Below are 115,343 nucleotides of genomic sequence, written 5' to 3' on the forward strand. Positions count from 1 at the left end.
TGTCCCAGGACCGCGGCGCTGGAGATGTTGACGACGTGTCCGAACTGGCGTTCGCGCAGGTGCGGTAGCAACGCCAGTACCAATCGAATCGCCCCGAAGTAGTTGACGGCCATGGTGCGTTCGTAATCGTGCAACCGATCGGTGGACCGGTAGAGCGAACGCCGGATGGATCGACCGGCGCTGTTCACCAGCATGTCGACATGACCGTGTTCGCTCAGAACAGTCTCGACTGTGTGGTCCACGGATTCGCTGTCGGTCACATCGCACGGGTAGCCGTAGGCGGTGCCGCCCGATTCGCGAATGCGGGCGACCACCTCGTCGAGTTGATCTTGTCCACGTGCCAGAAGAATGACCACCGCGCCCTTGCGTGCCGCGGCCTCGGCGCTGGCTCGGCCGATGCCGGAGGATCCGCCGGTGATGATGATGTGACGACCGAACAGTGGTCCCCGCGGATCGTTCCGGCGGTTGCGCATGGGATCGAAGTTCTGCTGCCAGTACGTCCACACGCGATCTGCGTACGCGCGCAGCGGCGGCGGCGTGATCGAGCTGCCCTGCAACGCTTTCTGGGTCGCTGCCGACTCGAACACCGTGGGCAGTGTCAAATGATCGAGCATCACCGGTGGGACATTGAGATCACGGAGGGCGGCGTTGCGCTGCTTTCGTACCGCTCCGGATTTGGGAGAGACAATCGGAGCAACCAGAGCTCCGGGCACGTCGACCACTCTGGCTCGAGATCCGGCCGCCGACGAGAACGCGGAGTACACCTCGGCCATGGACTGCGGACTCGGGTTCACCAGGTGAAAAACGCTGTGAGGAGCGGTGTCTCGGTGCACTAGTTCGACGATGGCGTCGGCGACGTAATCGACCGGAACCAGGTTGGTGTCACCCATCTTCGGGACGGTGATCGGTAGCACGGAGGGCAGCTTGGCCAGTTGCGCGAAGAACGGAAAGAAGTAGTACGGGCCGTCGATCTTGTCTATGGCACCGGTCTCCGAGTGTCCGATGATCGCGGCAGGCCGGTAGACCCGCCAGTCCACGGTGCTGTCACGGACCAATTTCTCGGACTCGAACTTGGTGCGATGGTAGGCCGTCGGAAAGCCCTGTCCGAGGTCGAAATCGTTCTCGGAGAACGTACCTCGATGGTCTCCGGCAACGGCGATCGACGAGATGTGGTGCAGCCGGGCTCCGGTCTTCTCGGCCACGCCGATGACCGAGGCCGTGCCGGCGACGTTGGTCGGGGCTTGCTCGTCGCCTGCGGTGAGATCGTAGACAGCCCCGAGATGGAGGATATGGTCTACGTCGGACGGCACGTCGGACAGTCCGAGTTCGGGCTCGGTGAGATCTCCGATCAACGGGCGAATTCGGTCACCGCCGTCGAGCGACTGTGCGTGTCGCTCGAGGCGAGCCACCGAGTTCGGACGCACCAACACGTGGATCACGGCATTCGCGTCACGCTCGAGCAGTCGGGGTAGAACGTTCTTCCCGAGAAACCCGGTACCGCCGGTCACGATGTAGTTCGCCATGCGAGCCGACCTTACTCTCAAGTAAGTTCCTGGGCTAGTGGCCTATACCGGCCTTGTCGTGCACTTTCTTCATCCATGCCGGTGCCCACCAATTGGCCTCACCCATGAGCTTGACCAGAGATGGAACCAGCAGCATACGGATGATGGTGGCGTCGATGACGAGGGCGAGAATGACGCCGAAGCCCAGAAACTTCATGATCGACAGACCGGAGATGGTGAATGCCCCGGTGACGACGATCAGGATCAGCGCTGCCGCCGTGACAATACGTCCGGTCCGCTGAGCGCCGAAGACGACGGCTTCTTCGGTACTCGCTCCCGCCGCGCGAGCTTCGACCATGCGAGACATCAGGAACACTTCGTAGTCGGTCGACAAGCCGAAGATGACCGCGAGAATGAGGACCACGAACGTCGATTCGAGTGGCCCTGGGGTGACGCCGATCAGTTCTGCCCCGTGACCTTCCTGGAACACCCACGTCAGGGCACCGAAGGTTGCGCCCAAACTTAGCCCGGCCATCAATACGGCCTTGACCGGCAACACGATCGAGCCGAATGCGAGGAACAGCAACACCAGTGTCGAGACGACCATTATCGAGATCATCACCGGTAGCCACTTCGCGATTGCCGCGCTTCCGTCGTCGATGTTGGCGCGGCCGCCGCCGACGAGGATTTCGGTGCCGTCCGGCGGAGTGATCGACCGCAATGCGGACACCGCGCCGGACTGGGATTCGGCCTCGGTCAGCTCACCTGACGGTTCGCTGTAGGACGCCCGCAGGGTCACGAAGTCGTCTTTGGAACCGAGGAATTCGGCGCGAGCGATACCGGGCGTGGATTCCACTGCAGAAGTCAAAGCCGCAATGGGTGCGCCCTGAGGCTTGACGCCGTCCAGGCCACGAAGAACGACGGTGGCACCGTCGCCGGTCGATTCGAAGTCGGTGCCGAGCGTCTCGAACGCCATACGGGCAGGGTTGTCTTTCGGCAACGCCGTGTAGTCGACCTCGCCGAGCGAGACCTTGAGGATCGGGGTGGCGATGATCAGCAACCCGGCAACGATGACGGCGGCGACGATTCCGGGATGCTTCATCACACGGGTGACGACACCACCCCAGAACTTGTGTGCGCGTGCGTCGCTGCGATCGGACGCAGTACGCGACCAGGTCCAGGAATTGATGTGGGTGCCGAGAATCGCGAGCAGTGCCGGAACGACGGTCAGTGACAGGGCCGCCGCGCTCGCCACCGCGGCCATGGCTCCGAATCCGAGGGATCGGATCACCGCCTGAGGGAAGACGAGCATGCCGGCGAACGCACAGATCAACAGCAGTCCCGAGAAGACGACGGTCTTGCCTGCAGTGGCGACGGTGCGGACTGTCGCGTCGATCGGTGTCGACCCACTGCGTAATTCCTCGCGGAACCTACTGACGATGAACAGTCCGTAGTCGATGGCCAGCCCCAGCCCCAACAGCGACGCGACGTTGATCGAGAACGAACTGACTTCGGTGAATTCGGTGAGGACGCGCAGGATGGCCAGTGAGCTGAGCACGCTCAGAATGCCGACGAACACCGGAACCGCCGCGGCGATCACGCCGCCGAAGATGAAGATGAGCAGCAGCAGGGTGATGGGAACGGCGATGAGTTCGGAGCGGACGAGGTCGCTTTGGAGAGTCTCGCTGAGCGACACGCCGACCACCGAGGCGCCGGCGAACTGCGATTCGATGCCGGGCACCTCGAGCTGGGGCGGAAGTTCCCCGAACGTATTGAACGTGACGCCCGACTTCGTCCCGAGGGAGACGGTCACCAGCGCCTTCGTTCGGTCCTTCGAGACCAGCAATTCCTTGCTCACCGGGTCTGCCGTCCAGTACGAATTGACGTTGCCCAGGGTGTATCGATCGGTGAACCGATCGAGTGTCGCCTGTACGCGTGGCCCGATGTCGTCGATCGTCTCGCCGTCGGGTGCGGTGTAGATCGCCACGATGTCCGGTGTCGGTTGGCCGATGCCCTGTACCAGCTGCGCCACCTCGAACGATTCACTGCCGGCGTCGGCGTAGCCGCCCTCGCTCAGTTTCGAGAAGACGCTCAGTCCCAACACCCCGCCGACGGCGACAACGGCGACGACGACTGCCAGCACCCATCGTTTGTGCGATACGACGAACGAGGCCCAACGGGTCACGACGGTGCTCCGGCTCTGTGGAAATGGTCAGTGGCGACTCGACTCTAGTTGATCCGTGTCGGACCCTCGTGTTCTCATTAGAACAAGTGTTCGATGCAGTGGCGATGTGGAGTGGGGAGGTCTCGATGGGATGGAACGACGGACCACCCACGTGGTCGGAGATGGAACGCGTCCTGTCCGGTCGTCCCAAGCCTGCGGCCGAGGGCGACGGCGGCGACAGCCCGGCCTGGTCGCGAAAGAGGGACGTCTACGACCGCACCATCGACAAACCCGTGGTGTCCACGACGCCGTATGCAGAATTGCACGCGCACTCGGCGTTCAGCTTTCTCGACGGTGCCTCTCAGCCCGAGGAGATGGTCGAAGAAGCGGTACGCCTGGGCCTCGAATCCATCGCCATCACCGATCACGACGGTTTCTACGGAGTCGTGCGCTTCGCCGAGGCGGCCAGAGCTCTCGGCATCGGAACCGTGTTCGGTGCCGAGCTCTCGCTCGACACCGATCGATCGAGAGCCGGAGCGACCGACCCCGACGGCACCCATCTACTGGTGCTCGCCCGCGGTCAGGAAGGCTATCGACGGCTCTCGCGTCGAATTGCGGCCGCCCACCTGGCCGGTGGGGTCAAAGGCAAGCCGCAGTACGACATGGACGAGCTCACCGACGCGGCCGGCGGGCATTGGCAGATCCTCACCGGGTGCCGTAAAGGCCATGTTCGGCAGGCACTCTCGCGCGGCGGTCCGGAGGCAGCCGAGGCCGCACTGCGCACTCTCGTCGACCGCTTCGGTCCCGACCGCGTCACCGTCGAACTCACCCGGCACGGAGTTGCGGACGACGACGAGCGCAACGATGCGCTCGCGACACTGGCTCGCAAATACGGCCTCGAGACGATCGCAACCACGGCCGCGCACTACGCAACTCCGCGCAGCAGGAGGTTGGCCATGGCAATGGCCGCAGTACGTGCACGTAGCAGCTTGGACGAGGCGGCCGGTTGGTTGGCACCGACGGGCGGCGCGCATCTTCGGTCCGGGGCGGAGATGGCCGAACTGTTCGAGCACTATCCGAGTGCGGTCCGCGGGGCCGTCGAACTCGGGCGGCAGTGCTCGTTCGACCTGACGTTGATTGCGCCGCGCCTGCCCCCGTTCGATGTGCCCGACGGTTACACCGAGATCAGTTACCTACGGCGGCTCACCTTCGAGGGCGCGGCCCGTCGGTACGGACCGCAATCGGCGAACCCGGCGGCGTATTCCCAGCTCGAATACGAACTCGACATCATCGAGAGACTCGAGTTTCCCGGCTACTTCCTGGTGGTCCACGACATCGTTCATTTCTGCAAGACACACGACATCCTGTGTCAGGGAAGAGGTTCGGCGGCGAACTCCGCCGTTTGCTACGCCATCGGCATCACCAACGTCGACCCGGTGGCCAACAAATTGCTGTTCGAGCGGTTCCTTGCACCCGAACGCGACGGACCACCCGACATCGACATCGACATCGAATCGGATCGACGCGAAGAGGCGATCCAGCATGTCTATGCCAAGTACGGCCGCACCCATGCCGCTCAGGTGGCCAACGTGATCACCTATCGCGGTAAGTCGTCGGTACGAGACATGGCCCGTGCGCTCGGGTTCTCGCAGGGGCAACAGGATGCGTGGAGCAAGCAGATCACCCGCTGGTCGGGAATCGGAGATCAGGAGGGCGACGGTATTCCCGGGGCCGTGCTCGATCTCGCGCGTCAGATCGAAGGTTTTCCACGGCACCTGGGCATTCACTCCGGCGGCATGGTGATCTGTGATCGACCGATCGCAGACGTCTGTCCGGTGGAATGGGCAACCATGGAGAATCGCAGTGTGCTCCAGTGGGACAAGGACGATTGTGCCGCAGTGGGTTTGGTGAAGTTCGACATGCTCGGGCTCGGCATGCTCTCGGCATTGCACTACATGATGGATTTGATTTCCGAGCACAAGGGAATCGATATCGATCTCGCCTCGATCGACCTGTCCGAGCCGCAGGTGTACGAGATGCTTCAACGGGCCGATTCGGTGGGAGTGTTCCAGGTGGAGTCGCGCGCGCAGATGGCCACTCTGCCGCGGCTCAAGCCGCGCAACTTCTACGATCTGGTGGTCGAGGTCGCCTTGATTCGTCCCGGTCCGATCCAGGGTGGTTCGGTTCATCCGTACATCAAGCGTCGCAACGGACTCGAACCGGTGATCTTCGAGCATCCTTCGCTGAAGAAGGCGCTCGACCGAACTCTCGGGGTGCCGCTGTTCCAGGAACAGTTGATGCAGATGGCCATCGATGTCGCCGGTTTCAGTGCCGCCGACGCCGACCAGTTGCGTCGCGCCATGGGATCGAAGCGATCGCCGGAGAAGATGGAACTGCTGCGTGGGCGCTTCTACGACGGGATGCGAACTCTGCATGGCATCACCGGTGAGGCTGCAGATCGTATCTACGAAAAGCTGTCGGCCTTCGCCAATTTCGGTTTTCCCGAGAGTCATTCGCAGAGCTTCGCCTCGTTGGTCTTCTACTCCTCGTGGTTCAAGTTGCACCATCCGGCTGCCTTCTGTGCCGGATTGTTGCGTGCCCAGCCGATGGGTTTCTACTCACCTCAATCTTTGGTCGCAGATGCCAGACGGCATGGTGTGCGGGTGCACGGTGCCGATGTGAACGCCAGTCTCGGTCATGCGAATCTCGAGGGGGACGGTCTCGAGATTCGCATGGGGTTGGCGGATGTGAAATTCATCGGTACCGCGCTGGCTCAGAAAATTGTCGATGCACGAGTTGCGCACGGGCTGTACACGTCGTTTCTGGATCTGACCGGCCGCGTCGAACTATCGGTGGCACAAGCGGAATCACTGGCCACGTCCGGCGCGCTGGGGTGTTTCGGCATCACTCGCAGGGAGGCCCTGTGGGCCGCAGGCGCGGCGGCGGGGGAGCGTCCTGGCCTACTCCCCGGCATCGGTGCATCGACGAGAGCACCTGCACTGCCCGGTATGACCGACCTCGATCTGGCGTCGGCCGACGTGTGGGCAACAGGGGTATCGCCGAACTCCTACCCCACCCAATTCTTTCGTGATCGGCTCGATTCCCTCGGGGTGGTTCCCGCGAACCGGTTGCTGCAGATCCCCGATGGAGACAGGGTGCTCGTCGGAGGTGCAGTGACGCACCGCCAGCGTCCGGCCACTGCCGGAGGCGTCACGTTCATCAACCTCGAGGACGAAACCGGCATGGTCAACGTCGTGTGTTCGGTGGGACTGTGGGCCAAATACCGCAAGTTGGCGATCACCGCCCCGGCGTTGCTCATTCGAGGCAAAGTGCAGAATGCAGAGGGTGCGGTGACCGTGGTGGCAGATCACTTGCAACTGATGGATCTCCGAGTCGCGTCCAGGTCGAGGGACTTTCGCTGACCCGCCGCACCGCCCGCATGCACAATCGAATGATGAAGCTGCTGCTGATTACCGACACTCATCTGCCCAAGCGTGCCCGTGACCTACCCGACGAGGTATGGGCGGCCGTCGACGATTCCGATGTGGTGATTCATGCCGGCGACTGGGTGGATCTGGCTACCTTCGAGACGCTGTCGCAGCGCTCGCGTCGATTGGTTGCGTGCTGGGGCAACAACGACGGAGAAGATCTGCGGGCGAGGATGCCCGAACGCGCCGACGTCGTCCTCGCCGGAGTGCGGATCACCGTCGTCCACGAGACGGGTGCCGCAACGGGACGCGAACGACGCATGGCGGCGGCGTACCCGGAGACGGACGTCCTGGTGTTCGGGCACAGCCACATACCGTGGGACACGCTCGCGGACAACGGTCTACGGCTGCTCAACCCGGGATCTCCGACGGATCGGCGTCGGCAACCGTTCTGCACGTTCATGACGGCCGTCGCCGAGAACAGCGAGCTGAAAGAAGTCGAGCTGCATCGCATCGCACCTCGTCGATGACAGCCGAGGCTCTCACATACCGCCGGCTACCCGGATGACGGTTCCCGTGGCGTACCGCGCATCGTCGGACAACAACCACGACACCGCACCGGCGATCTCGTCGGGCACACCGGGGCGGCCGACCGGAATGCTCGACGCCATCTTCTGTGGTCGTTGCCGATCTCGGTGAAAGTCGGTCTCGATGATTCCGGGGGCTACTGCGTTGACGCGGATGTTCTGCGCTGCAACCTCTTTGGACAAGCCGACGGTCAGCGTATCCACCGCTGCCTTCGCTGCCGCGTAGTGGACGTACATTCCCGGGCTACCCAGGGTCGCGGCTGCGGAGGATATGTTGACGATGGAGCCACCCGATTCGGCCATCGCTGAGACTGCGTATTTGCAGCAGGTGATCACCCCGATCACATTGACATCGACGTCCGCTCTGATCGTCTCGATGTCGTTGTCCGCCAGCATGCCGACTGCGCGTGCCGAACCGGCGTTGTTGACCACGCCGCTGACGGTGCCGATTTTCGCTGCCGCGTCGAACAGATCGATCACCGCCTGCTCGTCGGTGGTGTCCGCGCGGACTGCGATCACCGTCCGGCCGGACATCGACAATTCGGTTGCCAGTAATTCCGCGGCAGAGGCATCGGAGCGGTAGCCGATCACCACATCGTGTCCGTCGGCGACCAGTCGTCGGGATATGGCAGCACCGATGCCGCGGCTGCCGCCGGTGACGATCGTCAGGGGAGCGTTCATCGTTCGACAATAGTCGTCCGGCGGAGCCCCATCACGAGAAGACAATCGCGCTCGAACGGGGTCAGGCCCAGGTCCGTCGGAACGCTGGATCGCGCCGCGCCCACACCCGTAACGCGTCGGCTCTCAGCGTGTTATCGGCGCAGGATCTCGGGCATGGTCGACGAGATCGTGCACCAAGCCGATGATGATGTCCATCTGGGCGATGACCTCGACCCGCAAGCGATCCTGCTCGTCTTCGGGCATGGTCGGTGCGTCGGGACGGTCGAGAGACATCAGCAGGTCGATGTTGGTACGCAACGCGGTCAGGGGCTCCATCAGTTCGGCACCGGCGTCGACGATCAGTCGTCCCTGCCTTGCTCGCGACCGAGACAGGGACGCCAACATCTCGTTGAAGCTGTTGGCGAGTGATGCGAGTTCGTCGTCTCCGTTGACGTCGATGGGCTCGAAGTCTCCGGTTCTGGCAACGCGTTCGGTGCCTGCGCGCAGACGGGTGACAGGCCGCAGGCCGGTGCGGGCAACGGCGGTACCGGCGACGCCGGCCAGCGCGACGAGGAAACCTCCGACGAGCACGAGAGCCAGGGTGAGTTTGGCAAGTAGACGTGACGCTCCACTGAGCGATTCGGCCACCATGATGGTTTCCCCGGATGCCGTGCGCTGAGCGGAGATGTAGTAGCCCCGTACTTCGCGCAGCGACCGATCCGAGCTGCCGTCCACGACGGACTTCTCAGGGGGATCCAGAACGCCGTCGGAGTTCATGAAGGGATCGGCACCGTTCGAGGAGGTCATCAATTCTCCGCCGGTCGCGACCAATGCGACCTTCGCGGCAGATTCCTCGGTTGCGAAACCGAACAGATAGGGAGAAGCGCCCGACACTGCGCTTGCGATCAGGGCGTCGCTGTTTCTTCCGACGCGGTCGATGACCTGCGAACGCAGGGCCTGCTCTGCGACGAGATAGATCGCCAGAGCGCTGACCGCAACGGCGAGGGCCGCCACACTCATCGTCAGCACTCGTATCCGGCCGTGCAACGACAGCGCCCTCGGGCGAGCGGCCGCACGTGAAGAACTCATTTTCCGAGTATGCCGGTCGACGGCCCCGAGCCCGCCCGCAGCCCGCGATATGGGCACCGACCGCGGGCGAGTCATCCGAGCGGCTTCGACTGATGTGTGCTCTCTAGGCCAGCGGAGCCGACCACCTCGAATCGAATTCTCGGGTGGTCGGCTCCGTCCGACAGGGCGAGTTCGGCCCCTGAAATCAGCTACCGAGGACGCAGAACTGGCCGCTGGACAGGTTCAGGGCGAGGGACAGCGGGCCGACACAATCGACGCCGCGACCTTCGGCCGTGGCACCGGATCCCCATCCGGCGACGGCGAGAGTCGTCTGGCCGGCGTCGGCCCACGAGTGTGCAATGCCTCCACCGAGTGCGACGGCGTAGGCCGTGCCTGCATTCTTGCTTGCTCCGAGCGCGACGCCGAATCCGTTGGCGTATGTGGTCGTCGCTCCGGGGCCGTCGTTGACGCTCACCGCGGTACCGCTGTCGGCGGCACCGGCGGTGGCCCGGCCGGTGCCCTCCGAGGTGGCACCGCAGCTCGCCGTGCCGTCGACCTGGATGTCGTTGGCCGAGGGCGGAGACACGCAGTTGACGGGGGCGGCCGACGCGGTGCCGGTGCCCACCAGTGCGGCGGCGGTCATTCCCGAGCCGAGAGCGAATATTGCTGCGGTCCGGGCAATTCGGCTACCGAACCGACTCGACGTGCGCGTGATGGAGGAGTAGGAGGAAGAACGGCGGGGAGAGGAAACAGAGAACAACAGAAAGCTCCTTCACGAGCGAAACGGGTCGATGCGGCACACCGTACCCCGCTCGAGTCGTCGACGGCAGCAAGCTGGCGAGGTTTGTGTAACGGTGCCGCTGCCATCGGCAACGAATCGTCGTGGAAGTCCGGTTCTGCGTACCTCGGGAGGAGCTGTCGGGGCCGTCCGTCGTACGTTCACGATGTTGTTCGACCGTCCGGTCTGTTACTCGAATGGTATTCCATCGCTTGGGATTTCGTTGTTCGGGCCAGCAGTGGCGGTCACTCCGGATCCGGGGGGAGGCACCCGGCGGTCGCGAGTGCCCTTGCCCGACGCCGGCAAGAAAATCGTTACCGACAGCGCTCGACCGCCGCCGGCCGCAGTCGGGTCGAACGCTGACGATTTCGAGGGATAGTCTTTTCGGTGGCGACCCATCGGTGCAGCTGCGACGGTTCGTTGTCACAGGACAATTCGGTGACCATTTGTCGCCGCTCACAATTGATTTCGTGATCGATGAAGGAACGGTGCGGCCGAACTGGTTCGGGCAGCGCCCGTCAGACGCTGCCCTCGTACCCGTGTTGCCGCCATGCCTCGTACATCGTCACCGCTGCTGCGTTGGCGAGGTTGAGTGATCGACGGCCGGGAATCATCGGAATGCGAAGGCGGTCGCTCACGTGTGGGTCGTCGAGAACCTCGTCGGGGAGTCCGGTGGGCTCCGGTCCGAAAAGCAGAACATCGCCGGGCTCGTATGCGACGTCGGCGTACGAACGCGTGGCGTGAGCGGTGTACGCGAACACTCGCGTGGGGTTGAGAGCCGACCAGGCCGATGGCAGGTCCCGGTGCACGGTGACGGACGCCAGATCGTGGTAGTCCAGGCCGGCCCGTTTGAGCTTGGGCTCGGACATGTCGAACCCGAGCGGGCCTACCAGGTGCAGCTCGCATCCGGTGCCGGCCACCAGGCGTATGGCATTGCCGGTGTTCTGGGGGATGCGGGGCTCGAAGAACATCAGTCGAAACACCCGGTTCACTCTGCCACCACGAATCGGGGAAGTATGGGGCAGGTGGACGACGAGCAGATCATCGGTGAAGATTTTTCCGACACTCGACTGGACGGGCAGGAGTGGAACGGCAGGCAGTTCGTTCGCTGCACATTTCGTGATGCCGACATGAGCGGAGTGCGAACCGACTCTGTGGTGTTCACCGAATGCGATTTCACCGGCACCGATCTGACCGAATCGACCCACACCAATTCCGCATTCCGATCGTGCACGTTCACTCGAACGAATCTGCAGCACAGTACCTTCCGTCACTCGACCATGATGGGTTCGGTGTTCGTGGACAGCCGGATGCGTCCTGCGGTCTACGACGAGGTCGATTTCACGCTCGCGGCGTTGGGGAACGTCGATCTGCGTGGTCTCGACCTCACGGGGTGCAGGATGCGGGAGGCGAACCTCGTATCTGCAGATTTCCGGAAAGCGATCTTGCGCTCGGTGGATTTCGCGGGAGCCCGCACCGTCGACGCCAAGTTCGACGAGGCCGATCTACGCGGTGCCGTCGCCGATCAGTCCCTGTGGGTGAGCGCGAGTGTGCGAGGTGCCAAGATCGAGCTGATGCAGGCCGTGGCATACGCAGGCGCGAACGGTCTGGTGGTGGAGGGCTGACCTGGTGGGCGGACCGGCGCGGCACGGCCGACCTCGAGCCTGGAACAATGGCCGGGTGACTGCAACGATTCTCGATGGCAAAGCGACCCGTGACGAGATATTCGTCGATCTCACTGCCCGCGTAGCGGCGCTGCGGGAGAAGGGCATCACCCCGGGACTGGCCACGGTGCTGGTGGGCGACGACCCGGGCTCGGCGGCATACGTCCGGGGCAAGCACAACGACTGCGCCAAGGTGGGGATCACCTCGATTCGCCGCGATCTGCCGGCGGACATCAGCCAATCGGATCTCGAAGCAGTGATCGACGAACTCAACGCCAACCCCGACTGCACCGGATACATCGTGCAGCTGCCGTTGCCGAAACATCTCGACGAAAATGCTGCGCTCGAGCGCATCGACCCGGACAAGGACGCCGACGGCCTCCACCCGATCAACCTGGGCCGTCTGGTCCTCGGTGAGGATGCGGCACTGCCGTGCACGCCGCGCGGCATCGTGCACCTGCTGCGTCGCTACGACGTGGCCCTCGACGGCGCGCGTGCGGTGGTCATCGGTCGCGGCGTCACTGTGGGTCGACCCATCGGGCTTCTGCTCACCAGGCGTTCGGAGAACGCCACGGTGACGTTGTGCCACACCGGTACTCGCGATCTTGCCTCGGAGGTCTCCCGCGCGGACATCGTCGTTGCTGCCGCCGGGGTTCCGGGATTGATCACTGCAGACATGGTCAAGCCCGGTGCCGCCGTGCTCGATGTCGGCGTGACCCGTACCGAGGACGGCTTGCGCGGCGACGTCGCCGACGGTGTTGCCGAGGTCGCAGGTTTCCTTTCGCCCAATCCTGGTGGCGTCGGACCGTTGACCCGCGCCTTCCTGCTCACCAACGTGGTCGAGCGTGCCGAGCGCTCCGCAGCCGAGAGCTGAGCGATCCGAGCATGAACGCCGCCGATTCGCGAGCCGAACACGACCCGGGATTCCGCGCCGCAGTAGCGCGTAATCTGCCGATCGTCGCGGTATCGGTCGTCGTCCTCGCCGCGCTGGTGCTGGTGCTGGCGGATCGCTGGCGGCGCGGCGCGTTCATCTTCGGATGTGCGGCGCTCCTGGCCGCGGTGCTGCGACTGTGCCTGCCCGAATCTCGGGTCGGAACCCTCAGCGTGCGCAGTCGTGGATTCGATGTGCTCGCGTTGGGCTGCGTCGGCGGAGCTATCGTGTTCCTGTCGCTGTCGATCGATCCACTGGGTACCGACTGACGGCTCGGGCGCACGTCTGCAGAAGCGACCGGACGGAGCGTGCCCGACGGCCTCAGCGCCGTCCGAGACGGGCGAGTTCCATCGTCTCTGCGAGTAGTTTCGCCACCGAATCGGCTTCGGTGAGGAAGCCGTCGTGACCGTCGCGAGATTGGATCACTTCGAGTCCGCGGCACTGGGGGAGTTCGCGGGCGATCTCCTTCTGCAGCCTCAGCGGATAGAGCCGATCCGAATCGACGCCGCCGACGATGGTCGGAACCGGCACGGACGCAAGAGCTTCGGCCACTCCGCCGCGGCCGCGACCCACGTCGTGTCGGTTCATGGCCTCGGAGAGCAGAACGTAGGTCGCCGCGTCGAATCGATTGACCAGCTTCGCGGCCTGATGTTCGAGATAGCTCTGCGCCGAGTAGCGGCCGCCGGACCATGGATCTTCGTCGTTCTGCGGTGAGTTACCGAACCGAATGTCGAGTTCGCTCTCGGTGCGATACGTCAGATGCGCAATGCGTCGCGCGATACCGAGTCCGGCCGTCGGAGACGTTCCGGAGCCGTGGTAGTTGCCACCCAGCCACCCCGGATCCGCTTTGATCGCGGCGATCTGCGTTGTCTGCGTGCCGATCTGGTCGGCCGTTGCCCGCGCACCGACTGCCAGAACCAGTGCCGCTGCCACGCGATCGGGACGACTGACGATCCATTCGAGGGTCCGCATCCCGCCCATCGAGCCACCGACCACGGCGGCGAAGCGGTCGATGCCGAGGGCGTCGGCGACAGCTGCCTCCGCCGCGACCTGGTCGCGGATCGAGATGTCGGGGAACGTCGATCCATACGGTGTGCCGTCGGGCGAGATGCTGCTCGGCCCGGTGGTGCCGCCGCATCCACCGAGCACGTTGGTCGCAACCACGCACCACTCGTCGGTGTCGATGGGACACCCGGGTCCGACCATTCCGTTCCACCAACCGGGCAGCGCATGATCCGCGTCCGGCGGGCCGGACACGTGCGAGTCTCCGGTCAGGGCATGTTCGACGAGCACGACATTGCTGCGGTCGGTGGCGAGCTCCCCCCACCGCTGCACGGCGACGGTCACCTGGGGGATGTGAGCACCGTTCTCGAGGTCGAGACCGCCGATGTCGATGGTGCCCAGCCGCCCGTCCGGAGACGGAAGAACCGCCTCCGGACGAACGCCTGTGTCGCAGCTGTTGCTCAAGATGCCGCCGCGCTGAAGCCGGCTTCGAGATCGGCGATGATGTCGTCGATTCCTTCGATTCCCACGGCCAGACGAACCAGACCCGGCGTCACACCCGATGCCGACTGCTCCTCGGGAGTCAGCTGGGAATGGGTGGTGGATGCGGGGTGGATGACGAGTGAGCGCACATCACCGATGTTAGCGACGTGGCTGTGCAGTGTGAGCGCGTTGACGAACTTCTTGCCCGCGTCCACGCCACCCTTCAGCTCGAACGCGACGATTGCGCCCTGTCCCTTGGGTAGCAATTCCTGGCCTCGCTGGTACCACGGCGACGACTCGAGTCCGGCGTAGTTGATGGAGACGACGTCGTCGCGGCCGGCCAGGAACTCCGCCACCTTCTGTGCGTTGGCCACGTGCCGCTCGATGCGCAGGCTCAACGTCTCGATTCCTTGGCTGATGAGGAAGGCGTTGAACGGAGAGACAGCTGCGCCGATGTCGCGCAGCAGCTGTACGCGTGCCTTGAGCGCGAATGCGGGAGCGCCGAGATCGGCGAACACCACACCGTGGTAACTCGGGTCGGCGGTCGTGAAGTTGGGGTGACGGCCCTGAGTCCAGTCGAAGGTGCCACCGTCGACGATCACGCCGGCGATCGCCGTGCCGTGTCCACCCAGGTACTTGGTCGCCGAGTGCACGACGATGTCTGCCCCGTGCTTCAACGGCTGCAGCAGGTACGGCGTCGCCACCGTGTTGTCCACGATCAACGGGATGCCGTTCTCGTGGGCTACCGCGGAGATTCCCGGGATATCGAGAATGTCGTTCTTCGGGTTGGAGATCGATTCGCCGTAGAACGCCTTGGTCGACGGCGTGATCGCGGCCCGCCACTGCTCGAGATCATCGGGATCGTCGACGAACGAGACGGTGATCCCCAGCTTGGGGAGGGTGTAGTGGAAGAGGTTGTAGGTGCCGCCGTACAGACGCGGGCTCGAGACGATGTGGTCGCCCGCCTCCGCAAGGTTGAGAATGGCAAAGGTCTCGGCTGCCTGACCCGACGCGACCAACAATGCTGCGACGCCACCTTCGAGAGCGGCGATGCGCTGCTCCACAACGTCCTGGGTGGGGTTGATGATGCGGGTGTAGATGTTGCCCGGCTCGGCGAGTCCGAACAATGCGGCCGCGTGATCGGTGTTGTCGAACGTGTACGAGGTGGTCTGGTAGATCGGCAGTGCGCGCGCGTTGGTTGCGCCGTCCGGCGTCTGACCCGAGTGGATCTGCTTGGTCTCGAAACTCCAATTGGCAGAGGGATCGGTGAACGGATCCTCGGTCGGTGCTCCGGTGGCGTCGACGATGTCGGGGTTCGAATCTGTCATGGCTGCTGATACTCCGTTTTCTGAAACGAGTTCGTCCGAAACAAGTCGGTACGAGAGAAATCGAATGTCGAATGATGCTCGAGGGGTCGAGCGCTACGGGGCGTATCGGTACAGCAACACATGAGAAAACCTCCTGACAGGCCTCGGCCCCTGGAGGCCGAAGATTCAGTGGGTCCGCTTCTTGCGGACCCGCGCTTGTCGATTCGGCACTTGCATGCAGGATCGGCCCGGTCGTTCACCCGGGGCACCCCACCGCGGCTGGAGGGTTGCCGGCCAGCAAGCCGGGGCTCGATGCTGGCACTCATGACCTGGCGGAAATCTTAGCGGGTACGGACGCGCCACAGGAACAAGGGCTTGGCCCGGCGGCCGAGAAGGGCCCCGGCAGTTGCTCGGGTGAGGACAATCACCGCTCTTCGGCTCGAAAACTGGAGGGTAGAGGGAAGACAATGGTCGAGTCGGCTGTTCCCCTACTGGGATGCGCTGTGCTGAATCGATTCTGTACGCCGCCGATCTCGCCGTTCACGTTCCCGATCGAAACGAAGGTAGTACCGCTGTGACTGTCACCGATTCCGCTCTTTCCCGAGTCAGCGCTGTGCGCGGCAAGGTGTCGAGTGGCCTGAGTGTCAGTCATCGACCGCACTCGACCCGCCGCAAGCTCGCGATGTTGGCTCTGTCCATCGGCGGCTTCGGCATCGGCACGACGGAATTCGCGTCGATGGGCTTGCTGCCGGACATCGCCACCACGATGGGGATTTCCGAGCCTTCTGCGGGCCACATGATCTCCGCCTATGCGCTCGGGGTCGTGGTCGGCGCTCCCACCATCGCTGCCCTGGCTGCCCGAGTTCCCCGGCGGATGTTGTTGCTGGTGCTGATGGTGGCCTTCACCCTGGGCAACCTCGGCACGGTGTTCGCACCCAGTTTCAACGAGCTCGTCGCCTCACGATTCGTCGCCGGCCTGCCGCACGGTGCGTACTTCGGAGTGGCCGCACTGGTGGCCGCACACCTCGCCGAACCAGGAAAACGCGCCAAAGCCGTCGCGATGGTGATGATGGGTCTCTCGGTCGCCAACGTCGTCGGCGTACCGGTGGCAACCTGGATCGGACAGGCTCTGGGGTGGCGCAGTGCGTTCGCTCTCGTGGCGGTCATCGGTGCCCTCACCGTCGCGGCGCTGGCTGTGTGGATGCCCCGGCTCGACGCCATGCCGACCACCAGCCCCATCACCGAGCTCGGTGCACTGCGCCGAAGCCAGGTGTGGATGACCCTGTTCGTCGGAATCGTCGGATTCGGTGGAATGTTCGCGGTGTACACCTACATCGCGTCGACGCTGACCGATGTCGCCGGCCTCGCTCGCGCACTCGTTCCGCTCGCCCTGATGATCTACGGGCTCGGCATGGTCGCCGGCAACTATGTCGGTGGTTGGCTGGCCGACCGCTTCCAGCTCAGGGGCACCTTCGTCGGTCTGGCCGCAACTGCCGTGTTCTTGGCGTTGTTCGTCGCAGCGGCACACAATCCGATCACGGCTCTGCTCCTGGTTTTCCTGATCGGCGCGGCCGGCTCTTCGGTGGTGCCCGGCCTGCAGACACGGTTGATGGACGTGGCCGAGGACGCCCAGACGCTGGCGGCTTCACTCAACCACGCCGCATTCAACCTGGCCAACGCCATCGGCGCGGCAGTCGGTGGTGCCGTGATCGCCGCAGGCTTCGGCTACACGGCACCCGCCGCTGTCGGCTCGGGCCTGGCGGTGGCCGGTCTCGGTGTACTGGCCACCGCCATGTGGATGGACAAGCGCGCCGCCGCACAGTAGGCGGCCCGGTCCGGTCAGCTGGTGATCGTCGATGCCGTTCCGTCGAGTGCTTCGGTCAGCGCAGGCGTGAGCTTGTCGATGACGTACGGCAGGCTGAGCACGCTGGTGAAATAGATCGCACCGGCGGTCACCCCGTCGGTGAACACCAGATTGCCGTCCTTGACCGGTTCGAGTGCGTTGTACACCGGCTCTTTCTCCAACTGGGTGCGGTCACCGGGTCCCTCCGTTCCCCAGATCAATACGTCGGCGACATTGAGAACCGACAGGTTTTCCAACGGAATGCTGGCTTGGGCACTGCCGTCGGCCGGGACGTATGCGTCGATGTCGTTGGGGATCGCGAAGCCGAGCTTGGTGAGGAAATCGGTGCTCAGTCCGTTCTGGTACGCAATCGCCTTGCCCTCGTAGAACGCGTTCTGCAAGAAGATCGCCTTCTTGCCGGCAAACTCCGGGTGCGCGGCCGCGGCATCCGCGAACTTCTGGTTCACGCCGTCGATCAATGCATCGACCTCGGCTTTCTGGCCCAGTGCACGTCCGATCTTCTCCGCCTGAACATCCCAGGGTTCGAAGTAGGCGGTCGACGCGTCGGACTGCGCGAGCGTCGGCGCAATATCGCTGAGGGTCTTGTACGTGTCCGCTGTCAGGCCTGCATTGGTGGCGATGATCAGGTCGGGCTCGAGTTCGGCGATCTTTTCCGTCTCGAATCCATCGTCGTTCGAGAGAACCTCCGGCTGCGCGTCACCCAACGCCGCCTGGGCCCAGGGCCAGGTTGCGTACGGCTGTTCGCCGTACCACTCCGTGACGCCGACGGGGATCACGCCGAGCGCCAGCACCGTGTCCTGCTCGGTGTATCCCGCCACGACGACACGAGTGGGTTCGGTAGGAACGACGGTCTCACCGAATGCGTGCTCGATGGTGACCGGGAAGGCCGACGAGCTCGACGCGGAGCCCGTGTCGGTATCTGCGGCCGGCGACGCCTCGTCACTCGAGTTCGAGCATGCGCTGAGCAGGCCTGCGGTGGTCAGCGCTATCGCGCACACCGCCAATGTCCTGCGTAGTGGTCGGTTGTACATCGAGACGCCTTTCAGAAGGGTTGGCTAATCAACGGTAGGATAGCCGACCCTTATTTATCTGCGAAGTCCAGTTCGGGATTGTCTTCGCCCATCCATCGGTGAACCTTCACCGAACCTCCACATTTCCCGACGAACTCCTCCACGAGCGCCCTCTAGGGTCAATTCTCATGAGCCGCACAGTTCTCGTCGTGGACGACGAGCCCACGATTTCCGAGGCCGTGGCAGCACGGCTCCGCGGGGAGGGGTACGAGGTCGTCACGGCAGCAAACGGTCCCACTGCTGTCGAGATGTGCGCCCGACTCGATCCCGACGTCGTGGTGCTGGATCTGATGCTGCCCGGGTTCGACGGGCTCGAGGTCTGCCGCCGCATTCAAGCGTCTCGGCCGGTGCCGGTGTTGATGCTGACGGCCAAGTCCGACGAGACCGACATGCTCGTCGGCCTGGGAGTCGGGGCGGACGACTATCTCGGTAAGCCATTCAGCATGCGAGAGTTGGTCGCTCGCGTGCACGCGCTCGTTCGCCGCGCCGAGCGATCGGCGACCTCCGAGCCGCACTCCGTCCGGCTCGGAGATCTGCAGATCGATCACCGGGAACGGCGGGTGTCCAACGCGTCCGGCGACATTCATCTGACCAGAACGGAATTCGATATCCTCGCGTATCTCGCTGCTCGTCCCCGTACCGCAGTCTCGCGGGAAACCCTGCTGTCCGAATTGTGGGGCTGGGACGACTCCGCGAGCAGCAGAACCGTCGACAGTCATGTGAAAGCACTGCGCCGCAAGATCGGTGGAGATGTGATTCGCACCGTGCACGGCGTCGGGTATGCAGTGGAGTCGCCGCGATGATGCGCATGCTGCCCCGTCCACTGGATCCCTTGCGTTCGTTCAAGCTCAAGGTCTCGTTCGTCGTCGGAACCGTATTGGTGTTGGCCAGTGTCGTCTTCTGGATCGGAGCAGGCTGGCAGTTTCGCTACACCCTCCTCGCGGCGCTCGTGGTGTCCCTGGCCGCAACGCAATTCGTCGCTCACGGAATGACCTCGCCGCTGCGCGAGATGACCTCGGCGGCCAAAGCGATGGCGCGTGGCGACTACTCGACCCGAGTACGTGCCACCTCGCGCGACGAGGTCGGGGAACTGGCCGCTGCGTTCAACACCATGGCGGACGATCTCGAAGCCGCGGAGAAGTATCGCCGTGAGTTGATCGGCAACGTCTCGCACGAATTGAAAACGCCCATCGCCGCGCTGCGTGCCGTACTCGAGAACGTCGTCGACGGGGTGACCGATGCCGATCCCGAAACGCTGTCCCTGGCGCTGCGCCAGACGGAAAGGCTGGGCGATCTGGTGAGCGAACTGCTCGACCTGTCGCGGGTGGAGGGTGGCGTACTCACCATCGCTCCAGAGGAATTCGCGGTACAGCAATTTCTCGATGATGCGACGAGCGCGCACCGCGAACGGGTAGTTATCGAGGTCGTGCCGACGGACGCGACCGTGGTGGCAGACCGATCGCGCATGACACAGGTGATCACCAACCTGGTCGACAACGCTGTTCACCATTCCCCGCAGCCGAGCACGGTGATCGTGCGGGCCCGTCGCATCGACCACATGTTCGCGTTCGACGTTGTCGACAGCGGCCCCGGTATCGCACCCGCCGATCGGCTCGCGGTGTTCGACCGCTTCACGCGCGGCGGATCGACCGACGGCGGAACAGGTCTCGGGCTGGGCATCGCGCGCTGGGCCACCGAACTACACGGCGGAACGATAGAAGTTCTCGGCAGTGCCTCCGGCTGCCACATCAGAGTGGCCATCCCCGAGCACTGATTTTCTCGATCCATCCGCACCACGACTGCTCGTCTCCGAACTGCAGCCGTCTACTTTCCATGCCCTGATCACGGAAGAGGAAAAGCTATGAGCACCATCGAGATTCCGGTTCGTCGCCGCACATCGAGAGGGCATTCGCCGTGGGGGCCTCGCACCTGGCCTGTCCTTCGGTACTCCCGAGCACCTCGCACTGCGCTGATCGGCGCTGCGCTCACCGGCCTGGTCGGCGTGATCGTGCTGGGCCGCAGCACCTTCGGTGTGGTGATCACTGCACTGGCTTTCGTGGCGGTGGTGCTCGCAGTGCGCCGCGGGACCCTCTCAGTGTGGGAATGGGTGGGTGTCGCGGGGGCTGTGGCACTGGCAAGTGTCTCGGCGCTACGAGCAGCCGAGTGGATAGTGGCCATGTCGACTGCGCTCACCATCGTCGTCGGGACGGTGGTGCTCTCTCGCGCATGGACATGGACGGGTATTGCCCTCGGCGCATTACTTCCGGTGTTGCTGCCGATGCGCGTTGCTCGCTGGACTCGACGGGGAGCGGCATCGGTCGATTTCGAGGGTCCCCGTCCGGTGCGGATGGGCGTGGTCGCTGTTGTCACGGTGATGCTCTGCGTCGTGTTCGCCGCCCTCTTCAGCGCGGCGGACCAGCGGTTCGCGGACGCACTCGGCGCAGTCACTCCGGAGTTCGACGTCGAATCGACCGTGGGGCGGACCGTGATCTTCGTGCTCACGTCGGTAGGTGCGCTCGCTGTGGCCTACCTGGCATGCAATCCGCCGAGGTTCGATCGGCTCGCACCGTTGCAGCGTCGTACGGTTCGGTTGTGGGAGTGGGTCATTCCACTGGGCGCGGTGGTCGTGTTGTTCACGGTGTTCGTGGGTTTCCAGGTGCCAACCCTGTTCGGCGGTCAAGGGCATGTGCTGACCACAGTGGGTCTGACGAACGCAGAATATGCACGGCAGGGTTTCTGGCAGTTGCTCACCGTGACGGTCTTGACCTTGCTCGTCATTGCGGTCACCGTGGCAAAAGCCGAACGCGCCGCCCGACGCGACCGAGTTGCGTTGCGTTCTCTGCTGGGCGTGCTCTGTGCGCTGTCGTTGGTGATCGTGGCGTCGGCTCTGCATCGAATGTCGCTGTACGAGGCGCAGTACGGGTACACCACGCTCAGGTTGTTCGTCACGGCCGTCGAGTGGTGGTTGGGTTCGGTATTCGTGCTGCTGCTCGCTGCGGGTGTGCGAATGTCGGGTCGCTGGCTTCCGCGCGCAGTGGGCGTGGGCGCGGTGCTCACCGTGCTTGCCTTGGGGGCCCTGAATCCCGATGCCTACATCGCCCGCCACAACGTGGAACGATTCGAGCAGAGCGGTCGCATCGATACGTTCTATCTGGGTGGGTTGTCGTCCGACGCCGACGCCGAGCTCGATCGACTTCCCGACTACATTCGACCGTGCGTGCAGGCCAGGGGCCCGGTGTTCACCGGCGACACGTGGCACCTGTGCACAGACCCGTCGGTATCTGTACCCTGAGCAACGAATCGGATCGACATCACACGCGAGAGGTGGGGAGATGGGCTACCAGAACTTCGTCGTCACCTCGCTGCTTCTGTTGTCGCTATTGTTGACGACCCCGGCCGGAACGGCCGACATTGCGCTCGTTCTCGTTGCGGCACTGGCGGTCTTGATGGTGCTGGCGCACCGTGTCGATGCCCTGACGCTGCTTCGCCGGCTGCCGAACGTAGGACCCACCACCGAGGAACGTCATCTACGAGGTGCGTTCCGGCGTCAGCATCGCCCGGATGCCCCGGGACGTCCGCAGCCGAGAGCGCCCGGTGCCCTGGTGGGGGCACTCTAATTTCGAGTTCCCCCACGCCTTCGCACTCCGTTGTCCGCGAAGCGCCCACAAGGAACCGAAGATGCTCGAATCTCGATCCCACGCCTGCCGCCTGACTTTTCGGCGCCACGCAACCACATTCCTCGGCGTCGTTGCCGTCCTGCTCGTCGTCTTCACCGTTGTCGACACTCAACCTGCCGCCCAGATTGCGATGTTCGGTGCGTTGTTGGCGGCATCGCTGCTGACCCTCGGAGCGACGATCGATCCGGCCGCGATCGCGCCGCTGCCGACGTGCACCGGCGATACGGACGATCGACGACGTCGAGGGTCCTTCCGTCGGCAGGAGCACCCAGATACTCCGGGCCGTCCCATGCCCCGAGCGCCCGGTCCGGTTTCCGGACCGGATGGGTGGCTCGAATTGCTCTGAGCCACTGCGAGATCCGGTCGAGACGCCAGTCGACCGACTTCTCTCACAGTGAGGTGCTCCACCATGCTCGATTTCGTCTATTACCCCGTCTCCGCGGTGCTGTGGTTCTGGCACCGAGCCTTCGGCTTCGTGCTGGGCCCCGACAACGGCTTCGCCTGGGCGTTGGCAGTGATCTTTCTGGTCTTCACGTTGCGTTCACTTCTGATCAAGCCGTTCGTCGGTCAGATCCGATCTCAGCTCGTCATGAAGAAACTTCGACCCCGGATCGAGGAAGTGCAGAAGAAGTACTCCGGGGACAAAGCGCGGCAGGCCACCGAGATGCGCAAACTACAGCAGGAACACGGATTCAACCCCCTCATGGGATGCCTCCCACTGCTGGCGCAGGCCCCTGTATTCATCGGTCTGCTGCACGTCTTGCGATCGTTCAACCGAACGGGAACCGGATTCGGGCACCTCGGTATGGCGGCACAAGAGAATGCGAACACCGCGAACTACGTTTTCAGTGCTTCCGACGTGCAGTCCTTTCTCGACGCACGGCTCTTCGGCGCACCGATTTCGGCAGCGATCAGCAGCTCCCGCGAGGTGCTCGAAGCCTTCGGTCCGTTCGGGGGAGTGCCGTCGGTGTGGAGTATCGCGTTCGTTGCGGTGCCGTTGATGATCGTCGCTGCGATCGCCACGCATCTGAACTCCCGGGCATCGATCGCCCGTCAAGACGGCGCGGCCGCGGACAATCCGCAGACGGCGATCATGAACAAGCTCACGCTGTGGGTGTTTCCGGCCGGGGTGCTCGTCGGCGGATCGTTGCTACCCGTCGCGGTGCTGCTGTACTTCACGAGTAACAACATCTGGACCTATGTCCAACAGCACGTCGTCTACCGGCGAATCGATCGTGAACCGGTGGTGGTGCCGGAGGTGACATCGACGGTCACCGCGCCGAGGCCCGGGGCCAAACCCAGACGTCGCTGACAGGTCTGCGGACGTGCCACCGACGGACGGCGACCTGCCGTCTGTCGGTGACCTCCGCTACGGTCGTCGGCGTGCCGATCACAATTTCCACAGTCAACGTCAACGGAATCCGCGCTGCAGCCCGAAAAGGCATGCTGCCGTGGTTGGAGGCCACCGATGCCGACGTCATCTGCCTGCAGGAGACCCGCGCCAACGACGGGGAACTGACCAAGGCCCTGGCTCCGGCGCTCGATGCGGGGTGGCACCTGGCCTCGGCCGAACCGTCGGCCAAGGGACGCAACGGCGTGGCGTTGCTCTCGAAGGCGGCACCCGATGCGATTCGCGTCGGCATCGGCGCTGTCGAGTTCGCAGACTCCGGCCGCTACATCGAAGGCGACTTCGGGGACGTCACGGTGGCAAGCCTGTATCTGCCGTCGGGCGAGGTGGGTACCGACCGCCAGGACGAGAAGGAACGCTTCATGGCTGCGTTCGCGAAGTTCCTGAGCAAGTCGGCCAAAGCAGCGAAGACCGAAGATCGGGACGTGGTGGTGTGTGGGGACTGGAACATCGCCCACACCGAGGCCGATCTGAAGGCGTGGAAGACGAACCGCAAGAATTCGGGATTCTTGCCGGAGGAGCGTGAGTGGGTCTCGCAGCTGCTTGCCGAGAAGGCCCCGTGGACCGATGTTGTCCGAGCGCTGCACCCGGAGGTCGAGGGGCCGTACAGCTGGTGGTCCTACCGCGGGAAGGCGTTCGACAACGACGCCGGTTGGCGCATCGACTACCAACTGGCAACGAGTGACTTGGCCGAGCGTGCCAAGGAAGCGATCACCGAGCGCGCCGAGGCCTACGACCAGCGATGGTCGGATCATGCACCGGTGACAGTGCGCTATCGCTAGGCGAGAGCCAGGTGTTCGGGGGTCCGTGAAAAGATTGCGGCATGTCTTCTCCCGACTCCATCGACACTCCGCAGGGTCCGCGTCGGCGGGTGCTCTCGGGCATCCAACCGACTGCCGATTCGTTCCATCTCGGTAATTACCTGGGTGCGGTGCGGAACTGGGTGGAGTTGCAGGACGAGTTCGACGCGTTCTACTTCATTCCGGATCTGCACGCCATCACTGTTCCGCAGGATCCCAAGGAGCTGCGTCGTCGCACCAGAGTGGCTGCCGCGCAATTGCTCGCGGTGGGGATCGATCCGGAGAAGTCGACGTTGTTCGTGCAAAGCCAGGTGCCCGAGCATGCGCAGTTGGCGTGGGTTCTGAACTGCATCACCGGGTTCGGCGAAGCAGCGCGGATGACGCAGTTCAAGGACAAGTCTGCCAAGCAAGGCAACGATCACACCAGCGTCGGTCTGTTCACTTATCCGATTCTGCAGGCTGCCGACATCCTGCTCTACCGTCCCAATCTGGTTCCGGTGGGCGAAGATCAGCGTCAACATCTGGAGTTGACCCGCGATCTGGCACAGCGATTCAACACTCGGTTCAAGAAGACGTTCGTCGTCCCTGATGCTCACATCGTCAAGGGCACCGCGAAGATATTCGATTTGCAGGATCCCACCTCGAAAATGAGCAAGTCCTCGTCGAATCCGGCGGGCATCGTCAACATCCTCGACGATCCGAAGGTGTCGGCAAAGAAGATTCGTTCGGCGGTGACCGACAACGAGCGCGACATCGCGTTCGATCCGGTGAACAAGGCCGGGGTCAGCAATCTTCTCGTCGTTCAATCTGCGCTGTCCGGCGCGAGCATCGAGGATCTCGTGGCCGGATATGCGGGTAAGGGATACGGCGACCTCAAGTCCGACACCGCAGATGTCCTCACCGAGTTCGTCGTTCCGCTTCGTGAACGAATGGACGGCTTCATGGCCGATGTGGCCGAGCTCGATCGGATTCTTGCGGCAGGGGCGGAGCGCGCCAGAGAAGTGGCGAGCAAGACGCTGGCTCAGGTGTACGACCGGGTGGGTTTCCTGCCTCCCGGCGCATAGCATCGACGACACACCGGGTTTCGCAGTGCAGCGATGCGGCGACACTCTCCGACAGCGGCCGACGACAGCGAGAAGGTGAGCGCGATGCCCGATTTCAAGGCCATGCTCGACGACCGGCGCGCCCGGTGGCCCTGGCTGGACCATACCGTCGTTGCGGCGCAGCGTTATCAAGGTCAGAAGGGTGACTACTACGCGGCCGGTATGACGTATTTCAGTGTGCTGGCGCTGTTTCCACTCCTGATGGTCGCGTTTGCGATCGCCGGTTTCGTATTGGTGAATCAGCCCGAGTGGCTTGCCCAAATCCAGTCCGAAATCGCCCAGAACGTGCCGGGGAGCTTCGGCGAGACGATCAGTTCCCTGATCGAGACGGCCATCGAATCGCGTACGAGTGTCGGCATCATCGGCTTGCTCGGTGCTCTCTACGCCGGTCTCGGATGGATCGCCAACCTGCGAGAAGCATTGACGGCCATGTGGGAGAGCCAGCACGAGCAGGGCGGCTTTCTGGCCACCAAGGCCAAGGATTTCGCTGCGTTGATTGGGCTCGGGACCGCCTTGGTTCTCTCGCTCGCCCTGTCGGCTCTGGCCGGCGGCGGCATCATGCGCAGCATTCTCGAGTGGGCGAATCTCGACTCCGTACCGGGGGTGGGAATCGCACTGCGCGTCTTTTCGGTGCTCCTCGCATTGGCGGGTACCTGGGCCCTGTTCACCTGGGTGATCTCACGCCTACCGCGCGAACCGGTGTCGTGGCGCAGCGCGGCGAAGGGTGCGCTGCTGGCCGCAATCGGGTTCGAGATCTTCAAGCAACTCGGTGCCCTCTACCTGGCGTCGGTGACCAGCGGCCCGGCGGGCGTCGTGTTCGGACCCATCATCGGTCTGTTGGTGTTCGTGTTCACGACATCACGGCTGGTGCTCTTTTCCACATCGTTCGCCGCTACGACTCGCGAAAGCCTCGCCGAAGCCCACGTTCCGGCACCGGAACCCGCGGTGATCAACACGAGAGTCGAGGTCAGCGACGGACCGGGAGTGACCGGCGGGCTGGCACTGGTGGGTGCGGGAGTCCTTGCTGCGGTCGGAGTCGCGGGACTGCGCAACCGGCGTCGCTGACAGTCTCGCGAGTACCTCTACCCGATCAGCGGTTGCGCGACAGCCGTCGAGCGCCCCACAGCAGCCCGATCACCACGATCGCGCCGATGACACCGACGCCGATGCGGACCACGGTGTCGCCCTGGGCTTGCATCTCGGACTGGCGGGAGCTCGACCCCGATGCCGTTGCCGGCGGCTGAGCGAGAGTCGGCGTTGCCTCGCTGGTGCGCGTACTGGTCACTGCGGACGTCGTCTGCGGTTCGACGAGATCACCGACGGTGTCGTTCGGACCCAGGCCGAAGCCGTAATCCAGCAGTCGGGCCGCCTGCTCCCACGGACGAATCGGCAGCACGTCACCCTTCATGATCGTCACCACGAGGCGTCGACCGTCTCGCTCGGCACCGGCGACGAAGGTCTGGCGCGCGTCGTCGGTGTATCCGGTCTTGCCCCCGAGAGAACCCTCGTAGTTGTACAGCAACTGATTGTCGTTGGAGAGTGCAAAACCAGGCCGGTCCTGGTCTTCCGGTATCGCGGGATCTTTGGGGTAGCCGGGAAACTGCACGGTCTCGGTCGAAATAAGTTGCGCGAAGGTGGGTTTCTGCATCGCCGCGCGGAAGATGAGGGCCAGATCGTAAGCGGAGGTGGACATCCCCGGGCCGTCGAGACCGGACGGCGTGGCGGTACGTGTGTCGAGGGCACCCAGCTCTGCGGCCTTGGCGTTCATCTTGTCCACGGTGGCGGCGTCCCCGCCCATCTGTGTCGACAACGCATGCGCCGCATCGTTTCCCGACGCCATCACCAGGCCCTGCATCAGCTGCAGATTCGAGTAGACACCGTTCTTGCCGATCCCGACGGCACTGCCCTCGGCGTCGGCGTCCTCGGCGGTCGCGGTGATCTGGGTGTCCAAATTCAGCTCGTCCAGTGCGACGAGCGCGAGCAGTACCTTGATCGTGCTCGCCGGCCGGTACCGGCCGTGAGGATCCTTGGCGGCGAGAACTGCGCCGGAGTCCATGTCGGCCACCACGAAACCGGTGGCGGAGATGTCCGCAGGCAGTGGCGGAGCGCCGTCCGGCACCACGGCTCCGCACTCGGCCAGACGTTCGCCGCCCACCGCGTCCGCGGGGACCGGGAGTGGCTGCGGGACAGTGCTTCCGGGCTCCGGTACCTCGGACAGATCGATTGCGGGCGGTGGGGACGCAACGAACGGGCAGTCATCGGTGTCGGGTGTCGTGAACGGCGGCGTCGTCGTAACCGGCGGTTCGGCAGCGGGCTGCGCCAGGGCCGGGCCGGCACCGAGACCGACGACAGCGATCGATATCGCCGATACGGCCAGCGCACTTCTGATCCTTTTCATCGCGAATCACCATAGGCGCTTCGTGCCTCGTCGACGCGGCGACTCGCGCTCAGCGGACCGACACCTACCCACAGGGTGGTGTGGGGGTCCAGCCAGGACGGACCGATCATGCCGGGCAGGGGTCGTCCTTGTCACGGAGTCGTACAGCCGACCGGCGCATGCGTGAGAATCGGACGCGGTGGGTAGAACATGGGGAGAAGCACCCGACGAGGGGTGCCGGACGAAGGAGCCGACCATGAGTGAGCACGAGCCCCTCGGACCACTGGCGCCTGATTTCCTCGAGTCCGATTTCTACGGATATCAGGGCATGCTCGACGACCACGAGACCGAGGTCGTTCTGCGTACACGACGGTTTCTCCAGGACGAAGTAGCGCCGCGAGCCAACGAATTCTGGGAGAAGGCGAGCTCGCCGGTGCATCTGTTGCCCCTTCTCGCCGAGCTCGAGATCGCCGGTCTCGGGTATGCGTTCGACGATCGAAAGGCCTCGCGCAAGCTGCTCACCGGATGGTTGGAGATGGAGTTCGCGCGTGTCGATCCATCGACGGGGACCATGTTCAGCGTGCACAGTTCGCTGGCGATGAGCAGCATTTCGATTCTGGGCTCCGAGGAGCAACGTGCGCGGTGGTTGCCGGCAATGCGCCGGATGGAGATCATCGGTGCCTTCGGTCTGTCCGAACCGCACGGCGGATCCGACGTCGCCGGCGGACTCGAAACCACTGCCAGACTCGAGGGCGACCACTGGATCCTCAACGGTAGTAAGCGTTGGATCGGCAACGCCACCTTCGCCGACCTGACCATCGTCTTCGCCAAGGACGAGGCAGACGGCGAGGTCAAAGGTTTCGTGGTCGAGAAGCACTTCGAAGGATTCCGGGCCGAGAAGATCGAGGGGAAGTACTCCCTGCGCGCGGTGGAGAACGCGGACGTACATCTCGAGAACTGCCGAGTTCCCACGAGCAACAAGCTCGCCCATGCAAACTCGTTCGCCGATACCGCAAAGGTGCTTCGCCTGACCCGGGGCGGGGTGGCGTTCCAGGCGGTGGGCGTGATGATGGGCGCCTACGAGCGGGCCGTCGCCTACGCGCGCGAACGCGAGCAGTTCGGTTCTCCGATCGCCTCGTTCCAGCTGATTGCCGATCTCATTGCACGGATGACAGCGAACATCACCGCATCGCTCGGGATGGCCATTCGCGTGTCCCAGTTGCAGGACAACGGCGTCCATTACGACGAGCATGCAGCGCTCGCCAAGACGTTCTGCACGACGCGGCTGCGCGAAGTGGTGAGTTGGGCCCGAGAGATCATGGGCGGTAACGGAATTCTGATCGAGCACGACGTCATCAGGTTCTTTGCGGACGCAGAGGCGCTGTACTCCTACGAGGGCACCGCCCAGATCAACAACCTGATCGTGGGCCGCGGTGTGACGGGATTCAGCGCGTTCGTGTGATGCCGGTACGCGACGCCATTCGGACGACTCGGTCGATCATCTCCATATTCTGCACCGCGTCTTCGGCTCCCAGCGGTATCGAAGCGCCGTGCAGGATGTGGTTCGCGAATGCTTCGAGTTGGTAGGTGTAGGACGAGCGTCTACCGAGGTGCTCGGTTCTGCTGTCGCCGTCCACTGTTGTCGTCACGCGATCGTCCTCGTTCGGTTTGATGAAGTTGTGTGCCAACGCTTCTCCGCGTGTGCCGATGATCTTGATTCGGAAATCGTAGGCCGGTGCGGCCATGGAGCCGGTGACACTTCCCGTGACACCGCCGGGGAATGCCAGATCGACGTCGAAGGCGGTGTCCACTCCGGACGGATGGAGCGTGAGTCCGGCTGCCGTGACGCTCGGCCGGCCGCCGGCCATCGATCCGAACAGCCGTTGCACATGAATGCCGTAGCACCCTAGATCCATCAAGGCACCGCCGGCCAAGTCGGGACGCCATCTGGGGTCGTCGTCGGCCGGGGCAGGCATATGGGTGATCGTTTCGATGCGACGTAGGTCGCCCAGGGTTCCGTCGCTCGCCAAATGCTGCAGGCGCTCGGTGACAGGGTGGAACATGTAGTGGAACCCCTCCACTACCGGGACTCCGGTTCGAGTCGCCGCTCGTCGAACCAGATCGGCCTCGGATGCAGAGCTCGCGGAGGGCTTCTCGGTGAGGACCGGTTTCCCGGCTCGAACCGACGCAAGATTCCACGGGGCGTGCATCGCATTGGCGAGCGGGTTGTAGACGACGTCGACCTCCGGATCGTCGAGGACGTCCTGGTAGGAGTCGAGAACTCGCTCCACTCCGTGCTTGTCGGCGAAGCTCTCCGCTCGTGTGCGATCGCGCGCTGCGCACGCGACCAGACGGTGACCGAGAATGCGAGCTGGTTCGACCAGCGCCTGTTCGGCGATCCGGGAGGCACCCAGTATGCCGATACGTAGTGCGCTCACAAGGGTGCCTCTTCACGCAACCGCACTATGTCACGCAAGAATTCGACACTGGCAACGACATCGCGAACCGGTCCCTCGTCGGACGGCTCCTCGGCCAGGATCGTGTCCTGTTCCAGTACGAACCAGCCCTCGAAACCTGCGTCGAGCAGCTGATTCACGACCGAGGAGATGTCGACATCGCCGGTGCCGAGCGGTGTGTACATGCCTCGAGCGACCGCCTCGGTATAGGTGAGCTCACCTGATTGCACCTGAGCGGCCAGTGGCAGAGATACGTCCTTGAGGTGGGCGTGGGTTATGCGATCGGACGCGACGGTCACCAATTCCACCGGATCGGTACCACCGATGAGTAGGTGGCCCGTGTCGAGACACAGTGGGATGCTCGATCCGTCGAGCACCCGAAATACTTCGTCGCGTTTCTCGATCATGGTGCCCACGTGTGGATGCAGGACGGCACGGATGCCTCGGCCGTCGGCGGCAGCATGCAGCCGATCGAGGTTGAGCAGCAACGTCGTCCATTGATCGTCGTTCAGCACCGGTCGTGAGTCGTAACCTTCGCTTCCGGTGGTGGCGGCGAGAACGAGAACCTCGGCATGGCTCGCGACGAACGCGTCGAGCAGTGGACCGATGCCAGGAACCGGGTCGTGATCTCGGTCGTGCAGCAGCACCGGAGCAAACCCTCCCACGCACGTCAGGCCGTAGCGGTCGAGAGTGCGTGCCAGTTCGGCGGGGTCGGCAGGGAGGAATCCCTCCGGTCCCACCTCCGTGGCCGTCAGTCCCGCGCCGCGCATCTCGGTCAGCACGCGGTCCGACGGAATTTGGTGGCCCCAGCCGGGAACCTCACACACTCCCCACGAGATAGGCGCTCCAGCAATACGAATGGCGCTCACGGACGTACCTCGTCGATCCGCACCGATCGGTGCTGTTGTAGGGACAGTGTTGCGGCCTCGGCGATCCACGCGACCTCCAAGGCATCATGGGCCGTGCACGGTGAAGGGATGTCGCCGGTGACGACGCTCAGGAAGGCAGACAGTTCGGCCCGGTAGGCCGACTCGAAGCGGTCCATGAAGAAGCTGTGTGGTGTGGAAGCAGGGAACGTTGCACTCGGCTCGAGGTTGCGCACCGGTACCTGCTGATCCCATCCGGCCACGACGGTATCGTCGCTGCCGTGCACTTCGAGGCGGCAGTCGTAACCGCGTCCGTTGTATCGAGTGTTGGATACGACGCCGAGCGTGCCGTTCTCGAAAATCATTGTCGTAGTTGCGGTATCGACGTCACCGACTGCCGAGAACTCGGGATCGCCCTGGTTCGACCCGGCCGCGTGAACTTCGACGACCTCGTGTCCGACCACCCATCGAACGATATCGAAATCGTGCACACTGCAGTCTCGAAAGATTCCGCCGGAGGTGGCGATGTACGACATCGGCGGGGGAGCAGGATCGAGGGTGGTCGAGCGGACGGTGTGTAATCGGCCGAGCTCGCCCGAGACAACAGCGGCCTTGGCGGCGACGAAGGCGGGATCGAATCGGCGGTTGTACCCGATCTGAACCGGCACGGAGCCGCCCGAGATTCGCTGCACCACAGCAAGACTCTCGGCCGCGGTGAAGGCAATGGGCTTCTCGCAGAACACCGGTATCCCGGCATCGACACACGCCAGAACCAGCTCCGCGTGCGCGGCCGTTGCCGCGGCGACAACAATCCCGTCGACCCCCGACGCGATCATCTCCGCCGCGGACGATGCCGCTGTGGCACCGACTCTGTGCGCCACCGAGGCGGTCACGACCTGGCGCTCGTCTGTGACGACGAGGCCGTCGACGCCATCGAGTGTGCTGAGTGTGTCGACGTGAAACGCGCCGATGCGTCCGAGTCCGATGACACCGATTCGCGATCCCATCAGTCCTGCCCTCCGATGACCGTTTGATCCCAGTCGATAACGGAGCCGGTGACTACTCCACTGCGAGAGGAGAGCAGGAGAACGACGAAGTCGGCGATCTCGTCGACTTGGCCGAGTTTGCCCATGGGCACACTCTCGTTCGCGGCGGCAGCCCAGTCGTCGTTGCCACCGTGGAAGCGCTTCTGTATCTCGGTCTCGCCCTCGGTTTCGGTCCAGCCGATGTTCAGCCCGTTGATGCGGATGCGATCCCACCGGTGCGCGTAGGCCGCGTTCTTCGTCAGACCGGCCAGTCCGGCTTTGGCCGCGACGTAGGGAGCGAGGAAGGATTGGCCGCCGTGCGCGGCAATCGAGATGACGTTGACGATGGTCCCGGCTGCGTTGCGCGAGACCATGTTCTGCACTGCAGCTTGCATCGTGAAGAAGGGGCCTCGCAGATTGACGCCGATGTGCTGATCGAACAACTCCGGAGTGGTGTCCACCAGCGTGCCCCGGGTGGTGAGCCCGGCGGCATTGCACAGAGCGTCTATTCGTCCGAACTCGTCCACCGTGCGCTCGACCGACCTACGAGCGGAGTCGGGGTCCGAGACGTCGGCCTCGATGAAGAATGTGGTGTGGCCGGCGGCGTTCAACTCGTCCTGCAACGCCGAACCGACGTCGACGCGTCGACCGGTGAAGGCGACTGCAGCACCCTCCCGTGCAGCGGTTCGTACGACGCCCGCTCCGACGCCTTGGGTTCCGCCACTGACGAGAACGACGCAGTTCTCGAGGAGGGGTGTGCCGGATAGGTAGGAATTCATGCGTTCAGTGTTGCGGCCGATGAGGTTATGATCAACCGTCAAAACCCCTCAAAAAAGCATCAGAGAACGAGGTCGACGTGAGGCACCGGTTCAAGGTCCGCGAGATCGCACAGCAGGCCGGTCTCAGCGAAGCCACGGTCGATCGTGTGTTGCACGACAGGCCGGGGGTGCGGCAGGACACCAGAGCCGAAGTGCAACAGGCGATCGCAGACCTGGACAAGCAGCGATCGCAGCTTCGCCTGAACGGTCGCAAGTTTCTGTTCGACGTCGTGATGCAGACGCCACCACGGTTTTCGGCCGAGTACCGTACGGCGATCGAGGCCGAACTGCCGATGCTCTCGCCTGCGCTCGTCCGATGCAGATTCCACTTTCGAGATACCGAATCGGTACCTGCGATGGTCGAGACCCTCGGAAAGCTCGTCGACCGTGGCACCCACGGAGTGATCCTCAAAGCCCCGGACGATCCCGACGTCGCTCAGGCGATCGACGCCGTGGTCGGTGCCGGCGCGCCGGTGGTGACATACGTGACCGACGTACCGGCCTCGAACCGCCTCGGGTACGTCGGTATCGACAATCGTGCGGCGGGTGCCACGGCAGCGTTTCTGGTCGATCAGTGGCTCGGGGACGTGAATCGAGAAGTATTGATCACTCTGAGCAGCAATACCTTTCGTGGCGAAGAAGAACGCGAAATGGGATTTCGAACGACTCTGCGCACCCTTGCGGCAGAGCGGGGTGCGGGATTCGGACGGACCGTCGTCGAGCTGGCCGGCACGGACGGTCTGGATGCGACCGTCGAGTCTCTCGTCCTGGACGCTCTAGGCCGGAACCCGGCGATCGAGGCCGTCTACTCGATCGGGGGCGGAAACACTGCGATCGTCAGGGCGTTCGAAGCGGCAGGGCGCCGGTGCCGGGTGTTCATCGGCCACGACCTCGACGAGGACAATCGAGTACTGCTGCGGTCCGGGGCGGTGTCCGCAGTTCTGCATCACGAACTACGCGCCGACGCACGACTGGCCTGCCGGATGATCATGCAAGCACGGGGCGCACTGGACGGCGTGGTCAACGAGGCCTCGCGGATCCATGTTCTGACCCGCTACAACAACGGGTGACCTGTCGAGACCGGAGTGGTCCGAGCTCCGGTCACGACAGGAGGGTTCAGATGCGCCTGCGCCGTTCCTGAGCGTCGAGCAGGGTCGTCAACTCGCGCGCAGGCATCGCGGCGTCGACGGCGCGCGCGACGAGTTCGGCCTGCGTCTCGCCCGCCAGGCCGGTCGTCGGTCGGTCTCGATCGAGGTTGGTGGGGAATGCGTATCCTTCGGCCGACGCCGCAATGACGTTCCCGACGAAGGCTGCGCTGCTGCTCGAGGCCATCCGCAGCAGAGACGGATAGATGGCCTCGACTATTGCTTTGCGGTCGACCGTGTCGATCGCGCGACCGAATGCAGACGAGACCTGCAACAGATTCGCTATTCGACGAATGCCTGCCGAGGTGTTGTGTCCGGCAGCATGGAACAGTGCCGGATTGAAGAAGACGGCGTCGCCGACCCGAAGTGGCAGTTGAATGTAGTTCTGCGCGAAGTACTCTCGAAATTCGGGCAGGTTGAAAGCGATGTAGCCCGGTTCGTACCGCTGCGAGAACGGTAGGTACATGGTCGGTCCGCTCTCGAGCGGCATGTCACAGTGTGCGACGGCTCCCTGCAGAGTCAGGGCAGGCGACAGGCGGTGCACGTGCGCCGGGAATGCAGCGGCGGTGTCGACCGACATGAATCCCAGGTGGTAGTCACGATGAGGATTCTGGGCTCGACCGCCCGGGTTGACGACGTTGATCGAGGATGTCACCTGGTAAATCGGTCCCAACCAGGCCTGCGACACCAGTGCAAGTACTTCGTTGGCGTAGTACTCGGTGAACACCTCGGGTCGATCCACGGCCAGCTTCTGCAACGCCGACCAGACTCGGTCGTTGCTACCCGGCTTCGCGAAGTGGTCGCCCGAGTTCGTCCCTGCCGCATGCTGACCGGCGATGGTGTCCATGAAGTAGTCGGTGGCCTCGCTCAACCCGTGAGCCTCGGTGAACGCACCCTCGAACACGACGATGCCGGGCCCGGTGAGCAGGGCCTGGGCGAGCTCGTTCTGGACCGCCTCGCGAGTGGGTGCGTCGAGGCCTTCGACCGAGCGAGCGTCGTAGATCAGAACGTTCTTGCGCACGCTCGTCGCGTGTGGATAGTTCGCGAGGTCGACTTGCTCCGATACCGATTCACGGAACAGGTCGATGTCGCAGTCGTCCTTTCCGAGCCGGCCGGTCCGGGTTGTGCTCGTGTAGGTGGTCACGGTGGGTGTCCTCTCGATGGCCAGTTGACGGTCTGGCTTCGAGCCTGATCCCTTTCGACCTGCGAATCAACCCTCCTATTCCATCAGAAACCCCTCAACCTGTTCGAGCGCCACGATGGAAGCCGGCGGGACGACACACCGATACGACGAGAAAGCCCCCATGCAGACCGACTGCATGGGGGCCGCTGGGTTCCCGACCGGAACCAACGATCAGCGAGCGAAGAGCAACGCGCGCTTGACTTCCTGAATTGCCTTGGTCACCTGAATGCCACGGGGGCATGCGTCGGTGCAGTTGAAGGTGGTGCGGCAGCGCCACACACCCTCGACATCGTTGAGGATGTCCAGGCGCTCGGACGCACCCTCGTCGCGGCTGTCGAAGATGAACCGGTGTGCATTGACGATCGCGGCGGGGCCGAAGTAGCTTCCGTCGCTCCAGAACACCGGGCACGAGGTGGTGCAGCACGCGCACAGGATGCACTTGGTGGTGTCGTCGAACCGGGCGCGGTCCGCTGCGGACTGAATCCGCTCGCGGGTCGGCTCGTTACCAGTCGTCATCAGGAACGGCTTCACGGCGCGGAAGGCGTCGAAGAAGGGCTCCATGTCGACGATGAGGTCCTTCTCCACCGGCAGACCCTTGATGGGCTCGATGGTGATGTTCAGCGTCTTCGACGAGTCCTTGGGGAGCATGTCGCGCATCAGCACCTTGCAGGCGAGACGGTTGACGCCGTTGATACGCATCGCGTCGCTGCCGCAGACGCCGTGAGCACACGAACGGCGGAACGTCAGCGTTCCGTCCAGGTAGCCCTTGACGTACAGCAGGAGGTTGAGCAGACGGTCGGTCTCCAGGGTGGGGACCTGGAAGGTGTCCCACCGCTGGCCTTCACCGCTTTCGGGGTTGAAGCGCGCGATCTTGAGGTTCACCATCACCGCGCCCTCGGGCACTGGTGGCAGGTCGGCTTCGGACTTCTTGTCCAGGGTTGGTGCGCTCATATCAGTACTTCCGCTCCATCGGCTCGTAGCGGGTTTGGATTACCGGCTTGTAATCCAGGCGAATATCCGTCAGCAAACCTTCGCCCTCTTTGTAGGCCATGGTGTGCTTCATGTACTCGGCGTCGTTGCGCTCGGGGTAGTCCTCGCGGGCGTGACCGCCACGCGATTCCTTGCGATTGAGTGCTCCGACGACGGTGACCTCGGCCATTTCGAGAAGGAAACCGAGCTCGATGGCCTCGAGCAGGTCGCTGTTGTAGCGCTTGCCCTTGTCCTCGACGGTGATCTTGTTGTACCGCTCCTTCAGGGCGCGGACATCCTTGAGTGCCGTCTCGAGACGCTCCTCGGTGCGGAAGACCGAGGCGTTGTTGTCCATCGACTGCTGCATCTCGGTACGAATATCGGCTGCGCGCTCGTGACCGTGATCGGACAGGATGAGCTCGAGCCAGTCCTGCACCATCTTCGCCGGCTCCTCCGGGAGGGGAGTGAAGTCGACGGAGTTGGCGTACTCGGCCGCGGCGATGCCCGCACGACGTCCGAAGACGTTGATGTCGAGCAACGAGTTGGTGCCGAGGCGGTTGGCTCCGTGCACCGACACGCAGGCGCACTCACCGGCGGCGTACAGACCGGGGACGATGTCGGTGTTGTTGCGCAGAACCTCACCGTGAATCTTGGTGGGGATACCGCCCATCACGTAGTGACACGTCGGGTAGACGGGCACCGGCTCCTTGACGGGGTCGACACCGAGGTACGTGCGCGAGAACTCCATGATGTCCGGGAGCTTCTCGTCCAGCACCTCTTCGGGAATGTGCGTGACGTCGATGTAGACGTAGTCCTTGTTGGGGCCGCCGCCGCGTCCTTCGAGCACCTCGAGCACCATCGAACGAGCGACGATGTCGCGGGGCGCGAGGTCCTTGATCGTCGGTGCGTAACGCTCCATGAAGCGCTCACCAGACTCGTTGCGGAGGATGCCGCCCTCGCCTCGGACCGCTTCGGAGATGAGAATGCCCAGACCTGCAAGACCTGTCGGGTGGAACTGGTGGAACTCCATGTCCTCCAACGGAAGACCCTTGCGGAACACGATGCTCATGCCGTCACCGGTGAGAGTGTGCGCGTTCGACGTGGTCTTGTAGATCCGGCCCGAACCACCCGTGGCGAAGATGATCGACTTCGCGTGGAAGATGTGCAGCTCACCGGTGGAGAGCTCGTAGGCGATGATGCCCGTGGCGACGGGGCCGTCGTCGGTTTCGGTCAGGCACAGATCCAGTGCGTAGAACTCGTTGTAGAACTCGACGTCGTGCTTGACGCAGTTCTGGTAGAGCGTCTGCAGGATCATGTGGCCGGTGCGGTCGGCGGCGTAGCACGCGCGGCGCACAGGCGCTTTGCCGTGGTCGCGGGTGTGTCCACCGAAGCGACGCTGATCGATCTTGCCCTCGGGCGTCCGGTTGAACGGAAGGCCCATCTTCTCGAGGTCGAGAACGGCGTCGATGGCCTCCTTGGCCATGATTTCGACCGCGTCCTGGTCGGCGAGGTAGTCGCCGCCCTTGACGGTGTCGAACGTGTGCCACTCCCAGTTGTCTTCTTCGACATTGGCCAGAGCGGCGCACATGCCACCCTGTGCGGCACCGGTGTGCGAGCGCGTGGGGTACAGCTTGGTCAGTACTGCGGTGCGAGCGCGGGGTCCGGCTTCGATCGCAGCACGCATTCCGGCACCGCCTGCGCCGACGATCAGTACGTCGTAACGATGTTCCTGCATGTAAGCGTCAGTGTCCTTAGCTCGCCGAGATGTTGGGATCGAAGGTGAAGATGACGTACGTGCCGACGCCCATGATCAGGATCATCGACAGCACGAGCAACGTGGTCAGCCAGAATCGCGTCGAATCCTTGCGGGAGTAGTCCGCAATGATCGTGCGCAGGCCGTTGCCACCGTGCAGCTGCGCCAGCCACAGCATCGTCAGATCCCAGAACTGCCAGAACGGGCTGGCCCAGCGACCGGCGACGAATGCGAAGTTGATGCGGTGCACACCGTCGTCGAGCATCAACATGATGAACATGTGGCCCAGGACCAGCACGACGAGTGCCAGGCCGGAGAAGCGCATGAAGAGCCATGCGTACAACTCGAAGTTGCCCTTGCTCTGACGCCGCGGTGAACGCGGGTTGGCCAGGCTGGCTGGACGGTCGTAGTTCGTGCCGAGGACCTTCGCCTCGGGACCCTGCGTCGACATCAGTGACCACCCGCCGTGAACATGTTGTAGAAGATTCGTCCCGCGCCCGGGATCATGACGACCAGCCAGATGGCTGCGATGGCCCACAGCATCGGCTTCTGGAACTGAGGTCCCTTCGCCCAGAAATCGATCAGCATCACGCGGATGCCGTTCAATGCGTGGTACAGCACTGCCGCGACGAGGCCGAGTTCCATCAGTCCGACGAGCGGGGTCTTGTAGGTTTCGATGATGGCGTCGTACGTCTCGGGGTTGACCCGAACCATCGCCGTGTCGAGTACGTGGACGAACAAGAAGAAGAACGTCAACACGCCTGTTATGCGGTGCAGAACCCAGGACCACATTCCCGGGTCTCCGCGGTACAGAGACCGCTTGCGCTCCTTGACCGGAGCGGCTTCCGTGGTGCTACTCATCGAGTGCAATGCCTCCAACGTCGTTGGTGGACGCGTCGAGCCCGGTGGCCGGGCATATCCCTGGCTCGATTTGTCGCGATTCGGCCCTAGTGCTGGTTGTACTAGCCGCTTACTCGAAACTGTAAACCCATTCGAAACATGGAACTAATTCGACTCGAGGTTCGTATGCTGCCGAAATTCGGTGTTAGGTTTGCCTTCCCAATTCGGATTCGAAGTTCCGGGCAGATCTCTGCATCAATTCAGATGGCGTGATTGGATGGGTAACCATGGACCGAATCGACTGGAATACGTTGCGCGACAATGCTCATGAGGCAATGCGACGCGCCTATGCCCCGTACTCGAACTTTCCGGTGGGTGCGGCCGCTCTGGTGGACGACGATCGAATAGTCACCGGGTGCAATGTGGAAAATGTCTCATACGGTTTGGGCCTGTGTGCCGAATGCGGGCTGGTCTCGAACCTGCACTCGAGCGGCGGCGGCAGACTCGTGGCCTTCTCCTGCTGCGATTCTCGGCGTGAGATCCTCATGCCGTGCGGGCGGTGCCGGCAGTTGTTGTTCGAGTTCGGTGGACCGGATCTGCTCGTGGACACCACGTCGGGACCGCGTCGACTGGCAGAGTTGCTCCCGGATGCATTCGGTCCCGACAACCTCGACGAAGGACGCGTGAACAACCATGCCTGACGCCGTATCGATCATCAGCGCCAAACGCGACGGCCGTGTTCTCGACGACGAGCAGATCGAATGGGTGATCGCGGAGTTCACTCGCGGAACCGTCGCGCCGGAACAGATGTCGGCACTGGCGATGGCAATTCTGTTGCGCGGATTGTCCCGTCGAGAATTGAGTACGTGGACCGGCGCAATGATCGCCTCGGGTACGCGCATGGATTTCTCGTCTCTCCCGCTACCCACCGTCGACAAGCACTCGACCGGTGGTGTCGGCGACAAGATCACGCTGCCGTTGGCACCACTCGTCGCTGCCTGCGGGGCGGCGGTGCCACAGCTGTCGGGGCGAGGCCTGGGGCACACCGGCGGGACGTTGGACAAACTCGAGTCCATCCCCGGATGGCGGGCAGACCTCAGTGGGGAGGAGATGCGTCGCATCCTGGCGGATCCGGCGGTGGGCGCGGTGGTGTGCGCGGCCGGAGCCGATCTGGCTCCGGCCGACAAGAAGCTGTACGCGCTCCGGGACGTGACCGGAACCGTCGAGTCGATCCCGTTGATCGCCAGCTCGATCATGAGCAAGAAGATCGCCGAGGGGACCGGCGCGTTGGTGCTCGATGTGAAAGTCGGCGCGGGCGCGTTCATGAAGAACGTCGACGATGCACGCGAACTGGCAACCGCGATGGTCGAACTCGGAACGGATGCCGGCGTTCGGACTCTGGCGGTGTTGACCGCCATGGATACTCCGCTCGGCCTCACCGCGGGCAACGCGCTCGAAGTGCAGGAGTCGGTGGAGGTTCTTGCCGGCGGTGGGCCTGCGGACATCGTGGAACTGACGATCACGCTGGCGCGCACGATGCTCGCCGCAGCCGGCATCGAGGGAATCGACCCGGCCGACAAGCTGGCCGACGGCTCGGCCATGGACCGGTGGCGCACGATGATCGCCGCGCAGGGCGGCGACCCCGATGCGCCACTGCCCGTCGCCCGAGAGAGCCAGGACTTCACCGCGACGCGCGACGGCATCGTCTCCGGGTTGGACGCGATGGGTGTGGGACTCGCGGCGTGGCGGCTAGGAGCGGGTCGGGAACGTCAGGGTGAGCCGGTACAGAGCGCAGCCGGTGTACAGCTGCACGCCAAGCCGGGTGACCGAGTGCGGGCCGGCGATCGGCTCGCGACCCTCTACACCGACACTCCCGAACGGTTCGAGTACGCGCAGAAGGCACTCGAGGGTGCCTGGGAGATCGGCGACACGGCCGCGCGGCCCGGTCCCCTCGTCATCGACCGCATCGGGCAGTAGCGGTTTCGGTCAGATCAGGTTTCCTGCGTCCGTCAGCACGCTGCGCAGGATCTGTTCCATCTCGTCGAACTCTTTCTGCCCGCAGATCAGCGGCGGGGCCAGTTGGACCACCGGGTCGCCGCGATCGTCGGCGCGGCAGTACAGACCGGCGTCGAACAGAGCCGTGGACAGGAACCCGCGCAGGATGCGTTCTGCTTCGGCGTCGTTGAACGTTTCCTTCGTGGCCTTGTCCTTGACCAGCTCGATGCCGTAGAAGAAGCCCTCCCCGCGGACGTCTCCGACGATCGCGAGATCGTGCAGCTTCTCGAGCGTGGAGCGAAACGCCGGTGCCGTGTCTGCGACATGCGCGTTGATGCCCTCGCGCTCGAAGATGTCGAGGTTGGCCATGGCAACCGCAGCAGAGACGGGGTGACCGCCGAAGGTGTAGCCGTGGGCGAAGCTGGACGTACCGTCGTCGAACGGCTCGAACAGTCTGTCGGAGGCGATCATGGCCCCGATCGGGGAGTAACCCGATGTCATGCCCTTGGCGCAGGTGATGATGTCGGGAACGTAGCCGAAGTCGTTGCAGGCGAACATCGATCCGATCCGTCCGAATGCGCAGATCACCTCGTCCGAGACCAGAAGCACGTCGTAGCGGTCGCAGATCTCACGAACCCGCTCGAAGTACCCGGGTGGGGGAGGGAAGCAGCCGCCGGCATTCTGGACCGGCTCGAGAAACACCGCGGCAACCGAATCGGGGCCCTCGAATTCGATTGCCTCGGCGATGCGATCGGCAGCCCAGATTCCGAACGCCTTCGGATCGGTGTCCAGGGGAGCGGGCGCGCGGTAGATGTTGGTGTTCGGCACGCGAAACGCCCCTGGCGTCAACGGCTCGAACGGTTCCTTGAGTGCGGGAATTCCGGTGATGGCCAGCGCGCCCTGCGGTGTGCCGTGATACGCGATCGCCCGCGAGATCACCTTGTGCTTGCCCGGTTTGCCGACCTTCTTGAAGTACTGCTTGGCCAGCTTCCACGCGCTCTCGACGGCCTCGCCGCCACCGGTGGTGAAGAAGACTCGGTTGAGGTCGCCGGGGGCGTACCCGGCCAGGCGCTCGGCCAGTTCGACCGCCGGTTCCGTGACGTAGGACCACAGTGGGAAGAACGCCAATTCCTTCGCCTGCCGGGCTGCAGCCTCGGCCAGTTCTTCGCGGCCGTGCCCCACCTGGACCACGAACAGGCCCGACAGTCCGTCGATGTAGCTCTTGCCGTTCGAGTCCCAGATGGTCGAACCTTCACCGCGGGTGATGATCGGGGGAGTGACACCGGCACCGTGGCGGGTGAAATGGCCCCACAGATGCTTGGCTGCGGAGGCGTCGAGCTCGGCCGTCGTTCGTGTCATCGTGTTCCCCAATTGTATTGCTGCTTGACAAGTTTGAGATAGACCAGGGTTTCTGTACTGGTGACCGCATCCAGGCTGCGGATCTGCTTGTTGAGAATCTGCAGGAGGTGTTCGTCGTCCTCGCACACCACTTCCACGACGACGTCGAACGACCCCGCGGTGAGGACGACGTAATCGATCGCGTCGATGGCAGACAGTTCCTCGGACAATGCATGACTGTCCCCGGTGCACCTGATACCGATCATCGCCTGTCTCTTGAAACCGACCTGTACCGGATCGGTCACCGCGACGATCTGCATCACGCCGGAGTCGGTCAGACGTTGAACACGTTGTCGGACAGCGGCTTCCGAGAGACCGACTGCTTTGCCGATAGCGGCGTACGAGCGGCGCCCGTCCTCCTGGAGTTGTTCGATGATCGCCTTGGAGACGTCGTCGAGTGCGATGGGTGGCTGGTCGGGCATGCGTCGATCTTGTCACTGTCGCAGTGATGAACACAAGCCTCAGTCGATGGAATGCGTACAGATCGAGCCATTTTTCGGCAGAATCAGTTGTCCAGAGCCTCGAAACAGAGAGAATCAGTAGCGTCGACGGTACTGTGCAGGGATGGCGAACACTCCTGGATGTTGGATCGGCGGCCGCGCGGTGGACGGTACGGGTGGGCGATCGGCCGTCGACGATCCCGCGTCGGGGGCGGTGGTAACCGAAGTGGGGCTGGCGACGGCGGACGACGTCGATTCGGCACTGGCGCACGCTCGCTCGGCATTTCCGGAGTGGTCGGGTGCGACGCCTGCGCAGCGCAGCGCGGTCCTGACCGAACTGGCTCGCCTGGTTTCATCGGACGCCGAGAATTTCGTGGCCGAGGAAGTGGCGCAGACCGGCAAATCGGTCCGGCTGGCAACGGAATTCGATGTGCCGGGCAGCATCGACAACATCGAGTTCTTCGCCGGAGCTGCGCGACACCTCGAGGGCAAGGCGACCGCGGAGTATTCGGGTGAGCACACCTCGTCCGTACGACGCGATGCCGTCGGAGTCGTCGGGTCGATCACCCCGTGGAACTACCCGCTGCAGATGGCCGTGTGGAAGGCGATTCCGGCCCTCGCGGCCGGATGTTCCATCGTGCTCAAGCCCAGTGAACTGACTCCACTGACCACACTGCGTCTGGCGCGTCTCGCCACCGAGGCGGGTGTGCCCGACGGCGTGTTCAACGTCGTCACCGGGACCGGAGACGACGCTGGAGTAGCGCTGTCCTCGCACGCCGGACTGGACCTGATGACGTTCACCGGCTCGACCCCCGTCGGCAGGCGAGTGATGGCGCAGGCTTCCGTGAACGGCACTCGGGTCCAGCTCGAACTGGGCGGCAAGGCCCCGCTGGTGGTGTTCGACGATGCCGATCTCGATGCCGCGATTCACGGCGCGGTCGCCGGATCGCTGATCAACGGCGGCCAGGACTGCACGGCGGCCACCCGCGCCATCGTTGCCGAATCCCTCTACGACGACTTCGTCGCCGGAGTGGCCGAGCTGATGGGGCGTGTCGTCGTGGGAGATCCGACGGATCCGGCCACCGACATGGGTTCGCTGATCTCGATCGTTCATCGCGATCGTGTTGCGGCCATGGTGAACCGGGCCCGCGACGCCGGAGCCCGGATCGTCACCGGCGGCCGTGTACCGGAGGGCCGGGGTGCGTTCTACCCGCCGACCTTGATCGCCGATGTGGGGGAGCAGGACGAGATCTATCGCGACGAGGTATTCGGTCCGGTGCTCACGGTGTCGAAACATCACGGTGACGACGATGCGATCCGACGGGCCAACGACACCGCATTCGGGCTCGCCGCCTCTGCGTGGACGCGCGACGTGTACCGCGCCGGACGGGCCACGCGCGAGATCGCCGCCGGCTGCGTGTGGATCAACGATCACATCCCGATCATCAGCGAGATGCCGCACGGCGGATTCAGGGCGTCGGGCTTCGGCAAGGACATGTCCAGCTACTCACTGGACGAGTACCTGACGGTCAAGCATGTGATGACGGACATCACCGGTATCGCCCGAAAGCCCTGGCACCGAACAGTGTTCGCGGCCGCAGACACCCACGGCCGAGAGATCGTCCGGTGACCGAGATGTGGGCCACCGAGCCCTCCGAACGCGGTGTGGCGATGGTGGCGGGTGCCGCGCCGGAGTCCTACTGGCTCGACCGTCCGGAACGGCCTGCGCCGCGCAGTCGACACACCGGCTCCGACTCAGCGGATCTGGTGATCGTCGGCGGCGGCTTCACCGGCCTGTGGGCGGCGGTGCACGCGGCGGAGGAGAACCCCGGCAGATCGATCGTGTTGCTCGAAGGCGACCGTATCGCAGCAGGAGCGACCGGCCGCAACGGCGGATTCTGCGCGGCCAGCCTGAATCATGGCCTGGGTAACGGACTCGACCGGTATGCCGAGGAACTACCCGAGTTGCTGCGGATGGGCACCGAGACGCTCGACGCGATCTGCGCTACCGCAGACAGGTACGGAATCGACGCCGACATCGAACGCACCGGTGAGCTCGACATCGCGAACTTCGAGTGGCAAGTCGACGATCTGCGCGAACTCGGCAACGAAGCGGCGCGTCTGGCGCAACCGATGCACTACCTCGACGTGGCTGCGGCGCAGTCCCGGATAACCTCACCGATGGTGCGTGGTGCACTGTTCGACCCGGATGTCGCGATGATCGATCCGGCCAAACTGGCCTGGGGCCTGGCCGCTACGGCCGAGTCGCTCGGGGTTCGCATTCACGAGAACACTCGGGCTGTGTCGATCAGTAGATCCAGCAACGGGGTTCGGGTGAAGACGGGCTACGGCACCATCGAGACCGCCAAGGTTCTGCTCGCCACCTCGGCGTCGAAATCACTGCGCCGCAAGCTGCGTCACTGGATCGTCCCGGTGTGGGACTACGTGATCATGACCGAGCCGCTGAGTTCGTCTCAGCTCGCCGACATCGGTTGGACGGGCCGCGAAGGATTGGCCGACTCCGGCAACAGATTTCACTACTTCCGGTTGACGGCGGACAATCGAATCCTGTTCGGCGGCTGGGATGCCCACTATTTCTACGGTGGCGACACCGACCCGCGCCGAACCCAGCATCCCGAAGAGTTCGCGCTGCTCGCCGAGCACCTGCTGCAGATGTTCCCCGGCCTCGAAGGAATCCGCGCCACCCATGCCTGGGGTGGATCGATCGACACATGCTCACGGTTCAGCGCCTTCTGGGACCTCGGTATGAACGGACGAGTCGCCACGGTGGCCGGGTTCACCGGACTCGGCGTCGGCGCGTCCCACTTCGGGGCTCGCACTGCCCTGGACCTGCTCGACGGTAAGGACACCGAACGAACACGGCTGAAAATGGTGCGCAGCATGCCGCTGCCGTTTCCGCCCGAACCCCTCAAATCGATCGGCATCAACATCACCCGTGCAGCATTCGCCCGAGCGGACCGCAACGGCGGTCGAAGAGGATTGTGGCTCAAGGGAATGGATGCCCTGGGTCTGGGCTTCGACAGCTAGTCGTGTGGAACGACCACCACCGGCACCGGGGCGGCCCGCAGTATCTTGGCCGCACTCGATCCGAGGAAGACCCGCTTGGGGCTCGCCAATCCACTCGATCCGAGGAACAGCACATCGCCCGGCTTCCAGTCGAGGTTGCCCATCGCCTCGTCCAGGGAAGACCCGTCGGCGACGATCGATTGCAGGCCGTCGATATCGGGGAGAGTGCGGGCGGCGTGTTCGAGATTGGCCTGCGCGGCAGCGACCTGTCGGCGACGTGTGTCCAGTGAGTTCTCGTCGGTCGGTGCTCCGGTCGGTTCGAGTGAAACCAGGGACACCAACCGGACCGGGAGGTGAGCCGCGCTGGCCAGAGTGATCGCGAACGGCAGTGGATTGGAGGCCGAGGCCCGGGTGGGGACAGCGACGGTGAGGTCGGTGATCGGTGCGAGAGAGAGCCGGTAGCCCCGAGGTGCCAGTGCCAGCGGTACTTCGGAGGCGTGCAGTAGCTGACCGGCCACCGATCCGATCGAATGGCGGTTGAGCAGGCCGTCGCCTGCACCCCCGACGACGATCAGGTCGGCATCTGTTCGTACGGCGAAGTCGATGAGGGCCCGGGCGAAGGACTCGTTCGAGAGCACGTGGGTGGTCACCGTGATGCCCGACGGGACCTGGGAGGCAGCGTCGTGCACCCAGCCCTGCGCCTTCGCCTCCAGCACTTTTCGGTACGGGCCGCTGCCTTCCATGACCGGTTCGTCCGCGGCCATGACCAGCACGATGTCGATGGAGGCGTCGAGCGTACGCGCCAGGGCGACGGCCAGGGCTACGCCGTCGTCGCCGCTGGGAGTGGCGAGGTAGCCGACGGTGATCTTCATGAGTGTCTCGGTCCTTCTCTGCTAGTAAGTGTCCGGAACCTTGACTTCGGTGGATGCGGTGAGCGTCTTGCCCTGGAAGAAGTCTCTGTTGCCCACGAAGCACAGCAGCATCAGCGGAATGCCGAGCACCAGCATGCCGACACCGAGGACGAACACTCCGCCGAGCGGACCGTAGACGGTGTATCCGTAATCGGGCTTCATCATGTCCACTGCGCTCTGCACGAAAGCCCACGTCATCGACAATCCGCCCAGGAAGGGAAAGATTCCGCGCATGAACAGGTTTCGGACGGACGAGAACAACGTGCGGCGGAAGTACCAGGTGCACGCATACGCGGTGATGCCGTAGTAGAACGCGACCGCGAGCCCCAGCGAGGCCACCGAATCCTGCAATGCGTTGGCGCTGACGAAGGTGAGCACCAGGTAGAACATCAGCGCTGCGGCCCCCATCACGAGCGTGCCGAAGCCGGGGGTCATGTACTTGGGGTGCACGCTGGCGAACCGCTTGGGAATGGCCTCGTACACCGCCATCGAGAGTGTCCCGCGGGCCGTGGGCAGAATGGTCGTCTGGGTCGAGGACAGCGCCGAGATCGAGACGGTCAGCAACAGCAGCGATGCCACGATCGAGCCGGCGACAGGATCTCCGAGGATGGTGAGCACGTCGTCGACGTTGTCCGGATTGTTCAGGCCGATGCCGGTGTCGCCGAATCCGGCGAACGACTGCACGGCGTATCCGACGAGCACGTACGTGGCGACGAGAATCAACGTGGTGATCACCGCGGCGTGTCCCGGCGTCTTCTCCGAATCCTTCGTTTCTTCGCCGACGGCCAAGCACGCGTCCCATCCCCAATAGATGAAGATGCACAAGATGATGGCCTGGGCCGCGTCGGACATCGTCACACCGGTGGGAACCAACCAGCTCCACTGCGGCGTGATGGCCTGCGGGCCGGCGGTCCCGTTACCCACCTTGACCAGTGCGGTCACCGACACTCCGATGAGGACGGCGAACTGCACCACCAGTAATACGTTCTGCATGCGCTCGCTGATCAGGATCCCGCGAAAACTGACGTACGTCATCGAGACGATGAAGAACGAACCGAGCGCGACCTTGGCCGCCGTCGACTCCGCCAGGTCCGACAGGCCGAGGAACTCGAACAGATAGATGGCAGCGATCTCGGCAACATTGGCGAGCACGATGATCGCCGAGACTGCCAGCCCCCATCCCGCCATCCAGCCGACCCACGGCCCGAAGGCCTTGGTGCCCCAGGTGAACGACGTCCCGCAGTCCGGCGTGTCGCGACCCAGTTCCCGGTAGGCGAAGGCGGTGAGGAGCATCGGGACGAAAGCGATGAGGAACATCGACGGTGCTTTGTCTCCGACGGCCAGAACGACGTAGCCGAGGGTGGCGGCCAGACTGTATGCGGGGGCCACCGCCGACAGTCCGATGACGATGTTGCCGACCAACCCGAGCGCGCCGTTGTTGAGTCCTTTACCCGCAATGGTGTTCGGCGGTTCGGCAATCGACATTGGTCTCTCCGAGGTTCGATTCGACCGAGGTCGTCGGAAGGTGACCCGACAGAATCGGCCGCGTGTGTTGGGTGAACACTACGATTTCGGTCGTCGATTCGCTGTGTATCGACGGAATTGTTTTCATCCGGGAAACAATGCAACGAATCGGGTCGCAAATGCGGCAACGTTCACCGGAATCCGCGGACTCGCCGAGGGTCTCCGCCGGACGCGCGTGCGCGGGTGCCGCGCGATACCGTCGACACATGAGCACCACGGAGAACACACAGTCTTCGATCGGTGGCAGTGCGCCGCTCGATCACGCGTCGATCAGGACAGCTCCGAAGGCGTTGTTGCACGATCACCTCGATGGCGGACTACGACCGCAGACCGTGCTGGAACTGGCCGACGAGTGTGGCTACGACGGTCTTCCCGCCACCGACGGCGCGGCCTTGGGTGAGTGGTTCCGCGAGTCCGCCGACAGCGGCTCGCTCGTGCGCTACCTGGAAACGTTCGCGCACACGGTGGCCGTCATGCAGACTCCCGAGGGCTTGTTTCGAGTGGCACGCGAATGCGCCGAGGATCTGGCCGACGACGGCGTCGTGTACGCCGAGGTGCGCTTCGCCCCGGAGCAGCACCTCGAACGCGGACTGACGCTCGACGAAGTCGTCACCCACACCCTCGCAGGTTTCGAGGCGGGGATCTCTGCGGCCAAGGTGCGAGGCAAGAACATCACCATCGGTACCTTGCTCACCGCGATGCGACACGCGGCGCGGTCACGAGAGATCGCCGAGCTGACAGTTCGATTCCGCGATCGCGGCGTCGTCGGCTTCGACATCGCCGGAGCAGAGGCGGGCTTTCCTCCCAGCCGTCACCTCGACGCATTCGAATACATGCGGGCAAGCAACGCGCACTTCACCATTCACGCCGGCGAAGCATTCGGACTGCCCTCGATTCAGGAGGCGGTGGCGTTCTGCGGGACCGACAGGCTCGGTCACGGAGTGCGGATCACCGACGACATCACCCACAACGCCGACGGCACGCCCGAACTCGGTTTGCTCGCCGCCTACGTGCGTGACACCCGAATGCCGCTCGAACTCTGCCCGAGCTCCAACGTGCAGACCGGCGCGGTCGAGTCGTTGGCGACGCACCCCTTCGATCTGCTTGCGCGCCTGCGCTTTCGGGTCACCGTGAACACGGACAACAGGCTGATGAGCGATACCTCGATGAGCCGCGAGATGGTCAAACTCGTCGAGACGTTCGGCTACGGATGGAGCGATCTCGAGCGGTTCACCATCAACGCGATGAAGTCCGCGTTTCTGCCGTTCGACGAGCGCCTCGCGCTGATCGACGACGTCATCAAACCCGGCTATGCGGTCTTGATCGGCTGATCCGCCGGGCCGGGCTGGGCCGCCTGGCGCTACTTCTTGCGCAGGCGGCCCTCGAACTCGCGCTCGAGCGCGCGCCATGCTTCGGCCTCGACGGCGAACGGCGCACTCGGAGCGAGCCGATCAGGGCTCGGTTCGAGCGTGTAGGAGACGTACCAGCCCAACGGTGTGGACGTGGCCAGTGCTTCCTCGACGGAGTTGTCACCGGCGAAATCGGCTGCATCGGTGAACAACTCGACCGCCAGATCGAGCTGATCGGCGTCGACGGCAGTAGGTCCCTCGGCGAGGTCGTCGGCCAGGCCGGGGAGTACGTACACGTTGTCGTCGGTGATCTCTATGTCCAGGGAGCCGTCGATGGCGGCGGTCTGAATGTCGGAGTAGGTGCTGACCTGTGCCAGATCGTGATCGTGATCATCGGCCAGATACCGGGCCAACGAACGTTCGGAACCGAAGACGCTGATGGCTCCACCGCGGCCGAGGAACACCGGCTTGTCGCCGAGGTAGCACCGCAGGGTGTAGAGCGTGTCGTCCGAGGTGATGATGCGAATCGGGTCGATACCGACCGTCGTCCAGAACGTGTCCTCGGCTGCGGCCGCGGCGATCGGATCACGGTCCACCTCGGCGGAGTCGTCGTCGATGTCGTCTTCGTCCACGTCGTCCGAGTCGGAGTCGATGTCGTCCGTGACGTCGTCGGCATCGACGGCGTTCTCGGCTGCCGCGGTGATCTCGGCTTCGGCGACGGCAACGGCAGCGGAATCGACGTCGGGGGAGGTGACGATGGAGTCGACTGCATCGAGCACGTCGTCCCAATGCTTGGCCACAGCCGCTCCGATGCGGTCCCACAGCTCCGCTCCCTCGCGGCCGAGGAAGTTCTCGACGCCCCCTCCGACTGCCCCCACGAAGGAATTGGTGCCGAAAAAGCTTGTGACGGGTCGCAATTCGCAGACGTTGCCGATGGAGGCGACGATGTCGAATGTCGCCTGCAATTCGGCGAGGACGTCGGCTTCGGGGTCCGAGGCCACCAGTTCCGGTACTGCCACCAGGTCGAAGCGATGCAGATCGTCGGGCTCGAGCTCGTACGCCGCCAGCGCGGAGACCACCGGCCACGACGGATGGTCGGTGAGGTCGTTGTCGTCGTCGGATCGAACGAACGCGGCGAGCTCTGCGACGGTCGAGAACCCGTACAGATCTTCCTCGTGTCCGAGGAATGCCTCCCATTCGTCGTCGCCTTCTCGCCACTCCGGTGCCCACAATGTCGAGAAGTCACCGGCGGTGAGACCGAGTTCGATCGGGATGATGTCTCCAGCCATGGCGGGAAGCCTATCTCAGGAGTCTGTGAACGAGGTCTGCAGACTTTGCAGGATTCCCGCACGCTGGTCGAGGGCCCCGGCCGCGGCCTCCGCAGCCACGGAAACGATGGTCGACCCGAGCACATGGGCGGACACCGATCCGAGGTTCTCGGCGATCTCGAGCTCGACCATGGCACCGGATCCATCCGCGACGACGGTCACCAAGTTGTCCGGGGAGGTGACTCGAAACCTGATGCGGTCCAGTCGCTGGTGAGTCTCGCGTAGAGCGTCCAGTCGGTGTCGGGCTCCGTCGACCAGAGCGTCGAGTGCCGTGGTGCGGGAATGCGTCATACCTGCTTCAGCCAACTCGTGGGTGCGAAGTCCTCGGCCAGGTCGTCGTTCGCGGCGGCGGCCGCTCGGGCGCTGGTGGGTAGTCCGAGGCGATCGAGTACGGCGCCAGGAACGCCGTCGTCGGCCAACAGGGTTCGCCGCTGGGCGCGGGCTGCCTCGCTTGCCCGCGTACACTGCTGCATTACCAGTGCTGCCAATGCGTCTCCGCCGTAACGCAATTCGCGGTCGTCGATGACGACTGCAATCGGTAGCCCGTGCTCGGTGGAGCGCACCGTCACCGAACCCGATCTGGTGCCCGACACTGCGCTGACCACGGTGCCCGTCGAATCGGTCATTGCTCGGTCTCTTTCACTCGGTCCCTCATTCGGTCGGACGGTAGAAGCCGTGGAACCCCATACCGCTGTTGGTCGTTCGGATCGGTCCGACCTGAACTGGGTCTCCTGCTTCCACGAGCTGGCCGTTCCCGATGACCATGGCTACGTGGCCGTCCCAGACCGCGAGGTCGCCGGGCATCACGTCACTCGGTGCCACGGCCGAACCGATGCTCTGTTCCTGAGCCAGACGGGGAATCTCGACGCCCTGCTGTGCGTACGCCCACTGCGTCAATCCGCTGCAGTCGAGCCCGCTACCGGGCGTGGTTCCGCCCCACGCGTAGGGCACGCCCTGTTGCGTCAGCGCACTACGAACGGCACCCGCGGCCTCGGGATTCGGTGCGGTGACGGTACTGCCGTCGGGTAGACGCACCTCGACGCCGCGGCCGGTGCTGTCCGCGGAACTGCCCATGAAGTTCTGTGCGCCACCAACACCGCCACCGCCGCCTCCACCAACACCGCCACCGCCGGAGGCACCACCACCGATACCGCCCGGCAGATCCGCCCCGGCAGCTGGGGAGGACAACGACTGCGCGAACGTCTTCGCCAACTTCTCGCCGGCCTCGACGACCTGCGAGGTGGCAGGTGAGGTCAACAGATTCGACGGTGACCCCGGGGTCGGTGGCGCTTGCCCACCCACCGGAGCGGGCACAGTCGGCGGGGCGGCGAGCGCGCCCACTTTCGCGGTGTGCACGGCCAATTCGGCGCGGACGCGGGCCACCACGACCAGAGCGCGTTCGAGGTGCTCGACAGCCGCCGTGATCAGCATGGTCTGCCCCGCCGGGGTGGCGATGATCGGCCCGGCGGACAGTGCGATGCCCACGAAAGACTGAACGATGGCCTGAAGTTCGAGGAATCCTCGATTGGTATCGCGGCAGGCCTGATCGACGACGGCGGCGATGTCGTCGGCGTGGTCCGCGAGGGCGATCGCGGACGAGTGTGCGTTCTCGGCGTAGCGAATTGCGGCGTCGGCGGTCTCACCGTTCCAGTTCGCGGCGAGCTCGGTGATCGAGACCCTGCCGATTCCCTGTGCTGCCTCGATCGCTGCCGCGGACACGCGAAGCACATCGGCCGGACCTCCGGTGGGCAGCGTTCCGTTGCCGAAGGCGCCGAGCAGATCCACGATCGGACGTGCCAACAGATCGATCACGGCCGTTTACCGCGTGCCCGGCGCGATGTCGGTGGCTGCCGCGACAGCAGCGGCCGAGCCCTCGACGGTGGCACCGGTGCTTGCATCGGTCAGGGCATACGACACCGCCGACGATGCGGCCGCAGCACCGATGCTGGCGACCGCTCCGGCCAAGCGCACCACGGCGTCGGTGTGCGCCAGATGGGTACCGCTGACCGCACCGAGAAATTCTTGTCCGATCAGCCCGAACACCGGTGCGAGCACGGCCGGCCCGCACGCTGCGGCGGCAGCGCCTGCCGCCGCGATCTGTTCGGCCATGGTCGACGCCACCGCACTGTATGCGAGGACCCCCTCGGTGTCGACGACGAGTTCGGCCATCACTGCCCCCTGAGAACGCTATCGATTCACGGTCGCCGAGTACGACGCCCAACTGGTTCGACGCGGATGCACGCCGTTCGGTTCCCTCGACTTGCCGTTCGCGTCCGACTGCCGAAGTCCTATCCTGGACGTCATGGAAACTCACGTGGTCGACCACCCACTGGCCGCAGCTCTGCTCACCACGATGCGGGACGAGCGCAGCGACAACGCCACGTTCCGGACGGCTCTCCGTCAGCTCACCCACATGTTGGTCTACGAGGCCACCCGAGACGCCGCCATCGACACCTTCGAGGTGCGCACCCCCGTCGCCGTCACCGAGGGCACCAGGCTGGCTCGCCCACCGTTGCTCGTACCGGTTCTGCGCGCAGGTCTCGGCATGGTGGAGAAGGCCAGCAGTCTGATCCCGCAGTCTCGCGTCGGATTCGTCGGAATGGCCAGGGACGAACAGACGCATCAGCCCGTGCCGTACATGGAATCTCTGCCCGACGACCTTTCCCGGACTCCGGTGTACGTACTGGATCCGATGCTGGCCACCGGCGGTTCGATGGTGCACACGATCGAACTGCTCGTCGGTCGCGGTGCGGCGGATGTCACGGCCATCTGCGTCGTGGCTGCGCCCGAAGGTGTTGCTGCGCTGGAGGCTTCGGGTCTACCGGTCCGGCTGGTGGCCGCGAGTATCGACGACGGCCTCAACGACGACGCGTTCATCGTGCCCGGCCTCGGCGACGCCGGCGATCGTCAGTTCGGTCCGCGCTGACCAGCGATACCGCGGCGAAATTGGTCCTCGGCGTCTCCTGGTCCTCCGAGGCGTCCGATGGAACGCGCCCGAAATTGCGGTTGCTCGACGTCGACACCGAGCAGATCGAATTCCACGAACTGGTCGGCCACAGGCTCGGTTTCCGTGCGCCGGGTGCCTCGACCGACCGCTACTGCACCGGCCGAACTGCCTTCCGAGGCGACGGTCCACCGCGCTACGTTCCGTGCCCAGGCCGGGAGCGTGCTGTCGGGGCCGGGCAGTGCGAGGCGTGCGCCGCCAAGGACAGTTTCAGATTCGTGCACACCGTCCATCGCAGTGGGTTCGTCTCGCGTGAGCTGGAAAAGCATGTCATGGCACCACATTGGCTCTATCTGGCTGCTTTCGCCAACGGGGCCTTCAAGATCGGCACCGCAGCGGACACGCGCAAGTGGGGCCGGCTCGCCGAGCAGGGGGCCATCGGTGCGCGGTATGTGGCCCACGCCGACGACGGCAAAGCCGTTCGGGTGGCCGAGGATCTCGTCACCGAATCGATGGGATTGCGGCAGGCGGTGAGGTCGTCGGCGAAAGCTGCCTCGCTGTGTCTGCCGATCGACGTCGAAAAGCTCGATGTCGCCATCGCTCGCCGCGCAGCACAGGTTCGCGAGATGTTGGCCGGTGCCGGTATCGTCGGGTGCACCCCGATCGACGAACGCTGGACGCCGCCTGCCGGCCGTGAAGCGTTGAGCGAGAACGTCAGTCGCGTCGCCTACCCCGCCGATGTCGCGACCGGGTCTCACGGACTCGACATCAGGACATGCGTCGGGCAGGCGGTGATCGCCACTGTGGACGACGACACCTACGTCGTGGATCTGGCGGCACTCAAAGGTCGTCGAATAGAACTCGGGGCATTCACCTCGGACCTACCTGCGGTGCAATCGGCGCTGTTCTGACCATCGGCGGGGCGACGGGTTCAGAGGTGCTCGGCGAAGTCGGTCAGTTCTGCCAGAACCTCGGCTGCTGCCGTCCGTGCTCTCGCCAGTTCGCCTCGACCTGCGACGTGCTCGATCACTTCGAGATAGGCCTTGAGTTTGGGTTCGGTACCGGACGGCCGCACGATCACGCGTAGCCCCGATCCGCTGATCTCGAGTGCGTCCGTGCGCAACTCGTCGTCACGCTCGGCGTAGTCGAGCACGGCGACAGCGCGGCCCGCCAATTCGGTCGGCGGTTCGCTACGCAACCGATGCATCATGTTGCCGATCTGCGCGAGGTCCTCGACTCGCCGCGACACCTGTGAACCCAGGTGCACCCCGAATTCGACCGCGAGGTCGTCGAGTACGTCCAGAAGAGTGCGGCGATCCTGTTTCAGTCCCGCGGCCAGATCTGCGAGCACCACTGCCGCCGAAATACCGTCCTTGTCCCGCACCACATTCGGATCGACGCAGTGCCCGATTGCTTCCTCGTATGCGTACACCAGACCGTCCCCGGCACGGACCAACCACTTGAAACCGGTCAGGGTGCGGGCATAGCGGGCACCGCGCGCCGGCGCGAGCGCCGAGAGCAGCTGGGACGAGACGATGGTGTTGGCCACCAACGGGTCGGCCGTCGAATCGCTCAGCAGGTAGTTCGCGAGCAGGGCTCCGGTCTCGTCACCGGTCAGCATGCGCCAGCCGTCCGGGCCGCGAACTCCGACCGCACAGCGATCGGCATCGGGATCGAGGGCGATCGCGATATCGGCGTCGATCTCGGCTGCGAGCGCGAGCACGGCATCGGCAGCGCCCGGCTCCTCGGGATTGGGGAACGTGACGGTGGGAAACGCGGGGTCGGGCTCGAATTGTTCCTCGACCACCTGGACGTCGCGGAACCCTGCGCCACGCAGCGCAGCGGTGGAGAGTTCTCCGCCGACACCGTGCAGGGCCGTGAGGGCGATACGAATACTGCGCTGTGTCGAACGAGGCAGTGCAACAACCGAATCGAGGTACCGCGCAGCGATGTCGGTTCCGCCGGGTTCCACGGTGGAACGGGGAACGTCGATCGCGTCGCCGGTGGCGGCGATCTGCGTCTCGATCTCCGCATCGCTCGGCGGGATCAATTGCGAGCCGCCGCGCAGATACACCTTGTAGCCGTTGTCGGCCGCGGGGTTGTGTGACGCGGTGACTTGTACCCCGAGCTCGGCACCCAGGGCCCGGACGGCGAAGGCGACGACGGGAGTCGGGAGCGGTCGAGGCAGCAACACCACCGAAAATCCCTGGGCGGCAAAAGTTTCCGCGGCCACGAAAGCGAACTGTTCGGAGCCGGTTCGAGCGTCGCGGCCGACGACGACGGTGGACCCGCCCAGGCCCTTCTCGATCGCCCACGCTGCGATTCCGGCGGTGGTCTTCACCACCACGGCCTCGTTCATGCCGTTGGGCCCCGCGCGTACCGGCCCTCTCAAGCCCGCGGTACCGAACGTCAGTGGTCCGCTGAACCGATCGCCGAGTTCGGCTTCGGACAGTCCCTGCAACTCCTCACGGGTAGCGGGGTCCGGATCGCCGTCGATCCAGCGCTGTACCCGTTCGGCAAGTTCTTCGGTCACAGCCGAGTGACCAATTCGTGCAGCAAGGCCCCCATCCGGGCAGCCGAATCCTTACCGGCAGCGAGTACTTCGGTGTGGTTCAGGTGCTCGCCGGTCATTCCGGCCGCGAGATTGGTGACCAGTGAGATGCCGAGGACCCGGGCACCCTTCGCCCGCGCGGCGATCGTCTCGTGCACCGTCGACATCCCCACGAGGTCTGCTCCGAGCGTGCGCAGCATCCGGATCTCGGCAGGCGTCTCGTAATGGGGTCCGGGCAGGCCCGCGTAGACGCCGTCTTCGAGCGACGGATCGATCTGGGCTGCAAGGGCGCGCAGTTCGGGGGAGTAGGCGTCGACCAGATCGACGAACTCGGCACCGACGAGCGGGGAACGTGCGGTGAGGTTGAGGTGGTCGGAGATCAGGACGGGCTGCCCGACGCTCATTCCGTCGCGAATTCCGCCTGCGGCGTTCGTCAGCACGACGGTCGTCGCGCCTGCGGCGATTGCGGTGCGAACCGGGTGCACGACGCGTCGCAGGTCGTGGCCCTCGTAGGCGTGGGTGCGGCCCTGCAGCAACAGGGTGTGGGTGCCGCCGACGTCCACCGAGGTGATGGTGCCCGAGTGACCCGACGCCGACGGTGGTGCGAAACCGGGGAGGTCGGCCATCCGCACGGTCGCGGTGGGGGAGCCGAAGACGTCGGCTGCGGCCTGCCAGCCCGAGCCGAGGACGATGGCCACGGAATGGCTGTCGACTCCGGTTGCCGCGGCGAGAGTGTCGGCGGCGGTGCGCGCGGCCCCTTCGGGATCGGTCACGGGGTCGGTCTCATGTGCGTCGGTGGTTGCCACGATGAACAACAGTAGGAGATCGACGCGAGCGATGCGCGACCGATGGAGCTTGCCACCAGCAAGTTACCGCCGAGTAGTATCCGCTGCATGCCTTATCTCGAACGCGACGGCGACGTCCACATCCTGTTCCTCGGTGCCCAGGACGGCGCGAGCAATCCGGAGAACCGTTTCCACCCTGACTGGATCGACGCCGTCCACGCATTGCTCGACGAGGTCGAGGCGTCGACCGGCCCGGCCGCTCTGGTCACCACCTCGGCCGGCAAGTTCTACAGCAACGGTCTCGACACCGATTGGCTCTTCGGCAATCTCGACAAGATCACCTGGTACCTCGATCGTGTCCACACGCTCTACAGCCGGCTCCTGGCGTTCCCGATGGCCACCGTCGCTGCGGTGCAGGGGCACGCATTCGGGGCGGGCGCGATGTTGGCCACCTCGCACGACTTCCGCATTCAACGCGAAGACCGTGGGTTCTACTGCTTGCCCGAGGTCAACTTGAACATGCCGTTCACCGTCGGCATGTCGGCCCTGATCAATTCGAGGTTGCCCAAGCAGACCGCCGTCGATGCCATGACGACCGGACGTCGCTACGGCGGTGCCGACGCCGTCGCGGCTGGAATCGTCGAGTCGACGGCAACGGAGGACTCGGTGGTCTCGGACGCGGTCGCCAAGGCCGCAGCACTGACCAGCACCCGCGGCGCGAACGTGGCGGGAATCAAGAGCCGCATTCACGTGGATCTGCTGGCCGCACTGAACACCGCGACCGACGACAGCAACTTCAGCTTCGGAAAGTAGAAGCCCCGTCACATTCGGCAACTCGGTACAGCCGATCCGACTGTCGGCCGCGCTAGTGACACACTGTCTGTCGTGATCGACGAATCGAACAGCGCTGTGGTGGGCGAGGCGATGGACCGCGCCCTCGCCGCCGCGACGGACGAAGTGGTCGCGCTCTCGCATTCGATTCACGCGGAACCGGAGCTGGCTTTCGAGGAACATCGCAGCGTCGCCAAAATTCTCGACACGCTGCGAGCTCACGATTTCGAGGTCGAGACAGCCGTGGCAGAGCTGGACACCGCATTCACTGCGTCGTTCGGCAGCGGCGATCTGGTGATCGGAATCTGCGCCGAATACGACGCCCTGCCCGAGATCGGTCATGCGTGCGGGCACAACATCATTGCGGCGTCCGCAGTGGGCGCGGCACTGGCGCTGGCTCCGGTGGCCGATGCGCTGGGCATCACCGTCCGAGTGCTCGGCACCCCGGCCGAGGAGACCGGTGGCGGCAAGGTGCTGATGCTCGAGAGTGGTGTGTTCGACGGCGTCGGCGCAGCGCTGATGGTGCACCCCGGTCCGTTCGACATCGTGGGCGCGACCTCGCTGGCCCTGGCCGACGTGGCCGTGAAGTTCACCGGCCGAGCCGCGCACGCGTCGGCTGCTCCCGAATGGGGAATCAACGCCGGCGATGCGGTCACCATCAGCCAGGTCGCGCTCGGTCTGCTGCGTCAGCATCTGGCACCGGGTCAGCAGTTCCACGGCATCGTCAGCGATGGCGGGGTGGCACCGAACATCGTTCCCGGCCATGCCGAGTTGCTCTACTACCTGCGGGCGAACACCACCGAGTCGCTCGAGTCGCTGACGGCGAAGACGTTCGCGTGTTTCGAGGCCGGGGCACTTGCGACCGGGTGTACTCACGAGATTCGTACGGTGTCTCCGACATACGCGGCGTTGACGCCGGATTCGTGGCTGGTCGCGGCTTTTCGTCAGGAGATCGAAGCGTTGGGCCGATCGCCGTTGGCTCCGGATTTGGAAGGATTTCGCCCGTTGGGCAGCACAGACATGGGAAACGTGACGAATGTTCTACCCGGTATCCATCCCGTCGTCGGACTCGATGCAGGCGGCGCGGTGACGCATCAGCCGGAGTTCGCCGCTGCGTGCGTCACCGCGTCCGCCGATCGAGCACTGTACGACGGTGCCCTCGGGCTGGCCAGAACTGCCGCGCGGGCGGCAGCCGATCCCCATACTCGGGCCCGCCTGCTCGACGGCGTCGATGCCCGATCGGCTGGGCAACTGTGAACCCTCGTGAGGCCGAGATCGACCGCTGGATCCAGGCGCACACCGCAGATCTGTCCCTGTGGCGACGGCACATCCACGCCAACCCGGAGCTCGCTCGTCGCGAATTCGGCACTACTGCGTTCGTGACGGCGCAACTGGAAGCAGCGGGCCTGTCACCCAAGCCGCTCCCCGGCGGAACGGGGTTGATCTGTGACATCGGTCCCGTCGGGCCTCGAGTCGCACTGCGGGCAGACATGGACGCGCTGCCGCTGCAGGAGAACACCGGCGCGGTGTATTCGTCGACTGTGCCCGGGGTCTCGCACGCCTGTGGTCACGATGCGCACACCACGGTGTTGCTCGCGACCGGTCTTGCGCTGGCGTCATTGCCGGACCTGCAGTACGGGGTGCGCTTGATATTTCAGCCCGCCGAGGAGGTCATGCCGGGTGGTGCGTTGGACGCGGTGGCCGCGGGAGCGCTCGACGGCGTCACCAAGATCTTCGCGTTGCATTGCGATCCACGGCTCGAGGTAGGCCAGGTCGGTGTCCGTGTGGGAGCCATCACCTCCGCCGCCGACACCGTCGAGCTGCGTCTGGATTCACCGGGCGGTCACACATCTCGGCCGCACCTGACGACTGATCTCGTGTACGCGCTGGGCACAGTCATCACCGGCCTGCCCGGAATGCTGAGCAGGCGCATCGATCCGCGGACCAGCACCGTCATGGTGTGGGGAGCGGTGGTCGCGGGCCAGGCCCCCAACGCCATTCCGCAGACCGGCATGCTGACCGGCACGGTTCGCACCGGCGACCACGAGACCTGGGCGCTGCTCGAACCACTGGTCCGCGACATCGTCACCGGATTGCTCGCACCGACCGGGGTGCAATTCGAGCTGCACTACCGACGCGGTGTTCCACCGGTGGTCAACGACCCCTCGTCCACGCACACCTTCGAGAAGGCGATCGCCCGCGTCGGGGCAACGGCTCTGGCGGATACCGCGCAGTCCGGTGGCGGCGAGGATTTCTCCTGGTACCTGGAAAAGGTGCCGGGGGCGATGGCTCGGCTGGGCGTCTGGCCCGGTACCGGCCCTCAGCTCGACATCCACCAGCCCACGTTCGACCTCGACGAGCGAGCACTGGCTGTGGGCGTGAAGGTGATGACCGGAATCGCACTGGATCCGAACTAGGAGAAGGGCACGAGATGACGTTCGCAGTGTCGCCGATCGGAATCGTTCGATCCGACCGCGCCGAGGTGGTGGACGACAACTGGGGGTCCGTCGAGTCCGTCATCGAGCTCGACCGGACCGTGCTCGACGTCGACGCGACTCTCGGCCTCGCCGAGTTCTCTCACCTCGAGGTCGTCTACGGCTTCCATCGCTGTGATCCGGCCGCGACGACCACCGGTTCGCGTCACCCTCGCGGAGACACGACGCTTCCCCGGGTGGGAGTCCTGGCTCAACGCGTCAAGGACCGGCCCAACCATCTCGGAGTGTCGCGGTGCGAGATCGTCGACGTCGACGGATTGCGCATCCGAGTTCGAGGTCTCGACGCGATCGACGCTCACCTGTTCTCGACGTCAAACCGTTTCTGCAGTCGATGGTTCCCGAGCGCGCGGACATAACCGAGCCCTCCTGGGTGGCGTCGGTGATGAAGAACTACTTCTGAGCCGTTCGCCGAGCTACGAGGCGGTGCCGGGACCGACGTTGCGGCTGTTGCGAGTTCGTAGGTCTCGAACGTATTCGGCTGGGGCACCCGCGATTTCGGCTGCTTCGGCCATCACTCCGAGATACCGGGCCGACGGTAGGCCACCCTCGTAGGCGTCGAGCACGTACATCCACGCCAGCACCGGCTCACGGCCGGTCTCGATGCGAAGTCGGATCTTGCGGTGAATGCCGAGTTCGGAACCCTCCCAGCGATCCAGGCTCTCCTCGTCCTCGTCGGATACGTCGTAGAGCACGACGAATACCTGCGAGTCGGGATCCTCGACGATCGTGGCCAGTGCGCCTTCCCAGCCGATGTCACCGCCGCCGAAGGTCAACCGCCAGCCGTGCAGCCACCCGGTTCCCGACAGAGGCGAGTGTGGGCATCGCTGCAACATCTGCTCCGGATGCATGTTCGATCCGTAGGCGGCATAAATTGGCACGTCGGCCAGCCTAAACCGTATCGGTGCCGGTTGACGCGTCGTGGTCCCGTTTCGGTGAGTCGTCGCAGGTCCGCTCCCGTGCCGGGTGACCGAAGCGTGCCCTACCGACGCGCCGGGGCAGCCTCTGCAATACCGTTGAGGAGACAAGGCGAGGAAATTTCGAGCACTCGAGAAGAGGATCAATGACCCGGATTGTGATCATCGGTGGTGGTCCGGCAGGGTACGAAGCAGCATTGGTAGCAGCCCAGCACGGCGGGCAGGTGACGCTCGTCGATTCGGACGGTATCGGCGGTGCCTGCGTCCTGTGGGACTGCGTGCCGTCGAAGACGTTCATCGCGTCGACGGGCATTCGCACCGAGATGCGTCGTGCCAGCGACCTGGGCATTTCGCTCGATCCATCGCAGGCCGCCGTCGCGCTTCCGAAAATTCACGACCGAGTCAGAAGTCTCGCGCAGGCACAGTCGGCGGATATCGCCCACCGCGTCACGTCGGTCGGCGTCGACATTCTGGCCGGCCGTGCCGAGATGATCGACAGCCACGTCGGAATGGCGTCGCACCAGATCAAGGCAGTGCTGGCCGACGGTGAAGAGCGGATCCTCGACGCCGACGTCGTTCTCATCGCCACCGGAGCCCGTCCCCGCGTCGTCCAGGGAGCAGAGCCCGACGGCGAACGCATACTCAACTGGCGTCAGCTCTACGACCTCGAGGCCTTGCCCGAGCACCTGGTAGTCGTCGGATCGGGTGTGACCGGTGCCGAGTTCGTCTCGGCCTACACCGAGATGGGCGTGAAGGTCACCGCGGTCTCGAGCCGCGATCGCGTCCTCCCACACGAGGACGAGGATGCCGCTCTGGTCCTCGAGGACGCGTTCAACGAGCGCGGCGTCACCCTCGTCAAGCACGCACGTGCGGATTCGGTCGTCCGCACCGACAACGGCGTTCTCGTCACGCTGTCCGACGGCCGCACGGTCGAGGGCAGCCATGCGCTGATGACCGTCGGATCGGTTCCCAATACCTCCGGTCTCGGGCTCGAGAAGGTGGGCATCGAACTCGACAAGGGCGGCTACCTGCGGGTGGATCGGGTGTCGCGCACTCCGGTCGCCGGTATCTACGCGGCCGGTGACTGCACCGGACTGCTCCCGCTGGCGTCGGTGGCGGCGATGCAGGGACGCATCGCGATGTATCACGCGCTGGGTCAGGCCGTCAGCCCGATCAAGCTCAAGACCGTGGCCTCCGCGGTGTTCACGCGGCCCGAGATTGCGTCGGTCGGCGTGGCGCAATCGAAAATCGACGCCGGTGACGTGCCGGCGCGCGTGGTGATGCTTCCGCTCACCACCAATCCGCGCGCGAAGATGAGCGGGCTCAAGCGCGGATTCGTCAAGATATTCTGCCGCCCGGCCACCGGCGTCGTCATCGGTGGTGTCGTGGTCGCACCGAGTGCGTCGGAGCTGATTCTTCCGATCGCCATGGCGGTACAGAACAACTTGTCGGTGAACGACCTGGCGAACACGTTTTCGGTGTACCCGTCGTTGTCCGGATCGGTCATCGAGGCTGCGCGTCAGCTGATGGCGCACGACGATCTGGACTGATCTCACTATGTGAGAATTAAATTTCATGATTCGGTAGCACGTGAGACAGTCGAGGGAGCGGACACACCCGTCCGCTCTCTCCTCGACTCAGCGGATCCGCGGGCCGTTCCCCCGTTCCTGCTGCCCTGGAGTCTCTTCGATGTCCGACATCTGCCTTCCCGCCGGCTTGGCCCGACGCACCGCGTCGCTCTCCAGCTCGGCCATCCGTGACCTGCTCGCCCTCACCGCTCGTGACGACGTCATCAGCCTGGCGGGCGGTCTGCCGGCCTCCGATCTGATCCCTGTCGACCGCATCGCGGCCGCCGCCGAGACGGTGCTGCGCAGCACCGATGCCGTCCAATACTGCGAGACCGCCGGTCATCGCGCGTTGCGCCGCGTGATCGCGGCCAGAGAAAGCGCCGTGCGCGGGGGAGTGGCGGTTCCGACGGACACCATCGTCGTCACGCATGGATCGCAGCAGGCGCTGACGCTGCTCGCGCAGGCGCTGATCGACCCGGGTTCCGTTGTCGTCGTCGACGAGCCGGCGTATACCGGTGCGCTGCAGGTTTTTTCGATTGCCGAAGCGCGGATCGAGGCGATCGCGATCGACGCCGACGGGATGGACGCCGCCGAACTCGAACGACGGTTGACGACGGGACTGCGTCCCACCGTGGTGCACACGGTTGCCAACTTCCACAATCCTCGCGGCGTCACGATGAGTGAACAGCGTCGCCGTCATCTCGCGGAGCTGGCGGATCGATACGGATTCTGGGTGATCGAGGACGATCCGTACGGTGAAATCTGGTTCGAGACAACTGGTTCCGCGGGCGGAACAGGCGCACCACCCTCGCCGATCGCCTGCTGGTCCGATCGAGTCATCAGGCTGTCGAGCGCGTCGAAGATCCTGGCTCCGACGCTGCGGGTGGGTTGGTTCGTGGCCCCGCCCGCCGTGTGTGCGGCCGTCGAGCTTCTCAAGCAAGGTGCCGATCTGTGCGGTTCCTCGATGACGCAGCTGATGGCGGCGAACATGCTCGGCGACACGGCGTGGTTGGACACGCATTTGTCGATTCTGCGTCGCGAGTACTCCTGTCGAGCAACGGCATTGACCGATGCCCTCGCCGGCGAGTTCTCCACTGCGCTCACGGTGTCGAGCCCGGCGGGTGGAATGTTCGCCTGGGCCACGTTCGAGGACGGGACCGACACGACGGAGTTGCTGGAGGAGTCGCTACGCTGCGGTGTCGCCTTCGTGCCAGGAGCCGCCTTCGCCGCGGCCGAGCAGTATCGACGCTCGCTTCGATTGAGTTTCGCAGGATCGACCCCTACGGAGCTGGCGGACGCCGTGCGCAGACTGGGCACGGCACACGCGTCCATGCGAGTGCGCTGACCTCGCAGAGCGTCGTCGGCAGGTTCTGCGCGTAGCGGACCCGGGGCGGTAACCTGACGAGCAGGCAACGTGCGGGGTTTCTCGACCAACAGGGAGCGTCCAGTGAGCAACCGATCGAATACTAAGTTCCTCGGACCCACCCAACGGGTGGAGGCGTGGGACCAGCTCGGATCGGAGCAGTTCGACGTGGTGGTCGTCGGCGGGGGCGTCGTCGGCTCCGGCGCTGCCCTCGATGCGGCGACGCGAGGTCTGAAGGTGGCCCTGGTCGAGGCGCGTGATTATGCGTCGGGCACGTCCTCTCGCTCGTCGAAGATGTTCCACGGCGGACTCCGCTACCTCGAGCAGCTCGAGTTCGGACTCGTGCGCGAGGCGCTGCACGAACGGGAACTCTCGTTGTCCACGCTCGCACCACACTTGGTCAAGCCGTTGAAGTTCCTGTTCCCGCTCACTCATCGCATGTGGGAGCGCCCGTACATCGCCGCGGGCATCTTTCTCTACGACCGAATGGGTGGGGCAAAATCGGTGCCGCAGCAGAAGCATCTGACGCGCTCCGGTGCATTACGGATGTCTCCCGGCCTCAAGCGAAAGTCGCTGATCGGCGGAATTCGCTACTACGACACCGTCGTCGACGATGCCCGACACACCATGACAGTCGCCAGGACGGCCGCGCATTACGGCGCGGTGGTGCGCACGTCCACCCAGGTGGTCGGGTTCCTGCGGGAGGCAGATCGGGTATCCGGTGTGAGGGTGCGCGATTCGGAGACCGGTGCCACCACCGAGGTGCGCGCACACGTGGTGATCAACGCCGCAGGAGTGTGGACGGACGAAATCCAATCGCTGTCCAACATGCGCGGGCGTTTCCGGGTGCGTGCCTCCAAAGGCGTGCACATCGTGGTGCCCCGCGATCGGATCGTCAGTGAAGCCGCAATCATTCTGCGCACCGAGAAGTCGGTGCTGTTCATCATTCCTTGGGGTGCGCACTGGATCATCGGTACCACCGACACCGACTGGAACCTCGATCTCGCCCACCCCGCCGCGACCAAAGCCGACATCGACTACATCCTGAACGAGGTCAACGGCGTACTCGTCACTCCGCTCACCCACGCCGACATCGACGGCGTGTACGCGGGTCTGCGGCCACTGCTGGCCGGCGAGAGCGACGAGACCTCCAAGCTCTCCCGCGAGCATGCGGTCGCGCGGGTGGCACCGGGACTTATCGCCATCGCAGGCGGCAAGTACACGACCTACCGGGTGATGGCCGAGGATGCGGTCGACCTGGCGGCCGAGGACATCCCGGTGCGGGTGGCGTCCTCGATCACCGAGAAGGTGCCCCTCGTCGGTGCCGACGGTTACTTCGCCCTGGTCAATCAGGCACCGCATCTGGGCGAGATGTACAACTTGCACCCGCATCGAGTGACGCACCTGCTGGACCGATACGGCTCGCTGATCGACGAGGTGTTGGCGATGGCGGACGGGAAACCCGAACTGCTGCAACCACTCACCGACGCACCGTCCTACCTGCAGGTCGAAGTGGTCTACGCGGCGGCGGCGGAAGGCGCGTTGCACCTCGAGGACGTGCTGTCGCGTCGCACCCGAATTTCCATCGAGTACTCGCATCGCGGAATGAACTGCGCGGGTCAGGTAGCGGCATTGATCGCTCCCGTTCTGGGCTGGGACGAGGCCACGGTCGATCGGGAAGTCGACACCTATCGCGCCCGGGTGGAGGCCGAGATCGAATCGCAGCGTCAGCCCGACGACGAGTCGGCGGACGCCTTGCGCGTCGTCGCTCCGGAGGCCCGGCAGGAAATCCTGGAGCCTGTTCGCGCGGTCTAGCGGGTTCTGACCAGCGATCGGGGTGCGCGTGCCGCCGTTGCGCCGGAGACGGCCATGATCAGCAGTGTGAGTATTGCCAGTGTCAACATGAGTTCCATGGTGATGGGTGAATCTGTGAGCAGGCTTGGTCTTCGCTGACAGGACGTTGTCAGACGGGTCCGCGTTGGCAGTGTGGGCAGTAGTAGATCTGCCGTTCCTCGAGTGGGTTGTCGCCGATGAGGCCGAACTCGATGGTTGTTCCGCACCGTCGACACGGCTTGTTCTCCCGGCCGTACACCCAGAAGTGTCGGCCGGGTCGTCGATCTCCGGTGGTGACGCGCTGATTGCGATCCTTGTTGGCCATGATCAGCCGATAGGACAGGTCGATCGTTTTCTTCAGATTTCCGGCGTCGGCGACCGGCGTGCGCGGATCGACTCCACGCAGAAAGCAGATCTCGTTGCGGTACACGTTGCCGAGCCCGGCGATGTTGCGCTGATCGAGCAGAGCGAGTCCGACGGGACGAGCCGGATCCGACTCCAGATTTGCCAGGGCGACGTCCGGGTCCCAGTCGGGCCCGAGTAGATCCGGTCCGAGGTATCCGACGGCGTCGTCCTCGTTCTCGATGATGTCGAGCACTCCGAGTTCGAAACCGATGGCCTGCGCGTGGGCAGTGTTCAAGATGATTCGCGCCTGGAACGCCGGGCGGCGCCACTTCGCGCCGGGTGCATAGACATGCCAGGTGCCCTCCATCTTCAGATGGGAATGGATGGAGTATCCGCCGATTCGAATCAGCAGATGCTTGCCGCGTGAGGCAACGGATTCGACCGTCTCGCCAGTGAAATCGACTGTGGCGTAACGGGGCACACGAATGTCGCAGGTGGTGAGCTGCTGGCCTTCGAGCGCCGCCCGCAGGGTGTTGGCGGCGCGCCAGACGGTATCGCCCTCGGGCATCTGCGTCCTCTCTGGTTCTTGGAAAGTGTGGGGGCTTCAGCGCCGGAGGCGTAGTCCGCGAGGAGTCGCCGAGAATCCGGCCTCCGTCAGTGTCTTCGAGAAGTCGGTTCCGTGGATATCGTGGCCGTTGATCCGTTCCACCAGCAGCTTGTCCACTCCACCGCGCTTGACCGTACCTGCCAACGCTGTTGCCGCAGAAGCGATGTCCTCGGTGTTGTCTCCGAAGGTCAGTACCGACTTTCCGCCGCGCTCCACGAACATCGTCAACTCGCCTCGAACGAGTACGACCAGGGCTCCGGCCTTTCGACCCGGCCGATGTTTCGTCGTGTCGTCGTTCTCTTCGCCACCGGCCTTCGGCCAGGGCAGTGCGCCGCCGTACGGGTTGGCCGGATCGCAGGACGCGAGCACGACGGCGGTGGCGTTCTTCTTCGGTTCGTCGTAGCTGCGGAGCCGGTCGACGACGTCGGAGGTGGAGAACTGAGCACCACCGAGGGAATCGACGAAGTAACCGCGACGGCACCGTCCGGAATCCTCGAAACCGGTGAGCACCTTGTACATCGTGGCGAAGCCGCCGGGTACCCCCTCGTTCATCACCGAACCGCGAGTGACGACGCCGTATCGTTCGAGAAGTACGTCTGCGGTGGCATGAGCGCGAATAGTGAGGTCCGGTTCGAGATCGGGCAAACGCGACCACCGACCACCGGCCGTGGGTGGCCCCGTTCTGGTGGGCAGGGACGGCCGCTCGAACTGGCGGTAGGAACGTAGTCGCGGTGTGCGACGTGGTGAGCGATGACTCGGAGCAGAGCGGGTGGTCGTCGAGTTCAACAGTGCTCGCAGCGGCGCGAACGTATCGTTGCTGAGCCGCCCGGCCCACACCAACTCCCAGAGCGCAGCCTGCAGAGCAGTGTCGTCGGTGCTGCCGACGGTATCGGAGAGCTGGCGAAAGAAATACGCGCCGCCGTTCGCCACCGCGTCCTGAATGCGAATCTGCAACTCCGACAAGTCGGATTCGGCTGCCGGTACCAGCGTCAGTGGTGCCGTATCGGCCATGTGCAGGCTCACCCAGCCGTCCTTGGACGAGATCGCCCCGTGTCCCGACCACAGCACTTCGCCGGTGGACGTCAACTCGTCGAGCATCGCCGGACTGTAATCGGTCACCCGGGAGGCGAGTACGAGCGATTCCCAAGCCGAGGCCGGAACCGGAACGCCCGCAAGCTGTTCGATGACCGTGGCCACGCCGTCGATTCCGGTCAGGCGTCGGCTGTCGACGTGCTGCCAGGCCGGTAGGAAGCGGCCGAGAGTGGCTGTCGAGACGGGCTCGACCTCCTGCCGCGCCGCCGCGAGCGATCGACGACGTAGGCGCCGCAGAACCTCGGCGTCGCACCACTCGCTTCCCGTTGCCCCCGGTCGAAATTCACCCTCGACGACGCGTTTGTCGACGGACAATCTGCGCAGTACGTCGCGCACGACGGCAGTACCGACGCCGAAGCGCGCCGCTGCATCGTCGAGAGTGAACGGACCGTGGGTGCGGGCGTATCGACTGATCAAATCCACCAGCGGGTCCTCGACGGGCTCGATGAACGCGGCCGGAGTACCGATGGGAAGTGGAACACCGAGCGCGTCGCGGAGTCGGGCCGCGTCCTCGATGGCCGTCCACCAGTTCTTGCCGGCGAACGAGACCTCCATCGCCCGCTTCGCGTCAGCCAGTTCGGTGAGCCACTGGGGGAATTCGTCGCCGTTGGTGCGCAGGCCGACTTCATCGACGGTCAACGGGCCGAGCAGCCGAAGCAGATCTGCAACGCCTTCGATGTCCTTGGCGTGTCGGTCCTCGGGCAGCCTTTGCAACTCGAGCTCGGTGGTGGTGATGACGCTGTCGTCGAGCAACTCTCGGAGTTCGACGCGTCCGAGCAATTCGGCGAGCAGCGCGGAATCGAGCGACAGCGCGGCTGCGCGACGTTCGGCCAGCGGGCTGTCGCCCTCGTACATGAAGGCGCCGACGTAGTTGAACAGCAACGAATTGGCGAACGGCGACGGTGATGGCGTCTCGACGTCGACGATCCTGATCTGGCGTCGGCCGATGCGAGCGAGGATGTCTTCGAGGGCGGGCAGATCGTAGACGTCCTGCAGGCACTCGCGCACGGTTTCGAGCAGGATCGGGAACGTGGGGTATTTACGAGCCACATCGAGCAGCTGTGCCGAACGCTGCCTCTGTTGCCAGAGCGGTGCGCGCTTGCCGGGGTTTCGGCGGGGCAGAAGCAGTGCGCGAGCGGCACATTCGCGAAATCTCGACGCGAACAAGGCCGATCCGCCGACCTGCTCGGTGACGATGTCGGCTATCTCGTCGCGCTCGAACACGAACAGCTCCGCACCGGGCGGCTGGTCGTCGGTATCGGGTAGCCGGACGATGATGCCATCGTCGGAGGCCGTGGCGGCGGCGTCGATGCCGTACCGCTCGATCAATCGTGCACCCACGGCCAGTGCCCACGGCGCGTGTACCTGCTGGCCGTACGTGGAATGCAGTACCAACCGCCAGTCGCCGAGTTCGTCGCGGAAGCGTTCGACGATCATCGTTTTGTCGGTGGGTAGCTGGCCGGTGGCCTCCAACTGCTCGTCCAGCAGAGCGATCAGGTTGTTCACTGCGTTGGCGTCGAGTCCGTCTGTGCTCAACCGCTCGGCAAGATTGCTTCTATCGGTGGTGCTCCGAAGGAACTCGCCGAGCGCGCGGCCCAGTTCGGCCGGTCGGCCGAGACCGTCGCCGTGCCAGAACGGCAGTCTGCCCGGTTGGCCGTACGCCGGGCTGACCAGTACGCGGTCGTGGGTGATCTCCTCGATGCGCCAGCTGGTGGCACCGAGCGCGAAGACGTCGCCTACCCGCGATTCGTAGACCATCTCCTCGTCGAGTTCGCCTACCCTGGACTGCTTTTCGCCGACCATGTAGACGGTGAACAATCCGCGGTCCGGGATGGTGCCGCCGGAGGTGACGGCCAACCTCTGCGAGCCCGGCCGGCCGGTGAGGGTGTTGGCGTCGCGATCCCACACCAATCTCGGGCGGAGTTCGGCGAATTCGTCCGAGGGGTAGCGACCCGAGAGCAGATCCAGGGTCGATTCGTAGGCCGAACGGGGCAGCGTTGCGAAACTGCCGGTGCGGCGGACGGAATCGAACCAGTCCTCGGCATCGATGGGTTCGAGGGCACAGGCCGCGACGGTCTGCTGAGCCAGCACGTCGAGCGGATTGGCGGGGACGAAGAGTGCCTCGATCTTGCCCGACGTCATGCGCTCGACGGTGACCGCGCAGTGGATCAGGTCGGTGCGGTGCTTGGGGAACAGCACGCCCTTGGAGATTTCACCGACCTGGTGCCCCGCGCGTCCGACGCGTTGCAGGCCACTGGCCACCGAGGGCGGTGCCTCCACCTGCACCACCAGATCGACTGCGCCCATGTCGATTCCGAGTTCGAGACTGCTGGTGGCGACGACGCAGCGCAGGCGACCGGTTTTCAGGTCGTCTTCGATCAGCGCGCGCTGGTCCTTGCTGACGCTGCCGTGATGGGCCCGTGCCAACAGAGGATCTGCACCGTGGTTGACGTCGGATGCGGTACCGACCTGGGACGGTGGCTTGTGCTCGGTGTTCACATCGCCGCCGATACGTTCGGCGTACACCTCGTTGAGCCGTGCGGTGAGGCGTTCGGCGAGCCTGCGCGAGTTGGCGAAGACGATGCACGAGCTGTGTTCGAGGATGAGATCGACCATCTTCTCCTCGACGTGCGGCCAGATCGATCCTTGGGCCGGGGGAGCGGCCGAGGTATCGGCGTTCGCATCGGTGACGCCGAGTTCGGTCATGTCCTCCACCGGCACCTGCACCGTCAGGTCGAACGTCTTCGGTGCCGGCGGTGCGACGATCTCGATGGGAGCGGCGCCGGCCAGGAAGCGCCCGACCTCCTCGTGTGGACGCACGGTTGCGGACAAACCGATCCGCTGCGCCGGCTTGTCCAGCATCGCGTCGAGTCGCTCGAGAGACACCGCCAGGTGCGCGCCACGTTTGGTGCCTGCCACGGCGTGCACTTCGTCGACGATCACGGTGTCGACCTCGGCCAGGATGTCTCGCGCGGCCGAGGTGAGCATGAGGAACAAGGACTCGGGAGTGGTGATCAAGATGTCCGGTGGAGTCTTGATCATCGTCCGGCGATCGGCCGCGCTGGTGTCCCCCGAGCGAACCCCGACGGAGATCTCGGGCGGGTTCAGGCCGAGGCGCTTGGCCGTCTGGGTGATGCCGACCAGCGGAGCTCGCAGGTTGCGCTCGACGTCCACTGCGAGTGCCTTGAGAGGCGAAATGTAGAGGACCTTGGTCTTGCGGGTGCTGTCCGCACCCAGTTGAGCCAGCTCGTCGAGAGCCCACAGGAACGCGGACAGAGTTTTGCCCGAGCCGGTGGGGGCGACCACCAGGGTGTGCGACCCACTGGAGATGGACGACCACGCACCGAGCTGCGCCGAGGTGGGGGCCGGAAATGCGCCGGTGAACCACTCACGAGTCGGCCGCGACAGCTTCTCCATGATGTCGGTGCCGATACTGTGCGTGGCCATCCCACCATCATGCCCCGAGGCACCGACAGGTAACCCCGAAGTACGTGGCCGTGCGCTGCGGTGTCGTTTGTCCCGATTCGGGTACCCCGTCGCCATGACGGACGACCAAGAGATCATGCAGAAGATATCCGCGAAGCTCGACGCTCTGCTCGGCAGCAAGACCAACGGCTTGCAGAACGAGGTGCCTCCGGGTGCGAGCATGCAGTCCGACGAGGACGATGCCGAACACGGGCCGCTCGGTCGCGACTACCACCTGGCGAGCAAGTACGCCCAGGCGCTGGCCATCAACGAGCCACAGGTGATCGACCGGGACGAGTTCGATCGGCTGGTCGCCGAATACGGGTGACCGGCATCGGCCCCGCAACGTGGCGAACACAGCGATGACGGTTCTACAGTCGATGGGGTGACCGAACGGAAGAAGCCAGGAGTCACGTTCGAGTCCTGGGTGGACAAGCAGATACGTCAGGCCCAGGACGAGGGTGCCTTCGAGGGGCTCGAAGGGGCCGGTAAGCCGATTCCCGCGGGCGATCCTCGGGACGAGCTGTGGTGGGTACGCGGCTATTTGAAGCGGGAGAATCTCCCGGCCGACGCACTGCTGCCCACCGCGCTTCAACTGCGCAAGGAAATCGAACGGCTGCCGTCCACGTTGATCGGCATCCGGCGCGAGGACTCTGCGCGAGATGTTCTGAACGAGTTGAACGCTCGCATAGTCGACTGGATCCGGTTCCCCACGCCGCCCATCGTTCCGCTGGGGCCGGTCGATGTGGAGGAGTGGCTCGAGACGTGGCGAAGGAACCGCGCCGAGGTGGACCGACTCGAGCGTGAGCATCGCTCACTGTCGGCCGAACCCTCGGCGTCGGTACCTGCCACGGCAGCACCGTCGTGGTGGACACGCCTTCGAACCTTCACCTGGCGGCGCTGAGACCCACCGTCGTCGTACACAGGGCCAACGCACCGGCGGCGTTCGACACGAACTGGATGCCGGAGGTGCCGTCGACCCGGATCTTCGACGGCGCAAGCCCATCGGAGCGGGTCGGTTGTTCCAACGTCGTCCAGCCGGTCGCCCGTCTCAGAATCCCGCCTATCAGCGTGTCCGCTGCATGACGGGTTCCGCCGCGCAGGGTGATCGGTGCGGTGTCGAGCTCGGTTCGCGCGAATCGCAATGCAGAGTCCACGGCAGCAGTGGTCTGCGCCGCCGAGGATCGGCCGCGCGGACCGGTACTCAAACCGTGCCCCGGTAGATCGAGGACCACGACGTCGACGCCTCCGGCAGCGATGTCCGAGGCCAACGGAGTCAGATACCGCGCATGCAGACCGGCGTCGGCAACGAGCACCACCGACTGCTCGGATTCGACGCCCGCCCTGTGAATTTCGACGTGCACGCTTCCGTCGCCGGTCTCGAGCTGGCGATGTTCCACCCGCAAGGCTTCGATCTCCGCCCGGCTCAATGCGACAGCCTCCGACGCCGGGCGCAACGCTGCTTCGCAGGCGCTGCCGCGTGCGAGGGCGTCGCCGCGGCGCAGTAACGGCTTGCCCTGCAACAGAATCATTACCGCGGCACTCTCGTGTGCGGTGAGTGTCGGTGCCCAGCCGGTCGCGCGGCCGAGGGCCGAGGAATCGACGATGGGCTCACCCGGCGTGACCCACTGGCCGGAGAACGGGGTGAGCCCCAGCCTGAAGGCCACGTTCGCGACGTGTGTTGCGGCCTTCTGCGGGACGTCGAACATCAACTGCCCCTGCATCGCAGCGAGTTCGCGCACACCAACCCAATCCACCGGACCCAGGTTGTACGGGCCCACGAGGTCGGTCTTGGCCGCACGGTGGAATGCGTCGGCCATATCGTCCTGGTACAGGAATTGATACGACGCCCGATCCGCGTCGGGGAACGCTCCGATCGGCCCGGTGAACTGATCGATCCCATCGTTGGCGAAATCGGGTCCGACGATGTACGTGCACCGCAACATGGAGATGGTCATCTCACCGGGGTGCCTACGGAGCCACCACTCGGCGTAATGCTCCACCTCGGCCTTGTCGTAGAAGTAATAGCGATTGGGATCGCCTGCGGGATAACTGTCTTCGGTGAGCGGCTCCGGAGCGATGTCGGCACCGTAGGCGTTGATGCTCGACGCGATCACCATTCGGGTGACGCCCGCTCGGTAGGCAGAGTCGATGACGTTGCGTGAGCCGCGCAGGTTGATGTCGTGGGTTTCGGTCTTGTCCTTGAGCTCCTCGACCACGAACGCCAAGTGCAGCACGACGTCGCATCCGGCGAACGTCTCCTCGAGGTCGGGAGAGCGAATGTCCGAGCGAAGCGAGGTGAACTTGGAGTGCGTGATTCGGGCTGGGCGACGGGCTATTCCGATGACCGAGTCCACCTCGGGGTCATCGAACAGCCTCGGCAGTATCGCGGCCGCGAAGTCACTGGTGGCTCCGGTGACCGCGATCCGCAAGCCCCCGTGGTGCTCGCTCATTTCGGCAGTTCCGCGACGGCCTCGATGATCTGCTCGGTGGCGGTCGCGAGCTGCTGTTCGGTGTGCGTAGCCATCACGCACAGGCGAATCAGTGCACCGGATTTCGGCACGGCCGGGTGCAATGCCGCACTGGTGAAAATCCCCCGGTCGTACAACGACTTCCACAGAGCCAATGCCTCGAGATCCTCACCCACGTGCAGTGACACGATCGGCGAGGCGGTGTCGCCCGTCGGTGTGGTCGATCGTCCTGCAACATCGAGGCCGGCCGATTGCAATCCACCGCGGAGAATCTCGGCATTGTCGAGGACCCGTCGGGCACGGTCTTTGCCCTCCGCGCTGCGGATCAGGCGGACCGAAGCCAAGGCGGCCCCCAGGGCGGCGGGCACGCCGGACGTCGTGAACAGAAAGGCGCGCGCCTTGATGCGAAGCGTGTCGATGAGATCGTTCGAACCGGTGACGAAACCACCGGTAGAGCTGGGGCTCTTGGAGAGCGATGCCATAGCGATGTCGACATCGTTGTTGATCCCGAACAGTTCGGCCGCGCCGGTGAGCTCGGGGCCGTAAATGCCGAGGCTGTGTGCTTCGTCGACCATCAGGGCTGCGTGATAGCGCAGGCAGAGGTCCGATATTGCATCGAGAGGGGCGAGATCACCCTCCATGGAGTAGAGGCCGTCGACGATGACCAGTACGGCTCCGTCGTCGACGACGGGCAGCTCCAATTTCGCTTCCAGGTCGGCCATGTCGTTGTGCTTGAACTTGACCACGGTCGCGCCGGACAATGCGCTGCCGTCTCGAATCGACGCATGAGCTGCCGAGTCGACGATGATCGTGTCGCCGGGACCGACAATCGCGCTGATCGTGCCGAGATTCGTCTGGTAGCCGGTGGTGAAGACCAACGCATCCTCGGTCCCGTGCCACTGCGCTATCTCGTGCTCGAGTTCGACGTGGAGATCCAGAGTGCCGTTGAGCAATCGGCTACCGGTCACTGCGCTACCGAACGTGTCCAACGCATGCTGCGCACCTTCGACAACCTTGGGGTGGTCGGCGATGCCGAGGTAGTTGTTGGACCCGAGCATGATCTTGTCCACGCCTTCGACCCGTACGACGGGTGCCACGGCGGACTCCATCTTGCGGAAGTACGGGACGACATCTGCTTCCCGCGTTGCGCGGAGCAGGTCGACTCGTTCGTCCCCGCCGAGCCGTTTGATCAGTCTGTTGACAACCATCGTGGACCAGAACTCCTCACAGAGTGGATTGTGGTTTGTCGCGAATTCAAAGGGCTATTCGGAGCGGGTTGCGTCGTCGGATCGGTATTTCGCCAAAGAATATTCGATGTTGTAAAACACAGTGCTGCGACGGACATCGGTGGGTAAAGGGGTCCGTAAAAGTGATTCATGCCTTTTTTGCGAGAGAAACTTTACGAGACCTTTAGTTTATCCGTGCAGGTCACGGGGTACCATCGACCGTCAGCGCGAATTCAACTGCTCCACCGCTGTGCTTATAAAGCCCAAGGCCGCTTTGTCCCGATCAATTGACGGTACAGAAATGGCGTATGCGGCAATCAATTAGTGACACACAATCGATTAGTGATTCGAGGAGATGAACTGTGACCGGATTGATGGTGCGCGAAAGGGAAACGCTCGAGAAGTACATGCCGGGCCTCCTACAGTATTTGGACGACACTCCGCTGGACCGACTCGAGTCTCGCGAATCGGACGCGATCGACAAGTTCAAGGAGTTCGGCGGCACCGGTTTGGTGGTTCCGGCCGAATTGGGCGGTCTCGGCGCTCCAGCGATCGACGCGGTCCGGGCACAGCGGGCGATCGGGTCGCGTTCGCCCTCGCTCGGCGCGGGAACCACGATGCACCATCTCTCACTCGCATCCCTGACCGAGTTCGCGCGCGATGCGACCGAGGACGACCGTGCGCTGATCAAGGGATTGGTCGAGCAGAAGGCGATCGTCGCGTCCGGATTCTCCGAGGGCGTCACCGGCGGAAGTGTGTTCATTCCGACGATGACAGCGGTGAAGAAGGGCGACAACTACATCGTCAACGGAAGCAAGAAGCCGTGCAGCCTGGCTCGCTCGATGGATCTGCTGACCTGCAGCGTCGAAATCGACTCCGGTGACCGCGCCGTGGCTCTGATCCCGGCCAGCCTGCCGGGTATGAGCGTGAAGCCGTTCTGGACCACCGACATTCTGGCGGGCGCGCAGAGCGAGGAAGTTCTGCTCGAGGACGTCGAGGTACCCGCGAGCCTGGTCCTGCCCAACAAGGACGACGATCCCGATGGCGTGCACGAGATGACGGGTTACCTCTGGTTCGGAATGTTGATCTCCGCCAACTACATCGGTGCAGCAACCTCGTTGCTCGAGAAGATGATCGAGCAGGACAAGGGCGACTACGAAGGCTACGTCAGGGCGGCTGCAGAACTCGAGACGTCCATGGCCGCCATCGAGAACGTCGCCCGAGCCTTCGACGAAGGTGAACGCGGACAGGACATCTCGGTGAAGTTGTTGTTCAACCGCATCGCGATACGCGACGCGCTGATCCGCAGTAGCTCGGCGGCGATCGAATCGCTCGGCGGGATCGGCTTCATCAAGTCGCCCGACATCGGCTATGTCGCAGCGGCCCTGCACGCTTTCGCGTTCCATCCGCCATCACGACGGTCCATTTCGGAGACCCTGGCCCGGTTCCACGCGGGCGAGGATTTCGCCTTCGTGAAGTAGTGGTCAGTCGACGGCGCGCTCGTCGTCGTTGAGTTTGTCCTCGCCTCGGTTTCGGAAGAACTTGAACCCGGGAATGCCGATCACAGCGCGTCGCACATCTTTGGTGACTCCGAGCAACTCGTGAATCTCGGGGGATACCGTGTCGAGGGTCGCGAGGATGGGGAGCAGAGCCTCCATGTGATCGAGGAGGCCGGGTAGCTGATCGACCATGGCAATGGCTGCGTCGACCTCCTCGTCGGACAAGTTGTCGACGAACCTCCGCGCCATGGGCTCGGCCTGCTTGGCTATGGGATCGAACAGTTCGATCAGTTCGAGCGCGGTGTGCGAGGCAACCGATGCCGATGCGACGACCTCGTCGGCCGCACCGGTTGTCCGCTGCACGCTGGCCACGACCGCGTCGGCCGAGTCGATCACTCGATCGATTCGTGTCATCAATGTCTCTATGTGGTTCAACAGTGCTTCGATTCGACCGGGCAGGGTAAGCGCGAATTCGGTCGTGGTGATCATCCAGCTCACACCGACCCGCGCCACTGCAACTCCGCGTCGAAGCACCGTTTCGGTACCGAGTGGATCGGGGAGCGCCACACCTGCCAACACCAGAGCCATAGGAGCGACAATGCCACACCGACACCACGCCCCGAGTGCCGTTAGCCTCGTAGCATGAGAGCCCTCGTCACCGGTGCCAGCGGATACATCGGGTCTCGGCTGGTGGCAGCACTGCTGGCCGACGACGTCGACGTCGTCGTCGGTTCTCGCACTCCGAGCAACCTGCGAAGCTTCGACTTCTACGACGCCGTGACCGCGGTGTCCCTCGACGTCACCGACGAGCGCTCGTGTGCTGCCGCGTTCGAGGAGATCGATCACATCGACGTGGCGTACTACCTGGTGCACGCCATCGGTGAGTCCGACTACCGCGCCCAGGATCGGCTCTCGGCAGAGCAGTTCGCTGCAGCGGCAGCCCGGGCCGGTGTGGGGCGAATCGTGTACCTGGGTGGCTTCGTACCCGACGACGACCAGCTCTCCGAGCATCTCGCGTCTCGTGCGGACGTCGGGGAAGCGTTGGCGGTGGACGGCGTCGAGTTGGTCTGGCTTCGAGCCGCCATCGTCATGGGTGCCGGTTCGACGTCGTACGAGATGTTGCGCTACCTCGCCGATCGCTTGCCCGTACTGCCGCTGCCGAGCTGGCTCGCCGAACCGGTACAACCCATCGCCGTCGACGATGTGTTGCATTACCTCGTCGCGTCTGCGGACAGCGATACGGTCCCGGCGGGCTCGTACGACATCGGTGGCCCGGACACGGTGCCGTACCGCGATCTGGTGTTCGCCTACGTCGAAGCGGCCGGTCTGCAACGAATCGGGATCCCGGTGCCGTTCGTGCCCACCTCGCTCGCCGGCAAGGTGATCGGCCTGATAATTCCGGTTCCGGCCGGGCTCGCCGAGGACCTGGTGGGTTCGTTGCACAACACGATGACGACGGCCGAGAGCCGAATACGTGAACTCGTTCCCGACCCTCCACGAGGTCTGACCACCATCGCAGACGCCATGGCCCGTAGTGTGCGGGGCATGGTGGGCGAGCCTCCCGGTGTGTGTGCGCTGAAGGATCCGCTTCGGTTGGCGAACACCGATGCGGCGTGGAGCGGCGGCGATGCTCTGGGAGTGCGGCGGCGCGGCGTCGCGGTGTCCTCCGACCGCACCTGGGGCCTGATCGAGGCGCTCGGTGGGCGGCGACTGCTGTCCTCGAAGCCCGTGGCGGCCGCGGTGCGAACCAACCTGGACGTGGCGGCCGGTGTGAATCGACGCGTGACATCGGCGGTGCGTCGTCTGACCGATACCGAGGAGGCGTGATGGCAACGTGGTCGACGACCGCGCTGAAGGTGATGAAATCCGCTCTGGTCGACCCGGTGGAGCGCGATCACCGAGAGTCCGACGCTGCATTCCGCAAGCGTCGGATCATCGTGTTGATCACGCTGGTGATCGGTGCAACGGTGCTCTACTTCTCCCTCAAGGTGGAGCCGGGCGATCCGTCGTTCTACGCACTGACTCTGGTGTTGGCCGCGGTATGGATCATCGGTGGAATACTCTCGGGTCCACTGCATCTGGGGCGCATAGTGGTCGGTGGGTCGATCCGGCGTCCGATCGTCACACCCATTTTGATCGGCCTGGCGGTGGGTGGGGTGTTCATGCTCGGCGGGCTCGTGGTGCGGCAGATTCCCCCGTTGGCCGATTTCACCGAGAATGTACTCGCGCACGCCCGCGTGGGATCGCTGGTGCTGATCGTGTTCATCGCGCTGCTCAACGGTGTGGCCGAGGAGATCTTCTTTCGCGGAGCGTTGTACGCAGCGATCGGCGTGAAGCATCCGGTGATCATCTCGACGGTCGTCTACGCGATCGCCACCCTCGCGTCGGGCAATCCGATGCTCGGCTTCGCCGCGGTGCTGCTCGGCTACGTGATGGGTCTTCAGCGGCGTGCCTCCGGAGGAATCCTGGCACCGATACTCACGCACGTCAGCTGGTCTGCGGTCATGGTGCTTGCTCTGCCACCGCTGTTCGTGTGACCCTGCACCGCTCGGCCGGAAAGAGGCACGAACACCGATTCTGCGCCAGAATCGGTCCTGCATGCTGGTTACGTCCGGAACTGGGCTAGATTGCGCAGGTGAGTGAAAATCTCGATCGCGTCGATCGTTTGATCATCGACGAGTTGGTGTCCGACGGCCGCGCCACGTTGGCGACGCTGGCGGAAAAGGCCTCGCTGTCCGTCTCGGCCGTTCAATCCCGGGTTCGACGACTGGAGTCGCGGCGGGTGATCCGCGGTTACACCGCGCAGGTGGATCCTGAAGCCCTCGGCCGGCCGTTGTCGGCGTTCGTGGCCATCACTCCCATCGACCCGGCTCAACCGGACGACGCTCCAGCCAGGCTCAAGCACCTCTCGGCCATCGAGTCGTGCCATTCGGTCGCCGGAGCGGAGAGCTACGTGCTGCTGGTGCGGGTCGAATCGCCGCGTGCACTCGAGCGCTTGCTGCAGGAAATCAGAGCCACCGCCAACGTGCAGACACGCAGCACCATCATTCTGCAGACGTTCTACGACCGGTGACGGCCCGCCACACGCGATCCGAGGACATCGGAAGGTGGTACAGGCGGGCCCCGATGGCGTCGCGGATGGCATTCGCCAGCGCCGGTGCGACGGGGTTGTAGGGAGACTCGCTCATCGACTTCGCACCGAACGGCCCCAGCCGGTCGTAGGTGTCCGCGAACAGCACTTCTGTCCGCGGAATGTCCGCGAACTGTGGGACGTGATAATTCCGGATCGAATCGGTGGTGACCAGACCGGCACCGTCGGTGCGAATCTCCTCGTACAGTGCGCTACCGACAGCTTGCGCAACGCCACCTTCCACCTGACCGCGGCACTGCTGCGGGTTCATCACCGTCCCAGCGTCCGCGCTCTGTACCGACTGCAGAATCTGCACGGTGCCGGTCTCTTCGTCCACGGCCACTCGGAAGGCCTGAACGTTGAACGCCAGAGATCGCGGTAGCCCGCCGCTGTTGCCCTCGGTGACCAGTGAGCCACCCGCCGTCGCCAAGATGTGGTCGAGGGTGACGAATCGATCGCCGCACCGCACACCTTCGGGTCCCAGGACGCAGTCCGAGTGCCGTTGCCCGGTCACGGTTGCCGCGAGGTCGATGATCCGCGCCGACAACGCGCGCACTGCCGCGTACAGGGCCTTGCCGGCCACCACGGTGCCCGCCGAACCGAAGGCACCGGTGTCGTAGGTGGTGGAATCGGTGTCCGACTGAAAGACGCGAATGCGATCGACCGAGGTGCCCAGCTCGGTCGCCGCGATCTGAGTGTGCACGGTGGTGGTTCCGTTGCCGAATTCCGCTGTGCCGACGCGTATCTCGTAGCGACCCTCGGGCAACAAGGCTACCGATGTCTCGGCGCGGTGGCCACGTGGCGGAATGGTGGCGATCATGGCGACCGCCATCCCTTCGCCGACTTTCCAGCCCGCCGGGCCGTACTCACCGTTGCCGCGTCGCAGAGCAGCCTCGGCGAGGTCGATGCACTGATCGAGGCCGTAGCTGCCGAACTGCAGGTCGTCCTCTTCGAGATGGGCGGCGACGATGTCGTCGCCGGGCACGATTACGTTGCGTCGGCGAAACTCGAACGGATCCATGTCGATCTGACGTGCGAGATCGTCCATCGCCGATTCGATCGCGAACATCACCTGTCCCAGTCCGTAGCCGCGAAATGCGCCGGACGGAATGTTGTTCGTGTACACGGTCTTCGCGTCGACCCGCTTGTTTTTGCATCGGTAGATCGCCACGGATTCGCCGCACCCGTGGAACATCACGCCGGCGCTGTGATTCCCATAGGCCCCGGCATCGGTGAGAACGTCGATCGACAACGCGGTCAGCGTCCCGTCGGCGCTCGCGGCAGCGGTGACGTCGACCCTGAACGGGTGACGACACGGTGACACCGTGAACTCGTCGGTCCGGGTGAACTCGAATTGCACGGGCCGACCCGTACGAAGCACTGCCAGTGCCACGACGTCCTCGGTGAGCAATTCCTGCTTGCCGCCGAAGCCGCCGCCGACTCGCGCAGTGAACACGCGCACGCGCTCGCGCGGAAGGCCGAAAATCTCGCAGATCTCGTCACGAACAAGAAACGGAACCTGAGTACTGGTGCGCAGATTGAGCTTTCCGGTCTCGTCCAGCCACCCCACGGTGCCGTGGGTCTCGAGATGTACGTGTTGTACTCGCTGCGTCGTCCACCGTCCGGTGACCACCGCTGCCGCGCCGCGGACGGCGGCGTCGACGTCGCCGGTGCTGCCGTGCAACTCTGCCACCACGTTTCGGGACGGGTCGGCGATCCGGGCCGATGCGTCCTTGTCGCCGTGGATCTTCGGTGCACCTGCATCGAGCGCGGATTCGGGATCGAACACCGCGGGCAACACGTCGTAGTCGACGATCAGTGCGCGGCATCCGGCCTCCGCGGCAGCGACCGAATCTGCGACGACGATCGCGACCCGCTGGCCGATGAAGCGCACGACGGTATCGAGCACGTGGGTGTCGTCGGGATCGTCGACGCGGCGATCGTGGCGGGCCGTCGAGAATGCGGTGGTCGGGCTGTCTGCCGCGGTGAGCACGAGCACGACCCCGGGCACCCGCTCGGCGGCAGTGACGTCGATGGCGACGATGCGAGCGTGCGCATGCGGGCTGCCGAGCACTGCGGCGTGCAGCAGTCCCTGTGGTGAGTGATCGAGGGTGTAGGGCTCGGTTCCGGTGACGATTCGGGCGCTGGCCGGTGCAGCGAGGGATCGTCCGCACGCCGGGCCGTCGACGGTTTTCTCGGTGTTGACCACACCGCTTACTGCGTCGGCGATCGCCCGGTACCCGGTGCAGCGACACAGATTTCCCTTGAGCCGCTCGGGAAGTTCGTCCATGTCGTTCTCGGTCAGGGTCGATGCGGTGACGACCATTCCGGCCGTGCAGAACCCGCACTGGAAGCCGGCGGCTTCGACGAAGCGGCTCTGCACAGGATGCATGTCCTCCGCAGTGCCGAGGCCGGTAACGGTGGTCACGGATCGGTTCTCGGCCCGGTAGGCGGGGAAAATGCACGAATGCACCGGCTCACCGTCGACCAGCACCGAACAGGCTCCGCAATCGCCCGCGTCACACCCCTTCTTGACCTCGAAATGTTCGTGTTCACGCAGCATGGTGCGTAGGCACTGACCCGGTCGCGGCTCGACGTCGGTCGGTACACCGTTGATGTCGACGTTCATGACAACTCCTCGCGAATCTGCTGCGCTGCAGTAGAACTGATGTGTCGACGCCAATCCGGCGCACCGTGGGGGTCGTCGTACCACTGGTCGGGGCCGATCGCGTCGGTGAGAGCCTCGTCGAGCTCGGCGATCGTCGGCAGAGCCGAGAAGCGAAGTACGAACGGCCGGACGGTCGACGCGCTGACCGTCAGAACGAACTCGCCGCCGGCGTCGACCCGTCCGATCACGACGGCAGCCGACCGGCCGAGTGGGGACAGAGAGAGCGTGCGCACGGCCGTTCTCGCCTCGAGTGCGTGCCGCGGAATCGCGATGCTGCGCAGCACATCTCCCGGACGAAGTGCAGTGACCTGTGGGCCGGTGATCAGCTCGTCGATCGCGATGTCGTAGTCGTGTTCGGGGCCGTCTGCCGACCACACACGTCCGACGCCGTCCAGTGCTGCGGTGAGCGAGATCATGGCCCCGGCAGGCAGGGCCAGTGCGATGTTGCCGCCGACCGTGGCGGTCTTCCAGATCTTGAACGACGCCAGCAACGCAGCGGCGCAACGTGGGAACAATGCCACAGCGGGCCAGGGCGATTCGAATCTCGCCAACGCCTCGATCGTGCACGTGGCGGCGATCTCGAGACCGTACTCGGTGATCGTCAACGGCTCCCAGCCCAAAGCAGTGATGTCGACGAGAGTTCTCAGATGATCCTGCTTCTCCGAGAACAACCAGGAGCCACCGGCGAGGACAGCGGTGTCCGGACGCCCCGGAGGCAGGTCCGCGCGGGAGCGGGGAAGCAGAATGTTGTCGACAGTGCCGAGATCCATTGTCTTCGCTCACCTCGTCCTCGCCGGCAGGTCCACCGCTCGATGGGTCTTCACCGAACTCTAGTGACTTTCTGTTACCGATATTCGGTGCTCCGGCGATACGTCCGAAACTCCGCGGAAACAACCCGCGCATACGGTGAGCCGAACGAGTGCAGCGGTGCCGAGCAGGGGAGGGTGAACGGTGCAGGTCGCGGACTTGCTCGACGCCACCCGGCTCGGCATGCGATTGCTCACCTCGGATCCCGATGCGTGCGGCCGCACGGTGCGGTGGACGTACACCACGGATCTGCCGAATCCGTCCCGCTATATCGCGGGTGGCGAACTGGTCATCACCGGCCTCGTGTGGCGTCGAACATCGGCCGACAGCGAGGGATTCGTCCGGGCGGTAGCAGAGGCCGGGGCCGCGGCACTGGCGGCGGGGGAGGGTTTGCTCGGCCACATTCCACCGGATGTGGTCGACGCATGCGAGCGGCACGGGTTGCCGTTGCTGTCCGTACCCGACACGCTCTCGTTCGGTGAGGTGACCGAGTTTCTCGTCGGCCGCGTCACCGGTGACCGGATCGCCGCGCTCAACAGCTCGCTCATGCGGCAACGCCAACTGCTCACCGCGGTCGCGGACGGTAGGGCACTGGACGAACTCGCCCTGCACACCTCGAGAGAGACCGGGATGGCGTGCCTGATCTTCACTGCGACCGGGCGTCGGCTGGAAACCGAGGTCGCCGCGTTCTCCGATGCGGATGTGGACACCTTGACGCACGCCGCACTCTCGTCCGAAAGATTGCCCACCACAGCCACTCTCGATGACGGCGGGGTGTACAGCATCTTCGGGATCGGCCCTTCGCTCGCGCAGCGGACCATGCGGTGGTTTCTCGCGGTGGAGGGTGACGTGAACACGTTTTCTCCCGCCATCTCCGACGCATTCGGCCAGCTCGCCGTGATTGCCGCGCTCGATCGTGCTCGACGCGAGGAAGGTCGGCTGGTCCGGCGCGAAATCGCAGACCAGGCAGTGGCGCTGATCGAAGCCGACAGCACCAGGCCGGAGGCGCTGACGCGGTTACGGCAGGCCGGCGTCGACCCCGATCGGCCGCTCGTGGTCATCAGGGTCGTGCACAGCGGGCGCGTGGATCTGCGTGAGATGGTGCGGACGGTACTCAGCGACACCATCACCTCCTTCGGTGGTGGGTGCGTCGGTTCGAGTTCGCGCGCAGACATGGTTGCCATCGTCAACACCGAAAATCCGGACATCGCACAGGTCATTCGAACACGACTGTCTCGCTTGGGTTCCGGAATCGGGTGTGGCCGCCTGTTCGTGGGCGTGAGCTCGGAGGCCACCGGTCTCACCATCGACGGTGCACTGCGATCGGCTCGGCATGCCCTCGACAGGAGCACGCAGGGGACCGGCCCCGTCACCGTCACCGCCGGTGCGCAACCGACGTCGGCGGTGTCGATGCTGTCTTCACTGCCCGACGACGTCCGTCGCTCGTTCGTCGAGCATGTTCTGGCACCGTTACTCGAGTACGACCGGCGTGCCGATGCCGGTCTGACCGAGACGCTTCGTGAGTTCTTGGACACCGGTGGATCCTGGAACCGAACAGCAGACTCCATGCACATCCACCTCAACACGGTCCGGTACCGGATAAAGCGAGTCGAGGAACTACTCGGTCGCGATCTGGGCTCCACCGAGGATCGACTGGACGTGTACCTCGCCCTGCAATCCATCCCCGCGTCGTCGGCTACGGGAGCGGCATAGGATCACGGAATGACTGGCTTCACCGGAATACCCTTCGCAGCCCTCGACTTCTACGAAGACCTCGAAGCCGACAACAGCAAGATCTGGTGGAACAACCACAAAGAGGTCTACGACAACGCGGTCAAGGGACCGATGACGGCTCTGCTCGCGACTCTCGAGCCGGAGTTCGGCAGCGCCAAGGTGTTCCGCCCGTACCGCGATGTCCGGTTCTCCAAGGACAAGACTCCCTACAAGACCCATCAGGGTGGATTCGTAGCACGGGGCGACAGTCTCGGATATTACGTTCAGATCGATCCCGCCGGATTGTTCGTCGCGGGCGGCTTCTACAACAGTTCCCCGGATTCGATCGCGCGTTTTCGCAAGACCGTCGACGACGACGTACGTGGAGCCGAACTCGAGGCGCTACTGGCGACGCTGACGAAATCCGGGTTCGAGATCGGCGGCGACGTGCTGAAGACCAAGCCGCGAGGTTACGGAATCGACCATCCGCGAATCGAACTCCTACGGCACAAGACCTTGACCGCAGGCAAGCATTTCGGTTCACCCGCATGGCTCGAAACCCCGAAGGCAGCAACGACAGTGCGCGACGCCTGGCGTGCTCTGAGTCCGCTCGTGGAATGGTCTGCGGCACTTCACACGTGAGCGCGGCAGGTTATCCGACGACGGAATAGGTGCGCCACGCGCTTCCGGCGTCCGGTGCGTCCTCCCGTTCGACGGTTGCCTGAATCAATCCGTAGGGCCGATCGTCGGCGTTGAACACCTCGAGGTTGTTCTCGATACCGAACTTGCCCAGGTCGTAGACGAAGTGATGCTTGTTCGGTGCCGACATCGAGATCTCGGCGATGAACGGGTACTTCTCGAGTACTGCTTCTCCCATGGCGTACAACGTCTGCTGCAGAGCCAACGACTGCAGATTTGCGAACCTCTCGATCATTGCGGCCTTCACGCCCGCGTAGACCGAGTCCCACTCGACATCGGTGGTGGTGTACCGCCACCGCGCTGTCAGCGAGGTCGCCATCACACGGTCGGTCGTCGGCTCGAGCACGGTCAAATCGTCTTCGAGGAAGCCGTGGAACTCCGAACCGGTCGATTTCAGGATCACCATCTCCTTGAAACCACTGATCACCCATGTCCGCTGAGCCTCGCCCTTGCCTTCCACGGTCACAGCCGAGGTCCGGATCTCCTCGCCCTTGCGCGTCCAGGTGTGATCGTGCTCGACGCCGTCGACGACCGCTCGAGCCCAGGCGTATTCCTCGAGTTCGATGCGGGCACCGTCGACGGGTTCGACGTCGTTTACGTAGTGGCGTGCCAGATCCAGGCCGTAGCTCTCGAGGTGGCGCAGCCCCTTCGTCTTCGCGTACGCGTACGCGGTCTGCTTCTGGGTGTCGGTGGGCAGGACGTTGGACTGATCGCCCACCAGATGTGCGGGGGAGAAGTCACCGCGCAGCGCGCTGGAGACGTTGATGTCGTGGATTTCGTGCCGCGGGGAGTCTCGATAGATCCTCACCACGCGGTTCTCCGCCTTACCGTACTGATTGGATCCGAGGACTATCTTTCCGGTCAGGTCGGTCATGTCAGCTCCCGCGATAGGTCGAATAAGCAAAGGGGGACAACAGTAATGGCACGTGGTAGTGGGCATCGGGATCGGTGACGGTGAACGAGATGGACACCTCCGGGTAGAAATTCGGTGTCCCTGTGGCCTGAAAAAAATTCCCCGTATCGAACGAAAGGCGGTAGACACCCGGATCGATCGGCCCGGGAATCACCTCACCGATGCGGCCGTCCCCGTCCGTGGTACCGGTGGAGATCTCGCCGTTCTCGGGATGAAACAGCCGTACGCGCATTCCGATCGCCGGGGTTCCCGACGTCGCGTCGAGCACATGTGTGGACAGGCCGGTCACTGCTCCGGACCCAACATGCGGCCGAGGCGAATTCGATTGATCTTGGCCAGTTCCACCCGGAGCACCCGTCTTTCGGTTTCGGCATCGTTGTCGAGCCGCTCCTCGAGGATAGCGAGCAGATCCTCAGCGGACCTGCCGGTGGCGCACACCAGGTACACGTGCCCGAACTTGTCCTCGTACGCACGGTTTCCCGCGGCCAGCTTCTCCCGGACCTCGGCCCCTGCGGTCGTCACCGCGGCCTGCTCGCGCTTGGACGATGGATCGTCGGCTGTACCGCCGATACGGGGATGCCCGTCGAGTGCGTGGTCGATCTCTGCTTCGGGCAGTTCGGCGAGCACTCGATCCGCTCTGTCCAACAGGAGGTCTCGACTGTCGAAAGGGCGGCCCTGGGCAACTCGACGGGCCCAGATCGACGACGCACAACACTCGTAGAGCGCGTGCATCGCCTGTCGATCACTGAGCCGGTTGAACCCGTCGAGCCCTATCCATTCGTGTAGCAACTCGCACTCGCTATCTGAAGTCGTTGATGCGTCCGAACCGCGCGGCCGCGATCGGGTTGGCATCGGCAACCAGGTCGTCGAACCGGTAATTCGCGATCTTGGCGATCTCGATCATGGCGAACGACCGCTCGGCCGACGGCGCATTCTCGACGCGAGACCAGCCGTTGGCCAGGACTCGATCGTAGCGTTCGGTCTCTCGCGCGCAGATCACCAACGGGAATCCGAAGTGTTGTCGATACTCGGCGGCCAGTTGCACGATGTTCTCGTGCTCGTCCTCCTCGAGGTTGGACAACCCGACGTGGTCGGCAGCATTGAGGGTGCCCGTGGCATCCTCGCTGCCGAGATCGGGGTAGCTGTTGATCAGCTCGATCTGTTCTTCGGTGGTACCGGCCAACAATGCTTCCTGGAATGCCTCACGCAGACCGTGCGCATCGACGAAAGGTCGCTGCTGGTAAGCGCGTTCGACCACCCACGGTGTGCCCTGTACCAAACCGCCGAACGTAGCGGCGAACTCCTCGGCCGACATGTCGTTGACCTGGTCGAGGGTGATGCCCTTACCCGGGCCACCGGCCACGGCCTGGCCTCGATTCCCGATGTGGAAGAACAGGACGTTGAGGACGATCGCAGAGACTGCGCCCAATACGATTCCACTGCCGAACAGCATCTCGAGCCAGTCCGGTACGCCCTGCGAGACCGTGGGTTGGATGGTGACGAGCAGGGCCAGTCCGAGACTGGTGGCGACGATGATCAGATTGCGATGGTCGGTGAAGTCGACCTTCGAGAGTGTCTGGATTCCGACCACGGCGACCGTCGCGAACAGAGCGAGCGCCGCGCCGCCGAGGACCGGTGGCGGGATGGACGCCACGACGGCCGCTGTCTTCGGCAGCAGACCGAGCAGAATCATGATCCCGCCCGCGCTGGCGACAACCCATCGACTGCGCACCCCGGTCAACCTCACGAGGCCGACGTTCTCCGAGAATGCCGTGTAGGGGAACGAGTTGAACGTGCCGCCGATGACGGTGGCGACACCATCGGCCCGCAGGGTCGCCGCGATGTCGTCCTTCTTGATGCGCTTTCCGACGATCTCGCCCGTCGCATACACGCTGCCGGTGGTTTCGACCGCGATGATGAGCATGACGACGATCATCGAAATGATCGCGACGACACTGAATTTGGGCACACCGAACAGGAAGGGCTGGGTGAATCCGACCCACGATGCCTCCGAGGTGCCGTCGAAGTTCATGTCCCCCAACACGAACGCGACGGCGCTGCCGATGACGAGCCCGAGCAGCACAGCGATGGTGGCCATGAACCCCTTGAAGAAGCGTTGGATCAGCACGATGATCAACAGGGTGCCGATCGCGTACGCCATCCACCGTCCGTTGGTCGGATCCTGTTCGTGCGTAGCAGGATTGGTCACCGCATCGTTGACGGCCACCGGGAGCAAGGCGACGCCGATGACCGTGATGACGGTTCCGGTGACCACCGGCGGGAAGAAGCGCAGAAGTTTGCTGAAGTACGGTGCCATGAAGAACGTGACGAGACCGGCGACGATGACGGCACCGTAGACGTACAGCAACCCCTCGGTGCCGCCGCCGTTCGCCATCGCGATCGCGATCACCGGCGAGACTCCGGCGAACGTCACACCCTGCAGCAATGGGAGTCGGACGCCGATCTTCCAGAACCCGACCGATTGGATGATCGATGCGATACCGCAGGTGAACAGGTCCGCGTTGATCAGGTGGATCAGCTGTTCGTTGGTCAGTCCGATCGCGCTGCCGATGATGATCGGGACGAGTACGGCACCCGCGTAGAACGCTACGACGTGCTGGAATCCGTAAGCGGCAAGTTTGGGAACAGGAAGCACTTCGTCGACGGGATGGACGCGCTTGCGTGTGATGGGTCTGACGGACATCGGTGGGCACCTCGCGGACGCAACAGGATGGAATTCCTGCGACGCTGCAGGAGAAGTGCACTAAGAATCGGTCATCGCGCCTATCCTCGCTAGTCGAGCGAGCACAAACTTCGCGACATCTTTGCCATCGACGTTGTGCGATCGTCCAACACTCGGCCGAACAAAGGAAGGAGCGACGATGTCCGACGTCGTCGTGGGAGTTGTTCTGGCTGCCGGTGCCGGCACGCGATACGGCTCGCCCAAGGTGCTCGCCCACGACGGGCTGTGGCTTCGCACGGCAGTGCAGGCGTTGCGCGACGGCGGCTGTGACCGGGTGCTCGTCGTACTGGGCGCGGCCGACGCCCCGGTGCCCGACGGCGCGATCGCCGTGCATGCACCCCAGTGGGAACGGGGGATGAGCGCGTCGTTCGCGGCCGGGCTGACGGCGGCGTCGGACGCAGACTACGCAGTGATGCACGTGGTCGATACCCCGGACGTGGGAGCCGAGGTGGTGCAGGCAGTACTCGCCGCAGCCCGGGAAACCGGTCTCGCCAGGGCAGTGTTCGACGGCCGTCCCGGTCATCCGGTCGTTCTGGCGCACCGACATCTCGACGCAGCCGTGGCGTCGGCGTCGGGCGATGCGGGGGCGCGGGAGTTCCTGCGGGGGAGGGACGACGTGATTGCCGTCGAATGTTCGCAGTGGGCAACAGGAATCGATCACGACTATCGGTGAGCGGCGTGCTACCGCCAGTCGCTGACGATGGCATCGATCATGCCGTCGAACTGATGACCTCCGGTCTGGAACTCGACCACCGTCGCCGACGGGAGAACCTCCGAGTTCGACGTCAAGTGAGAGACAGGAACCACGTCGTCGTCTCGGCAGTGCAGCAACGTCAGGTGGGTGCGAGGCTCTGGGTCGGTGAACGCATAATCGCCCACATCCCAGCCGCGTGGGCTCCAGTCCGGCATTGCCAGGAGAGCGGCCCGCCGCGGATGTTCCCAACTCTTCTCGGCCAGGACCTTGACGAGGATGGACGCACCGAAGGAATGTGCAATCACCGAGTCCTCCGGTCCGAGCCGGTCCAGGTGCTGCCGAACCGGCTCGGCCCAATCCTCGTAACCCATGGCGTCCTCCGGTAGTTCCGGCATCCGCAAGTCCAGATGCAGCCCATTCGCGAGCCCGACTGCGAGTGATGCGTCGTCGACGAATCCACCGGCACCGTGAACGAACAACAATCGACCGGCCATGACGAGATCCTTCTGTCGGCGTTTCCGGCCAGCAGACCACAGATCCGCGGGGGTTGACCACCCTTCCCGGGAGATGGAATCATCATGGGCAGCGTCGCGTGTCGATGACGGACTGCGTCAGGCATGGAGGCGTCGTACTGCCCCAGGAGGCAGCGGTTGTCCATCTCGTTCGATCACACCATCATTGCTGCGAAGAACAGTGCTGCATCGGCGGCGTTCTTTCGCGAACTGTTCGCCCTACCGGAGGCACCGTCGTGGGGGCCGTTCGTCAACGTTCAGCTCACCGACGGCACGCTGATTCAGTTCGCCGAACCACCGGTGGACGATATTCAGTTCCAGCACTACGCCTTTCGGGTGAGCGAAGACCTGTTCGACGAGGCATACGCCAGGCTGGTCGACCAGGAAGTCGAGCACTGGGCCGACCCTCGAATGACCGAACCCGGAACGGTCAATACCGGTCACGGTGGACGCGGAGTGTACTTTCGCGACCCCACCGGACACTTCTTCGAGATGCTGACGCACTCGTACCTCACTCCGGAGGGCGAGCCGGTACCGTAGCGACTGTGGCCGAGCAACAGCATGTTTCGATGACGAGAACTGCCTACGACATCGTTGCCGAGAGCTACGCAGACCTTGTTCGTCACGAACTCGACGGTCGGCATCTCGAACTCGGCCTCTTGGCGACGTTCGCCGAGCGGGTCCGAGGCGGCGAGGTTCTCGAGGTCGGCTGCGGATCCGGCCGCATCACCGACCACCTGCATCGTTTGGGTCTCGACATATCCGGAATCGATCTGTCGTCGAACATGATCGAGGTTGCTCGACGCGAATTCCCGCATCTGAGATTCCGTGTCGAGTCGATGGAGTCGCTCGAGGCGGCGGACAGCTCGACGGTCGGCATCGTGGCGTGGTATTCGATCATCCACACTCCACCCGAGAAGCTGCCTGCGGTATTCGCCGAAATGAATCGAGTCCTGGTTCCGGGCGGAACGCTGCTCCTTGCATTTCAATCCGGCGACGAGCGAGTACGGCTCGAACAGGTCTACGGACACGCGGTCTCGTACGACGCCTACCGACTGGACCCCGATGCCATTGCGCACATGGTGGTCGAGGCCGACTTCGACATCGACGTCCGAGTGCACCGTGCTCCCGTGGGATACGAGCCGACACCGCAGGCTTTTCTGATGGCGCGCAAACGAACCCCGTGACATTGTCCGACTGCGTCGGATTACCGCTGATGTCCTGCTGACGGTCTGGTCGATCGGTAGGGTGTGCCCGATGTGTGCACCTCGTCCGCGCGTTCTCTTCGTCACCGATCTGGCGTATCTGTCGAGGGGTCGACGCTATTGCGACGAAGACATCTTTTTGTCCTCCCAGCTTCGTGAGTGGGTCGACATTGCGCTGTGTCACCCGCTCGACGCGCGTGCGCTGATGGACGACTTCGATGTCGTCGTCGTCCGAAACTCCGGGCCGGTACTGGGATACAAGGATGCGTTCGACGCGTTTGCTCGCCATGCGCGTGAGAAGGGCACGAAGGTATTCACTCAGCTCACCGGCAAAGGCGACCAGAGGGGCAAGCAGTATCTCGTCGACCTCTGTGCAGAGGGTTTTCCGGTGATCCCTACCGTCGACAGCCCGCGCGCACTATCGCGCTTGCCCGAGGTGGATGCCTATGTGGTGAAACCGAAATGGGGTGCCGACTCGATCGGTATGCGTCACATCGGGCGCGCCGAACTGTCGGAAGTCGCGCCGGACCATCTGATTCAGCCGCGAATCGATTTCGTGTACGAGGTGTCGTTCTACTTCATCGGCCGCACAGTGCAATACGCCTTGTACGCTCCGGACCCCGGCCGGCGCTGGGACTTGGAGCCGTACTCGATCACTGCTCAGGACGAAGAGTTCGCACAACGATTCGTCGACTGGAACGACATCGACCACGGGATCACGCGGGTGGACGCGTGCCGCACCGCCGACGGAGCGCTGCTTCTGGTCGAGCTCGAAGACCTGAACCCGTACCTCTCGCTCGACCGGCTGCCCGAATCGGCGCGTCGAAACTTCGTGAACAACATGGCGGAGGCGATCGTAGCGCTGAGCGCCCAACCGTAGGGGCGATAAGTTGGGTACAGCACGGTTCGCTACCGTCTTCTCCGTGATTCTCGGACCGAACGATGCGGTATCCCGTCGCCCCTCGAGGATCGTCGTGGCCGGAACGTCCGGTTCCGGAAAAACGACACTGTCTGGCCGTCTGGGATCCATCCTGGGGATCGAACACATCGAGATCGACAGCCTGTACCACGGGCCGAATTGGACGCCGCGTCCGATGTTCGAGTCCGACGTGGACGAGTTCGTCGAACGCCCGGCCTGGGTCACCGAGTGGCAGTACAGCGCAGTGCGCGATCGTCTCCTCGATCGCGCGGATCTGATGTTGTGGCTCGATCTTCCGCGTCGAACAGTGATGCGGCAGATCGTGATTCGGACGTTGCGTCGACGGGTCGGGCGGCGCGAACTGTGGAACGGCAACCGCGAGCCGCCGTTGCATCGCATTCTCTTCGACCGCGATCACGTCATCCGATGGGCATGGCGTACGTATCCGCGGACCGCGGAACTGGTGCAACGAGCCCAATGCAGGCGACCCGATCTGGTGATCGTTCGCTTCCGCTCTCACCGCGACGTGGACGCCTGGGTCGATCGACGTCTCGTTCCGGCCCTGTCGAGCTGAGGCCGCCCGACGTCAGCAGTGCAATTGGGTTGCCAGCGATTCGATCGAGTCGACGCTGTACGTCCAGTCCGACTCCGCAGCGAGGTCGATGGTCTGGCTCGGTCCGTGTTCCAGCGGACGGGCGACGAACGCCGTCGCGAAGCCGCAGTCGGCCGCGGCGGCGAGATCGCTGTTGTGCGCGGCCACCATCATGCAGTCGTTCGGTGCGAGACCCAGAATGTCGGCGGTACCCAGGTAGGCGTCCGGGGTTGGCTTGTAGGCCCGCACCGGCTCCGCGCCGAGGATGGCATCCCACGGCAACCCGGCATTCTTGGCCATGTCGAGCAGCAGTGAGATGTTTCCGTTCGAGAGCGGGGCGATGGTGAATGCCGTGCGAAGGCGGGTGAGTCCGGGGACCGAATCCGGCCAGGGATCGAGCCGGTGCCACGCCAGGTTCAGTGCGGCGATGCGCTTCTCGGACAGCTGAATATCGAACTCGGACAATACGACTCGAAGCGATTCCAGGTGAAGGACGTCGAGTCGGGTGAAGGGCCTGCGACCCGACCGAACCTCTTCCATTGCCGGTTGGTACATACTGCGCCAGCGGTCCGCCAAGGAATAGGCGTCGACGTCTGCCCCACAGTGAGCTCGGACGTCACGGGCAATGCTGGTACGCCAGTCGACGACAGTACCGAAGACGTCGAACAGGAGCGCCTTCACCGCTTCTTCTTCTTGGCCTTCTTGGAATGACCACCTGCGGACAGGAGAGCGCCGGCCAAGGGGATGAGCAGGAAGACGAGCCACTTCTGGTCGAAATCGGTGAGGAAGAACAAGGCCAACGAACCGAAGATGACCAGCGGCATGACGACCGCGCGCCAATCGAGGCCGCCGCCGGTCTCGGCCGAAGCCGGAGATGTCTCGAGCCGAGCCGGCGCGTGCGGCGGTGACGACGTCGCGGGTAGGTCGACGAATACCGAGTCGAGCTCCCCGCGCGTCGTGGCGGACGCGATGGTGGCGCTGCGCTCGTCGAACTCGGGAACAGTGAGGCGGCCTTCGCTCAAGTGCAGGCTCAGCGCGTCGAGCGCCTTCTCGCGATCAGCAGTACCGATACGGACTTCCGGAAGCTCGGACATCGCTACAGGGTAGCTCCATCCGAGTCCCGATTTCGAGCCGAAATTCGCATCGCGACCGATCTGTCGCTATTTGATTTCTGTGAGGACGGTGCCTTGGGTGATGGCGTCGCCTGCGGTGACGGACAGGCCGGTGATGGTGCCTGCTTTGTGGGCGGTGACGGGGTTTTCCATCTTCATCGCTTCCAGTACCGCCACGAGGTCCCCGGCGGCGACTTCCTGGCCTTCTTCGACAGCGACTTTCACCACGGTGCCCTGCATCGGTGCGGTGACCGCATCACCGGAGGCGGCACCGTTACCCGCGCCGCCGCGGGTGCGGGCTTTCGGTTTGCGGCGCACCGCACCGGCAGGCCCACCACCGTTGCCACCGAGAGACAATTCGCCGGGCAGGGACACCTCGACGCGGCGGCCCCCGACCTCGACGACCACGTTCTGCCGCGGCAACACCTCATCGTCGCCGAGGGGCTGACCGGCGGTGAACGGAGGAATCTGATTGTCCCATTCGGTTTCGATCCACCGGGTGTGGACGGAGAACGAGTCGCCGTCACCGATGAACGCCGGATCGGAGACCACCGCAGCATGGAACGGGATCACCGTCGCCAACCCCTGAACATCGAACTCGGCCAAGGCCCGACGCGAACGCGCGAGGGCCTCCTCGCGGGTGGCGCCGGTGACGATGAGTTTGGCGAGCATCGAATCGAACTGGCCCCCGATCACCGACCCGGACTCGACACCGGAATCCACGCGCACACCCGGACCGGACGGGGCGGTGAACGTGGTGACGGGGCCGGGGGCGGGCAGGAACCCGCGGCCGGCGTCTTCACCGTTGATCCGGAACTCGAACGAATGTCCCCGCGGTTCGGGATCGTCGGTGATGGACAGTTCTTCACCGTTGGCGATCGCGAATTGTTGCAGCACCAGGTCGATGCCGGAGGTTTCCTCGGTGACGGGATGTTCGACCTGCAGGCGGGTGTTGACTTCCAGGAACGAGACCAAGCCGTCTTGGCCGACGAGGTATTCCACCGTCCCGGCACCGTAGTAGCCCGCTTCGAGGCAGATGGCTTTGGCGCTCGCGTGGATTTCTTTGCGTTGGGCGTCGGTGAGGAACGGGGCGGGGGCTTCTTCGACGAGTTTCTGGAAGCGGCGTTGCAGGGAGCAGTCGCGGGTGCCGGCGACGATGACGTTGCCGTGCTGGTCGGCGATGACCTGGGCTTCGACGTGGCGTGGTTTGTCGAGGTAGCGTTCGACGAAGCATTCCCCGCGCCCGAACGCGGCGACGGCTTCGCGGGTCGCCGAATCGAACAACTCGGGGATTTCCTCGCGAGTGCGGGCCACTTTCATGCCGCGGCCACCGCCACCGAACGCCGCTTTGATCGCGATCGGGAGGCCGTGTTCGTCGACGAACGCCAGAATCTCGTCGGCATCTTTGACCGGTTCGGAGGTGCCGGGGACCGAGGGTGCTTTGGCGCGGGCAGCGATGTGGCGGGCGGTGACCTTGTCACCGAGGTCGCGGATGGACTGGGGGGACGGCCCGATCCAGATCAGGCCGGCGTCGATGACAGCTTGGGCGAAGTCGGCGTTCTCGGAGAGGAATCCGTAGCCGGGGTGGATGGCGTCGGCGCCGGATTTGGCGGCGGCGTCCAAGATTTTGTCGATCACCAGATACGACTCCGCCGACGACTGGCCACCGAGAGCGAACGCCTCGTCGGCCAACCGAACGAACGGGGCATCGGCATCGGGCTCGGCGTACACAGCGACACTGGCCAACCCGGCATCAGCAGCCGCCCGGATCACCCGCACCGCGATCTCACCACGATTGGCAACAAGAACCTTGGTGATCTGAGCACTGGCATGGCTGGGCACTGAGCCTCCTACGAATGAGTCTTATCGTTGCGAACGTCACGTCGGAGTCTAAGCATCGGACTCGTCATCGCTGCAATCGGACTGCATCGCCACGCCGAGTGGACTGCGGCTACTGGCTGGTAGCGATCCGACCCGTGTCGATGCGACCTTCGTCGAACGGCTCGGCGGCGGTTCCGGGCATTCGTACCGTCCCTGTTTCGGCGACCTCCGTCAGGAGCCTCCGCAGTGCGCCGATGTACTCGTGAACCCGTGCCGTCGCCTGTTCGGTGTTGGGATACCGCGCAGAGATGTTGATGCCTTGTGGAGTGCGGTTGATCCATACGTACACGTCGTGTTGGTACTGCTTGCTGCGCAGCGCGCGGGCGTTCCAGTCCGGCCAGTGCTCGGCGGCAGGCGCAAACCGCACGTCCATGAACGACACGACGAATCGCGGGCGAGCGGAGTAGCCGAGAGTGGTGAACACCCGATCGAGAGGAACGCGGGCGATCGGTTTGGTCGCTTTCACTTCCGCCGAGGCGGCTGCGATCACCGAGTCGAACGAATCGGCACCGTCGATGTCGAACGAGATGGGGCACAGTCCGACGAACCATCCCAGCGCGGAGGCCCACTGAGGTTCGTCGCGTGTATGCACCGGAGTGACCGTGCGGAAGCGAGTACCGGCACCCAGCTCTGCGCCGGTGACGGCCAGAACCGCGAGCAGTCCGGCGAACAGACTGTGTCCCGTCTTCCGGCAGGCCATCGAGAACGAGTCGGCCTGTTCCGGGTCCAGCACCCATGCGGACAGACCGCCCTGCGGCACGTCCTCCGGGCTCGGATCGCCGATGTCGAGAGGAAACGCGGGTAATTCGCCCTCGCCGTCGACCAGAAAGTCCCGCCACATTCTCACCGCGTCGTGAGAGTGTTCGAGTTCGGCATGACGCTCGCGTTCGGAGGAACCGAAATCGAGATAACTGCCCGCCTCGAACAGGGCGGCAGGTGGGCCACCCAGTTCCTCCCCGTACAGCGCCGCAATCTCGTGCGCGACCAGAACCGTGGACAGTCCATCGATGATGGAATGGTCGGCTGCGAAAAATACTGTCACCGGTTTCGAGTCGTCGAGCGGCTCGAGGGTGACGAAGGCGTACGCCGGCCAGATCAGGGGTGAGGTGAATTCGTCGAACAGATATTGCAGGTGCTCGAAGACCTCACTGGACTGGCTGCATCGCTCCTGCTCCACCTGCCAGATGTCGATGGCTCCCGCTGCAGCGGTCACCCGCGACATCTCGCCCGTGGTCTCGTCGATCGACGCACTCGACCGCATCGCCTCGTGCCGGTCGATCCACCGGAGAACCGCCTGCCGAAACGCAGGCTTGTCGAGCGGCCCCGCTATCTCGAAGGCCGCACCGAGCCACGATTCACGGCCACGACGGGGACTGCTCAGGCTCGAGCGAAGGTGCGCTTCGTGGACATAGGACGTCGGTCTGGTGTCCGGGTGCCACCCCGCGGCCTCCGGAGTGCGCGCCTGCGGGCCGACGCTCGGTATCCACTCGGTGAGCGTGCCTGCGGGAACCGCGTAGTCCGCTAACTCCGTGAACTCCATGTCGGCAGCAACCAGCCTTCGTTCGACCACATCGGGGGTGAGGGTGAATCGAGCATCGACGCTCGTACATGGAGTCTACCGACCACTCGATGTATCGATCAAGACGAGCGCGGCCCGCCGTCAGCGCAGGTGCCGCTTGATCCGCGCCAACATGGCCGACATCCCGCGCAGCCGCAACGGGCTGACCGCGTCGCTCAACCCCAACGCCGAATAGAAGTCGTCCGGCACATCGAGAATCTCCTCGGCGCTGAGACCGTCGAGTCCCTGGGCGAGAATCGAGGCGAACCCGCGAGTGGTCGGAGCTTCCGGCGGAGCACTGAAGTACAAGCGAATCCGCTTCGAGTCGCCGCTATCGACGGACAGGAACAGCGGCGACTGGCACTCCGGCACCGGCTCCATCGCGTCCTGAGCCAGATGCTCGGGGAGCGGAGGGAGTTCACGACTGAACTCCAGCAGCAACTGCAGCTTGTCCTGTCCCTCCACCGCGGCGAAGTCGTCGACTATCTCGGCCAGCGATTCCGGCAGCGCGCTCATCGAGCGGCCGGTGCCGATCCGGGCTCCTCGCCCTTGGCGATCGGAACCCGAACGGCGTTGCCCCATTCGGTCCACGACCCGTCGTAGTTGCGGACCGAGTCGTAGCCGAGCAGATGCGTCAGCACGAACCAGGTGTGGCTCGACCGCTCCCCGATACGGCAGTACGCGATCACGTCGTCGGTCGCCGAGGTAGCGGAGTAGATCTCGTCCAATTCCTGACGGGAGCGGAAGCGTCCGTCCGGTGCGGCTGCCTTGGCCCACGGGATGCTGACCGCAGTGGGAATGTGTCCACCGCGCAGAGCACCTTCCTCCGGGTAGTCGGGCATGTGGGTGCGTTCGCCGGTGTACTCGGCGGGGGAACGTACGTCGATCAGCGGCACGGTGCCGAGAGAGCCGAGCACGTCGGACGCGAATGCGCGAATGGGCGCGTCGTTGCGTTCGACCACCGGGTACTCCGTGGCCGGGTACTCGGGCACGTCGAGAGTGGTGTCACGGTTCTCGGACAGCCAGGCGTCGCGCCCACCGTCGAGCAACCGCACGTCCTGGTGACCGAACAGGGTGAACACCCACAGCGCGTAGGCGGCCCACCAGTTGCTCTTGTCGCCGTACACGACGATTGTGTCGTCTCGCGAAATTCCTTTGCGGCTCATCAGTTTCGAGAACTGCTCACCGTCGATGTAGTCGCGGGTGACGGGGTCGTTGAGGTCCAGATGCCAGTCGATCTTGACCGCACCGGGGATATGGCCGACGTCGTAGAGCAACACGTCCTCGTCGGATTCGACGACGCGAAGGCCCGGGGTACCGAGATGGGCGGAAAGCCATTCGTTCGATACGAGTCGCTCGGGATGCGCATAGTCGGCGTACGTTGCGTTGGAATCGGTTGGTACAGGCACGTATCGGCTCCTACGGAAGATATTCGTCGGCGGCCCGCCCGGGGGTGAGCGGTCTGCACCATCGATCCTAGGCGGTATCTCGGCGTAGTAGCGCGAGTGGAGCCTGCGGAATGAGCCGGAAGGCGCGAGTGGAGCCTGCGGATCGGAAATCGGTCAGGTCGTCGAAGCGCCGATGCCGACGTCGGCGGTGGACGCACGCATCAGGGTCGTCAGTTCTCCGACGAATGCGGCCATCACCGATCGCGCCACCGCGGTGTCGGGGAAACGCGATCGCAGGGACACACCCGATCGAGTACGGGAGATCCAGAACTGGGCATCGTCGGACACGGTGGCGTTACTGATGTGATGAGCGTTGGACTCGTCGAACCGTTCGTGTCCCTCGATTCTGGTGTAGTCGATGTACGACACCATGAACACGTCCTGACGCGACAGCGTGAATGCGTCTGCGAGGTTGTTCAGAACCTGTGGGATCGGAACGGTGCTGAGGGGGAGTGCTCGACGAAACGCGGTGTGTGCGGCGCAGATCGTGGAGGATAAGTCGGCTCGGACGGGCACGGTCATGGGTGCGTTGGTGGTGAACCATCCGAGTGCGCGCGAGAACTGCGCACGGTGCCGGGTGTGCAGGGGGAACAGGAAAGGCACGTACTGCGGCCCCCCGATGGCGGCAATGGCGTGCGCTGTCGAAGCGACCACACCCGCGAACATTCCCGCACCGGCCCGAACGCAGAGTTCCTCGAACTCCAGGGTCTGCGACGCGTCGAGTAGCTGATGCACAGTGGTGGCCTGAGTGGCTGTTTCACCCTCTGCCACTCCCAGATCGAACGGGAACCGCGGTGTGGTGCCGCCGCATTCGATGAGGAAGTTCGACCACTGCACCATGCGCTCGTCCGCTGGATTCACCAGTGGCTCGACGGACTCGATGCGGCAGTACTCGACGAAACCGCCGACCGGAGGTAGATCGACCGTCGGGTTCGAAGGGCAGCGGCGATAGGCGTCGTACAAGGTGTGCATCTCGTCGACGACGACTGCTATGGACATGGCGTCCACGTTGGCGTGGTCGAAAGCGCAGAGCACCGTCGAGATGTCCGGTCGATCGATTCCGAAGCAGCCGTACGACGGAAAGCGTCCTGCACCGCAGCGTCGTTCGAGTGCGGCTCGGAGGTGGTCTCGCAGCTTGGGCGTGGAGGAGAACTCGGATCGAGCGCCGTGCCTCATCTCGATGGCACCCGGCATGTACAGCGTCCGCTCGATACCGGTCGCCGTGGACACGAACGAACTTCGCAGCGTGTCGTGGCGGTCGATCAGGTACTCGAACGCCCACCCGAGTGCCTCGACATCGAGGCTGCCCGGTACGTCGAATGCACCGGCGATCCACACGCGTTCCGCTTCGCCCAGATCCCCCAGGTGGAACCGTTGATTGAACGAGGGCGGAACGGGAGACGGCTGTGGTTCGCCGACGACGATCGCCGAGAATTCGACCAGGGCACCTGCCCGAGGGGCGTACTCAGTGATCGACGTGACCTGCACCGGCCGGCTCCTGAACGAGATGGTCGAGCGAGAGCGTGTAATCACCCTCGCGTGCAATGGTTTCGAGTACACGCGCCAAATGAGCGTGGTAGCGCTCCACCGACGCGGCCGCGATGTCGTTGTCCGGGGTCTGGGCTACCAGGTACAGGTGCTCGCCGTCTCGGTTGATCCACATCGATGCGTTCGATGTGGATCCTTCTCCGGTGAAGTGCTTCGCTCGCGTATCGGCGTCGCGGCCGACGCCAGGGAACCAGCGAAAGTCGATGTAGGACAGCATGTTCGGGCTCACTGCCAACTCGCTTCCCAAGGTTCCGTCCGCCGCGAGCGCGCCCAGTACGGCGTGTACGGGGGCCTCCGCGATCTTCTTGGCCTGCTCGAATCCCGAGTGCGCGAGTGCTGCGACATCGGAGAACTTCTCGTTGCCGGCCACCTCGAACGCAACCGGCGCGAAGTTGACGAACCAGCCCTGAGACTGGGCGTAGTCGCCGTGATGGCGGGCACTGAGGACGGTGATCCCGAAATACTCTGCGGTGCCTGCCAGCTCGAAATCGGTGATCCCGACGGCAGCGAACACGCCGCTGCTCATCCTGGCCCCGGCGGCCTTGCACGCGGCGTCGAAGGCCGCGGTCGAGCCGGCGTCCAACAGATAGCGTTCGACGATACGCACCGGTGCCTTTTCCCCGGGCTCGAGTCCGAGATCGAGGGGGAATCGTGGCATCGCCCCGTCGTGGCGAGCGAAAATGTCTCGCCACGCGGCGATTTCGGGGGAGTCGGGTGCGAAGGTCGCTGCTCGCGCACGCTCGTCTGCGGCGTAGGTGAGGTGGCTACCGGCCGATGCTGGTGTCGGTGCAGGGTCACCGACTTCGAGCGCATAGAGATCGGCCAGTTCGCTGATGACCAGCGCCTGCGAACCGCCATCGGTGAAAGCGTGGTCTGCGCCGTAGTACAGCGTGAAGCTTCCGGGCCTGGCGACGACGCCCACGGCGAATCCGGGCCAGACATCTGCGGTCGCCTCTGTCGAGAAGCGTTGGCGCACATAGCGCTGGAACTCGTCGGGGTCTCTCGACTCGCCGGCGTCCAGCACGTCGAACGCGGCGACCTCGGGTTCCGCCAGGTGACGGACCACGGCTCCGCCGTCGATCTCGAACCAGCATCGCAGGCCCTCGTGCCGCAGAACGTACGCCGCCAGGGCGCGGCTCATCGCAGCGGTGTCCACATCGCCGTCGACCTCGGTCGCCACCCCGGTGTACGCCGTATGAGCGTCACCGCGCAGGCTCGCGGCCCACGCCGCTTTCAAGTGGTCCTCCTGCAGGAACGAGGGAGGAGTCGTATCGACCGGTGCCGCTGCGGCTTTCGCTTCGGCGGCCGGAGTCGGATGCCACTCGAGCAAACGGCCCGGGGCAGGATTCCAGCTGCCCATGGCGGTGATGATCATCGTTGGTTCGTCCTTTGCGATAAGGGCCGCGGGGCGGTCGGGTCCATCACTCTGCGGCGACGGCCACCGACTGCGAGACCGACGTGAGTACCGTATCGCTGGCATCGTCGGAATCGATCACCGCAGTCAGTACCGCCACGAACTCGGTGATGAAGCGATGAACGTTGGTGGACGCGACATCGGAGCTGGGGAAGCGCGCCGAGATGTTCAGTCCTTCGAGCGTGCGGTTGACCCAGAAGTAGACCTCGTCGTCGGCGTGGCAGTTGCTCCGCAGTGCGCGCCCCTTACGGGCCTGCCACTGCGCGGCGTCCGGGAGAAACCGCAGGTCTATGTAGGAGACGACGAATCGGGGGATTTCCGTCGATTCGAGGATCTGGGCAATTTTGGAGTACGGCATGCGCGCGAGCCCTTTGTTCGCCGAGCCCGCCGCTGCCGCTGCCTCGAGCGCCTCGCCGAAAGTGCTTGCGTTGCCGAGTTCGATCTCCATCGGCAGGATCCCGACGTACCAGCCGACCGACGCCGCCCATTTCTGCTCGTCTCTCGTGTGCATCGGCATCACGGTGCGCATCGAGGTCCGGCCGGACAGGCGCGCATTCGTCACCGCGAGGGCAGCAAGTATCCCGGCCTGCATGTTGTACCCGGCAGCGCGGCACGCGGCATTCACGGCGTCCGACTGATCCGAGGTCAACAGCCACGAGGAGATGCTGCTCTGAGCGGCAGGACCGTCGGTCGTCGAAGCCCGTTCGACCGCTACCGGAAGTGGGAAGCCCGGGAAGCGTCCGTTCTCCACGGCCAGGAAGTTCTGCCACGTTCGGACAGCGCTGTGGTCCCTGGTCAGGGTGTCGCCCAATGCGCGCTCGGACTGGCTGAAGTCCACGTAGCTACCCACCTCTGGTAGTTCGGGATCGGTGCCTTCGAGGGCCTGCGCGTACAGCCTGTCGATCTCGTTGATCGCGTAGATCTGGCTGTATGCATCCATCACCGAGTGGTCGGCAGCGAATGCGAGCAGAAACGATTCGCCCGGCCCGTTCGAGAGGGCACGAGATGCATCGTCGGGTTCGATGGTCGCGAGTACGAAGTGCGGCCATGCCGTCGGCGATACGGTCTCGCCGAACCAGGAGTGCAGATGGCTGAACACCTGTGTCTCGGTGCGTGGTTCGGTGTGCGCGCGATCCACGACCCGTACGGCATCCGTCGGTGCGGTGTAGCGCTGCCACGTATCGGATGCGGTGTCGCGACGGACTTTGGTCCGAAAAGCCTCGTGTCGTCCCATGTACGCGACGATGGTCGCCCGCACTGCTTCGACGTCGTAGCGGCGGTGAATCTCGAACACGGTCCCGATCCACGAGCCGGGGGCGCTGCGTTCGCAATGATCCTGATGTGTGAAAGACAGCCCGCGGGGGTCCGATTCCCACCGATCGTCGTCGATGCGTGGGACCCACTCGGTGAGCCGCCCGGCGGGAAGTGGGTAGTCGGCGAGTTCGGTGTATTCCATGTGAGTCCTCTTTCGTCCCGGGCCATGCCAGCGGAGTTCGGCGTCAGTTCGGTATCAGGTTCGATTACGGTCGAGCCGTAGATGTAAAGCGGATGTCGTATGACCGTGTATTCGCCTTGTGGTTTATCTGATTTCTGCTATCCGCATCGAAAGAACAACGTCGTTGCTGTCGACCCGAAGTGAGTCCAGAAGTCACGATAAGGGCTACGTGGAACTATTTCGCGACGCGTAGAAGTAATACTTCTCACTACCGAAGCTCTTGACCGCCCATCCGTGCTCACCTGCGGTAGCTGTACCCGGTTGAGGCATCTTACGACGAATTCACTGAATGCGCACTTCGCTTTGATGACGGGTCACAATAACAGCACGTTCGGTATTTATTTCTCGGTGAAGTGCGACTTCGCCGGCCCGGTCCGTGAACATGACCCCCGGCACAGCGCGGCGACGATTGCCTACATATCCTTTGCCGAGTGCGAATGCATTTCCCCGACCAATTGACACCACCGATTCGTTGCGTGGATGTAGTAGGTTCGGCGCGTGACTCGAATTGGATTTGCCGATCACCTATTCTTGCGAATGCACCACGGCATCGGATATCCCGTCTATAACCAGTTTCTTTGGTGGTTCGACCGAACTGTCCAGCGGGGAGACCTGGAAAAACTTCACGACAACCTGTCCGACGGTCTGCTTGCGCGACGGGTGCACGCGCCGTCGGTGCCGACTGCTCGTGAGCGTTGGGTTGATTCGACGGTTTCTCACCCACTGGATGTTCATCCGGAGTCCATCGATTCTTCCGAGATTCTGGTGTGGGCCGAGGGCTGCATCAGTACCGCCATCGACCCTGAGACGGGCCTCGGCTGGCGGTTGTCGGCTGCGCCATTGGCGCGGGGTGGGACGGTTCTGTCGTTGGTCGCCTCGCACATGGTTGCCGACGGCGGCGCTCTGGTCGCGGCGTTCCGGGCGGCAAATTCGCGAGTTCAGCAGTCGCGGCTGACGCCGGCCGCGCAGGGATTGGCCGCGATCGGCGGCGACGTGAAAGACGCGGCGGAGCAACTTCGATCCGCCGCCGGCTGGCTGTTGAACTCCGCGGTATCGGCCCTGCCCATCCCCGCCGGATCCGTACCGACGCCCTCATCCCCCCGGGTGAGCCCGAGGCGCTCCCAGGTCCCGATCGAACCGGCGGCCGACTCCGAGTGGACGGCGCCCCATGTGGTCGCCGAGGTGAACGCAGCCACGTGGAACGAGGTGGCCACGACGTGGGGTGGCACGTCGAACTCGCTGTTCATCGCGGTCCTCACCGCCGCATCCGGGAACGCCGGCCGCGCTTCCATCGGAGACACGGTGCAGTGGTCCCTGCCGGTGAGCGATCGCACCGACGCCGATATCCGTTCCAACGCAACGAAGATCGTCAAGATCGAGGTCCCTGTCACCGACGCCACTGCCCTCGACCTGTCGCCGATCCGGTCGATCAGCAAGGCCGCATTCACTGCGTTCGCCGCGAGGCAGGCAGCCGGTCACGCGCCTGCCGGTATCTCGCAGGCCCTCGTTCAGATGCTGCCCGATGTCGTGGTGGCCCGCATTCCGCAGCCTCGCGACGGTGCCGAAGGACTGGCGTCCAACCTGGGTGTGTTGCCGGACGACTTCATTACGGTGGCGGGTGTGCGCGCTCGCGCGGTGTCGGGCCGAGCAACGTTCTTCGGTGCCGACGCAGAGTTCGCTCGCTCGCTCGACGGTGGACTCACGGCCTGGGTATGCGAGACGGACGCCGCCGTCACCCTGACCGTCCATGCCATGGATCCAGATCGATTCCCCGACAACCGAATGCTGCGCGAACACGTGACCTCGGCCTTGGCTCGGTGGGGATTGTCCGCGCGCTTCTGGTGACGGTGTCACCGGCCGTGGGCAGCAGCCTCGGCGATGTGTGCGGCGGCAGCCACGGCTGCGCGGGTCGATGCCACGGTAGCGGCGAGTTCCCGTGCCGCGGCTCTGGCGGCGTCGGTGGTGATGCCGGTGATTCCCTGCAGCAGAACGTCCTCGGACAAGGTCGAGAACTTCGTACTCGCCCCGGCTCCGATACGGCCCAGGGCCGCTCCCCAGTACGGTTGGTCGGCGCTGAACCAGCACACGAGTGTCGGCAGCCCTGCGCGCGCACTCGCAGCGGTGGTGCCCGCACCACCGTGGTGCACGGCTGCCAGACACCGCGGAAACACAGTGGCATGATCGACCGATTCGACGATCATGATGTCGGGATTGTCCCGAGCGGCAAGCGATTCGGTGCCTGCGAGGTCGCTCCAACCGGCGCAGATCAATGCCCGCACGCCCAGCTGCCGGACCACGGTATCGATCATGCGTAACAGTGCAACGGGATCGGGAACCGGCATACTGCCGAATCCGAAATACACCGGCGCGGAACCGGACTGCAGCCATCGCTCGAGTGCGGGAGAGATCTCTCGATGCCCGGTGCTCAGCCCGAGAAATCCGACGAACGGACGCAGTGGGCCCCACTGTTCGGCGAGCCCCGGGAAAAGTGCGGACTCGTAGGCCTGAACCTCGATTCCGCCGTAGCGCTCGGATCGTCTGGGTAGTGAATCGCGAGTGTCCGGCAATCCCAGGGCCCTTCTCTGGGCGTTCTCTCGCGTCTTCATCGATTTCCAGCGAAGTGCCTCGGCCAGCGCCCACATCGACCGGTTGAGCGAATCCGGCAAGGTGACCCCAGGAACCACGGGAACGACACCGTTTCGTCGGAGCGGGCAATAATGCAGGGCGACAAAGGCTTTACCGGTCGCCTCGGCCATGTTGAACGCCATCTCCTGCCCCAGTGAGCCGGTGACGATCGCATCGCCACCCTCCGCCATCCGGGCCAGCTCGGCCGTCATCCGATCCCAACCGTGGTTGGCCAATTCCGCCAGTGCCGTCATCCTGGTTCGCGGGTTCCTGGATTTGATCCGCACCCGAATCAGTTCCGACTCCAGCAGTCGGTGAGTGTCCGGGCCGAACGAGACGACCTGCACGCGTCCGGACTCCGCCGTCTCGCCGCGAACGAAATCCAGAAGGTTGGGGGGCGCGCCGAACACCACATCGTGCCCGCGACGAGCAAGCTCCACGCCGAGAGCCACCCCGGGGGTCACGTCGCCGCGGCTCCCGTTGAAGGGCATCACGAACTTCATACGGTCCTTCGCAGTCACGCCGACTTCGGATCGAACCAACCTATCAGCACCGTCCACCCGGGTCCGATACGGAAAACATATGGCGGGAAACACATTTGCGGGCCATCTGCAGGCGTACGCCCACAGCGATAGGCTCTCGTGGTGGAAAGACTGACGTACGACGACGACCTTTTCCTCCGCATGGAATGCGTTCTCGGGGTACCCGTGGTCAATCAGATCGTATGGCGCTTCGACCGCCCGATTCCGGTCGACGCGCTCGAAGCGATGTGGCACCTGCTCGCCGCCGGCCCTATCGACCGATCCGTTCGGCGGTCGCGGGTACCCGGGGCGCGGGACAGTTGGACCGCCGCGCGCAGACCGGCCGACCCGGTCGTTCTCGGAGATTCGGTGGCCCGCGACGCAATCGACCGGTGGATCGAGAACGAGGCCGCCGTGCGGTTGGATCCGGTCGAGGGACCGGCATGGAGGTTGTCCGCCACGGCAGTCGACAGCGGAGGCACCATCGTGTCGTTGGTGGGCTCCCACGTCGTCGGCGACGGCGGAGCGCTGACCGCGGCTGCGGCGTCCGCTCTGGCCGGACGCGCGGTGCCCGAGGATTTCGAGCGCGTCGGACTCGACGAGGGCGATTCCGCAGCGGCTCGGTCGCGTGCCGACATCGTCGACGGTGTCGGCCGGATGGGAGCGGCGCTCTTCGGTGCGGCGCGAGCTCTCGGCATCGCAGCGACCGACACGATACGAGCGCGAGCCGGGTCCGGTGACGCGACATCCACGCCTTCGAACAGCAGTGCTCCGAACGTGCACCAGCCGCGTGTGATGGTTGCACCCGCGGAAGGGCCGTGGGTGCCGAGCACCGTCGTTGTCGACTGCCTGTCCGCAGACTGGTCCGCTGCCGCATCGAGCAAAGGTGGAAGCTCCAACAGTCTGCTGGTGGCTGTCGTACTCGGCATCCTCACTCGCAGTGGGCGGATCACGGCCGACGAGCAGGTTCGTGTCGCCCTCCCTGTCAGTACGAGGCGGGCGGGCGACGCGCGAGCGAATGCGACTTCCGGTGTCTCGATCCACGTCGACGCCGGGGGAGCGTACCGCGATGATCTCGGGGCAATTCGAGCATCGAGCAAACAGGCATTCCGGGCTCAGGCCGACCGAACTGTCACCACCACCTTCGAGCTGTTCAAACCCCTGATGCAACTGCTCCCCGATGCGATCGTGGCCAGACTTGCCGCGTCCGGATCTGCGCCTCTGTGTCTGTGCTCCAATCTCGGCAGCCGTGGTGTCGCGCTTCGAACCATCGGTGGGGTCGACGCCACCGCGGTGGCGATGAGGTCGATCACACAGAACACCGATGTGTCCCTGCTGCGGCGCACCGGGGGCGGCATCAGCGCGTGGTGGAACGAATCCGGCGAGCGCGCGACTTTGTGCGTCACCGGACTCGATCCGGACAGATTCCCCAGCAAGGAGCACCTGCGCGGTCTTGTCGGGGCCGAATACGACAGCTGGGGTCTGACGGCCGAATTCTGGTGACCTCGAGACACTTCACAAATGCGAGCACCGGCGGATTTTCGACCGGATCCCCGGTGCGGCTATGCTTTCCGACTGTTCGACTGTTCGAGCAGGTGTGAGAAAGGGAGCGATCCATGGCAGTGGTCGTGTTGTTCGGATCCGAGACCGGTACCGCCGAGGAGGTTGCCGACAAGATCGCGGACGTTCTCGGCGATCATGACGCCGAGGTGCGAGACATGCTCGAGTACGAGGTGTCCGACATCGACACCGACGACGTCCACGTGATCATCTGCTCCACCTACGGAGACGGCGAACTCCCCACCGGTGCGGAGCCGTTCTTCGATGCACTGGTCGAGGATGCACCCGACCTCGCAGGACTCCAGTTCGCAGTGTTCGGTCTGGGCGACCGAGTCTACGAAGACACGTTCAACCGCGGCGGCGAGATCATCGCCGAGAAGCTGACCGAACTCGGCGGCAAGCAGATCGGTACCCACGCGCGACACGACAGCTCGTCCAACATCAAGCCCAAGACAATGGCTGAGGAGTGGGCTCGCGAACTGATCGACCTGCTGCCCTGACAGCGCTTCTGCCCGAACACCGGCATTTCAGGACGCGGCCCGGCCCCACAGCTCGGCCAACGACGTCCCCACTCGGGTCAGCAGAGTTCGGGTGAGCGGTAGACCTATGCCGATCACGGAGGACGGGTCGCCCTCGATGCGGTCCACGAACCAACCGCCGAGCCCGTCCAACGTGAATGCCCCGGCTACTGACAACGGCTCGCCGGAGGCGAGGTAGGCCTCGAGGTCGACCGACGAGGGAGTCGCGAAGTGCACGGTGGTCGAACTGTGTGCCGCGGCCTGCGCCACGACGACGCCCCCCGTCACCCGAAGAACGGCATGACCGGTGAGCAACTCTCCGCTGCTGCCGGCCATCGACTGCCACCGTTCCCTCGCGACGTCGACCGAATGCGGCTTACCGTGTAACCGGCCGCCGATCGACAGCATCGAATCGCAGCCCACGATCACCAGATCGTGTGTCGACTCCGAGAACGTCTCGGCCACTGCTGCCGCCTTGGCTCGGGCCAATTCCGTCACCACCGTTTCCGGGGAAGCCGATGGTCCGAGAGCCTCGGTGAGCGCGTCTTCGTCCACGCCCGATACCCGAACGATCGGCTCGACGCCGGCTCCGCGCAGGACCGACAGGCGCGCGGGCGACGCGGACGCGAGAACCAACCGGATCGAGCCCGTCACGTTCTCCGCGAGCGTCACCGTTGGTGACGGCCCGACGCGGCGTACGAGTACGCCGACTGAGCCGCAAAACGGCGGTGATTGAGCGTCGGCGATCCCCACAGCTCAGCCGGCGCAGACTTGCCCGCCGGCGCTGATTCGCCCTGTGCAGCTGTCAGGACCGACACGAGAGCGGCGAGATCCTCATCGCTCGGATTGCCCTTGACCACCCGAATTTCCGGAGACGCAGCTTCCGGAGACGCAGCGGAGACATCGACCTCGCTCACTGCGTCATGATTCACTTCGCCGCTCATAGTGGGATGTTTCCGTGTTTCTTCGGGGGCAGGGTCACTTGTTTGCGTTCGAGCAGACGCAACGCGGTCACGATCTGCCCACGGGTGTGACTGGGCGGGATGACCGCATCGAGGTACCCGCGTTCGGCAGCGACATACGGGTTGACCAACGTGTCCTCGTACTGCTGCTGCAACTCGAGCCGCAACGCATCGACGTCCTCACCGTTCTTCGCGGCCTCGAGCAACTGCTTGCGGTAGACGAACCCGACCGCACCCGAAGCCCCCATCACCGCGATCTGCGCGGTCGGCCACGCCAAGTTCACATCGGCACCCATGTGCTTGGACCCCATCACGTCGTACGCCCCGCCATAGGCTTTGCGGGTGATGACGGTGATCTTCCCGACCGTCGCCTCCCCATAGGCGTACAACAGTTTCGCCCCGCGCCGGATGATGCCGTTGTATTCCTGCCCCGTGCCGGGCAGGAATCCTGGCACATCGACCAACGTGATGATCGGAACGTTGAAACAATCACACGTGCGCACGAACCGCGCCGCCTTCTCCGAGGCATCGATATCCAAGGTGCCGGCGAACTGGGTGGGTTGATTGGCCACGATCCCCACCGACCGGCCATCGACCCGACCGAACCCGACGATGATGTTGCGGGCCCGCCCTTCTTGGACTTCGAGGAATTCGTCGTCGTCGAGGATCCGGCGGATCACCTCGTGCATGTCGTACGGAGTGTTCGGCGAATCCGGAATCAACGTATCGAGTTCGAGATCCTCCGCCGTCAACGACTCTTCGATCGATCCGACCACCGGATCCGACGCCGCGGTCCGCGGCGCATCGGCCCGATTGTTGCTCGGCAAATAACTCAGTAGGTCACGGACGTAGTCGAGGGCATCGTGCTCCCCCGAGGCGACATAGTGCGCGACGCCGGACTTCTCCATGTGGGTGTGTGCGCCGCCGAGCTCTTCCATCGTCACGTTCTCCCCGGTGACGGTCTTGATCACATCGGGGCCGGTGACGAACATCTGGCTGGTGCCATCGACCATGACCACGAAATCGGTCAACGCCGGTGAATACACGTGCCCACCCGCTGCCGGGCCCATGATCACCGAGATCTGCGGGATCACCCCCGATGCGCGGACGTTGCGGTGGAAGATCTCCCCGTACAACCCCAGCGAGACGACACCTTCCTGGATCCGGGCCCCGGCGCCTTCGTTGATGCCCACCAACGGACGGCCGGTCTTGATCGCCAGATCCATCACCTTGACGATCTTCTCGCCGTAGATCTCCCCCAACGAGCCACCGAAGACGGTCGCGTCCTGGGAGAACACGCACACATCACGGCCGTCGACGGTCCCGTAGCCGGTGACGACACCATCCCCGAGGGGCCGGTTCTCACCCAACCCGAAATTCTGGGACCGGTGCCGCGCCAACGCATCGAGCTCGACGAACGACCCCTCGTCGAGTAACGCCGTGATCCGCTCACGAGCAGTCAACTTGCCCTTCGCGTGGACCCGCTCCACCGCCGCCTCACCCGAGGGATGCTCCGCACCCGCGAGACGTTTACGAAGATCAGCCAATTTACCCGCAGTGGTGTGGATATCGGGTGTTTCGGCCGACCCGGGTGCAGTGGAATCCTGGACGCTGGTCATGGGGCAACACTTTAACTGCGAGTGTGATCTGCGACCCGACCCAGGGTGCTTCGCCGAGAATGTCTGCCGGTCTCGAGCCCATATGCTGGTGCTCATGTGGACAAACCTCGATCGCCCACCGCTCGACGTCCGCGCGCTTCGGCGGGCGCTGGTGGACGGACCGCAGGCGTCGTGGTCTCGGTTGGACATCGTGGCCGAGACCGGTTCGACCAATGCCGATCTGGTGGCCGGGGCAGCGACCTACGCCGACAGGACCGCCCTGATTGCCGAACACCAGGACCACGGTCGCGGTCGGCACTCGAGATCGTTCTCCGGTGCGCCGCGCTCACAGATTTTGCTGTCGATGCTGCTGAAGTTCCCGGGGATCGATCCCGCGGTATTGGGATGGCTGCCGCTGATGACCGGAATCGCACTCGTCGACGCGCTCAGAACCGTCGGGGAAGTCGATGCGCGGCTCAAGTGGCCCAACGATGTGCTGATCGGCGGCAAGAAGGTCTCGGGAATTCTCGCCGAGGTCGCCACGCACGGACCGTCGCCGACGGTGGTCATCGGGCTCGGGGTCAACGTGTCGATGACGGCGGACGAGTTGCCGGTGTCCACGGCCACGTCGCTGGCTCTGGAGAAAGCCGCCGTTCTCGACCGGGACACGCTGGTGCGCGCGATTCTGCGGGGGATGGCCGCCGAGGTGGACTCGTGGCGTGATTCGAACTGGAGTACCGACGCCCTGGCGCACCGGTACAGAGATCGATGCGGCACCATCGGCCAACGCGTTCGTGTCGACCTTCCCGACGGTGAGGAGAAGTTCGGCACTGCCGTCGACGTCGACGAGCACGGCAGAATGATCATCGAGGTGGAGCAACCGGATTCAGGTCGGCTGGCAGTAGCGGCCGGAGACGTCACTCATCTGCGACCCGTGTCGTGAGTTTTCGGGGCGTGAGCGGAGCCTGCGGAGTGACCGGGTCGCCAAGTGCGGTAGTCGAGTAGTCAGGAGTGCACGTGGGGTATCCACAGGATGCGTTGGCAGACGAGGAAGAGTTACTGCTCCATCATCACCCGCACTGGAAGATGCTGATTCTCCCGTCCATCACGTTCGTGCTCGTCACCGGCGTCGCGGGTGTGGCCCTCGGTGTTGCGGGTGCGCGCCTCGAATCGACCGCAGCAGACATTGCCATGATTGCCACTGCGGTGGTGTGGGCGGCGATCGTCGGGTGGCGTTGTCTGATTCCCGCGATCAGTTGGAAATGCACGCATTTCATCGTCACCGACCGACGTGTGCTGATTCGCCAGGGCGTGCTGACTCACTCGGGTATCGACATACCGATGAGTCGAATCAGCAACGTGCAGTTCAGACACGGCCTGCTCGATCGGATGCTGGGCACCGGCACACTCATCATTGCTTCGGCGTCCGACGACCCGCTCGAATTCGACGACATCCCGCACGTGCAGCGCGTCCATTCACTGCTGTACCAGCAGGTCTTCGACTCGATGGAGTACCGTCGCCAGTCCGTGCACGGCCGGGAGGCTGCTTTCGAGCCGATGCCCGACGACTCGCCCGACGACTCGAAACCCGGATGGCGCGCTGGAAAACGCAGGTAACACAGGCTGTTCTCACTTTCGAACCGTAGGGTGACCGATGTGACCGACGTGCTGCTTGCAGAAGACGACGAAGCCATCGCTGCGCCCCTCTCCCGTGCTCTCGGGCGTGAGGGATACACGGTGACCGTCGAACAGACCGGCCCTGCCACCCTTCAGCGCGCATTGGACGGGAAATTCGATCTGCTGATCCTCGACCTCGGCCTGCCGGGCATGGACGGCCTCGAGGTCTGCCGGCAGGTACGCGCCAACCGATCCGAGCTCGCCGTCCTGATGCTCACCGCGCGCACCGACGAGGTCGACTTCGTCGTGGGCCTCGACGCCGGCGCGGACGACTACGTCGGCAAGCCCTTTCGGCTCGCCGAGCTCATGGCCCGTGTGCGTGCCCTGCTTCGACGGCGTGGCGCGGGTGAGGACTCGCCTATCGAGGTCGGAGCCATCCGTCTCGAACCCGCCGCCCGGCGCGTCCTCGTCGGTGGCACCGAGATTTCGCTCGCGAACAAGGAGTACGAGCTGCTGAAGGTTCTGCTCGATCACGCCGGACAAGTGGTCTCCCGCGAGGTGATCCTGCGCGAGGTCTGGGGCGACGCCGAGCTGCGCGGATCGAAGACTCTCGACATGCACATGTCCTGGCTGCGTCGAAAGATCGGCGACGAGGGACCCGTCGCCGAGCGTCGTATCGCGACGGTCCGCGGCGTCGGATTCCGTATCAACAGCGACTAGCCGTCGATGCGGCGTCGAATTCTGGTCTCGATTCTGGCGGTCGTCGGCATGACGGCGCTTCTGCTCGGTTTGCCCTTGATGTACACGGCCTGGTTGTGGGTCGAGGACTTCACCCGCAATGATCTGCAGGCCCGTCTGGACAGAATGGCAGCGGAGATCATCTCGCAGGAGGGTTCGGCCGGTCTGATCGAAGGCCAGCTCGACATCGGCTCTCTCCGATTGGCAATCCCCCGAGGCGGTCGGCTCGTCGTCATCTACCCGACGCCCGAGGATGCCGCATCGCGAGCGGACATCGGCGAGGCGTTCGTAGAACGGCCGCTGGTGGAGTCGCTCTCGATGGGTACTTCGGGTTCCCTCCGACTCGATGTGCCCTCCGACGACATGCGGTCCCTGCAACGGCAAGCCCTGGGGGCGGTGACTCTCGTGGTTCTCGCGTCCGCGATGGCGGGCACGGTGGTGGCCGTCCTGACGGCCAAGCGCCTGGCAGATCCGCTGCAGGACGTGGCCCGACGTGCCGCTCGGCTCGCCGAGGGCGACTTCAGGCCGGACCCCCGACGGCACGGAATAGCCGAACTCGACCGAGTCTCGGAAGTACTCGACTCGGCCACCGTCGAGATCGCCGGCCGTCTGCAGCGCGAACACACACTGGTCGCCGATGTGTCCCACCAACTTCGCAGCCGTCTGACGGCAGTGCGGCTGCGACTGGACGAAATCTCCACACACCCGGATCCGGCTGTGGTGGACGAGGCGAACGAGGCCATGGATCAGGTGGACCGATTGACGCTCGCCATCGACGAGCTCGTTCGGTCCTCCCGCAGCGACGGTGCGGCCGGTGCCCACGAGGTCTCGGTCATCGAGGAACTGACCGGCACGGTCGTCGAATGGCAGCGCAACTTCGAGGACGCAGGCCGTCGCCTGGTGCTCAAGGGTGACAAGGACCTCAAGGCGTCGGTGACCGGTTCACGCCTGCGGGAGGCGGTGTCGGTACTTGTCGACAATTCGTTGGTGCACGGCGACGGTACCTGCACGGTCGCGGTGCGCGCGGTGTCTGCTGTCGAGGACACCGACCGACGTCGTGAACGACTCGTCTGCGTGGAGGTGTCCGACGAGGGACCCGGCGTGAGCAACGAACTTGCGCCGCACATCTTCGATCGCGGCTTCTCCGGAGCCGGCTCCACCGGTGTCGGGTTGGCGCTGGCGAGGGCGCTGGTCGAAGCGGACGGTGGGCGGCTGGAGCTTCAGCGTCGCCGACCTGCCCTGTTCTCGGTGTTCATACCGGCAT

107 protein-coding genes and 1 riboswitch (2 of these 108 cut by a window edge) are annotated in these 115,343 nt (G+C 64.4%); of the genes, 51 read left to right on the forward strand and 56 right to left on the reverse strand.

Going from position 1 to position 115,343, the window contains the following annotated elements:
- Together ACFI9K_RS05250 and ACFI9K_RS05255 are read right to left on the reverse strand one after the other, a co-directional pair.
- Positions 1-1,523, reverse strand: the 5' portion of a protein-coding gene (locus tag ACFI9K_RS05250) for an SDR family oxidoreductase (RefSeq protein WP_462662538.1). 478 nt of this gene lie to the left of the window's left edge; only the first 1,523 of its 2,001 coding nucleotides appear in the window; it begins with the start codon at positions 1,521-1,523; the stop codon falls past the left edge of the window.
- 34 nt (positions 1,524-1,557) lie between these two features.
- Entirely contained in the window at positions 1,558-3,687 is a 2,130-nt protein-coding gene (locus ACFI9K_RS05255) for an MMPL family transporter (protein WP_462662539.1), read from the reverse strand.
- Between the two features lie 125 nt (positions 3,688-3,812).
- On the opposite strand from ACFI9K_RS05255, the gene ACFI9K_RS05260 reads away from it, so the two are divergent.
- Together ACFI9K_RS05260 and ACFI9K_RS05265 are read left to right on the forward strand one after the other, a co-directional pair.
- A complete protein-coding gene (locus ACFI9K_RS05260) occupies positions 3,813-7,088 on the forward strand; it encodes an error-prone DNA polymerase (RefSeq protein WP_462662540.1) in 3,276 nt (1,091 codons plus the stop codon).
- A 32-nt stretch (positions 7,089-7,120) separates the two neighbouring features.
- A complete protein-coding gene (locus tag ACFI9K_RS05265) occupies positions 7,121-7,624 on the forward strand; it encodes a metallophosphoesterase family protein (protein WP_462662541.1) in 504 nt (167 codons plus the stop codon).
- 12 nt (positions 7,625-7,636) lie between these two features.
- Here the strand turns inward: ACFI9K_RS05265 and ACFI9K_RS05270 are convergent, their stop codons facing one another.
- From ACFI9K_RS05270 to ACFI9K_RS05285, 4 genes are all read right to left on the reverse strand, one after another.
- Complete coding sequence (locus tag ACFI9K_RS05270) at positions 7,637-8,362, reverse strand: SDR family NAD(P)-dependent oxidoreductase (protein WP_462662542.1); 726 nt, start codon at positions 8,360-8,362, stop codon at positions 7,637-7,639.
- 123 nt (positions 8,363-8,485) lie between these two features.
- A complete protein-coding gene (locus ACFI9K_RS05275) occupies positions 8,486-9,430 on the reverse strand; it encodes a HAMP domain-containing protein (protein WP_462662543.1) in 945 nt (314 codons plus the stop codon).
- A 184-nt stretch (positions 9,431-9,614) separates the two neighbouring features.
- The gene (locus ACFI9K_RS05280; RefSeq protein WP_462662544.1) at positions 9,615-10,169 is read right to left on the reverse strand and encodes a DUF6764 family protein; all 555 of its coding nucleotides are present in this window, start codon (positions 10,167-10,169) and stop codon (positions 9,615-9,617) included.
- Positions 10,170-10,705: 536 nt separating this feature from the next.
- Positions 10,706-11,170: a tRNA (cytidine(34)-2'-O)-methyltransferase gene (locus ACFI9K_RS05285; RefSeq protein ID WP_222092901.1), complete on the reverse strand. Its 465-nt coding sequence runs from the start codon at positions 11,168-11,170 to the stop codon at positions 10,706-10,708.
- Between the two features lie 33 nt (positions 11,171-11,203).
- On the opposite strand from ACFI9K_RS05285, the gene ACFI9K_RS05290 reads away from it, so the two are divergent.
- From ACFI9K_RS05290 to ACFI9K_RS05300, 3 genes are read left to right on the forward strand one after another with little or no spacing between them, the layout of a single operon-like run.
- Positions 11,204-11,812: a pentapeptide repeat-containing protein gene (locus ACFI9K_RS05290; protein WP_462662545.1), complete on the forward strand. Its 609-nt coding sequence runs from the start codon at positions 11,204-11,206 to the stop codon at positions 11,810-11,812.
- A gap of 55 nt (positions 11,813-11,867) precedes the next feature.
- Positions 11,868-12,725, forward strand: a complete 858-nt coding sequence (locus ACFI9K_RS05295; RefSeq protein ID WP_462662546.1) for a bifunctional methylenetetrahydrofolate dehydrogenase/methenyltetrahydrofolate cyclohydrolase — start codon at positions 11,868-11,870, stop codon at positions 12,723-12,725.
- Positions 12,726-12,736: 11 nt separating this feature from the next.
- Entirely contained in the window at positions 12,737-13,051 is a 315-nt protein-coding gene (locus ACFI9K_RS05300) for a DUF3017 domain-containing protein (RefSeq protein WP_462662547.1), read from the forward strand.
- Positions 13,052-13,103: 52 nt separating this feature from the next.
- Here the strand turns inward: ACFI9K_RS05300 and metX are convergent, their stop codons facing one another.
- Complete coding sequence (gene metX, locus ACFI9K_RS05305; RefSeq protein WP_462662548.1) at positions 13,104-14,249, reverse strand: homoserine O-acetyltransferase MetX; 1,146 nt, start codon at positions 14,247-14,249, stop codon at positions 13,104-13,106.
- The gene (locus ACFI9K_RS05310) at positions 14,246-15,595 is read right to left on the reverse strand and encodes a bifunctional o-acetylhomoserine/o-acetylserine sulfhydrylase (protein WP_462662549.1); all 1,350 of its coding nucleotides are present in this window, start codon (positions 15,593-15,595) and stop codon (positions 14,246-14,248) included. Before ACFI9K_RS05310 ends, metX begins: the two co-directional genes overlap by 4 nt.
- A gap of 186 nt (positions 15,596-15,781) precedes the next feature.
- Positions 15,782-15,904: riboswitch (SAM riboswitch) on the reverse strand.
- 352 nt (positions 15,905-16,256) lie between these two features.
- On the opposite strand from ACFI9K_RS05310, the gene ACFI9K_RS05315 reads away from it, so the two are divergent.
- Positions 16,257-17,399 carry an MFS transporter gene (locus ACFI9K_RS05315; RefSeq protein ID WP_462662737.1) on the forward strand — a complete coding sequence of 381 codons (1,143 nt, stop codon included), beginning with the start codon at positions 16,257-16,259 and terminating at the stop codon, positions 17,397-17,399.
- 14 nt (positions 17,400-17,413) lie between these two features.
- On the opposite strand, the gene ACFI9K_RS05320 is transcribed toward ACFI9K_RS05315, so the two are convergent.
- Positions 17,414-18,469 carry an ABC transporter substrate-binding protein gene (locus tag ACFI9K_RS05320; RefSeq protein WP_462662550.1) on the reverse strand — a complete coding sequence of 352 codons (1,056 nt, stop codon included), beginning with the start codon at positions 18,467-18,469 and terminating at the stop codon, positions 17,414-17,416.
- A gap of 167 nt (positions 18,470-18,636) precedes the next feature.
- On the opposite strand from ACFI9K_RS05320, the gene ACFI9K_RS05325 reads away from it, so the two are divergent.
- The 9 genes from ACFI9K_RS05325 (at position 18,637) to yhjD (ending at position 26,561) form a co-directional block, all read left to right on the forward strand.
- Positions 18,637-19,311, forward strand: coding sequence for a response regulator transcription factor (locus ACFI9K_RS05325; protein WP_462662551.1), 675 nt, complete (start codon positions 18,637-18,639; stop codon positions 19,309-19,311).
- Entirely contained in the window at positions 19,311-20,282 is a 972-nt protein-coding gene (locus tag ACFI9K_RS05330; RefSeq protein ID WP_462662738.1) for a HAMP domain-containing sensor histidine kinase, read from the forward strand. Before ACFI9K_RS05325 ends, ACFI9K_RS05330 begins: the two co-directional genes overlap by 1 nt.
- 87 nt (positions 20,283-20,369) lie before the next feature.
- On the forward strand, positions 20,370-21,800 hold the full coding sequence (locus ACFI9K_RS05335) for a DUF4153 domain-containing protein (RefSeq protein ID WP_462662552.1): 1,431 nt from the start codon (positions 20,370-20,372) through the stop codon (positions 21,798-21,800).
- A 40-nt stretch (positions 21,801-21,840) separates the two neighbouring features.
- A complete protein-coding gene (locus ACFI9K_RS05340) occupies positions 21,841-22,125 on the forward strand; it encodes a DUF6412 domain-containing protein (protein WP_462662553.1) in 285 nt (94 codons plus the stop codon).
- A gap of 61 nt (positions 22,126-22,186) precedes the next feature.
- Positions 22,187-22,531, forward strand: a complete 345-nt coding sequence (locus tag ACFI9K_RS05345; protein WP_462662554.1) for a DUF6412 domain-containing protein — start codon at positions 22,187-22,189, stop codon at positions 22,529-22,531.
- 63 nt (positions 22,532-22,594) lie between these two features.
- Positions 22,595-23,497: a membrane protein insertase YidC gene (gene yidC / locus ACFI9K_RS05350; RefSeq protein ID WP_462662555.1), complete on the forward strand. Its 903-nt coding sequence runs from the start codon at positions 22,595-22,597 to the stop codon at positions 23,495-23,497.
- 71 nt (positions 23,498-23,568) lie between these two features.
- Positions 23,569-24,375: an exodeoxyribonuclease III gene (locus ACFI9K_RS05355; protein ID WP_462662556.1), complete on the forward strand. Its 807-nt coding sequence runs from the start codon at positions 23,569-23,571 to the stop codon at positions 24,373-24,375.
- A 41-nt stretch (positions 24,376-24,416) separates the two neighbouring features.
- Positions 24,417-25,457, forward strand: a complete 1,041-nt coding sequence (gene trpS / locus ACFI9K_RS05360) for a tryptophan--tRNA ligase (protein WP_462662557.1) — start codon at positions 24,417-24,419, stop codon at positions 25,455-25,457.
- Positions 25,458-25,541: 84 nt separating this feature from the next.
- Complete coding sequence (yhjD, locus tag ACFI9K_RS05365; protein WP_462662558.1) at positions 25,542-26,561, forward strand: inner membrane protein YhjD; 1,020 nt, start codon at positions 25,542-25,544, stop codon at positions 26,559-26,561.
- A gap of 25 nt (positions 26,562-26,586) precedes the next feature.
- On the opposite strand, the gene ACFI9K_RS05370 is transcribed toward yhjD, so the two are convergent.
- Positions 26,587-27,894 carry a D-alanyl-D-alanine carboxypeptidase family protein gene (locus tag ACFI9K_RS05370; RefSeq protein ID WP_462662559.1) on the reverse strand — a complete coding sequence of 436 codons (1,308 nt, stop codon included), beginning with the start codon at positions 27,892-27,894 and terminating at the stop codon, positions 26,587-26,589.
- Between the two features lie 235 nt (positions 27,895-28,129).
- Here ACFI9K_RS05370 and ACFI9K_RS05375 point away from each other — a divergent pair, with 235 nt between their 5' ends.
- Positions 28,130-29,335 (forward strand): acyl-CoA dehydrogenase family protein, encoded by a 1,206-nt coding sequence (locus ACFI9K_RS05375; protein ID WP_462662560.1) that lies wholly within the window; start codon positions 28,130-28,132, stop codon positions 29,333-29,335.
- On the opposite strand, the gene ACFI9K_RS05380 is transcribed toward ACFI9K_RS05375, so the two are convergent.
- From ACFI9K_RS05380 to ACFI9K_RS05395, 4 genes are read right to left on the reverse strand one after another with little or no spacing between them, the layout of a single operon-like run.
- A complete protein-coding gene (locus ACFI9K_RS05380) occupies positions 29,319-30,311 on the reverse strand; it encodes a Gfo/Idh/MocA family protein (RefSeq protein ID WP_462662561.1) in 993 nt (330 codons plus the stop codon). The genes ACFI9K_RS05375 and ACFI9K_RS05380 overlap by 17 nt on opposite strands.
- Positions 30,308-31,198, reverse strand: a complete 891-nt coding sequence (locus tag ACFI9K_RS05385; protein WP_462662562.1) for a sugar phosphate isomerase/epimerase family protein — start codon at positions 31,196-31,198, stop codon at positions 30,308-30,310. Before ACFI9K_RS05385 ends, ACFI9K_RS05380 begins: the two co-directional genes overlap by 4 nt.
- Positions 31,195-32,202: a Gfo/Idh/MocA family protein gene (locus ACFI9K_RS05390; protein WP_462662563.1), complete on the reverse strand. Its 1,008-nt coding sequence runs from the start codon at positions 32,200-32,202 to the stop codon at positions 31,195-31,197. Before ACFI9K_RS05390 ends, ACFI9K_RS05385 begins: the two co-directional genes overlap by 4 nt.
- Positions 32,202-32,999 (reverse strand): SDR family oxidoreductase, encoded by a 798-nt coding sequence (locus ACFI9K_RS05395; protein WP_462662564.1) that lies wholly within the window; start codon positions 32,997-32,999, stop codon positions 32,202-32,204. Before ACFI9K_RS05395 ends, ACFI9K_RS05390 begins: the two co-directional genes overlap by 1 nt.
- A 77-nt stretch (positions 33,000-33,076) precedes the next feature.
- Here ACFI9K_RS05395 and ACFI9K_RS05400 point away from each other — a divergent pair, with 77 nt between their 5' ends.
- A complete protein-coding gene (locus tag ACFI9K_RS05400; protein WP_462662565.1) occupies positions 33,077-34,108 on the forward strand; it encodes a LacI family DNA-binding transcriptional regulator in 1,032 nt (343 codons plus the stop codon).
- Positions 34,109-34,154: 46 nt separating this feature from the next.
- On the opposite strand, the gene ACFI9K_RS05405 is transcribed toward ACFI9K_RS05400, so the two are convergent.
- The 5 genes from ACFI9K_RS05405 to sdhC form a co-directional block, all read right to left on the reverse strand.
- Positions 34,155-35,327, reverse strand: a complete 1,173-nt coding sequence (locus ACFI9K_RS05405; protein ID WP_462662566.1) for a phytanoyl-CoA dioxygenase family protein — start codon at positions 35,325-35,327, stop codon at positions 34,155-34,157.
- Positions 35,328-35,537: 210 nt separating this feature from the next.
- Entirely contained in the window at positions 35,538-36,317 is a 780-nt protein-coding gene (locus ACFI9K_RS05410; RefSeq protein ID WP_462662567.1) for a succinate dehydrogenase iron-sulfur subunit, read from the reverse strand.
- 1 nt (position 36,318) lies between these two features.
- Positions 36,319-38,070 (reverse strand): succinate dehydrogenase flavoprotein subunit, encoded by a 1,752-nt coding sequence (sdhA, locus tag ACFI9K_RS05415; RefSeq protein WP_269607528.1) that lies wholly within the window; start codon positions 38,068-38,070, stop codon positions 36,319-36,321.
- 16 nt (positions 38,071-38,086) lie between these two features.
- Positions 38,087-38,539 carry a succinate dehydrogenase hydrophobic membrane anchor subunit gene (locus tag ACFI9K_RS05420; protein ID WP_027496419.1) on the reverse strand — a complete coding sequence of 151 codons (453 nt, stop codon included), beginning with the start codon at positions 38,537-38,539 and terminating at the stop codon, positions 38,087-38,089.
- Positions 38,539-38,880, reverse strand: a complete 342-nt coding sequence (gene sdhC, locus ACFI9K_RS05425; RefSeq protein WP_462662739.1) for a succinate dehydrogenase, cytochrome b556 subunit — start codon at positions 38,878-38,880, stop codon at positions 38,539-38,541. The genes ACFI9K_RS05420 and sdhC overlap by 1 nt, the downstream gene beginning before the upstream one ends.
- A 335-nt stretch (positions 38,881-39,215) precedes the next feature.
- Here sdhC and ACFI9K_RS05430 point away from each other — a divergent pair, with 335 nt between their 5' ends.
- Positions 39,216-39,629: a cytidine deaminase gene (locus ACFI9K_RS05430; protein WP_462662568.1), complete on the forward strand. Its 414-nt coding sequence runs from the start codon at positions 39,216-39,218 to the stop codon at positions 39,627-39,629.
- Positions 39,622-40,905, forward strand: a complete 1,284-nt coding sequence (locus ACFI9K_RS05435) for a thymidine phosphorylase (protein ID WP_462662569.1) — start codon at positions 39,622-39,624, stop codon at positions 40,903-40,905. Before ACFI9K_RS05430 ends, ACFI9K_RS05435 begins: the two co-directional genes overlap by 8 nt.
- 9 nt (positions 40,906-40,914) lie before the next feature.
- Here ACFI9K_RS05435 and ACFI9K_RS05440 read toward each other — a convergent pair whose 3' ends face one another.
- Positions 40,915-42,282 carry an aspartate aminotransferase family protein gene (locus ACFI9K_RS05440; protein ID WP_462662570.1) on the reverse strand — a complete coding sequence of 456 codons (1,368 nt, stop codon included), beginning with the start codon at positions 42,280-42,282 and terminating at the stop codon, positions 40,915-40,917.
- Positions 42,279-42,743, reverse strand: a complete 465-nt coding sequence (locus ACFI9K_RS05445) for an Lrp/AsnC family transcriptional regulator (RefSeq protein WP_462662571.1) — start codon at positions 42,741-42,743, stop codon at positions 42,279-42,281. Before ACFI9K_RS05445 ends, ACFI9K_RS05440 begins: the two co-directional genes overlap by 4 nt.
- A 142-nt stretch (positions 42,744-42,885) precedes the next feature.
- On the opposite strand from ACFI9K_RS05445, the gene ACFI9K_RS05450 reads away from it, so the two are divergent.
- Together ACFI9K_RS05450 and ACFI9K_RS05455 are read left to right on the forward strand one after the other, a co-directional pair.
- The gene (locus ACFI9K_RS05450; protein WP_462662572.1) at positions 42,886-44,391 is read left to right on the forward strand and encodes a gamma-aminobutyraldehyde dehydrogenase; all 1,506 of its coding nucleotides are present in this window, start codon (positions 42,886-42,888) and stop codon (positions 44,389-44,391) included.
- Between the two features lie 5 nt (positions 44,392-44,396).
- The gene (locus ACFI9K_RS05455; RefSeq protein WP_462662740.1) at positions 44,397-45,809 is read left to right on the forward strand and encodes an NAD(P)/FAD-dependent oxidoreductase; all 1,413 of its coding nucleotides are present in this window, start codon (positions 44,397-44,399) and stop codon (positions 45,807-45,809) included.
- On the opposite strand, the gene ACFI9K_RS05460 is transcribed toward ACFI9K_RS05455, so the two are convergent.
- Positions 45,806-46,660 carry a universal stress protein gene (locus ACFI9K_RS05460; protein ID WP_462662573.1) on the reverse strand — a complete coding sequence of 285 codons (855 nt, stop codon included), beginning with the start codon at positions 46,658-46,660 and terminating at the stop codon, positions 45,806-45,808. The genes ACFI9K_RS05455 and ACFI9K_RS05460 overlap by 4 nt on opposite strands.
- Positions 46,661-46,681: 21 nt before the next feature.
- Positions 46,682-48,184: an APC family permease gene (locus ACFI9K_RS05465; RefSeq protein ID WP_462662574.1), complete on the reverse strand. Its 1,503-nt coding sequence runs from the start codon at positions 48,182-48,184 to the stop codon at positions 46,682-46,684.
- A gap of 245 nt (positions 48,185-48,429) precedes the next feature.
- Here ACFI9K_RS05465 and ACFI9K_RS05470 point away from each other — a divergent pair, with 245 nt between their 5' ends.
- A complete protein-coding gene (locus ACFI9K_RS05470; protein ID WP_462662575.1) occupies positions 48,430-49,554 on the forward strand; it encodes an adenosine deaminase in 1,125 nt (374 codons plus the stop codon).
- Between the two features lie 29 nt (positions 49,555-49,583).
- Here the strand turns inward: ACFI9K_RS05470 and ACFI9K_RS05475 are convergent, their stop codons facing one another.
- The 5 genes from ACFI9K_RS05475 to ACFI9K_RS05495 are packed head-to-tail and all read right to left on the reverse strand — an operon-like array spanning position 49,584 to position 53,069.
- Positions 49,584-50,861 (reverse strand): primosomal protein, encoded by a 1,278-nt coding sequence (locus ACFI9K_RS05475; RefSeq protein WP_462662576.1) that lies wholly within the window; start codon positions 50,859-50,861, stop codon positions 49,584-49,586.
- 15 nt (positions 50,862-50,876) lie between these two features.
- The gene (locus tag ACFI9K_RS05480; protein ID WP_462662577.1) at positions 50,877-51,191 is read right to left on the reverse strand and encodes a YbaB/EbfC family nucleoid-associated protein; all 315 of its coding nucleotides are present in this window, start codon (positions 51,189-51,191) and stop codon (positions 50,877-50,879) included.
- Entirely contained in the window at positions 51,188-51,526 is a 339-nt protein-coding gene (locus tag ACFI9K_RS05485) for a hypothetical protein (RefSeq protein ID WP_462662578.1), read from the reverse strand. The genes ACFI9K_RS05480 and ACFI9K_RS05485 overlap by 4 nt, the downstream gene beginning before the upstream one ends.
- A 25-nt stretch (positions 51,527-51,551) precedes the next feature.
- Positions 51,552-52,712: a C40 family peptidase gene (locus ACFI9K_RS05490; protein WP_462662579.1), complete on the reverse strand. Its 1,161-nt coding sequence runs from the start codon at positions 52,710-52,712 to the stop codon at positions 51,552-51,554.
- Positions 52,713-52,718: 6 nt separating this feature from the next.
- Positions 52,719-53,069 carry a type VII secretion target gene (locus ACFI9K_RS05495; RefSeq protein ID WP_462662580.1) on the reverse strand — a complete coding sequence of 117 codons (351 nt, stop codon included), beginning with the start codon at positions 53,067-53,069 and terminating at the stop codon, positions 52,719-52,721.
- A 133-nt stretch (positions 53,070-53,202) separates the two neighbouring features.
- Here ACFI9K_RS05495 and upp point away from each other — a divergent pair, with 133 nt between their 5' ends.
- On the forward strand, positions 53,203-53,826 hold the full coding sequence (gene upp / locus ACFI9K_RS05500; RefSeq protein WP_462662581.1) for a uracil phosphoribosyltransferase: 624 nt from the start codon (positions 53,203-53,205) through the stop codon (positions 53,824-53,826).
- A gap of 20 nt (positions 53,827-53,846) precedes the next feature.
- Positions 53,847-54,755 (forward strand): DUF2797 domain-containing protein, encoded by a 909-nt coding sequence (locus ACFI9K_RS05505; RefSeq protein WP_462662582.1) that lies wholly within the window; start codon positions 53,847-53,849, stop codon positions 54,753-54,755.
- 20 nt (positions 54,756-54,775) lie between these two features.
- Here the strand turns inward: ACFI9K_RS05505 and ACFI9K_RS05510 are convergent, their stop codons facing one another.
- On the reverse strand, positions 54,776-56,377 hold the full coding sequence (locus ACFI9K_RS05510) for a phospho-sugar mutase (RefSeq protein ID WP_462662583.1): 1,602 nt from the start codon (positions 56,375-56,377) through the stop codon (positions 54,776-54,778).
- A complete protein-coding gene (locus ACFI9K_RS05515; protein WP_462662741.1) occupies positions 56,374-57,168 on the reverse strand; it encodes a purine-nucleoside phosphorylase in 795 nt (264 codons plus the stop codon). Before ACFI9K_RS05515 ends, ACFI9K_RS05510 begins: the two co-directional genes overlap by 4 nt.
- 120 nt (positions 57,169-57,288) lie before the next feature.
- Here ACFI9K_RS05515 and ACFI9K_RS05520 point away from each other — a divergent pair, with 120 nt between their 5' ends.
- The 4 genes from ACFI9K_RS05520 to ACFI9K_RS05535 all read left to right on the forward strand — a co-directional run bounded on the left by ACFI9K_RS05520 (position 57,289) and on the right by ACFI9K_RS05535 (position 60,862).
- On the forward strand, positions 57,289-57,993 hold the full coding sequence (locus ACFI9K_RS05520) for an enoyl-CoA hydratase-related protein (RefSeq protein ID WP_462662584.1): 705 nt from the start codon (positions 57,289-57,291) through the stop codon (positions 57,991-57,993).
- 111 nt (positions 57,994-58,104) lie between these two features.
- Positions 58,105-59,268 carry a M20 family metallopeptidase gene (locus ACFI9K_RS05525; protein ID WP_462662742.1) on the forward strand — a complete coding sequence of 388 codons (1,164 nt, stop codon included), beginning with the start codon at positions 58,105-58,107 and terminating at the stop codon, positions 59,266-59,268.
- Entirely contained in the window at positions 59,265-60,428 is a 1,164-nt protein-coding gene (locus tag ACFI9K_RS05530; protein ID WP_462662585.1) for a M20 family metallopeptidase, read from the forward strand. Before ACFI9K_RS05525 ends, ACFI9K_RS05530 begins: the two co-directional genes overlap by 4 nt.
- Positions 60,429-60,442: 14 nt before the next feature.
- A complete protein-coding gene (locus ACFI9K_RS05535; protein WP_462662586.1) occupies positions 60,443-60,862 on the forward strand; it encodes a TrmO family methyltransferase domain-containing protein in 420 nt (139 codons plus the stop codon).
- Positions 60,863-60,919: 57 nt separating this feature from the next.
- On the opposite strand, the gene ACFI9K_RS05540 is transcribed toward ACFI9K_RS05535, so the two are convergent.
- A complete protein-coding gene (locus ACFI9K_RS05540; RefSeq protein ID WP_032404793.1) occupies positions 60,920-61,384 on the reverse strand; it encodes a gamma-glutamylcyclotransferase in 465 nt (154 codons plus the stop codon).
- Positions 61,385-61,566: 182 nt separating this feature from the next.
- Here ACFI9K_RS05540 and ACFI9K_RS05545 point away from each other — a divergent pair, with 182 nt between their 5' ends.
- The 3 genes from ACFI9K_RS05545 to glpD all read left to right on the forward strand — a co-directional run bounded on the left by ACFI9K_RS05545 (position 61,567) and on the right by glpD (position 66,166).
- Complete coding sequence (locus tag ACFI9K_RS05545) at positions 61,567-62,970, forward strand: NAD(P)H-quinone dehydrogenase (RefSeq protein ID WP_222092939.1); 1,404 nt, start codon at positions 61,567-61,569, stop codon at positions 62,968-62,970.
- 139 nt (positions 62,971-63,109) lie between these two features.
- On the forward strand, positions 63,110-64,333 hold the full coding sequence (locus tag ACFI9K_RS05550; RefSeq protein WP_462662587.1) for an aminotransferase-like domain-containing protein: 1,224 nt from the start codon (positions 63,110-63,112) through the stop codon (positions 64,331-64,333).
- Between the two features lie 102 nt (positions 64,334-64,435).
- Positions 64,436-66,166 carry a glycerol-3-phosphate dehydrogenase gene (gene glpD, locus ACFI9K_RS05555; protein WP_462662588.1) on the forward strand — a complete coding sequence of 577 codons (1,731 nt, stop codon included), beginning with the start codon at positions 64,436-64,438 and terminating at the stop codon, positions 66,164-66,166.
- 148 nt (positions 66,167-66,314) lie between these two features.
- Here glpD and ACFI9K_RS05560 read toward each other — a convergent pair whose 3' ends face one another.
- Together ACFI9K_RS05560 and ACFI9K_RS05565 are read right to left on the reverse strand one after the other, a co-directional pair.
- Complete coding sequence (locus ACFI9K_RS05560) at positions 66,315-67,097, reverse strand: DNA-formamidopyrimidine glycosylase family protein (RefSeq protein ID WP_462662589.1); 783 nt, start codon at positions 67,095-67,097, stop codon at positions 66,315-66,317.
- Between the two features lie 36 nt (positions 67,098-67,133).
- Positions 67,134-71,675, reverse strand: a complete 4,542-nt coding sequence (locus ACFI9K_RS05565) for an ATP-dependent helicase (RefSeq protein ID WP_462662590.1) — start codon at positions 71,673-71,675, stop codon at positions 67,134-67,136.
- Between the two features lie 94 nt (positions 71,676-71,769).
- Here ACFI9K_RS05565 and ACFI9K_RS05570 point away from each other — a divergent pair, with 94 nt between their 5' ends.
- A complete protein-coding gene (locus ACFI9K_RS05570; RefSeq protein WP_462662591.1) occupies positions 71,770-72,021 on the forward strand; it encodes a modification methylase HgiDII in 252 nt (83 codons plus the stop codon).
- 57 nt (positions 72,022-72,078) lie between these two features.
- Positions 72,079-72,597, forward strand: a complete 519-nt coding sequence (locus ACFI9K_RS05575; RefSeq protein ID WP_462662592.1) for a DnaJ family domain-containing protein — start codon at positions 72,079-72,081, stop codon at positions 72,595-72,597.
- On the opposite strand, the gene ACFI9K_RS05580 is transcribed toward ACFI9K_RS05575, so the two are convergent.
- Complete coding sequence (locus tag ACFI9K_RS05580; RefSeq protein WP_462662593.1) at positions 72,581-74,146, reverse strand: NAD-dependent epimerase/dehydratase family protein; 1,566 nt, start codon at positions 74,144-74,146, stop codon at positions 72,581-72,583. The genes ACFI9K_RS05575 and ACFI9K_RS05580 overlap by 17 nt on opposite strands.
- Entirely contained in the window at positions 74,143-75,372 is a 1,230-nt protein-coding gene (locus ACFI9K_RS05585) for an aminotransferase class I/II-fold pyridoxal phosphate-dependent enzyme (RefSeq protein WP_462662594.1), read from the reverse strand. The genes ACFI9K_RS05580 and ACFI9K_RS05585 overlap by 4 nt, the downstream gene beginning before the upstream one ends.
- 380 nt (positions 75,373-75,752) lie before the next feature.
- Between ACFI9K_RS05585 and ACFI9K_RS05590 the strand changes: the two genes are divergently transcribed.
- Positions 75,753-76,871, forward strand: a complete 1,119-nt coding sequence (locus ACFI9K_RS05590; protein WP_462662595.1) for an acyl-CoA dehydrogenase family protein — start codon at positions 75,753-75,755, stop codon at positions 76,869-76,871.
- A gap of 3 nt (positions 76,872-76,874) precedes the next feature.
- On the opposite strand, the gene ACFI9K_RS05595 is transcribed toward ACFI9K_RS05590, so the two are convergent.
- Complete coding sequence (locus ACFI9K_RS05595; protein WP_462662596.1) at positions 76,875-77,477, reverse strand: ribulose 1,5-bisphosphate carboxylase large subunit; 603 nt, start codon at positions 77,475-77,477, stop codon at positions 76,875-76,877.
- A gap of 54 nt (positions 77,478-77,531) precedes the next feature.
- Between ACFI9K_RS05595 and ACFI9K_RS05600 the strand changes: the two genes are divergently transcribed.
- The 3 genes from ACFI9K_RS05600 (at position 77,532) to ACFI9K_RS05610 (ending at position 79,962) form a co-directional block, all read left to right on the forward strand.
- The gene (locus ACFI9K_RS05600; protein WP_462662597.1) at positions 77,532-78,716 is read left to right on the forward strand and encodes an NAD(P)H-binding protein; all 1,185 of its coding nucleotides are present in this window, start codon (positions 77,532-77,534) and stop codon (positions 78,714-78,716) included.
- Positions 78,716-79,426, forward strand: a complete 711-nt coding sequence (locus tag ACFI9K_RS05605) for a lysostaphin resistance A-like protein (RefSeq protein WP_462662598.1) — start codon at positions 78,716-78,718, stop codon at positions 79,424-79,426. The genes ACFI9K_RS05600 and ACFI9K_RS05605 overlap by 1 nt, the downstream gene beginning before the upstream one ends.
- Before the next feature lie 98 nt (positions 79,427-79,524).
- Positions 79,525-79,962, forward strand: coding sequence for an Lrp/AsnC family transcriptional regulator (locus ACFI9K_RS05610; RefSeq protein WP_222092951.1), 438 nt, complete (start codon positions 79,525-79,527; stop codon positions 79,960-79,962).
- On the opposite strand, the gene ACFI9K_RS05615 is transcribed toward ACFI9K_RS05610, so the two are convergent.
- Together ACFI9K_RS05615 and ACFI9K_RS05620 are read right to left on the reverse strand one after the other, a co-directional pair.
- Positions 79,934-82,648, reverse strand: coding sequence for a molybdopterin-dependent oxidoreductase (locus tag ACFI9K_RS05615; protein WP_462662599.1), 2,715 nt, complete (start codon positions 82,646-82,648; stop codon positions 79,934-79,936). The two genes, ACFI9K_RS05610 and ACFI9K_RS05615, sit on opposite strands and share 29 nt — an antisense overlap.
- Positions 82,645-83,457, reverse strand: a complete 813-nt coding sequence (locus tag ACFI9K_RS05620; protein WP_462662600.1) for an FAD binding domain-containing protein — start codon at positions 83,455-83,457, stop codon at positions 82,645-82,647. The genes ACFI9K_RS05615 and ACFI9K_RS05620 overlap by 4 nt, the downstream gene beginning before the upstream one ends.
- A 181-nt stretch (positions 83,458-83,638) precedes the next feature.
- Here ACFI9K_RS05620 and ACFI9K_RS05625 point away from each other — a divergent pair, with 181 nt between their 5' ends.
- Together ACFI9K_RS05625 and ACFI9K_RS05630 are read left to right on the forward strand one after the other, a co-directional pair.
- A complete protein-coding gene (locus ACFI9K_RS05625) occupies positions 83,639-85,207 on the forward strand; it encodes a PucR family transcriptional regulator (RefSeq protein ID WP_462662601.1) in 1,569 nt (522 codons plus the stop codon).
- Positions 85,208-85,216: 9 nt separating this feature from the next.
- Positions 85,217-85,849: a DUF2461 domain-containing protein gene (locus tag ACFI9K_RS05630; RefSeq protein WP_462662602.1), complete on the forward strand. Its 633-nt coding sequence runs from the start codon at positions 85,217-85,219 to the stop codon at positions 85,847-85,849.
- A gap of 10 nt (positions 85,850-85,859) precedes the next feature.
- On the opposite strand, the gene pucL is transcribed toward ACFI9K_RS05630, so the two are convergent.
- From pucL to uraD (ACFI9K_RS05650), 4 genes are read right to left on the reverse strand one after another with little or no spacing between them, the layout of a single operon-like run.
- Complete coding sequence (gene pucL, locus ACFI9K_RS05635) at positions 85,860-86,780, reverse strand: factor-independent urate hydroxylase (protein ID WP_462662603.1); 921 nt, start codon at positions 86,778-86,780, stop codon at positions 85,860-85,862.
- Position 86,781: 1 nt separating this feature from the next.
- Complete coding sequence (gene uraH / locus ACFI9K_RS05640; protein WP_462662604.1) at positions 86,782-87,108, reverse strand: hydroxyisourate hydrolase; 327 nt, start codon at positions 87,106-87,108, stop codon at positions 86,782-86,784.
- Entirely contained in the window at positions 87,105-87,608 is a 504-nt protein-coding gene (uraD, locus tag ACFI9K_RS05645) for a 2-oxo-4-hydroxy-4-carboxy-5-ureidoimidazoline decarboxylase (RefSeq protein WP_462662605.1), read from the reverse strand. Before uraD (ACFI9K_RS05645) ends, uraH begins: the two co-directional genes overlap by 4 nt.
- A 10-nt stretch (positions 87,609-87,618) precedes the next feature.
- Positions 87,619-89,523, reverse strand: a complete 1,905-nt coding sequence (gene uraD / locus ACFI9K_RS05650; protein ID WP_462662606.1) for a 2-oxo-4-hydroxy-4-carboxy-5-ureidoimidazoline decarboxylase — start codon at positions 89,521-89,523, stop codon at positions 87,619-87,621.
- Positions 89,524-89,701: 178 nt separating this feature from the next.
- Between uraD (ACFI9K_RS05650) and ACFI9K_RS05655 the strand changes: the two genes are divergently transcribed.
- Positions 89,702-90,235, forward strand: a complete 534-nt coding sequence (locus ACFI9K_RS05655; RefSeq protein ID WP_462662607.1) for a nucleotidyltransferase family protein — start codon at positions 89,702-89,704, stop codon at positions 90,233-90,235.
- 8 nt (positions 90,236-90,243) lie between these two features.
- Here ACFI9K_RS05655 and ACFI9K_RS05660 read toward each other — a convergent pair whose 3' ends face one another.
- Entirely contained in the window at positions 90,244-90,750 is a 507-nt protein-coding gene (locus ACFI9K_RS05660; protein WP_462662608.1) for an alpha/beta fold hydrolase, read from the reverse strand.
- A 156-nt stretch (positions 90,751-90,906) separates the two neighbouring features.
- On the opposite strand from ACFI9K_RS05660, the gene ACFI9K_RS05665 reads away from it, so the two are divergent.
- From ACFI9K_RS05665 to ACFI9K_RS05680, 4 genes are all read left to right on the forward strand, one after another.
- Complete coding sequence (locus ACFI9K_RS05665; protein ID WP_462662609.1) at positions 90,907-91,308, forward strand: VOC family protein; 402 nt, start codon at positions 90,907-90,909, stop codon at positions 91,306-91,308.
- Between the two features lie 29 nt (positions 91,309-91,337).
- The gene (locus ACFI9K_RS05670) at positions 91,338-91,955 is read left to right on the forward strand and encodes a class I SAM-dependent DNA methyltransferase (RefSeq protein ID WP_462662610.1); all 618 of its coding nucleotides are present in this window, start codon (positions 91,338-91,340) and stop codon (positions 91,953-91,955) included.
- Positions 91,956-92,025: 70 nt separating this feature from the next.
- A complete protein-coding gene (locus tag ACFI9K_RS05675; RefSeq protein WP_462662611.1) occupies positions 92,026-92,853 on the forward strand; it encodes an ATP-grasp domain-containing protein in 828 nt (275 codons plus the stop codon).
- A 43-nt stretch (positions 92,854-92,896) separates the two neighbouring features.
- Complete coding sequence (locus ACFI9K_RS05680) at positions 92,897-93,466, forward strand: P-loop NTPase family protein (RefSeq protein ID WP_462662612.1); 570 nt, start codon at positions 92,897-92,899, stop codon at positions 93,464-93,466.
- A gap of 12 nt (positions 93,467-93,478) precedes the next feature.
- On the opposite strand, the gene ACFI9K_RS05685 is transcribed toward ACFI9K_RS05680, so the two are convergent.
- From ACFI9K_RS05685 to ACFI9K_RS05725, 9 genes are all read right to left on the reverse strand, one after another.
- A complete protein-coding gene (locus ACFI9K_RS05685) occupies positions 93,479-94,165 on the reverse strand; it encodes a haloacid dehalogenase type II (RefSeq protein WP_462662613.1) in 687 nt (228 codons plus the stop codon).
- Positions 94,162-94,578: a DUF1707 SHOCT-like domain-containing protein gene (locus ACFI9K_RS05690; protein ID WP_462662614.1), complete on the reverse strand. Its 417-nt coding sequence runs from the start codon at positions 94,576-94,578 to the stop codon at positions 94,162-94,164. Before ACFI9K_RS05690 ends, ACFI9K_RS05685 begins: the two co-directional genes overlap by 4 nt.
- 66 nt (positions 94,579-94,644) lie before the next feature.
- A complete protein-coding gene (locus tag ACFI9K_RS05695) occupies positions 94,645-96,438 on the reverse strand; it encodes an acetyl/propionyl/methylcrotonyl-CoA carboxylase subunit alpha (RefSeq protein ID WP_462662615.1) in 1,794 nt (597 codons plus the stop codon).
- Positions 96,439-96,547: 109 nt separating this feature from the next.
- Positions 96,548-98,017, reverse strand: a complete 1,470-nt coding sequence (locus ACFI9K_RS05700) for a condensation domain-containing protein (RefSeq protein WP_462662616.1) — start codon at positions 98,015-98,017, stop codon at positions 96,548-96,550.
- Positions 98,018-98,137: 120 nt separating this feature from the next.
- Positions 98,138-98,551, reverse strand: a complete 414-nt coding sequence (locus ACFI9K_RS05705) for a SufE family protein (protein WP_462662617.1) — start codon at positions 98,549-98,551, stop codon at positions 98,138-98,140.
- The gene (locus tag ACFI9K_RS05710; RefSeq protein WP_222092968.1) at positions 98,548-99,444 is read right to left on the reverse strand and encodes a sulfurtransferase; all 897 of its coding nucleotides are present in this window, start codon (positions 99,442-99,444) and stop codon (positions 98,548-98,550) included. Before ACFI9K_RS05710 ends, ACFI9K_RS05705 begins: the two co-directional genes overlap by 4 nt.
- A gap of 153 nt (positions 99,445-99,597) precedes the next feature.
- Entirely contained in the window at positions 99,598-100,971 is a 1,374-nt protein-coding gene (locus tag ACFI9K_RS05715) for a condensation domain-containing protein (RefSeq protein WP_462662618.1), read from the reverse strand.
- Positions 100,949-102,406 carry a condensation domain-containing protein gene (locus ACFI9K_RS05720; RefSeq protein WP_462662619.1) on the reverse strand — a complete coding sequence of 486 codons (1,458 nt, stop codon included), beginning with the start codon at positions 102,404-102,406 and terminating at the stop codon, positions 100,949-100,951. Before ACFI9K_RS05720 ends, ACFI9K_RS05715 begins: the two co-directional genes overlap by 23 nt.
- A gap of 46 nt (positions 102,407-102,452) precedes the next feature.
- Positions 102,453-103,901, reverse strand: coding sequence for a condensation domain-containing protein (locus ACFI9K_RS05725; protein WP_462662620.1), 1,449 nt, complete (start codon positions 103,899-103,901; stop codon positions 102,453-102,455).
- A gap of 537 nt (positions 103,902-104,438) precedes the next feature.
- On the opposite strand from ACFI9K_RS05725, the gene ACFI9K_RS05730 reads away from it, so the two are divergent.
- Positions 104,439-105,785, forward strand: a complete 1,347-nt coding sequence (locus tag ACFI9K_RS05730) for a hypothetical protein (RefSeq protein ID WP_462662621.1) — start codon at positions 104,439-104,441, stop codon at positions 105,783-105,785.
- 5 nt (positions 105,786-105,790) lie between these two features.
- Here the strand turns inward: ACFI9K_RS05730 and ACFI9K_RS05735 are convergent, their stop codons facing one another.
- On the reverse strand, positions 105,791-107,086 hold the full coding sequence (locus ACFI9K_RS05735; RefSeq protein WP_462662622.1) for a glycosyltransferase: 1,296 nt from the start codon (positions 107,084-107,086) through the stop codon (positions 105,791-105,793).
- A gap of 123 nt (positions 107,087-107,209) precedes the next feature.
- On the opposite strand from ACFI9K_RS05735, the gene ACFI9K_RS05740 reads away from it, so the two are divergent.
- A complete protein-coding gene (locus ACFI9K_RS05740) occupies positions 107,210-108,589 on the forward strand; it encodes a hypothetical protein (RefSeq protein ID WP_462662623.1) in 1,380 nt (459 codons plus the stop codon).
- A 113-nt stretch (positions 108,590-108,702) separates the two neighbouring features.
- Positions 108,703-109,146 (forward strand): flavodoxin domain-containing protein, encoded by a 444-nt coding sequence (locus tag ACFI9K_RS05745; RefSeq protein ID WP_462662624.1) that lies wholly within the window; start codon positions 108,703-108,705, stop codon positions 109,144-109,146.
- A 27-nt stretch (positions 109,147-109,173) separates the two neighbouring features.
- Here the strand turns inward: ACFI9K_RS05745 and ACFI9K_RS05750 are convergent, their stop codons facing one another.
- Genes ACFI9K_RS05750 through ACFI9K_RS05760 form a run of 3 tightly spaced genes read right to left on the reverse strand, consistent with a single transcriptional unit; the run spans position 109,174 to position 111,745 of the window.
- Positions 109,174-109,818: a Maf family protein gene (locus ACFI9K_RS05750; protein WP_462662625.1), complete on the reverse strand. Its 645-nt coding sequence runs from the start codon at positions 109,816-109,818 to the stop codon at positions 109,174-109,176.
- Between the two features lie 14 nt (positions 109,819-109,832).
- Positions 109,833-110,108 carry an acyl-CoA carboxylase subunit epsilon gene (locus ACFI9K_RS05755; RefSeq protein ID WP_462662626.1) on the reverse strand — a complete coding sequence of 92 codons (276 nt, stop codon included), beginning with the start codon at positions 110,106-110,108 and terminating at the stop codon, positions 109,833-109,835.
- Positions 110,105-111,745: an acyl-CoA carboxylase subunit beta gene (locus ACFI9K_RS05760; RefSeq protein WP_462662627.1), complete on the reverse strand. Its 1,641-nt coding sequence runs from the start codon at positions 111,743-111,745 to the stop codon at positions 110,105-110,107. Before ACFI9K_RS05760 ends, ACFI9K_RS05755 begins: the two co-directional genes overlap by 4 nt.
- Before the next feature lie 94 nt (positions 111,746-111,839).
- On the opposite strand from ACFI9K_RS05760, the gene ACFI9K_RS05765 reads away from it, so the two are divergent.
- The 4 genes from ACFI9K_RS05765 to ACFI9K_RS05780 form a co-directional block, all read left to right on the forward strand.
- The gene (locus ACFI9K_RS05765; protein WP_462662628.1) at positions 111,840-112,667 is read left to right on the forward strand and encodes a biotin--[acetyl-CoA-carboxylase] ligase; all 828 of its coding nucleotides are present in this window, start codon (positions 111,840-111,842) and stop codon (positions 112,665-112,667) included.
- A 74-nt stretch (positions 112,668-112,741) separates the two neighbouring features.
- Positions 112,742-113,341, forward strand: coding sequence for a PH domain-containing protein (locus ACFI9K_RS05770; protein ID WP_462662629.1), 600 nt, complete (start codon positions 112,742-112,744; stop codon positions 113,339-113,341).
- 39 nt (positions 113,342-113,380) lie between these two features.
- Entirely contained in the window at positions 113,381-114,061 is a 681-nt protein-coding gene (locus ACFI9K_RS05775) for a response regulator transcription factor (protein WP_462662630.1), read from the forward strand.
- A 6-nt stretch (positions 114,062-114,067) separates the two neighbouring features.
- Positions 114,068-115,343: the 5' portion of a sensor histidine kinase gene (locus ACFI9K_RS05780; RefSeq protein WP_462662631.1), read on the forward strand. Its footprint extends 44 nt past the window's final position; the window shows 1,276 of its 1,320 coding nt (coding positions 1-1,276); its start codon is at positions 114,068-114,070; the stop codon falls past the right edge of the window.

Source organism: Rhodococcus sp. PSi06, from assembly GCF_054960675.1.

Excerpts from the sequence above, each read along its gene's own strand:
- ACFI9K_RS05260 (WP_462662540.1), top strand. The coding sequence starts at position 3,813 with ATGGGATGGAACGACGGACCACCCACGTGGTCGGAGATGGAACGCGTC.
- ACFI9K_RS05265 (WP_462662541.1), top strand. The coding sequence starts at position 7,121 with ATGAAGCTGCTGCTGATTACCGACACTCATCTGCCCAAGCGTGCCCGT.
- ACFI9K_RS05270 (WP_462662542.1), bottom strand. The coding sequence starts at position 8,362 with ATGAACGCTCCCCTGACGATCGTCACCGGCGGCAGCCGCGGCATCGGT.
- ACFI9K_RS05275 (WP_462662543.1), bottom strand. The coding sequence starts at position 9,430 with ATGAGTTCTTCACGTGCGGCCGCTCGCCCGAGGGCGCTGTCGTTGCAC.
- ACFI9K_RS05290 (WP_462662545.1), top strand. The coding sequence starts at position 11,204 with ATGGGGCAGGTGGACGACGAGCAGATCATCGGTGAAGATTTTTCCGAC.
- ACFI9K_RS05300 (WP_462662547.1), top strand. The coding sequence starts at position 12,737 with ATGAACGCCGCCGATTCGCGAGCCGAACACGACCCGGGATTCCGCGCC.
- ACFI9K_RS05310 (WP_462662549.1), bottom strand. The coding sequence starts at position 15,595 with ATGACAGATTCGAACCCCGACATCGTCGACGCCACCGGAGCACCGACC.
- ACFI9K_RS05315 (WP_462662737.1), top strand. The coding sequence starts at position 16,257 with ATGTTGGCTCTGTCCATCGGCGGCTTCGGCATCGGCACGACGGAATTC.
- ACFI9K_RS05320 (WP_462662550.1), bottom strand. The coding sequence starts at position 18,469 with ATGTACAACCGACCACTACGCAGGACATTGGCGGTGTGCGCGATAGCG.
- ACFI9K_RS05325 (WP_462662551.1), top strand. The coding sequence starts at position 18,637 with ATGAGCCGCACAGTTCTCGTCGTGGACGACGAGCCCACGATTTCCGAG.
- ACFI9K_RS05330 (WP_462662738.1), top strand. The coding sequence starts at position 19,311 with ATGCGCATGCTGCCCCGTCCACTGGATCCCTTGCGTTCGTTCAAGCTC.
- ACFI9K_RS05335 (WP_462662552.1), top strand. The coding sequence starts at position 20,370 with ATGAGCACCATCGAGATTCCGGTTCGTCGCCGCACATCGAGAGGGCAT.
- ACFI9K_RS05340 (WP_462662553.1), top strand. The coding sequence starts at position 21,841 with ATGGGCTACCAGAACTTCGTCGTCACCTCGCTGCTTCTGTTGTCGCTA.
- ACFI9K_RS05345 (WP_462662554.1), top strand. The coding sequence starts at position 22,187 with ATGCTCGAATCTCGATCCCACGCCTGCCGCCTGACTTTTCGGCGCCAC.
- yidC (WP_462662555.1), top strand. The coding sequence starts at position 22,595 with ATGCTCGATTTCGTCTATTACCCCGTCTCCGCGGTGCTGTGGTTCTGG.
- trpS (WP_462662557.1), top strand. The coding sequence starts at position 24,417 with ATGTCTTCTCCCGACTCCATCGACACTCCGCAGGGTCCGCGTCGGCGG.
- yhjD (WP_462662558.1), top strand. The coding sequence starts at position 25,542 with ATGCCCGATTTCAAGGCCATGCTCGACGACCGGCGCGCCCGGTGGCCC.
- ACFI9K_RS05370 (WP_462662559.1), bottom strand. The coding sequence starts at position 27,894 with ATGAAAAGGATCAGAAGTGCGCTGGCCGTATCGGCGATATCGATCGCT.
- ACFI9K_RS05375 (WP_462662560.1), top strand. The coding sequence starts at position 28,130 with ATGAGTGAGCACGAGCCCCTCGGACCACTGGCGCCTGATTTCCTCGAG.
- ACFI9K_RS05390 (WP_462662563.1), bottom strand. The coding sequence starts at position 32,202 with ATGGGATCGCGAATCGGTGTCATCGGACTCGGACGCATCGGCGCGTTT.
- ACFI9K_RS05395 (WP_462662564.1), bottom strand. The coding sequence starts at position 32,999 with ATGAATTCCTACCTATCCGGCACACCCCTCCTCGAGAACTGCGTCGTT.
- ACFI9K_RS05410 (WP_462662567.1), bottom strand. The coding sequence starts at position 36,317 with ATGAGCGCACCAACCCTGGACAAGAAGTCCGAAGCCGACCTGCCACCA.
- sdhA (WP_269607528.1), bottom strand. The coding sequence starts at position 38,070 with ATGCAGGAACATCGTTACGACGTACTGATCGTCGGCGCAGGCGGTGCC.
- ACFI9K_RS05420 (WP_027496419.1), bottom strand. The coding sequence starts at position 38,539 with ATGTCGACGCAGGGTCCCGAGGCGAAGGTCCTCGGCACGAACTACGAC.
- sdhC (WP_462662739.1), bottom strand. The coding sequence starts at position 38,880 with ATGTGGTCCTGGGTTCTGCACCGCATAACAGGCGTGTTGACGTTCTTC.
- ACFI9K_RS05430 (WP_462662568.1), top strand. The coding sequence starts at position 39,216 with ATGGACCGAATCGACTGGAATACGTTGCGCGACAATGCTCATGAGGCA.
- ACFI9K_RS05435 (WP_462662569.1), top strand. The coding sequence starts at position 39,622 with ATGCCTGACGCCGTATCGATCATCAGCGCCAAACGCGACGGCCGTGTT.
- ACFI9K_RS05440 (WP_462662570.1), bottom strand. The coding sequence starts at position 42,282 with ATGACACGAACGACGGCCGAGCTCGACGCCTCCGCAGCCAAGCATCTG.
- ACFI9K_RS05445 (WP_462662571.1), bottom strand. The coding sequence starts at position 42,743 with ATGCCCGACCAGCCACCCATCGCACTCGACGACGTCTCCAAGGCGATC.
- ACFI9K_RS05450 (WP_462662572.1), top strand. The coding sequence starts at position 42,886 with ATGGCGAACACTCCTGGATGTTGGATCGGCGGCCGCGCGGTGGACGGT.
- ACFI9K_RS05455 (WP_462662740.1), top strand. The coding sequence starts at position 44,397 with ATGTGGGCCACCGAGCCCTCCGAACGCGGTGTGGCGATGGTGGCGGGT.
- ACFI9K_RS05460 (WP_462662573.1), bottom strand. The coding sequence starts at position 46,660 with ATGAAGATCACCGTCGGCTACCTCGCCACTCCCAGCGGCGACGACGGC.
- ACFI9K_RS05465 (WP_462662574.1), bottom strand. The coding sequence starts at position 48,184 with ATGTCGATTGCCGAACCGCCGAACACCATTGCGGGTAAAGGACTCAAC.
- ACFI9K_RS05470 (WP_462662575.1), top strand. The coding sequence starts at position 48,430 with ATGAGCACCACGGAGAACACACAGTCTTCGATCGGTGGCAGTGCGCCG.
- ACFI9K_RS05475 (WP_462662576.1), bottom strand. The coding sequence starts at position 50,861 with ATGGCTGGAGACATCATCCCGATCGAACTCGGTCTCACCGCCGGTGAC.
- ACFI9K_RS05480 (WP_462662577.1), bottom strand. The coding sequence starts at position 51,191 with ATGACGCATTCCCGCACCACGGCACTCGACGCTCTGGTCGACGGAGCC.
- ACFI9K_RS05485 (WP_462662578.1), bottom strand. The coding sequence starts at position 51,526 with ATGACCGATTCGACGGGCACCGTGGTCAGCGCAGTGTCGGGCACCAGA.
- ACFI9K_RS05495 (WP_462662580.1), bottom strand. The coding sequence starts at position 53,069 with ATGGCCGAACTCGTCGTCGACACCGAGGGGGTCCTCGCATACAGTGCG.
- upp (WP_462662581.1), top strand. The coding sequence starts at position 53,203 with ATGGAAACTCACGTGGTCGACCACCCACTGGCCGCAGCTCTGCTCACC.
- ACFI9K_RS05520 (WP_462662584.1), top strand. The coding sequence starts at position 57,289 with ATGCCTTATCTCGAACGCGACGGCGACGTCCACATCCTGTTCCTCGGT.
- ACFI9K_RS05525 (WP_462662742.1), top strand. The coding sequence starts at position 58,105 with ATGGACCGCGCCCTCGCCGCCGCGACGGACGAAGTGGTCGCGCTCTCG.
- ACFI9K_RS05535 (WP_462662586.1), top strand. The coding sequence starts at position 60,443 with ATGACGTTCGCAGTGTCGCCGATCGGAATCGTTCGATCCGACCGCGCC.
- ACFI9K_RS05545 (WP_222092939.1), top strand. The coding sequence starts at position 61,567 with ATGACCCGGATTGTGATCATCGGTGGTGGTCCGGCAGGGTACGAAGCA.
- ACFI9K_RS05550 (WP_462662587.1), top strand. The coding sequence starts at position 63,110 with ATGTCCGACATCTGCCTTCCCGCCGGCTTGGCCCGACGCACCGCGTCG.
- ACFI9K_RS05560 (WP_462662589.1), bottom strand. The coding sequence starts at position 67,097 with ATGCCCGAGGGCGATACCGTCTGGCGCGCCGCCAACACCCTGCGGGCG.
- ACFI9K_RS05565 (WP_462662590.1), bottom strand. The coding sequence starts at position 71,675 with ATGGCCACGCACAGTATCGGCACCGACATCATGGAGAAGCTGTCGCGG.
- ACFI9K_RS05570 (WP_462662591.1), top strand. The coding sequence starts at position 71,770 with ATGACGGACGACCAAGAGATCATGCAGAAGATATCCGCGAAGCTCGAC.
- ACFI9K_RS05580 (WP_462662593.1), bottom strand. The coding sequence starts at position 74,146 with ATGAGCGAGCACCACGGGGGCTTGCGGATCGCGGTCACCGGAGCCACC.
- ACFI9K_RS05585 (WP_462662594.1), bottom strand. The coding sequence starts at position 75,372 with ATGGTTGTCAACAGACTGATCAAACGGCTCGGCGGGGACGAACGAGTC.
- ACFI9K_RS05595 (WP_462662596.1), bottom strand. The coding sequence starts at position 77,477 with ATGGCTCTGGTGTTGGCAGGTGTGGCGCTCCCCGATCCACTCGGTACC.
- ACFI9K_RS05600 (WP_462662597.1), top strand. The coding sequence starts at position 77,532 with ATGAGAGCCCTCGTCACCGGTGCCAGCGGATACATCGGGTCTCGGCTG.
- ACFI9K_RS05605 (WP_462662598.1), top strand. The coding sequence starts at position 78,716 with ATGGCAACGTGGTCGACGACCGCGCTGAAGGTGATGAAATCCGCTCTG.
- ACFI9K_RS05615 (WP_462662599.1), bottom strand. The coding sequence starts at position 82,648 with ATGAACGTCGACATCAACGGTGTACCGACCGACGTCGAGCCGCGACCG.
- ACFI9K_RS05620 (WP_462662600.1), bottom strand. The coding sequence starts at position 83,457 with ATGGATCTCGGCACTGTCGACAACATTCTGCTTCCCCGCTCCCGCGCG.
- ACFI9K_RS05630 (WP_462662602.1), top strand. The coding sequence starts at position 85,217 with ATGACTGGCTTCACCGGAATACCCTTCGCAGCCCTCGACTTCTACGAA.
- pucL (WP_462662603.1), bottom strand. The coding sequence starts at position 86,780 with ATGACCGACCTGACCGGAAAGATAGTCCTCGGATCCAATCAGTACGGT.
- uraD (WP_462662606.1), bottom strand. The coding sequence starts at position 89,523 with ATGTCCGTCAGACCCATCACACGCAAGCGCGTCCATCCCGTCGACGAA.
- ACFI9K_RS05655 (WP_462662607.1), top strand. The coding sequence starts at position 89,702 with ATGTCCGACGTCGTCGTGGGAGTTGTTCTGGCTGCCGGTGCCGGCACG.
- ACFI9K_RS05660 (WP_462662608.1), bottom strand. The coding sequence starts at position 90,750 with ATGGCCGGTCGATTGTTGTTCGTTCACGGTGCCGGTGGATTCGTCGAC.
- ACFI9K_RS05670 (WP_462662610.1), top strand. The coding sequence starts at position 91,338 with ATGACGAGAACTGCCTACGACATCGTTGCCGAGAGCTACGCAGACCTT.
- ACFI9K_RS05675 (WP_462662611.1), top strand. The coding sequence starts at position 92,026 with ATGTGTGCACCTCGTCCGCGCGTTCTCTTCGTCACCGATCTGGCGTAT.
- ACFI9K_RS05690 (WP_462662614.1), bottom strand. The coding sequence starts at position 94,578 with ATGTCCGAGCTTCCGGAAGTCCGTATCGGTACTGCTGATCGCGAGAAG.
- ACFI9K_RS05700 (WP_462662616.1), bottom strand. The coding sequence starts at position 98,017 with ATGGAGTTCACGGAGTTAGCGGACTACGCGGTTCCCGCAGGCACGCTC.
- ACFI9K_RS05705 (WP_462662617.1), bottom strand. The coding sequence starts at position 98,551 with ATGAGCGCGCTGCCGGAATCGCTGGCCGAGATAGTCGACGACTTCGCC.
- ACFI9K_RS05720 (WP_462662619.1), bottom strand. The coding sequence starts at position 102,406 with ATGATCATCACCGCCATGGGCAGCTGGAATCCTGCCCCGGGCCGTTTG.
- ACFI9K_RS05725 (WP_462662620.1), bottom strand. The coding sequence starts at position 103,901 with ATGGAATACACCGAACTCGCCGACTACCCACTTCCCGCCGGGCGGCTC.
- ACFI9K_RS05745 (WP_462662624.1), top strand. The coding sequence starts at position 108,703 with ATGGCAGTGGTCGTGTTGTTCGGATCCGAGACCGGTACCGCCGAGGAG.
- ACFI9K_RS05755 (WP_462662626.1), bottom strand. The coding sequence starts at position 110,108 with ATGAGCGGCGAAGTGAATCATGACGCAGTGAGCGAGGTCGATGTCTCC.
- ACFI9K_RS05760 (WP_462662627.1), bottom strand. The coding sequence starts at position 111,745 with ATGACCAGCGTCCAGGATTCCACTGCACCCGGGTCGGCCGAAACACCC.
- ACFI9K_RS05765 (WP_462662628.1), top strand. The coding sequence starts at position 111,840 with ATGTGGACAAACCTCGATCGCCCACCGCTCGACGTCCGCGCGCTTCGG.